Below are 115,343 nucleotides of genomic sequence, written 5' to 3'. Positions count from 1 at the left end.
AATTTTGAGGTAATTGAGATTATATGGTCAAGAAGAGAAGCGCAAACGGTGGATGCCTTGGCAGTAAGAGGCGATGAAGGACGTGGAATCCTGCGAAAAGCTTCGGTGAGCTGGAAACGAGCGATTAACCGGAGATGTCCGAATGGGGGAACCCGGCCATGCGTGAGTATGGTCATCGTTAACTGAATACATAGGTTAACGAAGCGAACTCGGGGAACTGAAACATCTAAGTACCCGAAGGAAAAGAAATCAAAAGAGATTCTCCAAGTAGCGGCGAGCGAACGGGGAGGAGCCTGGTGTGATTTATAATGCAATGAAGTAGAACAACTTGGGAAAGTTGGCCGTAGAGGGTGAAAGCCCCGTATATAGAGGTTGCATTAAGAACTAAGCACACGAACAAGTAGGCCGGGACACGTGTAATCCTGGTTGAATATGGGTGGACCATCATCCAAGGCTAAATACTACTTACTGACCGATAGTGAACCAGTACCGTGAGGGAAAGGCGAAAAGAACCCCGGAGAGGGGAGTGAAATAGAACCTGAAACCGTTTGCGTACAAGCAGTGGGAGCACCCATGTGGTGTGACTGCGTACCTTTTGTATAATGGGTCAGCGAGTTACTTTCAGTGGCGAGGTTAACTGAATAAGGAAGCCGTAGAGAAATCGAGTCTGAATAGGGCGCGAGTCGCTGTGAGTAGACCCGAAACCGGGCGATCTAGTCATGTGCAGGATGAAGGTTGGGTAACACCAACTGGAGGTCCGAACCGGGTAATGTTGAAAAATTATCGGATGACGTGTGACTAGGAGTGAAAGGCTAATCAAGCCCGGAGATAGCTGGTTCTCCCCGAAAGCTATTTAGGTAGCGCCTCGTGAATGATTACTGGGGGTAGAGCACTGTTTCGGCTAGGGGGCTGTCATGGCTTACCAAACCGATGCAAACTCCGAATACCGGCTAATTGAATCACGGGAGACACACGGCGGGTGCTAACGTCCGTCGTGAAGAGGGAAACAACCCAGACCGCCAGCTAAGGTCCCCAAGTACTAGTTAAGTGGGAAACGATGTGGGAAGGCATAGACAGCCAGGAGGTTGGCTTAGAAGCAGCCACCCTTTAAAGAAAGCGTAATAGCTCACTGGTCGAGTCGGCCTGCGCGGAAGATGTAACGGGGCTAAAACTAGTCACCGAAGCTGCGGATGTGCACTAAGTGCACGTGGTAGGGGAGCGTTCTGTAGGCTGATGAAGGTGGATTGAGAAGTCTGCTGGAGGTATCAGAAGTGCGAATGCTGACATGAGTAACGATAATGAGGGTGAAAAGCCCTCACGCCGGAAGTCCCAGGTTTCCTGCACGACGTTAATCGGAGCAGGGTGAGTCGGCCCCTAAGGCGAGGCTGAAGAGCGTAGTCGATGGGAACCAGGTTAATATTCCTGGACTTTTTATAAGTGGTGAAGTGGGGACGGAGAAGGCTAGATAAGCCAGGCGTTGGTTGTCCTGGTACGTGCATGTAGGGGGATGGTTTAGGCAAATCCGGACCATTATTAACTCTGAGGTGCGACGTGGTGCTGACACTTCGGTGTACAGCGAAGTTATTGATGCCCGGCTCCCAGGAAAAGCTGCTAGCCATAACTTATAGAGAACCGTACCGCAAACCGACACAGGTGGACAGGTAGAGAATACTAAGGCGCTTGAGAGAACTCGGGTGAAGGAACTAGGCAAAATGGTACCGTAACTTCGGGAGAAGGTACGCCCTTTCTGGTGATGGGATTTACTTTCAGAGCTGGAGAGGGCCGCAGAGACCAGGTGGCTGCGACTGTTTATTAAAAACACAGCACTCTGCAAATTCGTAAGAAGACGTATAGGGTGTGACGCCTGCCCGGTGCCGGAAGGTTAATTGATGGGGTTATCTTCGGAGAAGCTCTTGATCGAAGCCCCGGTAAACGGCGGCCGTAACTATAACGGTCCTAAGGTAGCGAAATTCCTTGTCGGGTAAGTTCCGACCTGCACGAATGGCGTAACGATGGCCACACTGTCTCCACCCGAGACTCAGTGAAATTGAAATCGCTGTGAAGATGCAGTGTACCCGCGGCTAGACGGAAAGACCCCGTGAACCTTTACTATAGTTTTGCACTGGACTTTGATGATAACTGTGTAGGATAGGTGGGAGGCTTTGAAGTGAGGACGCTAGTTCTCATGGAGCCGACCTTGAAATACCACCCTGTTGTTATTGAGGTTCTAACTTGGTCCCGTAATCCGGGATGAGGACAGTGTATGATGGGTAGTTTGACTGGGGCGGTCTCCTCCCAAAGAGTAACGGAGGAGCACAAAGGTACCCTCGGTACGGTCGGACATCGTACCAAGAGTGTAAAGGCATAAGGGTGCTTGACTGCGAGAGCGACGGCTCGAGCAGGAACGAAAGTTGGTCTTAGTGATCCGGTGGTTCTGAATGGAAGGGCCATCGCTCAACGGATAAAAGGTACTCCGGGGATAACAGGCTGATACCGCCCAAGAGTTCATATCGACGGCGGTGTTTGGCACCTCGATGTCGGCTCATCACATCCTGGGGCTGAAGCAGGTCCCAAGGGTATGGCTGTTCGCCATTTAAAGTGGTACGCGAGCTGGGTTTAGAACGTCGTGAGACAGTTCGGTCCCTATCTGCCGTGGGCGTAGGAAAATTGAGAGGAGCTGCTCCTAGTACGAGAGGACCGGAGTGGACGAACCTCTGGTGTACCGGTTGTGACGCCAGTCGCATCGCCGGGTAGCTAAGTTCGGACGGGATAACCGCTGAAAGCATCTAAGCGGGAAGCCTCCCTCAAGATGAGTTTTCCCATGAAGCCCGTTGAAGACTACGACGTTGATAGGCAAGGTGTGGAAGCGCAGTAATGTGTGCAGCTAACTTGTACTAATTGGCTGATTGTCTTGACCATATAATCTGAATTACTTCAGATTAACTGAATGTGACTACAAGAAAAGTGGGTTGGGTTAAGACCCAACCTAAAAAAAATGTGTACTCTTTATTTACCTAACGCATGATTCGGGTATAATGCGCCCATTAATCATGTTAAACCAGTTTTCCTGGCGACCATAGCGGTTTGGAACCACCTGATTCCATCTCGAACTCAGAAGTGAAACGAACCCGCGCCAATGATAGTGTGAGGCTTCCTCATGTGAAAGTAGGTCATCGCCAGGGTTTTATTTAAGTGATCTTTAGAAAGCTAAATTTCACTAGAATCCCAGTTGAAAATGGGAAAAAGCGTATATGCTGGCGTAGCTCAGTTGGTAGAGCAACTGACTTGTAATCAGTAGGTCCCGGGTTCGATTCCTGGTGCCAGCACCATCTTATTAGGTTGGCCGTTAACAAAATGTTGACATTCTATTCATCTTAAAAGACAATAACGTTCTTTTTGGAGGGGTTCCCGAGCGGTCAAAGGGATCAGACTGTAAATCTGACGGCTCTGCCTTCGAAGGTTCGAATCCTTCCCCCTCCACCAGTTAAAAAGAAAGGATAAAAGCGGGTGTAGTTCAATGGTAGAACTTCAGCCTTCCAAGCTGATAGCGTGGGTTCGATTCCCATCACCCGCTCCAAATTATATAAATTAGAAATATTTGCTTGTTCGTATGAATCAGCAAGCTAATATAAGCCCACATAGCTCAGGCGGTAGAGCACTTCCTTGGTAAGGAAGAGGTCGTTGGTTCGAGTCCAGTTGTGGGCACCATAATGTCAATTAGCAATGGGGAGACTTTCCAATGGCGAAGGAAAAATTTGAACGTAAGAAGCCACACGTTAACGTGGGCACAATTGGTCACGTAGACCACGGTAAGACGACATTGACGGCGGCGATTACCACAATTATGGCTAAGAAGTATGGCGGTACAGCAAAGGCATATGACCAAATTGATGCTGCCCCAGAAGAGCGTGAACGCGGGATTACTATTTCTACAGCACACGTAGAATATGAATCAGCAAACCGCCACTATGCACACGTGGATTGCCCAGGACATGCTGACTACGTTAAGAATATGATTACTGGAGCGGCGCAAATGGACGGAGCGATACTGGTGGTATCAGCTGCAGATGGTCCTATGCCACAAACCAGAGAACACATTCTGTTATCACGCCAAGTAGGTGTACCTTATATTGTTGTGTTCATGAACAAAGCAGATATGGTTGATGATCCAGAGTTATTAGAATTGGTTGAGATGGAAGTACGTGATTTGCTAAGCAGTTACGATTTCCCTGGCGATGAGATTCCAATTGTTGTTGGTTCTGCATTGAAAGCATTGGAAGGTGATACAAGCGAGATTGGTGTTCCAGCAATTGAGAAATTGGTAGAGACCATGGACTCGTATATCCCAGAACCAGTACGTAACATAGATAAAGCATTCTTGTTGCCGATTGAAGACGTATTCTCTATTTCTGGACGAGGAACTGTAGTAACAGGTCGTGTAGAAAGTGGAATAGTGAAAGTGGGTGAAGAGATTGAGATTGTTGGTATCCGAGACACTCAAAAAACCACTTGTACTGGCGTGGAAATGTTCCGTAAGTTGTTGGACGAAGGACGCGCTGGAGATAACGTTGGCGTATTGTTACGCGGCACGAAACGTGATGAAGTTGAACGTGGGCAAGTATTAGCTAAGCCAGGTACAATTAAGCCACATACAAAGTTTGAAGCGGAAGTATACGTATTATCAAAAGAAGAAGGCGGACGTCATACTCCATTCTTTAATGGATACAGACCTCAGTTTTATTTCAGAACAACAGACGTAACAGGAACCTGTGATCTGCCCTCTGGAGTAGAAATGGTAATGCCTGGTGATAACGTACAATTAACCATTCATCTGCATGCTCCTATTGCGATGGACGAAGGTTTACGTTTCGCAATTCGGGAAGGTGGCCGTACAGTTGGCGCCGGTGTTGTTGCGAAAATTATCGAGTAGTAAAGTTAAATTTTGTTGGCATGGATATCAATTGTTCATGCCAATTAATTTAGGCCAGTAGCTCAATTGGCAGAGTGGCGGTCTCCAAAACCGCAGGTTGGGGGTTCGATTCCCTCCTGGCCTGCCAACTTACAAGTGAATATGAAAAGTTCGAACGAAAATCAAAGTAATACTAAAGATTTATTATCATGGATGTCTGTAGTTCTTATTACTGCAGCAGCATTTTTTTGCACCTATTACTATACTTTTTCAGGTCCCATTCAGTCGATAGTATGGCTTGTATGGTTGTTGTTGTCTTTATTCTTTGCCTACATGACATCTGCGGGCAAACAAGTATTTAAATTTGCTCAAGAATCAAAAGTTGAATTGTTAAAAGTTGTTTGGCCTACTCGCCAAGAGACGATACAAACAACAACCATCGTCATCGTTATGGTTGCAGTAACCGGATTCATACTCTGGGGAGTTGATTCAGTAATGATGTGGGCAATTGCTAAAATAACGCATTTAGGGTGAATTCGGTGGAAGAACACAAATCGAAACAATGGTACGTCGTACATGCCTATTCAGGTTATGAAAATTTCGTTATGCGTGAAATAAAATCTCGTGCACAGCACCACAATTTAGAAGATAAAATTGGTGAAGTTGTGGTCCCATCAGAAGAAGTGGTTGAAATGCGTTCGGGTCAAAAACGCAAAAGCACACGTAAATTTTTCCCTGGCTATGTTTTAGTAAACATGGTTATGGATGATCAAACATGGCATATGATAAGAGCGATACCTCGGGTTCTAGGTTTTATTGGCGGAACCAGTCAGACTCCAACGCCTATTACAGATAAAGAAGCTCGTGCGATTATGCAACGTGTTGAAGATGGTGTAACAAAACCAAGACCAAAAATTCTCTTTGAACCTGGTGAAGTCGTTCGCGTCAAAGAGGGTCCTTTCGTTGACTTTAATGGCGTAGTTGAAGAAGTCAATTATGAGAAAAATAGATTAAGAGTAGCAGTGTTGATTTTTGGACGCTCTACTCCAGTAGAACTTGAATTTAGTCAAGTAGAGAAAACTTAGTTCGCTAAGGTGCCCTGATAGGTCTTTTTAAACTTAATAAGACTTATCAGGGCTATTTTGTGTAAAAGGGGAGCTGAAGTTAATAAAGAGAAGTCAACTTTTCTTTAAATAATCGGCGTATGACCCATAAGGAGTAAACATGGCAAAAAAAGTAGAAGCATATATTAAGTTGCAAATTCCAGCTGGTAAAGCAAACCCAAGTCCACCAGTAGGCCCAGCTTTAGGCCAACGTGGTGTTAACATTATGGAATTTTGTAAAGCATTTAACGCTGCCACACAACAAATGGAGCAAGGATTACCTACTCCAGTTGTAATTACTGTATACAGTGATCGTAGCTTTACCTTTATTACTAAAACACCACCAGCTTCAGTCCTTCTGAAGAAAGCTGCTGGTATTCAAAGTGGAAGTGGTACACCTAATACTAAAAAGGTGGCAAAACTTAACGTCAAGCAACTTGAAGAAATTGCGAAGATTAAGGAACCCGATTTAACTGCAGCAAGCTTAGCAGCAGCAGTAAGAAGTATTGCAGGTACTGCGCGCAGTATGGGTATTGACGTTGAAGGTTTAGAATAAGGGGGTTGCCATGGCTAGAGTATCTAAGAAACAAAAAAAGATTTTAGAGACGATTAAACAAAATCATTTATATAGTGCTAGTGAAGCAATTAACCTTTTAAAACAATTTGCTTCAACTAAATTTCGTGAAAGTTTAGATATTAGCGTTAATCTCGGTGTTGATCCTCGTAAATCTGATCAAGTAGTTCGTTCTTCAACTAACTTACCTAAAGGTACTGGAAAGGTTGTACGTGTAGCTGTATTTGCTCAAGGTGAAAATGCTACCAAAGCTAAAGACGCTGGTGCTGATATTGTTGGATTTGAAGATTTGGCTGATAAAATTAAAGGCGGCGCGATGGACTTTGATGTGGTTATTGCCACGCCAGATGCAATGCGTATCGTTGGTCAATTAGGTCAAGTTTTAGGTCCAAGAGGCTTAATGCCAAACCCCAAAGTGGGTACCGTGACTACCAACGTTGAAGCTGCTGTTAAAGATGCAAAATCAGGTCAAGTACGTTATAGAACTGATAAGAATGGTATTATTCACTGTACAGTAGGGAAAGTAGATTTTACCGCTGAAGACATTATTGAAAATATTGTTGCTTTAATTAATGACCTAAAAAAGGCGAAGCCGACTTCGTCAAAAGGTCAATATTTAAAGAAAATATCCTTATCTACAACAATGGGACCTGGTATAGCTATTGATATTTCATCAATACCTGTGTAATATAACCACCCATTTTTTAGGAATTCACGGCATAGATTTGGTTCCATGCCGTCGAAGACCGCAGGTGCTAACGCTTAATTTCCTGCGCAGACGGTGAACCGGCTCCAATTTAATATAAAGAGACGGCCACCATAACTGGCAAATCCTTGCGATTTGTATACATTAGGAGGTCAGTAACGTGACATTAAATTTAGCTGAAAAGAAAGCTGTTGTTGAAGAAGTGACTGCGGTCGCCTCAAAGGCTATTTCGGCAGTTGTTGCTGATTATCGTGGTTTAACCGTTAATCAAATGACGCATTTACGTAGTGAAGCACGCAAATCAGGTGTTTATCTTCGAGTTGTAAGAAATACTTTAACACGAAGAGCCTTTAAAGACACTGAGTTTGAATGCTTGAATGACTTGCTTGTTGGCCCGTTGTTCATTGCATTATCACTGGAAGCACCTAGTGACGCTGCAAGACTGCTTAAAGAATTCACTAAGACATTTGAAAAACTTGAGATTAAAGCATTATCCGTTGGCGGAAAAGTATATAAGGCAGATCAAATTGATGCTGTTGCTAGCTTACCGACTCGTGATGAAGCGATTGCCAAGTTGATGTATGTGATGAAAGCGCCAGTTGAGAAATTTGTCAGAACTCTTGCTGAGCCACATGCTAAATTAGTAAGAACCTTAGCAGCAGTAAAAGATAAAAAAGCAGGTTAAATCATTTAATCATTAAATTAATTTTAAATCAGGAGCTAGTAATGGCTGTGTCAAAAAATGATATTTTAGAAACCATAGCAAATATGTCTGTTATGGAAGTTGTTGAATTAATCGAAGCTATGGAAGAGAAATTTAACGTTTCTGCTGCCGCTGCTGCTGTTGCTGTTGCTGCTCCAGCTGCAGGTGCTGCTGCCGCTGCTGAAGAACAAACTGAGTTTACAGTTGTTATGACCAGCTTTGGTGCTAATAAAGTAAACGTTATTAAAGCAGTTCGTGGTATTACTGGTCTTGGCTTGAAAGAAGCTAAAGATTTAGTAGAAGGTGCTCCTTCAACTATTAAAGAAGGTGTATCTAAAGATGAAGCTGCTAACATCAAGAAAGAACTTGAAGAAGCTGGTGCTTCAGTAGAAGTTAAATAATAAAGTTATATCAGTGAGATAGGACCCAGCCATGGTTTCATGGCTGGGTTTACGTGTTTGAAGTCATCAATAATTTACAGAGGAAACACCATGGCCGTTGCAGAAGCTAAACCTCAATATTCGCATGCTGAGAAAAAACGATTTCGCAAAAGCTTTGGTACGCAGGCCGATAAAATGGCAATACCAAATCTGCTTGAAATTCAATTAAAATCATATAGAGATTTTCTTCAGGCTGATAGCAAGTCAAACGAACACTTTAATACAGGATTGCATGCTGCATTTTCTTCTGTATTCCCCATTGAAAGCTTTTCTGGCAATGCACGATTAGAATATGTTGGTTACAAATTGGGTGAACCAGCATTCGATGTTCGTGAATGCAAATTAAGAGGCTTAACTTATTCTGCACCACTCAGAGTTAAAATCAGACTTGTTGTTCTTGATAAAGATGCAAGTGAAGATCCTAAGCCCATCAAGGATATTAGAGAACAAGATGTTTTTATGGGTGAGATTCCTTTAATGACTGATGTCGGTACATTTGTTGTAAACGGTACCGAGAGAGTCGTTGTCTCACAATTACATCGTTCTCCAGGTGTTATATTTGAACATGATAAAGGCAAAACTCATTCATCTGGAAAGTTATTATATTCTGCACGCATTATACCCTACCGTGGTTCCTGGTTAGATTTTGAATTCGACCCGAAAGATTGTGTTTATGTTCGAATTGATAGAAGACGTAAACTTCCTGTCAGTATCCTTTTAAGAGCTTTAGGATATGAAACAGAAGATATTCTTAATGAATTTTTCGAAATGACAAGCTGTCATCTGAAAAATGGTGAATATCATATAGACCTGATTCCTCAAAGATTACGAGGTGAAATTGCTTCATTTGATATCCATGTTCCTGGAACTGGCGAACTTATTGTAGAACAAGGCAGAAGAATTACCGCTCGCCATATCAAGCAAATGGAAAAAGCTCAGATGAAAGATCTGATTGTTCCACGTGACTATTTGATAGGAAAGACCTTAGCTAAAAATATAATCGATACTTCTACCGGAGAGTTTATTGCTCAGGCAAATGATGAAGTAACTGATGAGCTTCTTGATGTCATGGCTTCTAATGGAATCCATGAATTTGACATGATTTATACAAATGACTTGGATCATGGTTCATATATATCAGACACATTAAAAATCGATCCGACTTCAAGTCAGTTGGAGGCGTTAGTTGAAATTTATCGCATGATGCGTCCTGGCGAACCCCCAACTAAAGAAGCTGCTGAAGCTTTGTTTAAAAACTTATTTTTTGTTGATGAACGTTATGATTTATCCGCCGTTGGTAGAATGAAGTTTAACCGACGTGTTGGAAGAAAAAATGATGATGGTCCAGGTACTTTGACTAAAGAAGATATCATGGCTGTGATCAAGACATTGATCGACATTAGAAATGGTATTGGTATGGTTGATGATATTGACCACCTTGGTAACCGAAGGGTTCGAAGTGTTGGTGAAATGACTGAAAACCAATTTAGAGTTGGACTGGTACGCGTTGAACGAGCTGTTAAGGAGCGTTTGAGTCTGGTTGAATCAGAAAATCTAATGCCACAAGACTTAATTAATGCAAAACCTGTTTCAGCTGCTATTAAAGAGTTCTTTGGTTCAAGCCAATTATCACAATTTATGGATCAGGTTAACCCCTTATCTGGTGTTACCCATAAGCGAAGAGTTTCAGCATTAGGCCCAGGTGGTTTAACACGTGAGCGTGCAGGCTTTGAGGTACGTGACGTACATACCACACACTATGGTCGAGTATGTCCTATTGAAACTCCTGAAGGTCCAAACATTGGTTTGATCAATTCACTGTCTGTTTATGCCCGAACCAATGATTATGGATTTATTGAAACTCCATGTCGTAAGGTGGTTAATGGTCGTGTGACTGATGAGATTGAATATCTATCAGCTATCGAAGAAGTTGATCAGTATATCGCACAATCAAGTGTAGCTCTTGATAAAGATGGAAACATCCTTGCCGATTTAGTTCCATGTAGACATCAAAACGAGTTCTCGTTAACTACACCTGATAATATTAACTACATGGATATTTCTCCAAAGCAAATCGTTTCTGTAGCTGCTTCCCTAATTCCATTCTTAGAGCATGATGATGCGAACCGTGCCTTGATGGGATCGAACATGCAACGACAAGCAGTACCCACCTTGCGTTCTGAAAAACCTCTAGTAGGTACGGGAATGGAACGTATTGTTGCTTCAGATTCAGGTGTATCTGTCGTGGCAAAACGCGGTGGAGTCATTGATCTTGTTGACGCATCACGTATTGTGGTTCGCGTGAATGATGATGAGACCACAGCTGGTGAAACTGGGGTTGATATTTACAATCTCACCAAGTACTTCCGTTCAAACCAGGATACATGTATTAACCAACGTCCTATCGTTAATACGGGTGATATCATACAAAGAGGAGACATCTTAGCTGATGGTCCTTGTACTGATATGGGTGAACTGGCATTAGGCCAGAATTTACTGGTCGCTTTTATGCCTTGGAATGGTTATAACTTTGAGGACTCTATCCTCATATCTGAGCGCATTGTGCAAGATGACCGCTTCACCACGATCCATATCGAAGAATTAACATGTATTGCTCGTGATACTAAATTAGGTACCGAAGAAATCACCGCAGATATACCCAATGTCGGTGAGTCAGCTCTTTCAAATCTTGATGAGTCTGGAGTAGTATTTATTGGTGCGGAAGTTAAAGCCGGTGATATTTTAGTTGGAAAAGTTACACCTAAAGGTGAAACCCAACTGACTCCTGAAGAGAAATTGTTACGCGCAATTTTCGGGGAAAAAGCTTCTGATGTTAAAGACTCTTCACTTCGCGTTCCATCAGGAATGAACGGTACTGTAATTGATGTACAAGTATTTACGCGTGATGGTTTAGAGAAAGATGCTCGAGCAAAGAGCATTGAAGAAGAGCATCTAGCACGAGTCCGTAAAGACCTCGTTGATGAGCGACGTATCCGTGAAGAAGACATCTATCATCGTGTAGCTAACATTATCCTTGATAAAGTAGCAACGGGTGGTCCAGGAAATCTCAAGCCAGGTTCCAAAATAAATCAGGAATACTTGGATAAAATAGGCAGAGACAAATGGTTTGATATTCGTCTTGAAAACGATGTGACGAGTCAACAATTAGAACAACTTTCGAAACAATTGGAAATGTTGTCTAAAGAAATGGAAAAACGCTTTAACGACAGTCGTAAGAAAATAATCCAGGGCGACGATTTAGCTCCTGGTGTTTTGAAAATTGTTAAAGTATATCTCGCTGTGAAGAGAAGAATCCAACCAGGTGATAAGATGGCTGGTCGACATGGAAACAAAGGGGTTATCTCTATTGTAGTCCCTGTTGAAGATATGCCTCATATGGAAGATGGTACAGCAGTAGATATCGTTCTAAATCCATTGGGCGTACCGTCTCGTATGAACATTGGTCAGGTTCTAGAAACACATCTTGGTTTAGCTGCTAAAGGGTTAGGTAATAAAATTGCCCAAATGCTAGATTCAAAACAAAATGCCGCCGATATCAGATCCTTTTTAGCTAAAATATACAACCATGACGGTGTCCAAAGAGTGCATTTAGATTCCTTGAATGACGAAGAGATGTTCCGATTGGCAGATAATCTGCGTGCAGGTGTACCGATGGCAACACCTGTGTTTGATGGTGCTTCCGAAGAAGAGATAAAAAGTATGCTGCAGCTGGCGGACTTGTCTTCTGATGGTAAAACCTTTTTGATCGATGGTAGAACCGGAAACAGATTTGATAACCCAGTTACTGTAGGTTACATGTACATGTTGAAACTAAACCACTTAGTTGATGATAAGATGCATGCTCGTTCGACTGGTTCATACAGCCTGGTAACACAACAGCCGCTAGGTGGTAAAGCACAGTTTGGGGGACAACGCTTTGGAGAGATGGAAGTATGGGCTCTCGAAGCATATGGCGCAGCTTATACATTGCAGGAAATGTTGACTGTGAAATCAGATGACGTTGGAGGTAGAACAAAGATCTACAAAAATATTGTCGATGGCGATCATCGTATGGACCCAGGAATGCCAGAATCTTTCAACGTACTATTGAAAGAAATCCGTGCCTTGGGAATAGATATCGAACTCGAACACGATTAATTTTCAGCGTTAAATACTGATTAACAAATTTTTGGAGGCATAGACTTGAGTACTCTAAACGACGATCCAATGAATGAACCAATGAGAAAAGCTCCTGTGATGAGCGATTTGCTTGGCATCCTTAAACAACAAGGACAAAGCGAAGAATTTGATGCAATTAAAATTGCGTTGGCTTCTCCTGAATTAATTCGCTCTTGGTCATATGGTGAAGTAAAAAAACCAGAAACAATAAATTATCGTACGTTTAAACCGGAACGAGATGGTTTATTCTGCGCTAAAACTTTTGGTCCAGTAAAAGATTACGAGTGCTTATGTGGTAAGTACAAACGGCTCAAACATCGAGGCGTTATTTGTGAAAAATGTGGTGTCGAGCTTGCATTGGCTAAAGTACGCCGCGAGCGTATGGGGCATATTGAGCTTGCAAGTCCAGTTGCACACATCTGGTTCTTGAAATCATTGCCTTCCAGAATTGGTTTATTGCTGGATATGACCTTAAGAGACATTGAACGTGTTCTTTATTTTGAAGCGTTTGTTGTCGTTGATCCAGGAATGACTGAGCTTGAGCGTGGCCAATTGCTCAATGACGAAGTATATCTTGATGCAATGGAACAATACGGTGATGAATTCGATGCGCGTATGGGTGCTGAAGCAATTCGTGACTTATTACGTCAAGTTGATTTGGAAGAAGAGATCAAGAACTTACGTGAAGAATTACCGACTACAAGTTCAGAAACAAAGATTAAGAAAATCACTAAAAGATTAAAACTGCTTGAAGCATTTTATGATTCTGGTAATAAGCCAGAGTGGATGATTATGGATGTATTGCCTGTTCTACCACCTGATTTAAGACCGCTGGTTCCACTAGATGGTGGCCGTTTTGCTACATCTGATCTTAACGACTTGTATCGTCGAGTGATCAACCGAAACAATCGTTTAAAACGACTTCTCGATCTGAATGCGCCTGATATTATTGTGCGTAATGAAAAGAGAATGTTACAAGAATCGGTTGATGCTTTATTGGATAACGGCCGTCGTGGTCGTGCGATTACTGGAACAAACAAAAGACCGCTGAAATCCTTAGCCGATATGATTAAAGGAAAGCAAGGTCGTTTCCGTCAAAATCTGTTGGGTAAACGTGTTGACTATTCAGGTCGTTCTGTAATTGTGGTTGGGCCAACTTTAAAACTGCATCAGTGTGGTCTTCCAAAGAAAATGGCTCTTGAACTATTCAAACCATTTATTTTCAGTAAACTGGAGTTCCGAGGTCTAGCTACAACAATTAAAGCGGCCAAGAAAATGGTTGAGCGGGAAGAGTCGGTTGTTTGGGATATTCTAGATGATGTAATTCGCGAGCATCCTATTCTGTTAAACCGTGCTCCTACATTGCATCGATTAGGTATTCAAGCTTTTGAACCAGTATTAATTGAAGGCAAGGCGATTCAGCTTCATCCTCTGGTTTGTACCGCTTACAATGCTGACTTTGACGGTGACCAAATGGCGGTGCACGTGCCATTGACTTTGGAAGCGCAGCTAGAAGCACGCTCCTTAATGATGTCTACCAACAATATTTTGTCACCAGCGAGTGGTGAACCAATTATCGTTCCTAGTCAGGACGTTGTACTTGGTTTGTACTATTTAACTCGTGAAAAAGTGAATGCCTTAGGTGAAGGTAAAATTTTTGTAAGTGCTCAAGAAGCGCAAAATTTTTATGAATCTGGTCATCTTGATATTCATGCGAAAATTAAAATTCGTATGCCAAAAGAAGGCGAGCCGGGTCATCATTTAGTCGAAACCACAGTTGGCCGTGCAATTCTTGCTGAAGTTTTACCCAAAGGAATGACTTTTGCGACGATTAACCGAACTATGACCAAAAAAGTAATTTCTAAAGTAATTGACAGTTGCTATAGAAATTTTGGCTTGAAAGAAACAGTTATTTTTGCTGATAAATTGATGTATACCGGCTTCAAGTATGCAACACGTTCTGGTGTATCAATCGGTATTGAAGATATGGAAATACCTGATGATAAAGCCAGCATTATTGAACACGCAGATAACGAAGTTCGAGAAATTGAATCTCAATTCCGTTCAGGCTTGGTAACCAATGGCGAACGTTATAACAAAGTAATCGATATTTGGTCGAGAACTAACGAACTCGTTGCTAAATCGATGATGACTAAAATAGCAACGGAAGAGGCTGTTGATTCACAAGGTAATCGGGTAAGACAAGAATCCTTTAACCCAATCTTCATGATGGCTGATTCAGGTGCTAGGGGTTCTGCAGCACAAATAAGACAGCTAGCTGGTATGCGGGGATTGATGGCTGCACCAGACGGCTCAATTATTGAAACACCAATTACTGCAAACTTCCGTGAAGGCTTGAACGTATTCCAATACTTTATTTCCACTCACGGTGCTCGAAAAGGATTGGCGGATACCGCGTTAAAAACTGCTAACTCAGGTTACTTAACACGACGCTTAGTTGATGTTGCGCAAGACGTTGTGATAACTGAAGATGATTGTGGTGTTGATACAGGTATTTTAATGCAGCCACTGATTGAAGGTGGTGATATCGTTGAACCATTACATGAACGGGTATTGGGACGTGTAGTTGCAGCTGATGTTTATATTCCAAATCATAGTGAGCCTGTTGTAACAGCAGGAACTTTATTGGATGAAGAATGGGTTGAAAAGCTAGAAAAGCAAGGTGTCGATCAAATCATGGTTCGTTCACCGATTACTTGCCAAACTCGCTTTGGACTCTGTGCGAAGTGCTATGGCCGTGATTTAGCAAGAGGTCATCTGGTTAACACCGGTGAGGCTGTAGGTATTATTGCAGCACAATCAATTGGTGAGCCAGGTACACAGCTCACAATGCGTACTTTCCATATTGGAGGGGCAGCATCCAGAGCAACAGCGGCTAATAATATTCAGATTAAAACCAAAGGGGTTATTCGTTTACACAACATTAAAACAGTAACTCATGAAAACAAAAATCTAGTCGCAGTATCGCGTTCTGGTGAAGTAACTATTGTGGATGAATTTGGACGTGAGCGCGAACGTTATAAGTTACCTTATGGTGCGGTAATTTCAGTTCACGATAATTCATCTGTAGAAGCTGGACAAGTTATTGCTACTTGGGATCCGCACACTCACCCAGTTATTTCCGAGGTAACTGGATATCTGAAATTTGTCGACTTAATTGATGGTATTACCATGAATCGACAAACTGATGAATTAACTGGTTTAAGTAATATTGTCGTTATCGATGCAAAACAGCGTAGTACTGCAGGTCGTGATTTACGTCCAATGGTTAAACTTGTTGCAGAAAATGGCGAAGATATTTATCTTGCTGGAACTAATGTTCCTGCTCAATACTATCTGCCTGTAGATGCGATCGTTAATTTTGAGGATGGTGGTCACGTGGGTATTGGGGATGTTATTGCCCGTATTCCACAAGAGCGCTCCAAAACACGCGATATTACAGGGGGTCTACCAAGGGTAGCTGACTTATTTGAAGCACGTAAACCTAAAGATTCAGCGGTTATGGCTGAAGTTTCGGGAATGGTTAGCTTTGGTAAAGAAACAAAAGGTAAAAGAAGATTAATTATTAATGTTTCTGAAGATCAATGTCATGAAGAATTGATACCCAAGTGGAGACATATTTCTGTCTTCGAAGGGGAGCATGTGGAGCGCGGTGAAATTATCGCGGAAGGTGCACTCAATCCTCATGATATATTACGTTTACTTGGTGTTGGTGCATTAGCCAATTACATCGTAAATGAGGTACAAGACGTATATCGCTTACAAGGTGTGAAAATTAATGACAAGCACATCGAAACAATTGTAAGGCAAATGCTACGTAAACGCGTCATTACTTTTGCTGGAGATTCAAAATTCTTAGCAGGAGAGCAGGTAGAAGAAAGCGTCTTGTTGCAAGAAAATGACAAGCTTATTGCTGAAGATAAACAACCAGCTCGCGGTACTCCTATATTATTGGGTATCACAAAGGCTTCTTTGGCAACTGAGTCATTTATCTCTGCGGCATCGTTCCAGGAAACAACAAGGGTTCTAACTGAGGCTGCAGTAAGCGGTAAAGTTGATGATTTACGAGGATTAAAAGAAAACGTGATGGTTGGTCGTTTGATTCCTGCAGGAACAGGCTATGCATACCATCAAGGCCGTAAGGCAAAAAGAGCTAAGGCTGCAGCCGGTGAGCACCCAGTGCATACCGTTACTGCAAGTGATGTTGAACATGCGTTAAGTGAAGCATTAAACGCAGACAATCAAGAACACTAGTTCGGATTCGAAATCGGCAGATTAAACTTGACAAATCTGCCGTGGCTATATAGAATCCGGCCTCCTTATGCATTCGAAATAATCAAAAGAGACAGATCGGAGTTAAGTATAAATGGCTACTATTAATCAGTTAGTAAGAAAGCCTCGTGTGGACGTAAAGAAGAAAAGTAACGTACCTGCACTAGAGTCATGTCCACAGCGACGCGGTGTGTGTACACGCGTATACACCACTACACCTAAAAAACCTAACTCAGCTATGCGTAAGGTTGCTCGTGTACGTTTGACGAATGGATTTGAAGTTTCATCATATATTGGTGGAGAAGGCCATAATCTTCAAGAACACTCTGTTGTTCTTATTAGAGGTGGTCGTGTTAAAGACTTGCCTGGTGTGCGTTACCACACAGTAAGAGGTAGTTTGGATACATCAGGTGTTAACGATCGTAAACAAGGTCGTTCAAAATACGGTACCAAAAAGCCAAAAGATAAAAAATAACTGATTGTAGGAAATCGAAATGCCTAGAAGAAGAGAAGTCCCCAAAAGAGAAATTTTGCCAGATCCTAAACATCATAGTGAACTATTAGCAAAATTCATTAACGTATTAATGGTCAGTGGTAAGAAATCTACCGCTGAAAAAATAATTTACGGTGCTTTATCAGTTATGGAAGAGCGCGTAAAGAAACTTAAAAAAACAGATGAAGATGAAGGTGAATCAGGTTCTACCAGTGGTTCAGCGACAGTTCTTCGTTACTTTGAAAATGCTTTAGATAATGTTCGCCCCAGCGTTGAAGTGCGTTCACGTCGTGTTGGTGGTGCTACATATCAGGTTCCAGTTGAAGTTAGAACTGATCGAAGTATTGCACTAGGTATGCGCTGGATTGTTCAAGCAGCACGTACTCGTGGTGAAAAAGGAATGATGTTACGCTTAGCTGGTGAACTGATGGACGCCTACGAGAGTAAAGGTTCAGCAGTCAAGAAGCGCGAAGATACACATAAAATGGCAAAAGCCAACCAGGCGTTTGCACATTTTAGATGGAATTAAGAGAGAGGTAATCCGTGTCTACTCCATTAAAGTTGTATAGAAACATAGGCATTGCAGCGCATGTCGATGCTGGAAAAACTACAACGACAGAGCGCGTACTGTACTATACTGGTATGTCTCATAAAATTGGTGAAGTGCATGACGGTGCTGCAACAATGGACTGGATGGTTCAGGAGCAGGAACGCGGTATTACCATTACTTCAGCAGCTACAACATGTTACTGGTCAGGCATGGACAAACAGTTCGAGCCGCATCGCATCAATATTATTGATACTCCAGGACACGTAGACTTTATGATTGAAGTAGAACGTTCACTACGCGTACTTGATGGTGCTGTTGTTGTGTTCGACTCAGTATCCGGTGTAGAGCCCCAATCTGAAACTGTTTGGCGCCAAGCTAATAAATATGGTGTACCACGTATCGTCTTTGTCAATAAGATGGATAGAATGGGTGCTAATTTCCTGCGTGTGGTGAGCCAAATTAAACAAAGATTAGGCTCTAATCCCGTTGTTGTTCAACTGCCTATTGGTGCTGAAGAAGAGTTTAAAGGGGTTATTGACCTCATCAAGATGAAAGCAATTCATTGGGATGAAGACAATAAAGGGATGACCTTCCAATATAAAGAGGTTCCTGAAGATCTAAAAGAGCAATGCGAAGAATACCGTGCGCTGCTTGTTGAGGCTGCTGCCGAAGCAACTGAAGAACTCATGGAAAAATATCTTGAAGGTGAAGAACTTACCGAAGCAGAAATTAAGACAGCACTCCGTCAATTGACGATTAGCAATAAAATAGTCCCGGTTTTCTGCGGTTCAGCCTTTAAAAATAAAGGCGTTCAAGCAGTATTGGATGGTGTTATTGAGTATTTGCCTTCTCCAACTGACATCCCTGATGTTCAAGGAGTGGATGAAGAAGGTAATCCAGCCTCTCGTAAGACAAGCTATGATGCACCGTTTTCGGCTTTAGCCTTTAAAATTGCAACGGATCCATTTGTTGGGACACTAACTTATTTTAGAACATATTCTGGTGTCTTAAAGAGTGGTGATACGGTTTACAACTCCGTGAAAGCAAAAAGAGAGCGTATTGGACGTTTATTACAGATGCATGCCAATTCCCGTGAAGAAATTAAAGAAGTAAGAGCGGGTGATATTGCTGCAGCGGTTGGGCTCAAAACAGTAATGACTGGTGATACTCTATGTGATACAGAAAGTGTTGTCATCCTTGAAAGGATGGACTTTCCAGATCCAGTAATTGCAGTTGCTGTTGAACCAAGAACTAAAGCGGACCAAGAAAAAATGGGTATTGCCCTTGGTAAGTTAGCCCAAGAAGACCCATCATTCAGAGTTCATACCGATGAAGAATCTGGACAAACCATTATTGAAGGTATGGGTGAACTTCATCTGGAAATTATTGTTGACCGCATGAAACGTGAGTTTAATGTGGAAGCTAATGTTGGTAAGCCTCAAGTTGCCTATCGTGAAACACTAAAACAATCTGTGGAGCAAGAAGGCAAATTTGTAAGACAGTCAGGTGGACGTGGACAATACGGTCACGTTTGGTTGAAAATTGAACCTCAAGAGCCAGGAACGGGTTATGAATTTATCAATGCAATCGTTGGTGGTGTTATTCCTAAAGAATACATCCCTGCAGTTGATAAAGGGGTTCAAGAACAGATGCAAAATGGTGTTATCGCTGGTTACCCTGTAGTGGATGTTAAAGTCACGTTGTTTGATGGCTCATTCCATGAAGTGGATTCTAGTGAGATGGCATTTAAAATCGCTGGTTCACAATGCTTCAAGCAAGGTGCATTAAAAGCTAAACCTGTATTACTTGAACCTATTATGAGTGTTGAAGTTGTAACCCCTGAAGATTATATGGGGGATGTTATGGGTGACCTTAACAGACGACGTGGTTTAGTTCAAGGAATGGAAGATTCCCCTGCAGGAAAAATTGTGAGGGCAGAAGTTCCATTGGCAGAGATGTTTGGTTATTCGACCGATTTACGTTCTGCGACTCAAGGAAGAGCAACATATACTATGGAATTTTCTAAGTACGCGGAAGCACCAACGAACATTGCTGAAGCAATTATTAAGAAACAATAAAGTTAACGAGGTTAATTGAAAATGGCAAAGGAAAAATTTGAACGTAAGAAGCCACACGTAAATGTTGGCACAATCGGTCACGTTGACCATGGTAAGACCACATTGACAGCGGCGATTACCACAATTATGGCTAAGAAGTATGGCGGTACAGCAAAGGCATATGACCAAATTGATGCTGCCCCAGAAGAGCGTGAACGCGGGATTACTATTTCTACAGCACACGTAGAATATGAATCAGCAAACCGCCACTATGCACACGTGGATTGCCCAGGACATGCTGACTACGTTAAGAATATGATTACTGGAGCGGCGCAAATGGACGGAGCGATACTGGTGGTATCAGCTGCAGATGGTCCTATGCCACAAACCAGAGAACACATTCTGTTATCACGCCAAGTAGGTGTACCTTATATTGTTGTGTTCATGAACAAAGCAGATATGGTTGATGATCCAGAGTTATTAGAATTGGTTGAGATGGAAGTACGTGATTTGCTAAGCAGTTACGATTTCCCTGGCGATGAGATTCCAATTGTTGTTGGTTCTGCATTGAAAGCATTGGAAGGTGATACAAGCGAGATTGGTGTTCCAGCAATTGAGAAATTGGTAGAGACCATGGACTCGTATATCCCAGAACCAGTACGTAACATAGATAAAGCATTCTTGTTGCCGATTGAAGACGTATTCTCTATTTCTGGACGAGGAACTGTAGTAACAGGTCGTGTAGAAAGTGGAATAGTGAAAGTGGGTGAAGAGATTGAGATTGTTGGTATCCGAGACACTCAAAAAACCACTTGTACTGGCGTGGAAATGTTCCGTAAGTTGTTGGACGAAGGACGCGCTGGAGATAACGTTGGCGTATTGTTACGCGGCACGAAACGTGATGAAGTTGAACGTGGGCAAGTATTAGCTAAGCCAGGTACAATTAAGCCACATACAAAGTTTGAAGCGGAAGTATACGTATTATCAAAAGAAGAAGGCGGACGTCATACTCCATTCTTTAATGGATACAGACCTCAGTTTTATTTCAGAACAACAGACGTAACAGGAACCTGTGATCTGCCCTCTGGAGTAGAAATGGTAATGCCTGGTGATAACGTACAATTAACCATTCATCTGCATGCTCCTATTGCGATGGACGAAGGTTTACGTTTCGCAATTCGGGAAGGTGGCCGTACAGTTGGCGCCGGTGTTGTCGCTAAAATTATCGAGTAATTAGAATGAGTAGCAATCAAAACATTAAAATAAGATTAAAATCCTTTGATCATCGGTTGATTGACTTATCAACTCGAGAAATTGTAGAGACAGCAAAACGTACTGGCGCACAAGTTCGTGGGCCAATACCCCTACCTGTCCGTAAGGAAAAATTTACTGTATTGACTTCACCGCATGTTAATAAAGATGCTCGAGATCAATATGAATTACGTACTCATAAACGCCTGGTCGTTATCGTTCATCCAACTGAAAAAACAGTTGATGCATTGATGAAATTGGATCTGGCTGCTGGGGTTGATGTTCAGATAAGCCTTGATGACTAAATATTAGGGTGAAGGATATTAAAGAGGTGTTAGAATGATGATCGGTTTATTAGGCCGTAAAATCGGTATGACGCGGGTCTTCATGGCGGATGGAGTTTCAGTTCCAGTTTCTGTCGTTGAAGTTCACCCTAATAGAGTTTCACAAGTTAAAACTAAAGATGCTGATGGGTATTCTGCTGTTCAATTAACTGGTGGCACAAAAAAAGCAAGCAAGGTTAACAAAGCTTTAACTGGTCACTTTGCAAAAGCTGAAATTGAAGCAGGTGACATGCTGGTTGAGTTTTTAGTTGACTCCGAAGATACATACAAAGCAGGACAAGTAATCTCAGTAGCTGATGTATTCACTGCTGGTCAATTTGTGGATGTTGCTGGAACCACTAAAGGTAAAGGTTTTGCTGGTACAGTAAAACGTTATAACTTTAGAACACAAGATGCAACTCATGGTAACTCTAGATCACATCGTGTCCCTGGGTCAATTGGACAAAACCAAACTCCAGGACGTGTGTTCAAAGGTAAGAAAATGGCTGGTCACATGGGTAATGTTCGTTGTACTGTTCAAAGTCTTGAATTGGTACGCGTAGATGCTGAAAGAAATTTACTTCTTATCAAAGGTGCTATACCTGGTGCTCCTGGCTCACGAGTTGAGATTAAGCCTGCAGTTAAAAAGCAAGTACGAGGTGAGTGATGGAAATTACTACTATAGATACAAATGCGAAATTAACACTGAATCAAGAAGTATTTGCATATGGTTATAATGAAGGCTTAATTCATCAAGCTGTAGTAACTTATATGAATAATGCACGTAGTGGTAACAGCGCACAAAAAACACGTTCTGAAGTTAGTGGCGGTGGTAAAAAGCCATGGAATCAAAAAGGTACCGGTCGTGCACGTGCTGGAACTATTAGAAGTCCAATATGGAGAAGCGGTGGTGTCACATTTGCTTCTAAAAAAAGAGATTATTCACAAAAAATTAATAAAAAAATGTACAAACGTGCATTACGTAGTATAATCTCGGAACTTTGCCGCACTGGTAACTTGATTGTAGTTAGCGATTTCCAATGCGAAAGCAAAAAAACTAAAGATTTTGTTACTAAAATGAACCAACTGAACGTCAAAAACGCACTTATCGTGATGACTGAAGTAGGCGAGAATGAATATTTTGGTTCAAGAAACTTAATTGATTATGATATCTGCGACGTTACAACTATAGATCCTGTTTCTTTACTCAAATTTGAGAAAGTTGTTGTTACAGAAGCTGCAATTAAAAAAATTGAGGAACAGTTACAATGAACGCTGAAAGATTGTTGATGGTTCTACGTGAACCACATACTTCTGAAAAAGCTACTGTCATAGCTGATAAGCTGAAACAGTTCACTTTCAAAGTATTGAAAACTGCAACTAAGACTGAAATTAAAATGGCGGTAGAGAATATATTTAACGTTAAAGTTAAAAATGTATCGGTTGTCAATGTGAAGGGAAAAACAAAACGTTTTAAGCAAATGAGTGGAAAGCGTAGTGACTGGAAAAAAGCATTTGTAACTCTTCATGCTGATCAAGATATTGACTTTACAGCTACCGAATAAGGCAGATTAAGATGGCACTATTAAAATCTAAACCTACATCGCCCGGAAAACGTGGCGAATTGCGCGTGGTTCATCACCATATTCATAAAGGAAGACCACATGATGCTTTAGTTGAGAAACTGAAGAAAACTGGTGGACGGAATAACCAAGGTAGAATCACTGTAAGACATATCGGTGGAGGTCAACGTAACCAATATCGTATCATTGATTTTAAACGTAATAAGGATGGGATCGAGGCTCGTGTTGAGCGTATCGAATACGATCCTAACCGTACTGCACTCATTGCACTAATCGTTTATAAAGATGGTGAACGTAGATATATTATTGCTCCATCTAATTTAAACGTTGGCGATACGGTAGTAAGTGGTGCTGATTCACCTATTAGTGTAGGTAATTGTCTTCCACTAAAAAATATTCCTGTTGGTACTACAATTCACTGTGTTGAGATGAAACCAGGGAAAGGTGCCCAGGTCTTAAGAAGTGCTGGAGCGAGCGGACAAATAGTTGCTAAAGAAGGCATTTATGCAACATTAAGACTTCGTTCAGGCGAAATGCGTAAAATTCATGTTCTTTGCAGAGCAGTAATTGGTGAAGTAAGTAATAGTGAGCATAGTTTACGCGCATTAGGTAAAGCTGGAGCAAAACGTTGGAGAGGTATTCGTCCAACAGTACGTGGGGTAGCTATGAACCCTGTTGATCACCCACATGGTGGTGGTGAGGGCCGTACTTCTGGTGGACGTCATCCAGTGTCTCCATGGGGCTTACCTACTAAAGGTTACAAAACCCGAAGTAATAAGCGTACTGATAATTTTATTGTCAGAAGACGTAAAAAGAAATAATTATTGAGAGGATATCAAGTGGCTCGTTCTATAAGAAAAGGTCCTTTTGTTGACCATCATTTGATTGCCAAAGTAGAAGCTGCAATTGAATCGAAATCTAAGAAACCAATTAAAACATGGTCAAGACGATCAACAATCGTTCCTGAAATGATTGACCTAACAATTGCTGTTCATAACGGTAAAGATCATATCCCTGTTTACATAACAGATAATATGGTCGGTCATAAATTAGGTGAGTTTGCCATGACTCGAACTTTCAAAGGCCACTCTGGTGACAGAAAGGCTAAAGGTAAATAAGAGGATATGATGGAAGTTACAGCAAAATTGAAAGGTGCTCCCTTATCCGCTCAAAAGGGCAGATTGGTAGCAGATATGATACGAAATATGAAAGTATCTGGTGCACTTGATGTCCTCAAGTTTACACCAAAAAAAGGTGCTCAATTAATGCTTAAATTATTAGAATCAGCAATTGCTAATGCTGAAAATAATAATGGAGCAGATATTGATGATTTGAAAGTAGGTATGGTCTGTGTTGATGAAGCAATGACTTTAAAACGCATTAGTCCCAGAGCTAAAGGACGTGCAAATAGAATTTGTAAACGTACCTGCCATATCACGATTAAAGTGTCTGACGAGGAATAGCAATGGGACAAAAAGTTAACCCTATAGGCATACGCCTTGGTATTATTAAAGACTGGAACTCTAAGTGGTTCGCTGGTAAAAAATATGCTGAATTTTTAATTCAAGATATAAAATTGCGTACTGAACTGAAAAAGAAACTTATGGCTGCTGCTGTAAGCAAAATTCTTATTGAACGTCCTGCTAATAATGCAGTAGTTACAATACTCACCGCACGACCTGGTGTAATTATCGGTAAAAAAGGTGGTGGTATTGAAACATTACGTAGTGAAATTTCCGGCAAATTAGGCGTACCAGTACACCTTAATATTGAAGAAATTAAAAAGCCTGAACTTGATGCAACCTTAGTTGCTGAAGGAATTGCGCAACAGTTAGAACAACGTGTTATGTTCCGACGGGCTATGAAACGTGCAGTAACTTCTGCTCTTAAGGCTGGTGCTAAAGGAATTAAAATTTGTGTAAGCGGCAGACTTGGTGGTGCTGAAATCGCACGCAGTGAGTGGTATCGAGAAGGGCGAGTACCTTTACATACATTCAGAGCAGATATTGATTATGGTACAGCAGAGTCTAAAACTACCTACGGTATTATTGGCGTAAAAGTCTGGATCTTCAAGGGCGAAATTCTCCCACAAAAGAAAAGATCATCTGACGTTGCCCAGTGAGTGAGGATTAAGAATCATGTTACAACCTAAACGTACGAAATACCGAAAGCAGATGAAAGGCCGTAATAGAGGCTTGGCGCTACGTGGCAGCAACATCAGCTTCGGTGAATTTGGTTTGAAAGCTCTTGAGCGTGGTCGCTTAACAGCAAGACAAATCGAAGCAGCTCGAAGAGCAATGACACGTCATATTAAACGTGGTGGTAAAATTTGGATTAGAGTATTCCCAGACAAGCCTATTACACAAAAACCTTTAGAAGTAAGACAAGGTAAAGGTAAAGGTAGCGTTGAATATTGGGTTGCTCAAATACAACCTGGCAAGGTTTTATTTGAAATGGAAGGTGTATCCAGAGAGCTTGCGATGGAAGCTTTTGATCTGGCTAAAGCAAAACTTCCTTTCAAAGTTATATTTGAAGAAAGGAAGGTGATGTAATGAAAAAGATTGAAGAATTACGCAGTTTGTCTATAGAAGAACTGCAAAACGAATTGCTTTCATTGCGTAAAGAACAATTAAATTTGCGAATGAAGAAAGCAAGTGGCTCACTAGATAAAACACATCTCATCACCATGGTGCGTAAGTCAGTGGCAAGAGTTAAAACAATGTTGACTGAAAAGGCAGGTAAGTGACATGTCTAATAGTGAATCAAATGCCAGAACAATGGTTGGAAAAGTAGTTAGTGACAAAATGGATAAGACCATAGTTGTGATGATTGAACGTTCTGTTAAGCATCCAAAGTATGGAAAAATTATGAAACGTAGAACCAAATTACATGCTCACGATGAAAATCAAGTATGCAAAATTGGTAATATTGTAAAGATCCGTGAGTCAAGACCACTCTCTAAAACAAAAAGCTGGGTATTAGTCGAAGTAATTTCTTAATCAACCCTGTTGATTTACTTTTAAAACCCTAAAAGGCCTGATATAATCAGCAACCTTTTTCTGGTCGAAATCAGAGCTGGAGTAAAAAATGATCCAAATGCAGACAGTGCTCGAAGTGGCTGACAATAGCGGAGCACGTAAAGTTATGTGTATTAAAGTGCTTGGCGGGTCGCACCGTAGATATGCCCGTGTAGGCGATGTAATTAAAGTAAGTATTAAAGATGCTATACCCAGAAGTAAAGTAAAGAAAGGTGCTGTAATGAAAGCTGTAGTAGTGCGTACAGCACAAGGCGTTCGTAGAGATGATGGCTCTTTAATTCGTTTCGATGGCAACGCAGCAGTACTTTTAAATAACCAAAACGAGCCAATAGGTACTCGTATATTTGGCCCCGTTACTCGCGAGCTACGAGAGAGATTTATGAAAATAATATCTCTGGCTGCAGAAGTTTTGTGAGAAGGATTTAGATATGAAACGTATTCAAAAAGGCGATGATGTAATTATAATTGCCGGTAAAAGTAAAGGTCATAGAGGTAAAGTCCTACGTGTCACTGAAAATGGCGTTGTTGTTGAAGGTGGAAACTTAATAAAGAAACATGTTAAGCCCAACCCACAAAAGCCTGAAAACAAGGGTGGAATTGTTACTCTTGAAGCGCCAGTACACGTTTCAAACGTTGCTCATTTTAATCCCAACACTAATAAAGCAGATAAAGTAGGATTTAAATTTATTGAGAGTAACGGTGTAAATACAAAAGTTAGATATTTTAAATCTGACAATGAAATAATTGACCGTGTTTAATTAGGTGGTTGAAATGGCAAGACTTAATGAATTTTATAAGAAAGAAATCATCCCAATGATGATGAAACGGTTCAACTATTCCAGCGTTATGGAAGTTCCTAAACTGCTCAAAGTCACTTTAAATATGGGTGTTGGTGAAGCTGTTGGTGATAAAAAGGTGATGAATCATGCTGTTGAAGATATGACTTTAATTGCTGGGCAAAAACCTGTTGTTACTAAAGCAAGAAAATCTATTGCTGGTTTTAAAATTAGAGAAGGATGGCCAATAGGCTGTAAAGTAACACTAAGACGTCAACGTATGTATGAGTTTTTAGACCGATTAATTTCCGTGACTTTACCGCGTGTGAGAGATTTTCGTGGTTTAAATCCTAAATCTTTTGATGGAACTGGTAATTATAGTATGGGAATACATGAACAAATCGTATTTCCAGAAATTGATTACGACAAAACAGATGGTATCCGTGGTTTAGATATTTGTATTACTACAAGTGCTAAAACAAATGAAGAAGCTAAAGCTTTATTAGAAGCCTTTAACCTTCCATTGAAAGATAGAGATAAAAAATAAGGGTGAAATTGTGGCTAAAAAATCAATGCTTATAAGAGAGTTAAAGCGTAAAAAACTAGTAGATAAGCACAGTAAACGCAGAAACGAATTGAAACAATTGATTAAATCATCTGATGATTTTCAGGTAATTATGGATAGTCAGTTAAAGCTAGCAAAATTGCCTGTTAATTCAAATCCTGTTCGTTTCAAAACTCGATGCCAATGCTGTGGTCGTCCACATGGCGTGTATCGTAAATTTAGTCTTTGTAGAATTTGCTTAAGACAACAACTAATGGTTGGTAATATACCTGGCGGAAGAAAATCCAGCTGGTAATTTTTTAATTGGAGAACGATTGTGAGTATGCATGATCCAGTTGCTGATATGCTGACCCGAATTAGAAATGGTCAACAAGCAAAACATCAGCAAATAACTTTAACTTCTTCTAAATTGAAAGAAGAAATTGCTCGTGTTTTAAAAGAAGAAGGCTATATTGAAAACTTCTTTGTAGAACCACTAGATAATAATCTTAAATTAATGACGATAAAGCTGAAGTATTACCATGGCAGACCTGTTATTGAGCTCATTAAGAGAATTAGTAGACCTGGGTTACGAGTATATAAGTCTTATAAAGATTTAACCTCTATTCCTGGTTTTGGAGTGGCTATATTGTCTACATCTCAAGGTATAATGACCCATATATCTGCAAAGATGAAAGGCGTTGGTGGCGAAGTCATCTGTGAAGTGGCTTAATACTTGCGAGGAATAATATGTCTAGAGTAGCAAAAGCCCCAGTAGTTCAACCAGCAAATGTTGAAATAACAATAGGTGATGGTGAAATTACTGTAAAAGGGCCTAAAGGAACACTAACCCAAAAAATTAATCGGTTAGTAAAAGTAACTAAAAACAAAGATTCTAATCATGTTGAGTTTGCTCCTGCTGCAAATGATCCTAAAGCTTGGGCTCAAGCTGGTACGGCAAGAGCATTAGTGAATAACATGGTGAAGGGTGTAACCGAAGGTTTTGTTGTAACCTTGGAACTAGTTGGTGTAGGTTATAGAGCACAATCTAAAGATAAATCGATTAGCTTATCTTTAGGATTCTCTCATCCTATTGAATACCAATTACCAAATGGTGTTCAGGTTGAAACACCAAGTAATACAGTGATATTACTGAAAGGTGTTGATAAACAAATTTTGGGTCAAGTAGCTTCTGAAATAAGAGCATTTAGACCACCAGAGCCCTATAAAGGTAAAGGTGTTAAACTTGCTGGCGAGTATATTGCTCGTAAAGAAGCGAAAAAGAAATAAGGTTTAAGTCATGAATAAACACAACTCACGTGCTCGACGTGGATTAAAAGCAAAAGCACTGATTCGTAAATCGGGAAGAGCAAGACTAGTAGTTTATAGAAGTGGTTTGCATATTTACTCGCAAATTGTTCAAGCTGACACGCTTGGAGATAAAGTACTGGTAGCATGTTCAACTAAGGACAAAGAATTACGAGCTAACTTGACTGGTAAATGTAAAGTAGAACAGGCTAATCTAGTTGGGAAATTACTAGGTAAGCGTGCGAGTGAGCATGGCATTACTCAAGTTGCATTTGATCGTGCTGGTTATAAATATCATGGCCGAGTGAAAGCCCTTGCAGAAGGTGCCCGCGAAGCTGGATTAGATTTTTAAGGAACGATTATGGCATACGATGAATCATCACCAAAATCAGATGGCTACCAAGAAAAGTTAGTGTCGGTTAACCGTACCGCTAAAGTTGTCAAAGGAGGCCGTGTTTTTGGTTTCGCAGTACTTGTTGTCGTCGGCGACGGCAAAGGTAAAGTTGGCTTTGGTAGAGGTAAGGCGAGAGAAGTTCCAATTGCAATTCAAAAAGCAATGGAACAAGCAAAGAAAAATATGGTTTATATTCCACTTTCTGGATCAACTATTTTCCACGAAATTACCTGGAACTATGGGGCTTCTAAAGTATTTATGAAACCTGCTAGTGAAGGTACTGGAATTATTGCCGGTGGCGCGATGAGAGCCGTATTAGAAGTTTTAGGCGTACAAAATATATTAGCTAAAAGTATTGGTTCAACCAATCCAAGTAATATTGTAAGAGCTACGATTGCTGCTTTAACTAATATCGGTACTCCAGATTATGTTGCGGCCAAGCGTGGTAAAACTGTTGAAGAAGTTATGGCGGGCTAATTATGGAAAAGAAAATTAAAATAACTTTGGTTAAAAGCATTATAGGCAGAAAGCCAAAGCATATTTCTATAGTAAAACAATTAGGTCTAGGTAAAACTAATTCAAGCGTATCACATAATGATACGCCAGCAATCCGTGGTCTTATTAATATAGTAGATTACTTGTTGCTGGTTGAGGAGAGTGCATAATGAATTTAAATTCACTATCACCAGATCCTGGTTCAAGACGCCCTAAAAGACGCTTAGGACGTGGTATAGGATCCGGGCTAGGTAAAACAAGTGGTAAAGGACATAAAGGTCAAAAAGCGAGAGCTGGTGGTTTTCATAAAATTAACTTTGAGGGCGGACAAATGCCTATTCAAAGAAGACTGCCAAAAATGGGCTTTAAATCGCGAGTTAGTAAAACTGTAGATCAAGTATGTCTTAGTGAACTGGCAAAGCTTTCTGCTGATGTAATTGACTTAAATGTTTTACGTGAAGCGGGCTTAATCAACAGCTCTATTAAAGATGTAAAAGTTATTTTATCCGGTGAATTAACTACTGCCATCAAACTTAAAGGTTTAAGGGTCACTAAAGGAGCTCGTTTAGCCATTGAAGGTTTAGGCGGCAGCATAGAAGAGTGACTATGAAAAACCAAAAACATAATGCAAGCCAATCACGTGGTGGATTGGCTGAACTAAAATCAAGATTATTGTTCGTTGTTCTTGGTATCTTAGTTTATCGGTTGGGGGCTCATATACCTGTTCCAGGTTTAGACCCAGCACGGTTGGCTAACTTTTTTAATGAACAACAGAATACAATTTTTGGCTTATTCAATATGTTTTCTGGTGGTGCATTATCGCGTGTTACGGTTTTTGCAATAGGTATTATGCCTTATATTTCAGCGTCCATTATCATTCAGTTGTTCTCAGTTGTATCACCAAAACTTGAACAACTTAAAAAAGAAGGTGAGTCTGGACGTAGAAAGATAAACCAATACACCCGGTATTTAACTCTAGTGCTTTCTGTGTTTCAATCTTTAGGGATGGCACGCTGGTTAGCTGGACAACAAATTGCACTTCAAGCTGACTTTTCATTTTACTTTACTGCAGTTGTAACTTTGGTTACAGGAACTATGTTCTTAATGTGGTTAGGTGAGCAAATTACTGAAAAAGGTGTTGGTAATGGAATTTCGCTAATTATCTTTTCGGGAATTGTATCAAGCATGCCTACGGCAATTGCTTCTGTTCTTCAGCAAGTTAAAGAAGGACAAATGCAAGCATTAACGTTGATCATTATTGCAGTGGTAGTGGTTGTTGTAACAGGATTTGTAGTATTTATGGAGCGCGCACAACGACGTATACGGGTTAATTATGCGCAAAGAACACAAGGTAGAAAGGTTTATGCTGCCCAAACAAGTCATTTACCTTTAAAGATTAATATGTCTGGTGTAATACCACCTATTTTTGCATCCAGTATTATCTTATTACCGGCAACTTTGGCGCAGTTTTTCTCACATACTAAAGGTTTAGGGTGGCTTGCCGATGTAGGAATGGCATTATCTCCCGGACAGCCTTTATATTTAATAGTATATGCAGTTGCTATTATATTTTTTGCGTTCTTTTATGCAGCTCTGGTGTTTAATCCCAAAGATACTGCTGATAATTTAAAAAAATCTGGTGCATATATACCCGGAATTAGACCTGGTGAACAAACAACTAAATATATTGATGGTGTCATGACTCGTCTGACATTAGTTGGTGCAATTTATTTGGTTCTAGTTTGTCTTTTGCCTCAGATTTTGATGTATACATGGCATGTCCCTTTTTATTTCGGAGGAACGTCATTGCTGATTATCGTAGTTGTTATTATGGATTTTGTAGCTCAGGTACAAGCTCATTTAATGACTCAGCAATATGATTCTTTAATGAAGAAGGCTAATTTTAAAGGTACTAAATTACCTGGTCTTTTATGATTTTTATCGGAGTTAAGAATGAAAGTAAGAGCATCTGTAAAGCGAATTTGTCGCAATTGCAAGATTATTAAAAGAAGTGGCACTATACGAGTTATTTGTAAAGATGCCAGACATAAACAAAAGCAAGGTTAAACTCTGCTTGATTTAATTTTATAAAAATAGTATTCTTCTGTCCCTTTCGACAGAACAAATAACGTTCGGAGAAGTTAATGGCTCGTATTGCAGGAGTAAATATACCTGATCACAAACATGTTGTGATTGCTTTAACAGCAATATATGGTATTGGTAAACCTACATCCTTAAAACTGTGTTCTGCAGTTGGTATTGAACCTTCTAAAAAGGTTTCAGAACTGACCGATGCTCAACTTGAGTCTTTAAGAACAGAAATTGCAAAAATAACAGTGGAAGGTGATTTGCGTCGTGTTGTGACGATGAACATTAAGCGCCTTATGGATCTAGGATGTTATCGTGGTCTAAGACACAGAAGAGGGTTGCCATTGCGCGGACAACGTACGAAAACTAATGCTCGTACACGAAAAGGTCGCAGAAAGGGCACTACCGTTTGATTTTTCATGTAGGAAAGTAAGATGGCAATAACTAAGTCAAAACAACAAAAAGTACGCAAGAAGGCGAAGCGTGTAGTATCTGATGGTATCGTACACGTTCATGCTTCTTTTAATAATACGATAGTGACCTTTACTGATAGACAAGGTAATGCACTGTGTTGGGCAACATCTGGCGGCTCAGGCTTTAGAGGGTCAAGAAAGAGTACTCCTTATGCTGCACAGGTTGCTACTGAGCGTGCTGCTGCTGTTGCAAAAGAATACGGTATGAAATCTGTGGCTGTATTTGTTCATGGTCCCGGACCTGGAAGAGAATCCACTATTCGTGAATTAATATCACAGGATTTCAAAATTGTTGAAATTACCGATGTTACTGGTATACCTCATAATGGGTGTAAGCCACCTAAAAAACGTCGTGTATAAGACTCAGGAGTAATTAATGGCTAGATATCTTGGTCCAAAATGTAAGTTATCACGTCGTGAAGGTTGTGATTTATTACTTAAAAGCGGTGTCCGCGATCATAAGTCCAAATGTAAATCTGAAAAGTTACCTGGACAACATGGTGATAAAAAACCACGTATGAATGGTTATGGAATTCAGCTTCGAGAGAAACAAAAAATCAGAAGATTATATGGTGTTCTTGAAAAGCAATTCCGTGGCTATTACAAAATGGCTGCTCGTATGAAAGGTTCAACAGGTGAAAATCTGATGTCGTTACTTGAGCGACGTTTAGATAATGTTGTCTATCGTATGGGTTTTGCAAGTACACGTGCTGAAGCGCGTCAATTAGTTACGCATAAAGCGATACTTGTTAATGATAAAGTAGTTAACGTTCCATCATTCCTAGTAAAACCAGGTGATGTTGTATCTGTTCGTCAAAAGGCAAGAGCCCAAGGTCGTATCCAGGCTGCTTTAGCTTTATCAGAACAAAGAGCTGCATGCGATTGGATTTCTGTAGATACTTCTTCTTTCAAAGGAACATTCTCTACAGCACCAACGTTAACTGACTTATCTTCAGACTACAACGTAAACTTAGTTGTAGAACTTTACTCTAAGTAAGCTCGGAGAAATAGCTGAATGTATACTGAAATCAATGAAATGTTGACACCTAATGTTCTTAAGGTCCAGGCAGAATCGCCCTATAAAGCTAAAATAGTTTTAGAGCCTTTGGAGCGCGGCTTTGGTCATACTCTCGGCAATGCTTTGAGACGTATTTTACTATCATCAATGCCTGGAAGTGCGATTACCGAAGTTTCAATTGATGGTGTTCTACATGAATACAGTACAATTGAAGGTGTACAGGAAGATGTCGTGGATATCTTACTGAACCTGAAGTTAGTTGCGACAAAAATGACAGTCGGTGAAGAAGCGATTGTAACACTAAGCAAGCAAGGTCCTTGTCAAGTTACAGCTGGAGACATTCAACTGACTCATGGATTGGAAATTATCAATCCAGAGTTGGTCATTGCTAATTTGAATGAAAAAGGCAAATTAAATATGACATTGAAAGTTGAACGAGGAATTGGTTTCCACAGTACTGATTCATTCATTAGACATTTCGATGATGAAGTAGAAAGAAAATCAGTTGGGAAACTTAAAATTGATAATAGTTTCTCTCCAGTTAAAAAAGTGGCTTATTATGTTGATAGTGCTCGTGTAGAAAATCGAACTGACCTCGATAAGTTAACTATTGAGTTAGAAACTAATGGGACTATTGATGCTGAAGAATCAATACGAATTTCTGCTAGTATTCTTCAAAGACAACTTCATGCTTTTGTAGACATGAAATTTGAAGAGTCACGCGCAGATAATAAAGAACGCAATGATTTTGATCCTATTCTACTACGTTCTGTCGATGATTTAGAGTTAACTGTTCGTTCTGCAAATTGTTTGAAAGCAGAAAATATTCATTATATAGGCGATTTAGTACAAAGAACTGAAAATGAACTCTTAAAAACTCCTAACCTTGGTAAGAAATCTTTAACCGAAATTAAGGATGTTTTAGCTTCACGTTCATTATCGCTGGGTATGAAACTTGAGAATTGGCCGCCAGCAAATCTTGGCGAATAAAGTTTAGGAGTTTTGGTTATGCGTCACCGTAATTCAGGTCGTAGTTTTGGCCGTACAAGTAGCCACAGAAAGGCTATGTTTGCAAACATGTGTTGTTCTTTGATTGAGCATGAGTTGATAAAAACAACTCTGCCCAAGGCTAAAGATCTACGACGTTATATTGAACCTTTAATTACTGTATCAAAAGTTGACTCAGTAGCTACACGTCGTCATGCGTTTGATATTTTGAGATCTAAGTCTGCTGTTGGTAAATTGTTTACAGATTTAGGACCCCGTTTTGTTGAACGTCCAGGTGGTTATGTACGTATCATTAAATGTGGTTTTAGAGATGGTGACAACGCTCCTATGGCAATTGTTGAGCTATTAGACAGACCTGTAGTTAGTGATGAATCTGAAGAATAAATTTTAGTATCCTCACTAACTAAAGAACCCGCTTCATGCGGGTTTTTTTTTACAAACATAATGCAGTTTATGGCCTGGATATGTAAATCAGAATATTGAACATTACAATGCTCGGGCGCGAATCAACGAATGTTAATATATTTTATTAAAGTTATATCCAAGATTGCTTGTCGACGAGTAAGTCACTTGGGATACCCCCCGTTTGTTCTGTTGATTTGGGCTCTAAAAGGAGAACATGGGTCTCTTCATGTGCAATCGGTTTATGTTCTACGCCTTTTGGTACAATATAAATTTCGCCTTCGTTTAAGGTTACTGTTTTATCCCTGAATTCAATGTTTAGAGTGCCTTTGACCACTAAAAACAGCTCATCTTCATTCGCATGGCTATGCCAGATGAACTCTCCCTTGAATTTTGCAAGTTTGATATATTGGCCATTAAGCTCTCCAACAATACGTGGCGACCAAAACTCGCTAAAAAGTTTAAATTTTTGAACTAAATTTATTTTATCCATAGGAACCTCAATAGGATGAATGAGTGAGATATTGGTTAAAGATATAGTCTATATAACAGATTGTGCTACTAAATTCTAAATAATGAAAAGTAGAGTATCGAGTTGAGCAGCAGGAGAAGTCCTAATCCGTAAATTATCATTTCACTGATACCCAGGTTATGGCTCAGGCCTCACCCGGGTTACAGTGTGAACAAAAAGCGCCTTATCAGTAAGGGCAGTAAAACAAGAGATGAGGCTAATATTCAGATGAAATTAGAATGGGACATCATCATCCAATTGATCAAAAGCATCTTGTGGTACTTGAGCTGGTTGTTGTCTTGCAGCACTTTGATTGCTTGGCGCAAATTGAGCCTGTGGCATTTCATCAAAACTGGATGAACCGGCCCCTTTACTGTCTAACAGTTGAATGTCATTTGCTACAATCTCTGTAGTGTATCTATCTTGACCCTGTTGATCTTGCCATTTTCTCGTTCTTAAACTGCCTTCAATATAGAGTTTAGAACCTTTACGGACGTATTCACCAGCGATTTCACCTAAGCGGTTAAAACAGACTACCCTATGCCATTCGGTCCGCTCCTGCTTTTCACCCGTTGCTTTATCTTTCCACGCTTCACTGGTAGCAATGGAAAGTGTAGTTACCGCATTGCCATTAGGTAAATAACGTACATCTGGGTCAACACCGACGTTACCAATTAAGATGACTTTATTTATACCACGTGCCATTTCTGATCTCCTGTATGCGAAAGTTAGGAGAAGAGTATACCTAATTTATATATCCCTTGCACTGATGTGTTGAGGTGAACTTTTAATTCCGTTTTACTAAACAACAGCAAGCAGTGTTTGTTCTCAGTACTATCTTTGTGATTATTTTCTTGACTCTCACGTTACGTGATAGTTTACAATATTGGTTGAGGAGAAGATTAAGTGAGATATTACCAAATCAAAGAGATTAGCCAAATGACCTCATTAACAGTCAGGTCCTTACAATATTATGATGAAATTGGCTTATTAAAACCTACAAAGCGGTTAGAGAATGGATATCGTCTTTATTCTGAAATGGATTTAATGCGATTGCAGCAGATTACCACACTCAAATTTTTGGGATTTTCTTTGTCAACCATAAAAAAAATTATGGAAAATCCCAATTTTGATGTGATAACGTCGATAGGTATACAAGCACGTGAACTGACTGAAAAAGCAGCTCGAATTAATGAAGCCGCATCTCTTCTTAGTTATATTTCCAGCCAAATGGAAATGAATCAGCCGGTGAATTGGAAAAGTACCGCAAAAATAATAGAAATCTTGGAGTTGAATACAATGAATGATGAAGTTTTGCAAAAATATCAATCTGACGCGGAACAATCTGAATTAGGTAAAAAATCTGCTTACGATGAAACCTATAATCCAAATCGGTTATATCCTATCCCCAGGGCAGGAAAACGACAGGAAATTGGAGTGGATCCGACTCGATTACCTTTTTACGGGTTTGATTGCTGGAATCACTACGAAGTTTCCTGGCTTAATGCCAAAGGGAAACCTATGGTAGCGATTGCAGAATTATTTTATGAGTGCAACTCCCCAAACTTAATCGAATCAAAATCTTTAAAACTTTATTTTAATTCATTTAACAACACGCGGATTTCAAGTGTTAGTGAATTAGAAAATACGATCAAAAAGGATATACAGGAGCGTGTTGGCGCAGAGGTTTGGGTTAAGATTCATCATATGGATTCTTCCGAGCAATTTTCCATACAACAGTCATTAGTGGGTGATTCGCTTGATCAGCTTGATATAGAATGTTCGGTTTATCTTGTTGAACCTGCATTTCTTTCTGTAAGCAATGAGGTTGTTGAAGAAACTTTGTATTCAAATCTTTTAAAATCAAACTGTCTGGTGACCAATCAACCCGATTGGGGAAGCGTACAAATTGCTTACAAAGGCAAAAAAATTAATCGAGAGGGGTTATTAAAATATCTGGTTTCATATCGAAATCATAATGAGTTTCATGAGCAATGTATTGAACGAATTTTTGTCGATATTATGAATTATTGCAAACCAGAAAAGTTGACAGTCTATGGACGATATACAAGGCGGGGTGGCTTGGATATCAATCCCTATCGTTCTACTGAAAAGACCTCATTTATAGGTAAAAATTTGCGCTTGATTCGTCAGTAACGTAGTTTTGTATGGCATCATCAGCTAAGAATTTGCAGTAGGTTGCTGCTCAACCTAGCACCAACCTACATTGACGAATAATATGGGATTATTTAATCGACTAATTGATGCTGTTCTTGATGCCAGGCAGGACGACAAGAAATAAACAGTTGCATTGTTCCTTCCCAATAATATTTTTCACCTGCCTCAATGATTACGGCATCGCCAGCAGATAATCTATATTCCGTATGATTAACAACGAGTCTCCCTTCTCCTTGGAACACATAAGCTAATTCATTACATGCTAAATTGACGACGCGTCGTGTTTCAGGGTATCGACCTGATATTTTGGCTACAGCACAATCAAGCATGGGATCATTAAGATGATACTCAGTAACGTTACAAGATGCTGCATTACTGTGCTCCGTGGCTTGATGTTTCAAAGAAATTTTCATTTATAGCTCCATTATTGGTGATTTCCGTGATAAATGATTTTTTCTGCACTGCCCTCAAGATAACGCTCTCTATCCACACGCAGATAAATAACCTGTTCCTTTTCTGCGAATGCCACTTCAATTACTCCTTTAGCATTCAATAGTTGACTGATAATTTGTTCATTTTTTTGGAGCCAAGGAGAAGGTAAAATAAGTGTTGAAAAAGAAACGTTTGATTTCATTGGAAGAGAAATAAGTAACCATATAATACCTAAGATGGCATTAGTAATAAAAATACCCTGGCTGCTATTCCATTGATACAAAATACCTGCCAATGCCCCACCAAGAAAGAGTCCTAAAAACTGGCTGGTTGAATAAATACCCATAGCAGTTCCTTTATTATTAGGGTTTGCCTGCTTGGATACTAAAGAGGGCAATACGGCCTCAAGGATATTAAAAGCAATAAAATAAATGAGCATGAGCGGACAGAGACTCATCCAATTTTGAAAGGTATAGGCCAATAATAATTGAGTCAAAGCCATTATGAATACGGATGAAAGAAAAACGCTTTTCATGCACTTTTTCTTTTCCGCAAGAATAATAAACGGGATCATGAGTATAAATGAAATGATCATAATGGGCAGATAAAAATGCCATTGTTGGGATAAATGGCCTTGTTCCACTTGCTTTCTTAGGATGAAGGGGATAGCAAAAAATGTTGCGGTGAGAATAAAATGCTGGCAGAAAATGCCAACATTAAGACGTTGCAGTTGCAAGTTGGAAATAACTTGCTTGAATAAAGCGGGATTTGTTTCACTATCAACGTGAAAACGTTCATTTACAGGTTTGGGGATTACCAGATAAAGCAAGATGATCCCTGCTATTGCTAATAGAGTCGTTAAGGTAAAAATACCAGATAGGCCAAAATGGTGGGTAACAGCCGGACTCACAACCATAGCGAGGCTAAATGAGGTGCCAATAGTCATACCAATGACTGCCATTGCTTTAGTCCGTTGCTCATCAGGGGTTAAATCCGCAAGTAAGGCGATTAAAACACTACCAATTGCACCTGTACCTTGCAAGGCTCTGGCAATTATCATCCCATAAATAGAATTCGTTAGAGCACCAAGTAGACTACCCAAAGCAAAAAGCAGTAAGCCTATGGCTATCATAGGCTTTCTTCCAACTTTATCGGAGAGCATACCAAAAGGCATTTGCAGGAGCCCTTGAGCAAGACCATAAATTCCTAGAGCAAACCCTACTAATGTCGGTGTTGCGCCTTGTAAATTTTCTGCATAAATACTAAATACAGGGATGAGTAAAAACAAACCCATCATGCGGAAAGAAAAAATCGCGGCTATAGGAAATACAGTTTTAAACCAGGAATGCTTCATTCATTAATATATGTTTATCTTTATCGTGTGCCGATAGTACAAAGTTAGCCTTCTAGAAACAAGATATTTAAAAATTTAATACACGAAACATTGCTTTATTGCTCAATAAAAATGAAAATGTAGTTTTTTGTAATTGTTGGTCAATTTCCGCGCTACACGGACTATGATTTATGGGCTGTCACGAGGGTATTGCATCAACACTACTTTTTTTAATCAAGTGAAGTTAATGAGGAATATTCCATGAGTTTGGTTTTTGCAGGTAAAGTTGGATTAATTACTGGCGGGGCACGAGGCATCGGCAAGGCAACTGCATTAAAGTTAGCTCAAGCAGGAAGCGATATAGCCATAGTTTATTACAACAGTTCTGATGAAGCTCAATCTTTAGTCGAGGAAATCCAGGCTATGGGACGCAAAGCGGTTGCTCTGCAAGCGAATGTTGCCGATCAGCAATCGGTAAAAGAAATGTTTGCTCAATTCCGTACACATTTTGATCGCCTTGATTTTTTAATAAGTAATGCTGCAAGCGGTGTTTTAAAGTCAGCACTTAAGATGTCTACCAAACATTGGCGCTGGTGCTTGGAAACTAATGCTCTGGCGTTAAATCATTTGGCAACAGAAGCACGTTCATTGATGCCTAAAGGCAGTCGAATTATTGCTTTATCAAGTCTTGGTGCGTCTCGAGCTATTCCTAATTATGCATTTATTGGTGCATCTAAAGCGGCTCTTGAAGCTTTAGTGCGTTCTTTAAGCCTTGAGTTGGCTGTTGATGGTATTACAGTGAATACTGTTTCTGCTGGAGTAGTCGATACCGACGCATTGAAGCATTTTCCAAATAGAGAACAGCTGCTCGATGAATATCAGGCGCACTCATTGAGCGATAGACCCTTGACCACTCAGGATGTGGCCAATGCCATTTATCTCTTATGTTTGCCTGAAGCAGCCATGATTAATGCGCATACTTTATTTGTTGATGCAGGGTATAGTCAAGTTGGTTAATACCTTATCATTCTTAACTTTATGCCTTTAAAAAAATGTATGGTATAATTTCGGGCTTTGTAAATTAGCTATCTCTGAGGAAAAAATATGAATGTAGCAGACGTTTATCCTAAAGTTAGGGAAATTGTTGCTGATGTGCTAGTGATTGATGTAGAAGAAGTATCTCTTAACAGTCGGTTGATAGCAGATCTGGGCGCAGAATCCATTGATTTTCTTGATTTGGTATTCCAATTAGAGAAAGAATTCAAAATTAAAATCCCTCGTGGCCAATTAGAAAAAAATGCACGTGGTGATTTAGCAGAAGATGAATTCGAGAAAGGTGGCATTATCACCGAAAGGGGTTTGAAGGTATTGCAAAATTACTTAAGTGAAGTTCCTGCTGAGCAATTTAAGCCCAATATGAAGGTCAATGAAATACCTATGCTATTTACCATTGAAACATTTTGTAAATTAGTTGTTGCGGCAATCAAAGAACAACAAACTGCTGGATCTGAAGCTTAATTCGGGTGTTTTTTTAAATTCAAGGTTAATAGGGCTTAATAAATACTGATGAGATTCTTATTCGTTGATCGTATAGTGGAGTCATCTCCTGGTCAGGTGATCCGGGGAATCAAACATGTTACCCCCAATGATACATGCCTCACAGTTGATGAGCAGGGACGGCCCTGTTTTATCCCCTCATTAATCGGAGAGACCCTAGGGCAATTGGCTGCATGGAATGTGATGGCGCTTCAAGAGTTTACCTGTAGACCTGTGGCAGGTATTGTTGCTAAATCTTCCATGCATCGGCCCGCCTATGTAGGTGAAACTTTATTGCTTGAGTCGTTTATTGAGCACATAGATAGTTCAGTAATGCAATATCATAGTGAAGCGAGAGTAGGTAATGAGCGTGTTTTCAGTATTGAAGGCGCCTTAGGTCCTCTACTCCCTATGAATGATTTTATCGATTTAGATGAAGTGAAACAGCAATATTCCGAAATTAATCGACCAGGTGATTGGTTAGCTATCAGTAAGGAGAGCGCACCAATATTGAGTGACAATCTGATTATGGATTTGAACTTGCCCGTAGTGTCCATGACGTTTGACCGAATTCGCTCCAGCCAACCAGGGGTTAGTTTAACCGCAGAAAAAAGAATATCACGAGCGGCCCTTTATTTTGCAGATCACTTCCCCAAAAAACCGGTATTACCTATGACGGTATTATTGGAATGTAAATTAAATTTGGCGCATGAATTTATTCGTCGTGCAGGGTATGCAGTAGACTATCAAGTGAGCGAGTGTCGCAAAATAAAAATGAATGAGTTTGTCTATCCAGGTGATGTTCTTGAATGTTTTGTAACGGTCAAAAAGCACACTGAAGATGAATTAGTTCTTGCTTATCGTAGCGAGGTTGCAGGTAAACGTGTTTGTGTGGTCGATGTAGTGCTTATTCCCAGAGGTAAATAAAAGTGAAAAAAAGACGAGTTGCGATTACAGGTATGGGAGCTGTTTCTCCTTTAGGGCTTGATGTTCAGTCTACATGGTCCAATTTATTGGAGGGGCGTTCAGGTATTTCTAAAATCAAACAATTTGATGCCAGTGCTTTTCCAACCGATATTGCGGCTGAGGTGAAGAATTTTTCGCTTGCTCCTAATTTAACTACCAAACGGAGTCGCTTTTCCGTGTATTTTACCCGCTATGCGCTTGAAGCAGCGCAGCAAGCTTTTGATGATGCAGGGATTTTGCCAACCGCGCAAACTGCAGCACAGTGGGGGGTTGTTACCGGCAGTGGGATGATGACTGCTGAATTTGATTACTTAGCTCGATTTCAAGAAATTTGTGCCCCAAATGGCGAAGCAGATTGGGCGAGTTTGCTGGCGAATACGCAAGAATTTTATAGATTATCTGATTTCGGTAAAACAACGCCAAATTCAGGCCTTTCTTTGTTGATCCAACAATTTGGCATCAGAGGTTATGCTTCCTCGGTGCATACCGCTTGTGCATCAGGTGGACAAGCACTAGGGTTGGCAATGCAAGTAATTCGTCGGGGTGAAGCTGATTTTATGCTGGCTGGAGGATTTGATTCAATGATTAATCCTTTGGGATTATCCAGTTTTTGCTTATTAGGTGCTTTATCTACTTATAACAGCACGCCTGAAACAGCGAGTAGACCTTTTGATGGAACACGCAATGGTTTTGTTTTAGGCGAAGGGGCTGCTTTTTTAATTCTGGAAGAATGGAGTAAGGCAAAAGCGCGAGGCGCTCATATTTACGCAGAATTAGCCGGCGAAGGTAATTCATTAAGCTCTTATCGAATTACTGATTCGCATCCAAATGGCGATGGGGCAATACAAGCAATTGAGCGTGCTCTTCAGGATGCTGGAGTCCAAGCTTCTGATGTGGATTACATTAATGCACATGGTACCTCAACCAAAATGAATGACTTAAGTGAAACGAATGCCATTAAAGCAGTTTTTGGAGAGTCTGTCGCAAACTTGCCTGTGAGTTCGACCAAAAGTCAAACCGGACATTTGATTGCTGCGGCCGGTGCGCTAGAGGCTGTTTTATCAGTTAAATCCATAGAGCAAGCAACGATCCCCAAAACCGCCAATTTAACTACCCCTGACCCAGAGTGTGATTTGGATTATGTGGTTGATGGACCGCGTGAACGTTCTTTGGGAGTGGTTCTCTCCAATTCATTTGGATTTGGTGGCTCTAATAGTTGCTTGTTATTTAAGCATCCTGAATTTGAAGGAGCGGGTATATGAGTCAGAGTAACAGAGTATTTATTACAGGACGAAGTGCACTAACTGCTTCAGGCGCTACTGCGGATGCAACCTGGGATGCAATTCTTTCAGGTAAAAATGGAATTGCTGAAATAACTCACTGGGATTTATCGCAATGGCCTCATCGTTTGGGTGGTGAGTTAAAAGAATTTAATCCAGCAAAAATGCTACCTGATCGCAAGTTGATGAAAGTCATTTCACGGCAGGATGTAATGGGAATTCATGCTGCAGTACAAGCAATCGAGCACAGTCAAATGATTGCTTATCGTGATACTCTTGAAGACCCTAATTCATTTAATGAACAAACGGCTGTTTTCGTCGGTTCACCAGGGAATAAATATTTTCAACAATATGATTTTTTACCTTTGCTCGCAAAAACGCAAAGGAATATGCACCAATTTGCACAACATCTATTTGAAACAGTTCATCCGATGTGGTTATTACGCATATTGCCTAATAATGTTCTTGCCTACACAGGGATAACCTATGAGTTTAAAGGCCCCAATCATAATGTAACAAACCATGCGGTTGGCGGAACACAAGCTTTATTGGAAGCCTATCATGCTATTCGCAGTGGTCAGGCAGAGCGAGCGGTTGTGGTTGCCTATGATATGGCTACTGAACCTCAAGCCTTATTTTACTATGAGCAATTAGGGGTATTAAGCAATCAACACTTAAAACCATTTGACGAGTCGCATGATGGTACGATTTTGGCCGAAGGTGCTGCTGCTTTAGTATTGGAAAGTGAGGCCAGTATGCGTGCGCGCTCAGCCACGTGCTATGGTGAAGTTATGGGTGGATTATCAACCACTGAAGCTGAAGGGTTGTTTTCTCTCGATACAAGTGGACAGCAACTTGCTGAGTTGATACATCGTACTTTAGAATGTGTTGAATTAAATCCTAATGACTTAGGCTTTATTGTCGCGCATGGTAATGGGAATAGTAAGTCGGATTATAGTGAATCTCAGGCGATACAAAGTGTTTTTGCCGAACAAGAAATTCCTGTAACGGCATTCAAATGGTCTATGGGGCATACTATATGTGCTTCTGGTTTGATTGACACAGTAATGGCTACTTATGCACTCTCTTCTCAATGTGTACCCGGTATAGCGAATTTGCAGAAGGTTGCACCCAGTTGCCAAGGATTGTCCGTAAGCACGGAGCATCAAGCGTTAAAGCGTGGTCCTTATGCACTGACGATCAATCGAGGATTTGCCAGTATGAATGCCTGTTTGGTGATTAAAGCTTGTGACTGAATTAGAACAAAAAATTAATGAATTGCCTCTAAGTTTACTTGGCCGATTCGTCTATAAGTTTTTGCCTTATAAGCGAAAAGTCGTGATGGCAAATATTGATCGTGTTTTTGGCGAGCAATTGAATAGCACCCAAAAAAAACGACTTGCTACATCCTACTACACACATTTGCTTAAGTCCTTTAAAGAAGCCATTCAATTGCGTTTTATGTCCGAAGGGGATTTACGCAATCTGGTAGAGGTGCGCGGTCATGAACATATGCTGGCAGTTGTAGCACAACAAAAAGGAGTTTTAGTTCTAACAGGACATTTTGGCAATTGGGAGGTTGCACCCATTGGTGGTGTTTTAAATTTTAAACAATTTCAAGGTCAGTTTCATTTTATTCGTCGAACCTTGTCAATTAAATTTATCGAACGAAGTTTATTTAAACAGTACTACCAAGTCGGCTTAAATGTAATTCCTAAAAAGAATTCTCTCGATAAGGTTTGTGCTGCTTTGGAAAAAAATCATGCAGTAATTTTCGTTCTCGATCAACATGCCTCACTGGCCAACCGAGATGGTATCGCTGTTGAGTTTTTTGGCGTGAAAGCAGGAACTTACCGTAGCCTTGCAACCCTATCTCGTTATACCGGAGTTCCTGTAATTCCAGCTGCTGGATATAGATTACCCAATGGGAAGCATGTCCTGGAGTTTTATGATCCCATTCCATGGAAAGATTATGATTCAGCTCAAGAGTCTCTTTATTATAATACGTTAGCTTATAATCAAGCATTAGAACGTATTATTTTGGCTCATCCTGAACAGTGGAATTGGATGCATAAACGTTGGAAACTCAAGTCGTAATCGTTCCTTTACTGTTTATTATCGTTTTAAACGATTCAATATGCTCCACTTCAAAGGTCTCTTCTTCCGCTAGTTCAGGTTTTTTCATTTTGGCAAAAAAACCCTCAGCCCAACTCAAGGCACTTTGTGCATATACAGTTGCTTCGCATGTATATTTGGAGAGTATTTTACCTGCGCTTGCTACAAAATCACTTGGTTCCGAGCTTGGTACCGGTTTTTTACCGGGAACAACTACTAGTTCTGGCATGAGCTCATCCAACTCATCAGAAATATATTGCAGTTGATCAGAATCTTCGTTGACCTGTGCAAGTAATGAATCAATCTCTCCACGTGATTTTTCTTTTAACATCAGCTCTAAAAGTCGAAATTGATTCATGACGAATGGATTCTGGTTGTCCTTTAGCCAATGATAAATGCGTTCATTCTCTTCCCTATGTTTCATTACATAATGGTATAGCTTATGCAATTTTTGTCGGGTAATTAACTCACTCTTAGGCATTGTTTGTAGCGAAAATCTATCGAGTGCTTTAATGATTTCTGCAAATTTTTCTTGTGTTAAAGGAAGGGCAATTTTGTTCAACAAATCCAGAAGCGTTGTTTCTGATTCTTGGGCTGATTCGGTACTTTTTGTTCGGCTTAAGGAAGAGGAGTTATTGTTTTCTTCTACATAGTATGATGTTGGTGCAACAAAATCGGGTGAATTTGGTTTAAAAAATCCGGTCCACCCATATATCCAACATCGTTTAATCCAGTTAATTAAATCAGAAAAAAATCCATACTCATTAGAGAATTTTAATTCTACTTGTGCTTCAGAGAGTGCTTGTTGAGCAATTTGAATAATTTCCTGATTTTTTTCAGTGTTAAGATTTTTTAGAGCCAAGGTACATAAGTCAATGACTCGTTGATAATTTTCTTTTCCACCACGGAGGCCAAAATAACGAATTACTCTCTTTGCATCAAATAAAAATAAGTGATAAATGATTTGTTCATCAAAAAAAACAGGATGGTTTAAAAATGCTGAAAAAATGGTTTCTTTTACCGCCTGGTCTATTTCGGGACGTTTTAACATGAACCCAATGTGGTGGATTGCTTTGTTGCGCGTGATGATGTCTACAGAACGCTCATAAAACTCCATATAATCATTAAGCAACTTAAGAATGGGTTCCACACTGCCTTTATAGTGTATTAAAAAATACTCAAAACAATTAATTGACTTGCCCCGTTGAACCAACTCTTTTATAAATGGACTTTCATCAGGGGGTATTGATGGTCTTTGTTCTTTTGGAATTCCGGGGATGGAAGGATTTAAATGAATATTTTGCAGCATCCTTGGCATATTGATTCGCTTATTTTGATAAAATAATGCCGCATTCCCTTCTAACGCATTGGTTCGTAAATAGCGATTGGTTAAGTACGCGGTTTTAGATGCTAATTCCTTAAATGCAAGCTTATCATTTAAGAAAAAAAGGAGTTCTACTGCTTCTAATGAGAACGGGTAATTTTTAGCTAACAGTTTTTTCGTTAATTGATTAATATAAAATGCATAGGTTTTATTATAATGACCATTGAGATAGAGGCGTATTGCCAACAGCAAATGAGATTCTTCGTGCGCATGGTCGAGAAACTTATTAGGAAGGTTATGAAATAATCCTAAATTCTCAATGATATTAACCACCACTGCCTTTTTTTGGCTCGGTTCCATTTTACCTAATTCGTCAATAACATTTGGACCTGCGATGTTCATAAAATGAGCTAAGATATAATGAGCATTAGGCATTAAGGCAAAATGATTAATCCAATAAGTAAGAACCTGGTGTCTTTCATAGAGAGGGTATCGTTCAAGAAGGGCCTCTACTTGGACTTTAGTCAATTGATGAAAATGAGGAACAGAACAAAGAATACTAATTGCTGACTCAGGTTCTAGTTTGTCAATCAATTGGGGTGAAAGAGTTTTTAAGTCTAATTGATGCACTAGAGCATTAAGACGTGAAGGGATATGATGATCTTGATGGGTTAGCCTGTTTAATAATGAGTCACCTTTCAAACAAGATAAATATTCTTTTTGGCTTAATAAGTAAATAATTAAGAGCGATTTTATCTGCGGATTTTTAACAATTTGAATGCACTCGAGAATATTTGGGATAGTCAATTCCCCTTCCTCAATAGTCGTTAAAAAGTGGGCCTGGCTTTTTGTATCCTTATTAATTTCCGTTAAATATTCTAGGTTTCCCATAGCCGCTTTGAATAAGTCAAAACTTTGAATTTTGCTTCCTGTCATGACACTCTCCTTTTAACCAAGCACCCATTTCCAAATAGATTTCTTGCGATACTCTATCGTAGCGACAAACTAATTTATCGAGCAGGTGCCTGAGTCCTCATGTACTTGGGTGTACACTGCGGTTCTGCGCTTCTCTTCGCACTTTGAAGTGAATTTCGAAAGCAGTCTAGTGTAAATTTGAAACAGTGCGAGTGTGAGGCGTTCTTTCAGAATAACTCTTTGTAAAGAAAATTCAATACTTGTGTTAATTTTGCATAGGAAATGTATTTAAGCTAAAACAAGATACCTTCATAAACAAAAACGGCTGGCCCTGTTAGAATTATCGGCTCATTAAATGATGTCCAGTTAATTAATAAATCGCCACCAGGTAACGTCACTTTTATTTGTTTGTCCAATTGATGATATAAGCGGCCAATAGCAGCTGCTGCAACAGCACCGCTTCCACATGCTTGTGTTTCGCCACAACCACGTTCATATACTCGTAATTTGATATGGTTTTGATTCACAATTTGCATAAATCCAACATTGACTTGGACAGGAAAACGGGGATGTAAACTGATTTCTTTTCCTAAGGCATGAACAGGGGCTTTGTCTGTATCTTCTACCACCAATACTGCATGTGGATTGCCCACACTTAAGGCATGAAAGTGAACTGTTTTGTTCGGTTGAAGTTCTAAAAAATATTCAGCGGATTGTTGCTCAGTGATGAATGGTATATCCGATGGGGATAAGCGTGGTATTCCCATATCGACGCTAACGCTAGAGTCTGAATTGATATGCAAATTCATCTGTGTGGTGCGCGTTGCAACAGTTAAGTGATTTTTATCGGTTAATCCGTAATATTTAGCAAATAAGGCAAGACAACGTGCTCCATTGCCACATTGACCCACCTCTTGGCCATCGGCATTAAAAATTCGATAATTAAAGTCAATACCGTCCTGCATGCTTGATTCAATAAGCAAGCATTGATCAAAGCCAATGCCAGTATGGCGTTGAGCCATAGTAATTATTTGTTGGGGATTTAGATTGATCTGCTGATTAATACCATCAATCACCATGAAATCATTACCTAAGCCATGCATTTTGGTAAATTTAATGTTCATAATTTGCCTGTTGAACTGAATTATTTTGAACTCTCGTTACTCACTTGTGTCTTTGTTGATGGTTCTGGCAAATAGAGTGGTCCCTTTTGTCCACAACCTACTAAGAGTATGGCAATGCAAAGCATAAATAAAAAGTAAATTTGTTTCATTAGAGAGAATATTTAAAAGTTTTAGAACGGTAACTATCCATTTATTTATATAAAAATTCAAGTATTAGGAAATGTTTCTGCTTGAAGCCTGGGTTAGGCGCAGCCGTAACCCAGGTTTGAGATAAAAAATCCTATTCCATTACCTGGGGTATGCTGCACTGCATACAGGCTACATGACTACATTACCTCAAGTGATGGCGGTCTGCTTTCTTCCTCTTCATCTTTATCAACAACATCAATTGGTATATCAGCAGCTGCTCTATGTTTGTTAAATGAAGCCACTGCATTTTGTCCAGAGGATTGCCAAAAATAGCATGATTTTACGGAAGAATGGCCCACATTAGCATAAATTGCCAGTGCAATTAATCCAGGGAAGATAAGCGTCAAGAGAATTCCGGCGGCAATTACCGCATTTCTGCGATACCGCACCCAATCGGGATCATGATGCGCTGCGAAGTTCTCTTTATACTTATCCAGCTGGGTGTAAAATAAACGCAAACGCTCCTTATGCTGTGATATTTGTTTGTTATCTTGCAAAATATCATACAATTCGGTAGCTTTTTTGATTTTGTCCTGGATTTTATTATCCTTTTGTTTTGTCTCTTCATCTTGCTCAGATTCTGGAACTTTGGACAATTGTGATTTGAGTGACGCCAAATACTCTTCTGTTAATGGAATGAGTTTTTCATTAATGAGTAATAAATATTTAGCTTCTCGGGGATCATTCTTTTCTGCAAAATATTTATTCTTTTCTGCAAAATATTCATTTTTTTTGTCTTTTTCTGATTTTAATAAAGCATCCATTTCTTCTTTTTGCCGATCTTTCGCTGCTATTTGTTCTTCCATTCTTTTGATACGGGCACTTAATTGTTCCTTTTCATCTTCCAAACGCGTTTTTTCTTGTTTGAGTCTATCCACTACACCGTATTTATTAATGGCATGTCGTTCAACTAATTCTTTGAAGGTGTCCTTTTCTGCTGGTTGAGGCAAAGCATTAGGCCTATCTCGATAAAATTTTTGTGCCGCGACATCAATTAATGCTTCAGCTTTTTTTCGCAGAGAGAGTTCATGCTTGTTAAACACGGCTGCTTCAGTTTCGAACTGTCGACCTAGTGCGGCAGTATCATTAATAAAAACTCCAATTTGATGATACAGTTTTTCAAATTCATCAAAAGAACTGCCATAATTTTCTTCAAACCGTGTAACAAGTTGGTCGACCAAGTTTTCTTGGCCCTCACTTCGAGGCAGTTTGTCTTTCAATTGTTGGCAAATGAATTCTATCTTTATTTTTATGGGATGATCGGCTAATCGAGCAAATTCAAGACTGGTAAAGATTTTATTAATTTCCTGTTGAATTTCTAAATCAGAAGACGCTTCATCTTTATTGAGCTGAGTTAATAAGGTATGAAAAAAGGACCTCAAGTTTACATTAGTTGGTGTGCGAAGACGATTAAATACTTCTTCCAGATTTGCATGTTGTTGCGCAACGGTCTGACTAATCCCGTGTAGGGTCAAATCGATGAGTGAAGCTACAAATTCTTGTATGGTTGGATTGTCAATTTTTTCTAGTTCTTTAAACTCTGCAAATAGGCCAATGATAGCAACAAAAAGCTCTTCTTTTTCGTGTTGCTTTTGCTCTGAACTCCAGTCATCCATTAAATATTGTTGGCTTACTCTTTGAATCAATGTACCAAAAGAAATCAAGACATCTTTACGTGCACTTTCACTGTCAAGTATTGCGGTCGCAGCAATTTTTTGATGTTCACTAATAGTAGAAGAGGAAAGATTCGTAATGGCTTTTATGTTTTTAGATAGTACAGCTTGTGCTGATTTAATGAGCTCTAAAATAGTTTGATCTTTTTGCGAAGGTTCGTGGAATATTTTGAAGAAAAACTCTTTCATTAATACACTGTGCTCTTCGTTAACATATCCTATGTTTTTAGGGAAGATCTCCGTTAAAAGTCCATATTTGTGGTCAGTACGTAGCACTTTTCTTTGTGGTGCTACACCCATCCCAATGTAATGAGTCGTATTGAATGCTTCATATGCCGCTCTATTGGCGTAAATTTTGTCATAAAGCTTGCGAAATATGGTTGGAAAATCAAGTTGAGCTACATCAATATTCTCATTAATTCCTACCTCTTCCAGAAAAGCGATATTTTTTCTACCGAGTCCGGTGTGTTCATGAAAAATTTCTTGAGCATCTTTAAATTCAACACCATGATTAGATAAAAAATGAAGTAATTTAAAAATCATTAATTTTTGTACGTGTGTCGATTTGGTTTTATCAGGAGAAACGACAATGCTCTGTTGTGATGCGTTACTGCCAGCAGAACCGGTTCCATGATGTCCGGGTAGGGTATTGCGAATGACTACCTGTTGTTGTGGATCGGATGCTTCCGGATAGATTGGTGTAAAGCCCCAATCTGAATGTTCATTTTCGTAATAGATAAATTCTGCATATTTAACAATAGGCGGAATGCTATAAAATCTTGGGTCATACCATGTTATAGGCCAGCAGACATCCCCTGGAACAGGGTCAATAATAAACAGGTTCATTGACACTTCAGAGATATTGGCTTTTAGTCCCTTAAACCATAGCTCTCTCTCTGCTATTGATTGAGGTAATTGGGTTAATAGGGATTTAATGATGTCAGGGGTATTGTTCGTGGGTTTGCCTTTTTGTCTCTCAGCTTGTTGTCGTGTTAGCTCTTTTATTAGTTGATCAAAATCTTCACAAACGGTCATCACTTCTTTTATCGCATTGATTTCATGAGCAATCAGAATGGATTCAACCCCGCCTCTGCTGTGGGCAATATCATTTAGTTCAGTTTGTCCCCGAGCAAGAGCATTTAAAGCGATACCCAGACCAAGTCCAATTTTTTCGCCAACATTGGTTCCGTCATTCTTGGGGCCATTAACAACCGCGATGTCTAGAGATTGATAAGGAACAAGTTGTTTGTGATCAATCACTGGGTTATCTGTTTTAACCAACATAGATACGAGACTGAGCGTTTCTCCTTTAGGATAATACTCTTGCAATTTATCTCCTGCTTTTACAGGTACTTTTTTCTTGTTTTTTAGAGTAGGGGTATAGACTGTGCTTGTCCCCAGCATGGTAAGGGTAAATGATTTAGATTCTAATTTCTTAAACATACTTTTGCCGCTAATTGATCCACTGTAGCGCACTATAATACATGTTGCCTAATAATAAAATACTCTGGATGGGTATTTTGTTTTTCAATTGATCAAAGTGGTGTGAATTTGTTTCTATTTTTGCTGTTCTGAGATTCTATAAAATATCGAGAACGTATAACTTGCACTGTGTTAAGGCATTAGCGATAATTTCTCTTTTTTGTCTGTGAGGGGATTTGTTTTGAATGTATTTATCAATGAGTCACAGGCTCAAGCGCAAGCATGCGTCATTTGGATGCATGGATTAGGAGCTGATGCTTCCGATATGATGGGGTTAGTCGATCAGTTAACTGTTTCTGATGTGGCGTTACGTCATGTGTTTATTAATGCGCCCCAGCGTCCAGTGACCCTTAATGGCGGGATGATCATGCCTGCTTGGTATGATATTGTTGGCATGAAATTAATGGATAGGGAAGATAAACAAGGGATTGAACAATCGGAATTACTGATTCGTAAGGTTATGGATGAACAATTAAATGATGGTTTTACTTACGATCAGATTTTTTTAGCAGGTTTTTCGCAAGGTGGGGCGATGGCGTTACATACTGCGCTGCATACAACGGCTCGTTTGGCTGGAGTTGTGGCTTTATCAGCTTATCTACCATTAGCAGCCCATACCCGACCAAAACTGGATAAGGGCACACCTTTTTTTATGGGGGCAGGACAATTTGATCCTCTTGTTTTATCTCAATGGACTGAATCAAGTAAAGATTGGCTATTGAATAAAGGATACGAACATATTTCTTATTATAAGTATCCCATGGAACATTCAATTTGTTTTGAGGAAATTAAAGATCTGAGTCTTTGGTTGAGACTTAAAATTCGGGGAGAAGCATAATGCCCGTAGTGAGAAAGGCACGTACCGTTAATTACACCTGTGAACAAATGTTTGCATTAGTGAATGAAGTAGAGCGATATGCGGAGTTTCTACCTTATTGCACAGAAAGTTTAGTACATCATCGGGATGAAGATGAGGTACAGGCCACTTTAGTTATTGGGGCGGCCGGTATGAGTAAGTCATTTACTACCCGCAATAGATTACAAATTAATAAAATGATAGAAATTCGTCTTGTTGATGGTCCATTCAGCCATTTAGAAGGCTTCTGGCGCTTTGATGAAGTTGAAGAGGGATGTAATGTTTCTTTTGATTTGGAGTTTGAATTTGCAGGGCGTATGTTTTCCATGTTGCTCGGCCCAGTATTTGAACAAGTAACGGATAAAATGGTTGATTCATTTTGTGAACGAGCCAAGGCTATTTATGGTTAAAGTGGAACTGGTGTACGTGACTGCGGAAAAAAAGACAGTTCATATGACTCTCGATCTTCACCATGAAGCAACCGTTTTTGATGCATTGAGTGCATCAGGAATATACCAAACTTACCCAGAAACCCGAGATATGCCCGTGGGCATTTATGCCAAGCAAGTTTCTTTGGAGCAGGTTTTGCAGGAGGGTGACCGGGTGGAAATATACAGACCTTTGGTTTTGGATCCTAAAGAGAAACGGCGTCAAAAAGCTACTCGTGCTCGCCAGCGCACGTAGCCTGCATGCTGTAGTTTTGTAGTCTGGATTAACAGCAAAGTAATCCGGAATTTTTGTCCTCATCTCGAGCGTATCAAGGGTGCTCTACGCGATAACACGGTGTTATGCTGGGCGATCCCTCGACACGCTCGAGATGACGAAGTCTTGATAATTTCTATTATTCCTGGTTAATGTCTGGGTGATTGAGTCCTGGCCCTGGTTTAAATTGATCACGTTCTATACGAGTTAGAGTATCGTTGTGGAAATATAAACTTAATGTAGACATGGTTATAGGCCCATGACCTCTACGCCAGGTGTAAGCATAGTCCCAGCGGCTATTATTAAATGTAGGGCTTAACAGACTGGTACCCATTAGTATGGCAACATCATTCTTGCTCATTCCTACTTTAAGTCGGTCTATTCGAGATTTTGGTAATAGGTTTCCCTGCTGTACTACGCGTCGAGATAAATCAAAGGTGGTACATTGAGTCAGGGTTAAAGTAAATACAATTCCAAGTAGAAAAATTATTATTCTCATTTTTTTTGCCTATCGTGAAAAATTTCGCCATAATAACACGTCATTTACTGAAAGACACCTAAGTTCATAACAGCAAAGAGGACATTGATGGAAGAAAGCAAGCAACTTAAGAATGCTGGATTAAAAATTACTTTACCACGTTTAAAAGTATTGCAAATATTGGAACAATCTCCAAATCATCATTTAAGTGCGGAAGGTGTGTATAAGGCCTTATTGGAAACTGGAGAAGATGTAGGCCTTGCGACGGTTTATCGTGTATTAACGCAGTTTGAGACAGCTGGACTCGTTAATCGCCATAATTTTGAAGGAGGGCATTCAGTATTTGAATTGAGTCAGGGAGCTCATCACGATCATCTCGTCTGCATCAAATGCGGCTGTGTTGAGGAATTTGTCGATGAAGTCATTGAGCAGAGACAAAAGACTATAGCTGAACGCGCCAATTTTCAGATGACCGATCATGCATTAAATATTTATGGGATATGCCCACGTTGCCATTCAGACTGATAAATTCCTCCACTGTTATTTTTCCTTTTTTCCCAAAAGAAAATAGGTCTTTATTTCACCGATCCCTTTCATTTCCACAGTTCCTCGTGGTTCGACAATGAATTCATCTTGAAGCATAAAAGCCATTTTTTCTGAAATATGGATTTTATTAGGAAGGGAAGATTCTTCTAAACGGCTGGCTAAGTTGACCACGTTGCCCCATATATCGTAAACAAATTTTTTATGGCCTATTATCCCAGCGATTACCGGACCATATGTAATGCCAATGCGCAATTGGAGTTCCATTTGATTTTCTTGATTGAAAGTCCGCAATCGTTCTTGGATGGCTAAAGCATAGTTCGCAATGTTGATCGCATGTCGTGTGGTTTGTTCCGGAACACCTGATACAGCCATATAGTTATCGCCAATGGTTTTAACTTTTTCTACGTAATACTTTTCAGTGAGTTTGTCTAGTTCAGCAAATAAGCGGTTTAAAAGATTAACGGTCTTTTTGGCGCCTAATTCTTCCGTCATTTGTGTAAAGTTAATAATATCCGCAAACATCACGCTGGCTTGCGGGAATTCGTCAGCAATACCTTTCTCTCCCATTTTCAAGCGTGAGGCAATGGATTCAGGCAAGATATTCAATAGCAATAAATCATTTTCCTCATTTACCCTAGATAATGTTTTTAATGCATGAATAATAAAAACGAGCATGAGTATTGTTGATAAAAATGAGAGTGCGAGTGCCAAAGCGATAATCTTAGACATTTTGGCTTCAATTTTTTCATTCGTTAAGAAGGTTCGGTCATTAACGAGGTTAAAAAATTCCTCTAAGGGCCGCATCACCTGTAATTTTGCCTTCATGTAATCTTTATCAAAAAGCATTTGTTTGGCTAATTCGGGATTAGGTTTCTCGATTCCTGATTTCGCTTGATGTGTTCCATCAACCAAATTCATCGCTTTAATTTCAGTCTCTGCAAGTTTATTGCTTTTATTTTCTGCATCGGTCAATAAGGAAAACTCTTTGAGCGTAAAATGATGTTCTAACATCATTGATGCTAACGATTTTGCTGGACCATAGGATTGGGGAACATTATTACCAATAACCAAATCCCAATACAATTCGTCATAATTTACAGGGCGAGGCGAGGTGCCATTACGTATTGCCAAAGTTTCATAATAGTAATCACGGTATTTTTTCTCACCTGTTATCACATAAAGACGAGACAACTCAGTTAAATCATCAGAACTCTGACGGAGCTTATTGGCTAATTTATACAATTGATAACGCTCGTTTCCATCAATAACTTCTTGAACAGCAATGTGCTTTAATGCAAATAAACATACGATCAAACTCACAAGCGTGATTGCTAAAAAAAGGAAAAAATAGTTTAAAAGGCGCGTCTTTTTAAGATGGAATTTTTTTAGCACATTTGACTCATGTTCTTTGTCAACTTACTTTGAAGAATAGCTCATTTATAATCGTTGGGCTATTTCTAATAACTCATTTTAAATGCTATTCTTAGTGAAGAAGACAGTTGTTTTATTAAGGAATTTTAGGACAAGTCTTAATTTAGTTCAGGGATTATTAATGAAATTGTTATTTCTAGGGGCTGGCAGCGGTATAGGAACGGATTTTGGAAACTTCCAATCCAATATGTTACTTATAGCCGATAGTGGTAAAAAACTATTGATAGATTGTGGCACCGATATTCGTTTTTCGTTAACTCACGCTGGTTATCGTTCTCAAGATATTGATGCGCTTTACGTTAGCCATTTGCATGCTGATCACATAGGTGGAATCGAGTGGCTCGCATTTCAACGTAAATTTGCTGCTCAGAATGGAACCCCTCAACTGATTATTCATGAACACTTGGTGCAGCCATTATGGGAGCATAGTCTAAGTGGGGGCTTGAGATCACTTAATGAAAAAGAAGCAACGTTGAGTGATTATTTTGTGGTTCAAATAGTTAAAGATGGAGAAATTTTCAATTGGGAAGGTTTGAAGTTAAGTTTAGTGCAGACAATTCATATCCATTCAAATAAGGAATTGATGCCAAGCTATGGTTTAAATATTGGCCATAAAGGAAAATCATTTTTTATCACTACTGATGCGCAATTTACCCCAGATCGTTTCAAAAGCTATTTTCGAGACGCCACAGTAATTTTTCATGATTGCGAAACCTTAGATGTGCCTAGTGGAGTGCATACCCATTTCAATCAGTTGGATACATTGGCCCCTAAGATTAAAGCAAAGCTTTGGTTATATCACTACAATGATGGAGAGTTACCTGACGCTAAATCACATGGTTTTGCCGGTTTCGTTCGTCCTGGACAAGAGTTTGATCTTGGTTAAAGCTATCTAAGTGAATTAAAAAAACATATAATCAAAAACAATGTCATGGCAAAATTATCCTTTAAGATAGCGATCCTTAGGAATTTCTTTTTTTCAAAGTAATAAGCGGGCAAGAGTATCAAAAAACTCAAGTTTTATTCTTAAAGATTAATTCATTGCATTGATATAATGACTTACTGTTTCAATCGGGGATATGGATATTTATGTGGATTGTATGGATTGCACTTTCGCGACCTTACACGTTTATTGTAATGGCTCTAATGCTTCTCATTATTGGGCCTTTGGCAATAATGCGTACTCCTACAGATATTTTCCCTGACATCGATATCCCTGTGGTGAGTGTGGTATGGAATTACACCGGCTTGCCTCCCGATGAAATGGGTAACCGCATTACGAGTGTGTTTGAACGTGCTGTAACCACTACAGTCAATGATATCGAGCATATCGAATCGGAATCACTGATTGGCGTTGGCGTCGTCAAATTATTCTTTCAACACGGTGTGAATATTGATATCGCTCTGAGCCAGGTCACGGCAATCGCACAAACCATACTCCGCAATTTACCACCCGGAACTTTACCGCCATTGATCTTAAGTTATAAAGCATCAACAGTTCCGGTCTTACAACTGGTGCTTTCCAGTGCGACCATCCCAGAACAAAAATTAAATGATTTGGGCAATAATTTTCTTCGTACGCAACTGGCAACCGTACAAGGAGCGGCAGTTCCATATCCTTATGGAGGTAAAATTCGGCAAATACAAGTCGATTTGGATTTACAGGCAATGCAAACCTATGGTGTCTCTGCACAAGACATTAATAGCGCAATTCTTGCCCAAAACCTAATTATCCCCTCAGGAACACAGAAAATTGGTGAATATGAGTATATTGTCAAATTAAATGGCAGTCCACTTTCAGCAGTTGAATTAAATGATGTGCCTGTTAAATCAACGCCTGGTCGAGTTTTATATATTCGTGATGTGGCTCACGTACGAGATGGATTCGCACCGCAAACCAATATCGTACGGGTCGATGGAAAGCGAGCGGTCATGATGTCGATACAAAAAACTGGAAATGCATCCACTTTAGATATTGTACATCGGGTAAAGGCTTTATTGCCTATAGTGAAGGACATGCTTCCGGAAGGACTTAATTTATCAAATTTTGCGGATCAATCCATTTTTGTCACTGCAGCCATTCGTGGGGTGATTGTTGAAGGAGTCATCGCTGCAGCATTAACGGGTCTCATGATTTTACTTTTTTTAGGAAGTCTGCGTAGCACCTTTATTATTACCTTGTCTATTCCACTATCCATCATTGCATCGATTACAATCCTTTCAGCTTTGGGTGAGACGATTAATATTATGACGTTGGGAGGGTTAGCACTTGCTGTGGGTATTTTAGTTGACGATGCGACCGTGGCAATCGAGAACATTAACTGGAATTTAGAGCAAGGGAAAGAAGTAGAACAGGCTATTCTTGATGGTGCGAAACAAATCGCAATACCTGCGCTGGTATCAACCCTATGTATTTGTATTGTTTTCGTACCTATGTTTTTTTTAGGGGGTGTCGCTCAATACTTATTCGTACCTTTAGCAGAGGCGGTAATTTTTGCGATGCTGATGTCCTATGTGCTATCACGCACACTGGTAGCTACACTCGCAAAATATTGGTTACACAAACATGAACTGATGGGCGAGGAGAAAAATAAAAGCCGCATGGCTCGTCTACATGCACAATTCGAAGATAAATTTACACGGCTCCGCTCCCGTTATTCTGAATCATTATCATGGGCATTAGACAATGCCAAAATTTTTATTCCTTGTTTTTTAGCTTTTGTTGGTGTCTCTATATTATTACTCTGGCCATGGCTTGGTTCAAATTTTTTCCCTGATGTGGATGCGGGACAAATTAAATTACATATTAGTGCGCCAACAGGGACGCGCGTAGAGGAAACAGCACGACTGGTTGATAATATTGATACGGTGATTCGGCAGGTGATACCTCCTAAGGATTTGGAAAGTATTGTTGATAATATTGGTTTGCCTGTGAGTGGAATTAATTTATCGTACAGTAATTCAGCAACAAATGGTCCAGAAGATGCCGATATCCTAATTTCCCTGAAAGATGGGCATCGCCCAAGTCCAAGTTATGTTCACCAGTTGAGATCTGTTTTAAGAGAACGTTTTCCTCAAGTGACTTTTGCATTTTTACCGGCCGATATTGTAAATCAAATTATCAATTTTGGTTTGCCATCACCAATTGATATTCAAGTTATCGGCTTAAAAAAAGAGGAAAATGCACATCATGCGAATCAATTGATGAGTCAGTTGAAACGAGTTCCTGGCCTTACTGATGTACGAATAAGACAGGCCAACAACTACCCTGAATTTTTTGTAGACGTCGACCGCAGTTTGGCAAATGAACTTGGATTTACTCAATTCAATGTTGCCTCTGATTTATTAATTACGTTATCTGGTAGTTTTCAGACAACCCCTACATTTTGGCTGGATCCTAAAAGTGGTGTTTCTTATCCTATTGTGACGCAAGCACCACAATATGTGATGACTTCGTTAAATGACTTGCTCAATATCCCAATCGGAAGTTTAACCACACCGAGCCAAGCACAAATTTTAGGTTCTTTTGCCACATTGAAACGTACCTGGACCTCTGTGGTTGAGTCTCATTATAATGTTCAACCGGTGATTGATATTTTTGCTTCGATACAAGACAGAGATTTAGGCTCGGTGACAAAAGATATCGAGAAAATTATTCGCGATACAAAAAAAGATTTGCCAAAAGGATCCTCTGTAGCGATACGTGGACAAATTGATACCAAAGAAAATGCGTTCAATGGCTTATATTGGGGATTGGCATTTTCAATCTTGTTAGTTTATTTATTGATTGTTATTAACTTTCAATCCTGGACTGATCCTTTTATTATTATTACTGCATTGCCTGCCGCGATTGCTGGAATTGCTTGGATGCTATTTCTTACTCATACGGCATTAAGCGTACCTGCTTTAACGGGAGCAATTATGTGCATGGGGGTTGCAACAGCAAATAGTATTCTTATTATTAGTTTTGCTCGTGATCATCTAGCGGTTGAAAATGATCCAATGAAAGCAGCCCTTGAAGCAGGAAAAACGCGTTTACGACCGGTAATGATGACTGCGTTAGCGATGATAATTGGTATGTTTCCTATGGCGCTGGGTCTTGGGGATGGCGGTGAACAGAATGCTCCTTTAGGACGTGCAGTCATTGGAGGGTTATCTTTTGCGACGGTAGCAACACTCTTTTTTGTCCCTGCGGTTTTTTATGTCATTCATGAACGCAAATTGAAGAAAAAGCAAAGGAAGGATCATGCTTAAAACGATCAAGTCGCAGATACAGAACCACCGCCATAAACGACTTATTATGGCGCTCACTGTTTTTTTATTCATTCTCTTAGTGCTCATTGTTTTACGTGTTTGTGCCGCGATAAGCTTGCGCAATGAGACACTTGCAGACGCAGTTCCTGTCGTTCGCGTGATGAAAGCAAAACAAGAAAAAGGACTTGATAAAATTATATTGCCTGGTAATGTTCAGGCTTGGCATGAATCACCTATTTTTGCCCGGACTAATGGCTATGTAAAAAAATGGTATGTCGATATTGGCAGTCGTGTGAAAAAAGGGGATTTGCTTGCTGTCATTGAAACCCCAGAGCTTGATGCACAGGAACGCCAGGCAAGGGCAGATTTAAATACCGCGATTGCTAATAATCAACTGGCACAGATTACAGCAAAGCGTTGGCTTAATTTATTAAAAACGGAATCTGTTTCCCAACAGGAAACGGATGAAAAGGTGAGCACCGCTGCAGCTCTTGAGGCCGCCATGCTTTCAGCGAAGGCTAATTTGCAACGTTTACAAGAGTTAGTAGGATTTGAACAGGTTACCGCACCTTTTGACGGAGTCATCACGGATCGTGCTACAGACATCGGTGACTTAATTGATGCGGGAAGTAGCTCAACCGCACAACCATTATTTCGTATTGCGCAAACAAGTCCTTTGCGAATTTACGTCAAAATTCCTCAGTATTATTCAGCACGTATCAAACCGAATATGACGGTAAAACTGCATTTTGCAGAGCATCCTAAACAGGTTTTTCCTGCAAAATTATATGAAACAGCACATGCTATTGACCCTAAGACGCGAACTTTACTCGCTCAATTTATTTCCCCAAATAAAAACGGGGAATTATTACCTGGTGGTTACACCGAAGTATGGTTTACTTTACCCGTTCCTCCTAAGACAGTCATTTTGCCCGTTAATACCTTGCTCTTTCGTGCACAGGGATTACAAGTAGCTGCTTTAGGTAATGACAATAAAATTGTATTGAAATCAGTAACAATTCGACGTGATTTTGGTGCCAAAGTTGAAATTGCTACTGGGGTATCGCCAGGCGACCGAATTGTGGTTAATCCTCCTGATTCTATTATAAACGGCGAAGTCGTGCGGGTTGTTTCATGAAAAAGTTGATCAGTGCCGGGGTTCTCATTTTTGCATTGGTGGGGTGTTCCTTAGCCCCCCCTTATCATCGTCCAGCCATGCCAATCCCTGAACAGTTTAAGGAACCTGGAAAATGGGTGAAAATTAAATCAACACCCCAAATTGCTGCTCCTGATGCTTGGTGGTTGGCCTTTCACGATCCGGTGTTAAATGATTTGGAACAACAGCTGAGTGTGGCAAACCAAGATTTGAAATTAGCCTATGCCCATTTTCAGGAGGCCATTTCATTGGTTCAGGTTGCCCGTTCGTATTTTTTTCCTACTGTTCAAGGGTTATTCAATGCGGATAGACAACAAAATTCACGAACCGTTGCTAATCCTCCAGCGACTCCCGTATTTAATCAATTTTTATTAGGTGGTTTTCTTAGTTATGAGCTGGATGCATGGGGCAGTATCCGCAACACAGTCCTTGCCAATGAAAGTAATGCCAAGGCGAGTGCTGCCGATATGGCTTCGATTCGATTAAGTTTACAAGCCGCTCTTGCCACCAATTATTTGGCTTTAAGGGGAAGTGATGAGGCACAACGAATTTTAGACACCACCGTTGTTGCTTATCAAAAAGCCCTTTACTTAACCAAAAAACGTTATCAAGGCGGGGCGGCACCTATATCTGATGTCGACGAAGCTGAAACACAGCTTGAGAATGCCAAAACAATGGCTGCCGACATGCGCTTACAGCGGGCTCAGCTTGAACATGCGATTGCGGTATTAATTGGAGAAATACCTAGTAATTTTTCATTGGCCCCTGCAAACTCACCTAGAGTTTTCTTAGCAATAGCCCCTAATTTACCTTCAACTATTTTAGAGAGAAGACCTGATATCGTAGCTGCTGAATCTCGAGTTATTGCCGCAAATGCAAATATTGGCGTAGCGCGCGCGGCTTTTTTTCCTGTAATTGATTTAACTGGTAGTGGCGGTTTTCAAAGCAGGAGCTTATCCAATCTCATTTCGAAACCCAGTCTTTTTTGGTCGCTCGGCCCTTTGAGTTTATTATCCTTAACTCAACCTGTAGCTGAAGTGACTCTTTTTGATGGGGGGCGATTGCGAGGTCTACTAAATCAAGCTAAAGCACAATATTTCGAAACAGTAGCTACTTACCGACAAACCGTGTTAACTGCATTTCAGGAAGTGGAGGATAATCTGGTTGCAATCATTCAGCTTGATAAGGAGTATCAAAGTCAAAAAGCAGCGGCTCGTGCAGCCAAGCGAGCTTGGGATCAGGAATTGTATCGATATAAAGGTGGTCTTGTTACTTTTCTGCAGGTGGTGGTTGTTGAAAATGCTGCATTGCAATCAAAACTTTCATTAATCAACATTTATACGCGCCGACAAATTGCCAGTATTCAGTTAATTAAAGCTTTAGGCGGGGGTTGGTCTTTAGACTCAGGGAAGAAGAGTGAGTCAATGAATAAAGGCAAGAAATAATCGCAACTAATGCCTTGGAAACTCTTAGTCTTTGTCCTCATCACAAGTTGGGCTTAGTCGCTGTTTACGATTAGTCATCCTGAGGAGTTTACGACGAAGGATCTCCTAATTTGAGCATCCTATTTTATCATTATGCTCATAACCCTACTCGAGATCCCTCACTATGTTCGGGATTGCAGATGTTAGATATTGCGCTGACTCGCAAGAATATAGACGTAAGCTGGACGCATTATACGTTCCTTAAATACTGGACAAACACTGAGATAATATCGGAAGCAGCACTACATAGGTAGCCAAAAAAATGCGCATGAGATTATTTCGTAATGAGGAGAACCCTGGCATGCATGGTGAGGGAGAAGATGAGATACAAGAACCAGTAAAAAAATTCGTTCGAACCAGTGAAAAATTGCTTGCCAAACTTTCAAAATACCTCGACGAACTGGATTCTGATTCTGAAAAAGAGCATGAACTACATAAAGAATATGAAATAGCGGCTGAAACCATTCTGGAAATCCATTGTGAGCAAATAGTAACAGACGCGAGCCAAGTTCTAATTAGATTATTAGAAAACTATATAAACAAAATAAATACACATCTTCTCTCTTCCTCTTTTTTTGAGCAGCCCAATCGTAAAACAGATCTCATTCTCGCCAAACATTGCTTTAAGTTATTAAATCCTGATCTTGCTACGGGGCGTATGGGTGATGCCGCGATTTATCATTTACTGAAATATCTAAACTTACATCCTGAGAAGTTGGATATGAAACAGGGCGCTACACAAATACTATGTGCCTTCTTTTCTTTGTACAGGCATTATACTGATGGTCTCTCTGAAGAGCTGAGCAAGCAATTACAAGTTCACAATCTTTGGGATGCTATAACTTATGGGGATTGGGTGAGTCCTTTACTGGTTGACATGAGTTATAGTTCTGGTGAGGCGAGAAAAAGTGGTTTTGAAAAATTATCTGCCGTTCAAAGCTGGATGCCTGAGAATATGTCCTCTTTTCAGCAATTATTTACCCTAAACGCCCTGGCCGGACTAAAAAGAAAATGGATGAATAGTGAAGACAGAAGGAGCCTGATATCTGGGCTGGGGCAATTGACAGCCTGGATTTCTCCCGCATCGAAAGAAGAAATTGTGGAGAATCTGGCTTTTCTTTTGGCACAAGATAATTATGAAATGGCATACCCAATCTCACAAACTATAAAAAAATTAATGGAGGGTAGGACTTTCTATAAACCCATTGATTCCTGTATTAATGTTTTGCTCAATCACAGAAACGTTCTTCAGACGCTTGGATCAATAACGGGGGCATTTAGTGTACTTAATAATATTAATGAGTTCAGTGAACAGGCTTCCCCCGATTGCCAAACCATGTTGATGGCATCTCTTAGCCAAGAATTTTTACAGGTTTCGGATGTTAAACTGAGTGGTCTTCTTTGCAAGTCGTTCAACCAATTACACGTACCCTTACCCCCAGACATACAAGACGATGTGCTTGCGAAAATAGCCCGCTTGTTACGTTATCATAAAGATCGCTCGCCTCCCCGCAGTAATTTTGATGATTTTTGTGATACGTTCATAAAATTCAGCGACAATATGACTCGCACATCACGGGAAAACCTATGCTGTGACGTATTTAAGAGTTTTATCCGTTATCATGGCTGGGAAACTATTTCAAAACCGGTTAACAAACATTTTTCTAAGCTCATTGAAATGATGTCTCCAGAGAAACAAATACAACTTATTGAGCATGCACGTTCTCAAATGATTGTTGAATCCGTACCCGATCTATTTGATACACGGAAGACTTTTTTAGAGTGGAATAGTCAAGCAATGATTAATTCGATAACCATTATCGCGGCCTTAATTGGTACTGTTACTGAGAAAATGGAAATGCATACCCGATTTTTTGATGATCTCATGGCCCTTGTGATGGATAAGGAGCAATATTATGAGACTATATCAACAGCAACAGATACACTGAATAACGTGCATTGGCATTTATCTGATGAATACAAAATCAAAACGATTCAAGATTTGTTTCTTTTAATTAATCAAAAGACAAAATATTATCACCAAAGCAAGACGCCTTTTGCTTTAAAACTGATAGGACATCTCTCCGCGGGTTTAAGCGAAACCACTCGTGGGGCTGTAAATGATGAATTGTTGGCACTTATCCATAAAAAACGATCGCCTTACCTGAAGTGTGATGCTATTGCAGCACTTATAAAATTGCAAGTGATGCTCAACCCCAAAAAACGTATTGCTGTTGCTGAATCCTTAATGACCTATTTAAAAAATCCTCGAAAAAAGAAAATAGTCAAAGTAAGCATTATCAACTTCATTAAGCAAGAGCAAGAAAGAAATCCTTTGCCTGTTTATGAAATGGCGATTCCCATTCTTATTGACGTTATTAAATTAAAAACCAAACATCTTAACTTTCAAATTGCTGCCTGTCGGGCCTTGTGTCAATTTACCACGACGCACAACTCTGAATTAAAGCGAAGTATTACCTCTGCTTTAATTGATGCAATAAAGAACACAACCGATACGGGTCTTTGGCAAGCGCTTTACCAATCCATCGTTGCGCTACAGGATTGGCTAGCGCCCGAACAAAAAACCAAATTTATGTTTGATTTAATTGAAACCATACCAAACACTAAAAAAAATGACCAGGCTCAGCGTATAAAAGCACTTTTTACTTTAAGAGACTGGTTGCCTGCTGAACAGCAATTGCCAGTACTCGAAGCGACATTAAATAATCTTCTAATTAATCTCGACTGTGTTGATAAAAACTATCGATTATTAGAAGAGTTAATGCCTATTCTTAACGATTCTGAACGCACCAAGGTTATCCATCATTTGATAGAACATTTGGATCATGATAGTCCCTATATGGCTCGCTACCTGATTATGAAGTATGCTTCTAGCCTCAATGACAATGATAAAATATCCCTTTTAGCACGACTGCGGAAACTTGCGTCACAGGGGGAAAGTTGGGAGACAAATAGGGCCAAGTCACTCTTCGTAATGATTTATAATATTTACCATCAAGGTATAATAGAAAAGCTCTTGGATAAGGTCGCTCAGCAGCACAATTTGCCGATGGAAATTACGCAGCATATCATGGACTATGCACTCTAGCATCAGCGTCCACATGTGTTTATCCAAAGGCCCAAAGCGCATATTCAAAGCAGCTAATTTAAAAAAAGGTTCGGCAAGAGCAATCGGTCACGTGCCGCGGCTTGTCCGCGGCACGTTGCACCCTAGCTATTTTTGTCAACGAATTACCTAGCATATACAGGGATGGTGTTTCCCTGTGAATGTATTAATCGAGATTAATAGTATAAGAGTAGCTACCCATGCCATCATATACTGTATCAATATAACGAATTCCGTTACAGGAAGCACTAACAGTTGGGTGATTCATTAATGGACCATCTTTAATATCAAGCACACACCAATTTTCTGAGTCATAAGCAACGGTAACATGGGCATAGCCACTGCGGCATTGGTATGAATCTAAAATTTCAAAGCTACGGGGGCCAATGATGTGGAGAAACACATCAGCATCGTTAAATCCGCTTACTACATAGATGCCTGGGTGAGAAGTATCGCTTAAACGAAAATAATCTTTATAACCGCACCAAGATTTATCTGCATGAGCATTCATCATCATCAAGCTGGTTGTCGCTAATATCATCCATTTTTTCATTTCAGAACACCTTTTATTGTTATTATTATTAAAACCGATGGGATTATAGGGAAGTATTGATCATAAAACAATCACTCTGCTGCAATGCCTGCAGACGAGCGGGCATAGGTTGGTTCAGCAAGCCAAATCAATGCAAGTAAAATCATAAAAATCCAAGCGGAGAGTCTGAAAATATCGTTCGTAGCGAGCATAAATGCTTGATTAATTATTTGGGTGTAAATGATACCAAAACTTTTTAGACCCGAGATTCCTAATGAGTGCAATTGATCTATTGCTTGTTGGACCAAAGGATTGTATGCCGTAATTTGTTCCACAAGATGGCTTTGATGTAGGGCTTCTCTGTGACTCCATAAAGTAACACTGATTGACGTTCCGAAGCTCCCTCCCAAAATTCGAAAAAAGTTGCCAACGCCTAAAGCGCTGGCTAACCGTTCAGGGGGTAAATCGGCCAAAATTAAGGCAATTAATGGGGTGAAGAAAAATGCAAGAGCAATTCCCTGTATAAATCGAGGAGTAATCAGTTGGATAAAACCCACTTCAGTATAAAAGGTAGATTGCCACAAGCAGGTAAGGACGAACACAATAAACCCTAAGCTGATAATAATGCGTAAATCAAATTTTCCCATATAGTTACCAACAATGGGGGTTAAAAAAAAGGGCAAAACGCCTACGGGTGCAACCGCAAGCCCCGCCCACGTGGGGGTATATCCCATTTGGGTCTGCAACCATAATGGAAAAATAACTACAGTAGCGAAATAGACCATAAACCCCAAAGTCAGACCAATCGTGCCAATGGTGAAATTACGATGGGCAAATAAGTACAAATCAATAATGGGGTGTTCTTGGGTCAAAAGCCAAATGATTAAAAAACTCAAAGTAACCGTTGATATAATCGCCAAAGTTAGAATAAATTCTGATTTAAACCAATCGAGATCATTGCCTTTATCTAATAAAACCTGTAAACAACCAATGCCTATCGATAATAAAACCAAGCCAATATAATCAATAGGTAATTTAGTGATGGCGGTTTCTCTTCCGCTAAGAGTAATCATGGTGAAGATTACAGAAAAAATTCCAACTGGAACGTTAATATAAAAAATCCAGGGCCAAGTATAATTGTCAGTAATAACACCACCCATAATAGGGCCAAATATTGGACCTACAACAGCAGTCATTGCCCATATTCCGGTTGCCAACCCTCTCTTTTCGGGAGGGTAATTGGCAAGGAGAATACTTTGAGATAAGGGAATCATAGGACCTGAAACAGCACCCTGAATAACACGGAAAAAAACCAGCATTTCCAGATTTATGGATAGGCCACAGAGCACTGAAGCGATGGTAAATAAGGTCGTAGAAAAAAGAAATAAACGCACCTCACCAAAACGCTTAGCAAGCCATCCGGTCAGAGGAAGCATAATGGCTTGACTTACTGCAAAAGAGGTAATAACCCAAGTTCCATTATCAGGACTAACACCTAAATCCCCTGCAATAGTGGGGATTGCCACATTAGCAATAGAGACATCAAGGACATTCATAAAAATGGCCAGTGATAAAGAAATGGTCATTAGAGCCAATCTACTGCCAGTGAGTGGGGGACGCTCAGTCATTATGCTTTTTTCCTTGGCAAGGACATATCCGGTGAGTTTGCATGTAGAATTTCATTAATAATCGACTCTACTTCCGCGAGCTGTGTTTTATAAACATTGGTTTGAAATTTAACTTTAGGCTCCGTTATTTGAGCCAAGCGAGTTCCTTTTAAATTATGAATATCAATGGTTACCCGCATGGATAGGCCGAGTTGTAATGGCGTTTTTTTCAATTCTTCCGGGTCCAAACTAATGCGCACAGGAAGTCGTTGTACGATTTTAATCCAGTTTCCTGTAGCATTTTGTGGAGGAAGTAAGGCAAAGGCTGAACCTGTTCCTGCATTTAGGCCAACCACATGTCCATGATAAGTCATTCCGGGATAAGCATCAGCGTAGAGCGTAACGGGTTGGCCTACACGGATATCATTTAATTCAGTTTCTTTGTAATTTGCATCGACCCAAGTATCATCTAAGGGAACAATCGCTAACATGGCAGAGTTCATAGACACTTGTTGTCCAGGATGGACATTACGTTTCGCTACATAACCGGTAGCAGGCGCAACAATAGTTGCTCTGCGAAAATTCAAGTAAGCCGTTTTCAAATTTGTTTTCGCCGTTTCAACTAATGGGTGAGTATAAAGATGAGAATTTTCAACTAACGCAAGTGCTGCATCAAGTTGATGTATAGAAAGATCATAATTCGCCTGAGCTGCCTCTAAGGCTGTTTTATAATGTTGCATCTCTTCACGAGATACTGCTCGATTTCCAACCAACCCCTCCCGACGTTTCAAATCCAGTTGTGCTTTAATCAGATTTGCTTTACCTACAATCACATTTTGTTGCGCTTGTGCGGCATTTTCAAAATATTGACGGACTTGCCGTACAGTTTGTGCTAAATCTGCTTTGGCTCGTTGGAGCGCGACCACATAATCAGTGGGATCCAGTTTAATTATGGTCTGGCCTTCAGTCACCAGTTGCGTGTCATCCGTTTTAATTTTAACGACGGTGCCGGGGACTTGAGGCATAAGTTGAACCATATTCCCGTTCACATAGGCATTATCGGTGGATAGTTTAAATCGTCCCGAAATAAGCCAATAGAGAAACCATATTAGTGCTATAAGTAAAAAAATACTCCCAAGAATCAACATCGCAGTCTTGCGTTTGTGTAAAGTTTCAGCTGTTGGACCACCCTGTTCTTTAGATTGGGCTTCAGATTCTTTTTTTTCTGCCATAATTTATAGCTCTCCACCTAAGGCTGCTAATAAGGCTACAAAAGCTTGCTTTTGACGCGTTTGTAAATTATATAAAATAGCTTTTTCTTGGATTAATAACTGTTTTAATTCAATAAGTTGGGTGTAATCAATAATTCCTTGAGTATAACGAGCTTGGAGTAATTTGTAATTGGATTCAGTATAATTTAACGCTTGGTTTTGTGCGGTAATTTGAGCATCCAGTGTTTTTAAGGCAGATAATTGGTCACTTACTTGCTGTAATGAATTTAAGATGGTTTGATTGTATTGGTTCACTGCGAGTTCATATTGCGCATAATTTGCTCCTAGATTTGCCTTGCGGGCACCCGCATCAAAAATAGGTAACTCAAACGCAGCACTCACATTATCATTTTGCAGCCATATATTGAATGCTTTAGTAAAATAGATACTTTGCAGGCTTAACAGACCTTTCAAATTAATATTCGGGAAGAATGCTGTTTTAGCTACATTGACTTGATGTGCGGCAGCTTCAGTTAAGGCCCGAGCTGAGGCTATATCCGGTCTTTGGGCAAGTATGTTTGCAGGAATTACTGCGGGCAACAGGAGTTGTTTCTTGTTATAAACAAAAGCCGCTGTCTCAATTTGTGTATTCAAAGGGTTCTTTCCCATTAATACGGCTAATTGATGGCGTGACTGCAGTTCAGCGCGTTTGTAATCTTCTATAGATAGTGTGGCTGCTTGAGCATTAGCTAATGCGGTTTTTACTGGTATATTGGATTCAATACCTTGCTGTTCGCGACCTACGATGATATCCGCAAGCTGTTTTAACAAGCGTGCATTTTCTTTGGCTAACCGTTGTTGAATTATATCATTTTGAATGTCGAAATAAGTTGTAGCAACGGCAGTACTCAAAATGAGCCGTGTTTCAGCAAGATCCATCTGTGCAGCAAAGGCTTCACTTACTTTACTCGCTAAGTTTTCTCTATTTTTACCCCAAAAATCCAGCTCATAATTAAATTTTAAGCCAATGTCTGCAATGTTGGCTTGATCGACTTTGATAAAATTGATTGGTGGTGGAACTTTGCCATGTATTGGAAAGTATGCCTTTTCCAGATAACCACTTGAGTCTATAAATGGCCAAAGTGATGAATAGGCAATTTTTGCAAGTTGTTGCGCTTGTTGAACTCGCGCTTCAGCGCTGCGCATATCAGGTGAATCAGCGAGGGCTACAGAAACGAGTTGTTTTAATTGTGGATCGATAAGCGGTTTAAGATAATGGGTTGATTTTATTTTTTTAGGAAGTTTGTAACTATGCTTTATTGCTAAGTCAGCTGCATGAAGTGGTTCTGTATTCGTATGGAGCTCACCAAAGAGGGAACAGCCCGTTAATGCGAGTGTGGTTAATGCACAAATTACAAAAAACGAGCGCAAAATTTATATCCCTTTTGGTTTGATGGAATTGAGTACTGTATCAATATTTTTTGAGAAAATACATTGATGAATTTATTTAAAAATTTTGGTATTTATTGTTAATTTTATAAAAATATGGTCTAGAATAATTTACATAAAGAATAATTTTAAAATAAAAAAGGGGAATAACATGCTGAAAAAAATAATCATAGTTAGCATTTGTCTCTCCACACTTGGAATGTTAAGTTCCTGTGGAACTGTTCATGGTTTCGGACAAGACGTATCGCATGTGGGTAAAGACATTCAAAGAGCTTCACGATAATCATTTTTCTCACTCCCTATAGCTAGGACTATAGGGAGTTTGTTTTGTGCCTGTGGGCTAACTCTTCGTCGATACCAGGATTTCTGTGATCACTTCCTAAGTAGAGGGTATTACTCTAATCGTAATCGATTGCTCGCCACGGGTTAAAAAATGGCTTATGCCTTCCCAGATTATTTCGTAAAATTCTTTTGCTTCTCCGCCCATAAATTGAAGTGCACTTATCCTACTGGAGTGGTATTTTGGTCATGATTGTCACGTTGAGATTTCAGTGTTTTTCTTAAAAATTACATTGTGATGCAAAAAGAAGTTTCTGAAACTTCATGTTTGTGCGTTCTATTTTCGGTGTTAAATAATCTCCAGCGCACAGAAGTAGATTTCACCACGAATGGATTGGTTATCCCATCCCAAGGAGTATATTGCTCCATGCTTTGAAAAAAACATAATTTAGGTGAAGATAAAAGAATTTTTTGATCGTATTTCTTACAAATTTTTAACAGCTCTCCTATTTTATTTTGAATTTCTTTAAAAACTTGCTCATCGTCAATTTCTTTGTATCCATAAGCTAAAGTAATATGAAATACTCCAGGAACTTTGTTTTCCAGACCTAATTCTTTCGCGATCTGTTGAATCACTTTTTTTTGTTCCTCAGGTATGGATAAAATGAGCTGTAACCCAGAAAAATAGTCTATAGATTCAACCGAAATTGTGGGGGTAAAATTCAATTCAGACAGTTTTTTATTGATTTTTTGAAAAAAGGGCAATTTTTTTGATATAAATGAAACCCAATCTTCCAGTGTGTCTTCTTTTGTATATAAATTACAGGTTGTCATATGATAACTTTGACGCGGCAAAGGAGAAAAATAGTCGCAAAGCACGGGGGTGTTTTTAAGAAAATGATGAATCTCGTGCCATAGATTATGGTTTGTTTGTCCTACATCAGCAATAACAGTAACCCCGGGAAATTCCAGATAATTTCCTTGATCATCGATTTTATTCAGTATAGGCATAAATAATAGGTATCATCATGTGGGTCGGTTAATATTTTAACTATCTTGCTAATGGAAAACAACTTAACTTTTTCCAACGTGCATTTGTTTTTCAGTAACGACTTGATCCTCCATTAAATCATAAAATCTCTGAAGCGATTTTAACTCCGGTTTGTGACCCGATTTATAATTTTTGAGTTCTTGTAGGGTCGCTTCAATAGTTGCTTTTGCTTGTTGCGCATCACCTTTGCTGAGTTCTATTATTGCATTGTTGAGATTTTTATTGAGTACTACCTGTCTTTGTGCTCCTTGTCTAAAGAATGAAAAATACTCTGATTGAACTCGAGCATCATTTATAGCGATTATCTGTTGTAGTTTTTCCACTAATCTAAAACAATCGGCTGCATGATGTACGTCTTTTTTGGCAACTGCTAAAAGATTCTCTTTTAAATCAGAGCTCAGTTTGGAACTGTTGATTAATTCAGGTATTGATTCTTTATCAAAAGCTTTTTTCAGATCTTTTAAATCGTCCAGGACAGCAGTTTTTTTAAGCATTAATTCGTTGTACGCTATTGCTTTAGCCAATGCTTTATCAAAGGCATCCTGATTCGTGTTTAAAAATAATTCTTCTAAATCTAAAGTATCAAAACCATCAATATGAGCGAATTCTTGTTGCGTCTTAGTGAGACCGATTGGGGCAACAAACTCATGTAAGCTATGTCCTCCGGCATTAAACAATAAGGCAGAAACATAGAGTTTTAAAAACGATCCCAATTTTTCTTTAGATGCTAAAAGAGTCTCGTCAGTCGTTTTTTGGATGTGCTTTATTACTTCAGGTGATATTTTGCCTTCCATTATCAGTTCAGCAGCTTGAGCTAGAACCTCATCGGTGACTTTACCGGAATCCATGATACTGATAACCAGATCTATTTGATTTTTTTTCGTGGCTTCATCGAGCGGTTTGCTTTGCTCTCCACCATCAGATGGTTTTGCTAGGACATCCATATAGTCTGCTAATTTTTTAAGCTCTTTTATTTTCGCTAAAGCACGCAATTGGCAGAGCATGGTTCCTGATATAGCGTTTGAGAATGGATGAACTAAGCGCGAAAAATTATCTTGTACCCATTTAGCGTTGGTATCATAGGTTGATTGATCGGAAGGTTTCAAAAAGTCTTGGGTTTTGGCCATACGTGCTGGATCATCTATAGGCACTGGATCGCGATTTTGTAGAATACCAAGCGCACTTGTCGTTGTGGTATTTTGTAGTACCCCTCGCGCAGTCTTTATAGCAGTAGATTGATTTTCTTTGGCTATTTTTCCTCTTTCTAGGTAGATATCTTCACCATAAATGTCCAAAGGCAATAAATGGGGACCCTGTGAGGCAATAATCATTGCGACGAAAGCAGATGAGACTATTTCAATGATTTTTTGTCTTTGCTCATTAGAAAATTGACCGAATATTTCTTTGTTTCGTAGTTTTGTTAAATAATCCGCATATTCATGCTCTGTATCATCAGATGGCGTATATTCTCCTTGCAAAACTTCTTCATATAATCCTGCGTAAGAACTATATGCGGTTCCTTTAATAGCGTCTAAATGTTGGCTCATTTCATTCAATGTAAATTGTCCCAGCTGGCTACTTAACGTTTCATAAGCCAAATGTGTCTCAAAATATCGACGGGAGCTGTCATTATTTATGTCCTCAGGGGACTTGGAGATTTGGAAGCCTGCCAATGCAGAGTCTTTGAGATACTGGTCAATTGCAGTTCGAGTGTCTTCGTTTTTTGCACCGGCTAAATACAAATGCTTTAATTCGTTATATTTATCTTTATCATCCTGATATTTTGCGAGGAGAATTAATAATGCTTGTCCTACAGATATCTTCATAAAAAAGCCATTTATAAAAAAACACTCTTGACTTTAATTAAAGCACATTTTGCAATTATTTTTCATTTTTTAGCGGATTATATTGATTGAAAAACTCATAATTCTGATTGGGAGATTTCAGGTAATGCTTGGATTCTTCGGTTTTTTGCCCCCATTTCTCTCTTGATAAATGGCTGCCATTGCCATAAAGGAATATCAAAATTATGAGCATGAAATAACTCATTTAAATGAGAAATCAAGGCTTCTTTTTCTGGTAAATCAGGAGTGATTTGGATGGTGAATTGATTTAAAGCCTGTTGCTGGATGGTGTAGTCATCAAATTGAAAAGGGAACGATGCCATTTTTTGACGAATCAAATCAGCAAAAATGGGAAATAATTGGTTATTTTTGGTTGCATAACAAATATCACCTACACGGCCTTCAATTCCTGCCAGTCGTGTAAAAATACCTTTTGAAGGTTCCTCAATCAACACATCATCTAAACGATAGCGAATTATGGGTTGGGTTGTGCGCAACAGATCCGTAATAATAGGAACAAAGCGGCGTTCATCCAGCCATTCTTTTTCAATAATTAAATATTCCTCATTCATTAATAAGTGATTATTTTCTTTATCACTAATAGCCAAAAAGCCTTCGGTGCATTGATAAACTTGTGCTACCTGACAGTTGAAGGCCGTGCTTATAATCGCCTCATCACGTGGTTCTAATACTTCCGCAACCGCGAATATTTTTTGGGGCTTAATGGATAAGCGATGTTTTTCCTTTGCTAAGGCCAGCAATACAGAGGTTGGTGCCGATAAAATGGTAGGTTGGATTTCATTTAATCGATCTTGATGGGTTTCGAAATGATCAAATAAATCAAAAAAATGAAATTGGATTTTTTTGCTTTTACTTAGGGTTGTATAAAGTTTGCTATTTGCCCTGAGGAAAAAAGCAATGCACTCATTTTTCTTAAATCCTTCGGGTAACGCTTTAGCCAGTAAAATTCCAGCCCAGGCATCGCGTTCTTTCGCATTGGCTAAAAATAAACCGCGATTTCCTGATGTTCCAGAAGAAAGACCCACTGCGATGCCATTGATTAAGGCAGAGAAATCGCGGGTTTTTTCTGCTTTTAATGCCAATTCCAAGGCGTGGTCCCTTTTGATGTTTGCCGTATTGATTTCATCAAAATGGTGCATCATTATTTTTTTATTGATAATTGGCCACTCATTCAGGGGCTTGTCCAGGTAAGGTTGATAAAAAGAAGACTTGGATAAAGTTGACTTGACTAACTTTTTAAATCTTTTTTCCTGGTAGGCCGACAATTGGTCTCGTGATTTAAACCGTTTCCGAAGATAATGGGTTTTAAAATAATAATAAAGCAGCCTCAGTATCATCGTTGATTCTCCAAAAGGCGAGCACGGATGTGTTGACAATGGGAAGGAATAATATCGATTTCTTTATTGTTTTTAAAAAGCTGCTGTAATTTTCTAATGGTTTGCTGGTACGCTTCTTTATTATCATGAATCAAATACGTCAGATCACTTGGAAAAACGCCTTCCTTAAAAGATTCTTGATGCCAACAACTGTCTGCCACTAAGAACGTTTCTTGCGGCGCCTTAAAATACAGGCCGATTTGACCCTTAGCATGTCCTGGCAAAAGAATAGCAATAAGTTGTCCATCATTAAACAGATCAAATCCAGTGGTAAAGGGTAATAGGTTCGTTTCGAGTCGTACTTCATGTTCTAATACGACCAGTCGTTCGTAAAAATCTTTTGGGAGTAGTCCAGGTAAAAATCCCTGCAACAATGCTTTGATTCCTGTTTTATGACGTATGTCTTTTACCGCTTCGGCATGACAAAATAAGCGTGCGTTAGGGAAGTCTTTTAAACCACCAATATGATCTGCATGGAAATGCGAAATCACAATACCCTTGATCTCATCGGCGTGAATATTTTTTTCCGCTAATTGTTCTTTAAGCGATTTTTTTAATTCGACGGGTGTTAAGCGTCTGTAGATGGAATAAGGAAATTTTTGAGTTAATGAGTAAAATCGATTGCTGTAGCCTGTATCAAAGAGAATATATCCTTCCCTTGGGTGATTGATTAAGGCACAAATTGCTGGATATTCGCGTTGTTTCCAACGCCCTTTTTTTAGGGTCATTCGCTCACAATGTCTGCAATAACCGGCTTCGAATAATTGATAGTCTATCATGCTCTTTGATACCACGATGCAAAACGTTCTATGCCTTGATTAATACTGATTTTGGGTTGATAGCCCAAATCCATTTGTGCCGCTTCAATATTTAACGTTTGCCCCATACATAAAACTGCCGCACTGTAACGAGTCAGACGAGGTTCTTTTCCGGTTAATGACAGGCGATATAGCTTTTCCATTGAGGCTGCATATATTTTTGCAAGCGAGTAAGGAATAAATTTAGGCTTAAAAGGTTTTTCTAATGCGCTAAAAAGTTCAGAAAGGATAGTGATTAGAGCGCGTGGCTCAGCATTAGTTATATTGTATTTCTTGCCACAAAATTGTCGATCTGCTTGTGCTGCAAGCAACAAACTGTCGACAACATTTTCGACATATGTAATGTCGATTAGATTTTGTCCAGTACCAATAATGGGCAAAATGCCATTTTTTTCATTTTGAAGTATGCGAGGTAAAATGGCGCGATCATAGGGGCCAAAAATGGCACGTGGACGTAAGGTAAGCACATTCAGATCGCGTTCTCTATGGGCCTTATCAATGAGGGATTCAGCGAGTAGCTTGGTTTTTACATAATAATTGGCCGGTTTCAGGGGCAATGAGGAGTCTTCTTTTATATTATGTTGTTCCGTGAAATTAAAATAAATACTTGGTGATGAAACATGAACTAATCGGGCATTTGGGGGCGTGGCTGCAATGACATGCTGGGTGCCAATGACATTGGCGTTATAAAAATCATTATATCGTCCCCAGGGGCTAGAAAGAGCGGCACAGTGAAAAATGGTTTGGGCATCCTGTGCAATTTTTTTTAACTTTTCTTTATCGAGTAAGTCTACAGCAATGAATTGAGCACCGAATTCGGTAATCAATTTGCCAAGTTGTTCGTTGCGCCCTAAAGCGATGACTTCATAACCGTCTGCTACTAATCGCTGAGTCAAGCTCAGTCCCAGACAACCTGTGGCACCAGTAACAACGCATACCATATTTAATACTCCATAATTATGCCACCAGCGGCTAAACCAGCACCGGTACCCATTAAGAGTACTAATTGTCCACGGTGTAATTGTTTGCTGTCAATTAAAGTGCATAATGCGGTAGGAATAGATGCTGCAATTTGATTTCCATGATTAGAATAAATTGAAACAAATTTTTCAGTTGGGATATTCACTCTTTTTTGTATGTGGTGCATCGCCAGCAAGCTTGCTTGATGAGGGATAAACCAATCAATATCACGCATGGTTAATTTGGCTTTGCATAAAAGATTTTCCACCAGGCTATCGACTAATTTAGCGGCTAATTTAAATACTTTTTTACCATCCATATAGAAAAGACCTTGCTCTAAGTTCTTCAGTGGATTTTTTGCAGGCAAACGCGTACCACCTGCTTCAATTTGGCAAAAAGTGGCACCAATACTATGCGTTTCATGATGTGATGATAAAATTCGCTGTGTTCCATCGCTTTTTTCAAGTACACATGCTGCAGCCCCATCACCAAAAATGGTGCATGTTTCCATGTCTTGCCAGTTTAGTCCCGCTGAAGCAATGTCACTCGACACAATAAGTACTCGTTTATATCGGCCTCCCTCAACGAGATATGAGGCAATATCCAAGGCAGTAATGAAGCTGAGACACGTACTGTTTATATCAAAACAAGCAATTCCAGTTTGCTCTAGCCCTAATTGTTTCTGAATTAAAGCAGAGGTACAAGGAATTGCTTGCTCACTCACCCCACAAGCACTGATGATGGCATCAAGCTCTGTGAGTTGAATATTGGCTTGCTGTACTGCAATCAATGCAGCCTGAGCTCCCATATAAGAAGTGGTTTCATCAGGGGAAGCAAAGTGGCGTGAAATCAAGCCGGATTTTTTTTGTACACTTCCGGCGGGTAAATTTAGTTGACTATCCAGTTCTGACGATAGAACTTTTTTTCGGGGTAGATAACGTCCCATTCCTGTAATTTTTACAGCTGGCATACTCAATTCCTTTATTGCTTCCATCGTGATACTCGAAATTTTCCAGAAATGGAAGATAATAGAGGCGCATTATACTGTGTGGTTATTTGTTAATCAAATATGGGGTGTTGGAATGGAGATGACAATTAGACTGTCAACCCTTTCCAATCCATGATAAATTAACCATTATTCGTTGAATGATTCGCAAAGGATTGTGGTTAGTGTTTAACCTGAGACAACATGTAAGTGTATTTATTTTGGTTTTGCTGAGTACCGTTCTGCAAACCTCGTGTAAGGTTGGCCCTAATTTTCAGTCACCCACGCCACCCAAAGTCAAAAGACTTACGGAAACGCCACTACCCAAAAAAACTGTGGGTACTCGCGGTGCAGGTGGTCAAGCACAAGCTTTTATCACGAATGAGGACATTCCTTTATTGTGGTGGGAATTGTATCGTTCTCCAGAAATTAATCAGCTCATTCGTAAAGGGTTAGCACATAGCCCTAATTTAGCTGCAGCATCAGCTGCTTTGCGTCAAGCTCAGGAAAACTTAAAGGAACAAATTGGCAATTCAATGTTTCCTTCAGTCGATGTGACGAACCTCATGGAAACCCAACGTTACTCCGGTGCCCAAATTGGTATCCCAAATGAAACCGCCATATTTACCATCTATTATACCTCATTCAATTTATCTTATACTTTGGATGTTTTTGGTGGTGCGCGGCGTCAAATTGAAGCATTAGGTGCCCAGGTTGATTATCAGCAATTTCAAGTAATTGCTGCGTACCTGACCCTGACTGCTAATATCGTTACTACTTCAGTGACCATTGCATCATATCAAGCACAAATTGATGCAACTCTTGACCTTATTAAGGCGGAGCAAGGGATACTTGATATTTTGAATAAACAGTATCGTTTGGGGGGCGTGTCACAAGAAAATATATTGACCCAACAAACCTTGCTAGAACAATCAAAAGCAACATTACCCCCATTACAAAAAAGTCTATCACAAGCCAAACATACCTTAGCGGCACTCGTGGGCACATTTCCGGATGAACCCTTACCAGTTATTCGTTTAGACCGATTAAAATTACCTATTGAGTTACCGGTAAGCTTACCTTCAAATCTGGTTCGTCAACGCCCCGATGTGCGTGCATCGGAAGCATCGCTTCATCAGGCTTGTGCAAATATTGGCGTAGCAACAGCCAATTTATTCCCGCAATTTACACTAAATGCCAATGAGGGATGGCTTGGTACTACCTTTTCAGGCCTTTATAGTGCAAAAAATAATGTGTGGTCTGTAGCGCCCCAGGTGATGCAACCTTTATTTCATGGAGGGGCGTTACTGGCACAGCGACGGGCGGCGATCGCAGCCTATCAGCAAGCTTGGGCTCAGTACCGACAAACGGTACTGCAAGCTTTTCAAAATGTAGCCGATGTTTTAAGAGGTTTGGAAGTAGATGCGCGCACATTACAAGCGCAAATTAAGGCTGAAGATGCAGCACGCGCCTCCCTAAATCTCACCCTCAAACAATATCGGTTAGGTGGGGTAAGTTATATTAATTTATTAAACGCGCAACAGCAGTACCAACAGGCTCGAATTAATCGTATTCAGGCACAAGCTGTGCGTTACAGTGATACGGCCGCATTATTCCAGGCGTTAGGCGGGGGCTGGTGGCATAAACCTTGGTGTGTCAAAGAGTGTCTATGATGAAAGAGATATTTTTAAAAAAACAAATGATTATTATGTTGGTTGCAGTGGGCGTTTTGTTTGGCTTGATTTTTGGTTGGAAGGCAATTGGTAACTATATGATGAACCAATATTTTCTGCAGATGAAATCACCTGCAGTTACCGTGTCTACCATGAAAGTCGAAGCTTCCTTGTGGCAACCTACTCTGAAATCGGTGGGGAGTTTGCGTGCACGACTAGGTGTGAATGTTACCACAGAGCTGGCGGGTATGGTGCAAACAATCTTGTTTACCCCAGGAGCCCTAGTCAAAAAGGGGACTGTTTTAGCGCAATTAAATGCCGATGCAGAACAGGGACAATTACGGTCATTACAAGCACAGGTTGAATTAGCAAAAATTACTTATAAGCGTGATAAGGCACAATATGCGGTTCGGGCAGTGAGTAGGCAAACGGTAGATACTGATGAATGGAATCTTAGGAATTTAGAGGCTCAAGTTGCCCAACAAGCAGCAACTGTTCAAAAAAAGACAATTCGCGCCCCTTTTGCAGGTCAATTAGGTATCAACAACATTAATCCAGGACAATATCTTAACGTAGGGGACACGGTAACCACATTACAGGCATTAGATCCACTTTATGCTGATTTTTATTTGCCACAACAAGAGTTAGCCCAGTTAAAATTGGGACAAACTGTGAAAGTTGTTACTGATACTTTTCCCGAGAAAGTATTTTTGGGAAAAATTACCACTATAGAACCTATTGTCGATAGCGCAACTCGTAATGTGCAGGTAGAGGCGACTATCTCTAATCCTGATTATTTGTTGAAACCAGGTATGTTTACTCGTGTTGAAGTAGAAACTGGAGTAAAACAAAGCCATCTGACCTTACCCCAGTCAGCGATTAGTTTTAATCCCTATGGTGATATTGTTTTTTTGGTGAAACAAAGCGATCAAAAAGATAAGAATAATAAACCAATCCTTGTGGTCAAACAGGTTTTTGTTACTGTTGGAGAGACGCGGGGGGATCAAATTGCTGTGCTTAAAGGATTGCATGAGGGGGATATTGTAGTAACCAGTGGCCAATTAAAACTTAAAAATGGTAGTCATGTTCTTATTAATAATACAATACAACCTAGTAATGAGGCATCGCCAAAAGTCGCTGAGCGGTAATAATGCAATCCCAGTTTAGCTAACTTAATCCGGGGGTGCTGAGGACATGAAATAAACTTATAAGTCGCGGTTAGGGCTTGTGTCTTAACCAAGGTACGATGAACCATGACGTGAGCAGTTTAGATAAAGAATAATCTAAGGATTAGATAATGCGGTTTACCGATATTTTTATTAAAAGACCTGTACTGGCTACGGTGATCAGCTTGATGCTTTTAGCAATGGGCTTACGTTCTATTGGTTCTTTACCCATAATGCAATATCCATTTACTGAAAATGCTATTGTGACTGTAACTACCACTTATACTGGCGCAGATCCTGATATTATTGCTGGTTTTATTACTACTCCACTAGAGAACTCCATTGCTCAAGCAAATGGAATTGATTACATGACTTCCATCAGCTCTCCGAGTACTAGTACGATCACAGTAAACCTTCTTCTCAATTATGATCCACTAAAAGCTTTGTCCGACATTACTACTAAAGTGAATGCGGTACTGAATCAACTTCCCAAAAACGCACAAACACCGGTCATCACCGTTTCAGTAGGACAAACTATTGATTCTATGTATATTGGTTTTTATAGCGATGAATTACCGATTAATAAAATTACAGACTATCTAATTCGGGTAGTACAGCCTAAATTACAGGCAGTTAATGGGGTTCAAAATGCTCAAATTCTAGGGAATCAAACTTTTGCCCTGCGCGCGTGGTTGGATCCCGTGAAACTTGCAGGATATGGAATCTCCGCAGCAGAAGTTGGAACTGCTCTTGCAAATAATAATTTTATTTCAGCAGTGGGCCGTACCGATGGGCAAATGTTCATCCAAAATCTTACTGCGGGTACTAATCTATCGGATGTAAACCAATTCAAGAAAATGGTTATTAAAGCTCAAAATGGGGCGATTATTCGTTTGGAAGACGTGGCTAACGTCAGTCTGGGAGCAGAAAATTATAATTCTGCAGTGAGTTTTGATGGGCGAACAGCAGTATATATCGGGATTGTAGTTGCACCTTCAGCTAATCTTTTAACCGTAATTAATGAGATTAAAAAAATATTTCCCAGTATCCAGGAACAATTTCCCCAAGGTTTACAGGGAAAAATTGTATATGATGCCAGTTTATTTGTGAATTCTTCGATAAATGAAGTAATCTTTTCCTTATTAGAGGCTTTTTTAATCGTAACCGTTGTCATTTTTATTTTTCTTGGCTCAATTCGCTCGGTTGTTATTCCCATAGTTGCTATTCCCTTATCTTTGATTGGGGCATTTTGGATAATGCTCATTTTGGGGTATTCAATTAACTTACTTACTTTGTTGGCTTTAGTTCTGGCTATAGGATTGGTAGTTGATGATGCGATTATTGTTGTTGAAAACGTGCAACGCCATATAGAAGAAGGGCAAACACGGTTTAAAGCCGCTTTACTAGGTGCGCGTGAGTTAGCCAATCCCATTATTGCAATAACGGTAGTTTTAATTGCTGTTTATTTACCGATTGGCTTTATGGGTGGATTAACCGGTGCGCTATTTACCGAGTTTGCATTTTCACTCGCGGGTGCGGTTACTGTTTCGGCTGTAATTGCATTAACTTTATCGCCCATGATGTGTTCCAAATTTCTTAAAATGGGAGATGGGGCAGCTAAAGGGCGTTTTATGACGTATGTCGATGATTCCTTTACAAAACTTGAACATTTTTATAAACGAATTTTATCTGCTACATTAAATCACTTGCCGGTAGTTATTGTCTTTGCAATCATCATCCTTTTCAGTAATTATTTTCTTTTTATTACTTCAGAGACTGAGTTGGCCCCCCAAGAAGATATGGGTATTGTCATTGCTCAGGTAACCGCCTCAGCAAACGCTTCTCTCGCGCAAACGCAACTTTCTGCCAATGCAGTGAATGACATTTTTAGAAAGTTTCCAGAAACGGATCATATTTTCCAAGTTGATGGTTACCAAGGATTAAATACATCCATCATTGGTATGGTTTTAAAGCCTTGGGATGAGCGTCCACGAACCTCCAATGATTTAGAGCCCCTGGTTCAAAATGAACTCAATAAAATTGCTGGAGCCAAGGTAGCAGCGTTTCAATTACCTTCATTACCTGGAGGTGGAAGTGGATTGCCCATCCAATTTGTTATTACAACTACAGAAACGTTTGAAAAATTAAATATTGTGTTACAGCGTGTTTTAGAGAAAGCAGATGAGGCCGGTATTTTTGCTTACATTAATCCTGATCTCAAAATCGACCAAATACAGACAAAAATTAATTTAGATCAGGATAAAATATCTCAGTTTGGTTTGACCATGCAAGATCTTGGCAATGTATTTGGAGCCGCCTTAAGTGAAGGCTATATCAATTATTTTGATTTAGCAGGCCGCTCTTATCAGGTTATTCCACAGGTAATGCGGGCGACACGCTTAAACCCGGATCAAATATTGAATTATTACATAAAAACTTCTTCGGGCGCCTCAATACCTCTTGCCACGGTTGCTAATTTACAACGACAAGTTGTTCCTGAATCATTAAACCATTTTCAACAACTTAATTCCGCCACAATTTCTGCGGTAGCCTATCCTGGTATCTCTATGGGCAAAGCGTTGGATACGCTGGCCAATATTTCCAAACAGGTTCTCCCTCAAGGTTATTATATCGATTATGCTGCTCAATCACGTCAATTCATTCAGGAAGGATCCAGTCTTATTGTTACTTTTTTCTTTGCTTTAATCATTATCTTTTTATCATTGTCAGCCTTGTTTGAAAGCTTTCGTGATCCTCTTATTGTTTTGATTAGTGTGCCTATGTCGATCTGTGGGGCCATGATTTTTATCAGTTTAGGGATAGGTGATGCCACACTGAATATTTATAGTGAGGTGGGACTGGTTACCCTGATTGGGCTCATCAGCAAGCATGGCATTTTAATTGTGCAATTTGCCAATGACTTACAGGCAAGTGGGCAAAAAAAGCTAGATGCCATAAAAGCAGCAGCGGCAATTCGATTGCGTCCTATTTTGATGACTACCGCGGCAATGGTTTTAGGGGTTATCCCCTTGATTTTTGCTACTGGGGCTGGTGCTGAGAGCCGTTATAATATTGGTCTAGTCATCGCAACGGGAATTTCGATAGGTACCTTGTTTACGCTTTTTGTGGTGCCGTCAATGTATTTGTTATTAGCGGCAGATCATACAGAAATAGCTGCGGCAGAGCATTTAGAGGATGAAGAATCTTTGGGGTAAATATAATCAAGCAGAGGGAGTCGCGGCAGGCATTGCAGGGGCTTCATATCTTTTTGCATCGGCATCTTTAGCAGTTTTTGCAGCAAATAGACCAAGTCGTTGAGTTAACGCTTTGATTTCAGGTGGATTGTGCACGGCTTCATTAATATTATCCAGGAGCTTTTGTCGAGTTGGTGTATATAAATTCAATGCTTCAAGCAGGGATAAAAAACACATTTTTAAGTAAGTCCAACTAAAAGTATCCACTTGCTTATGCGCTAGCATAATTCTTGAGAAATTGGGATTTTCAACCTGTAATTTTATTTGTTGTATGCGTTCTTGTACCTTTAGTGTTTTATTGCGGGCAATTTCATCTAAAAGGCGAATGCATTTAGATTTTTTATTTAAAGTTTCTTTGCTTTCAAATATAGAATTTCTATTGCGGCTGGCGGCTTTCAAATCTTTGAAATAAGTTTTAAATTGAGCCAGAGCCACTTGTACCGTATCAAGATGATAGTATTCAGCATAGTATTTTTTCTCAAATTTACTGATTTCTATTTCCAACAGCTTTTCGATACTTCGATCAATATTCTTAGACACTTTTGCTTTCGCAATTATTTCATCTTTGAGTTTCATTAAATAGGCTTTAAGCTCAGCAACGTATTCTTGATCCGTAAATTGCAAGTCTATGGGATTACACTTTGCTTCAAGATTTTTTTCGAATGATTCAGTAGTATACTCTTCAATGAAAGACAGTTTTTCTTGCTCTTGGATTGGCTCTAAACTCTTGAGATAAGCTAAATGCTCTTCTGTAGTTTCTAGTCGCATTTGATGCGTTGCTTTTAAACCCAAGTAATAATGATGGCTAGCAACGATTAACGCTTCGATTTCGGTAAAATGAGGATCATATGCTTTCAGTCCAGAATTGCATAGCGCATCCAGCGTATGATGTTCAGGGTATGGGCTTGGAGCAATTTCGACCTTTTTATTCCGTTTTAGTTGCGCTAGTTTGGGTAGGGCTTTTTTATAAGCAGCACATAACTCCATTTTTGCTTTAGTTGACTCAACTTGCGGTTGGGGAGTGGCAAAATCAAAAAAATCAAGTGGGGTGGTTACTTGACGATACCAATAGTATAGATTTTCAATATCTTTGTAGTCTTTATCTATTTTTTTGAGATATTTTTGGTTTCTTTTGATCTGTTTTGTAGCCAGACTAATTCTTTTTTCTAGTGGCTCTTTATCATATATTAATCGGATACGTGTTTTGGAATCCAAACTACTCAGTGGCAGTGGATGCACTAGACCTTTAAAAAACTCATTAGTAATTTGCCTTAAGGGGCCGGATAAAATTCCTGGTGAGAGTCCTAATCGGTTTTCCCAGCGATCTGCCTCAAGAAGCATTGGTGTAAATATGCTTGATCGCATATTTTCCATATTATCCATTATGGCGTCATGAGAAGTGCTGGTAAATTCATTCAGCTTTGCTGTGAGTTCCTGGTAAAGAAAAATCATATTGGGGGATTGCAGGAACAATTTAAAATAGGAATTAGAATTATTAATCAAGCCTTCTATAATTGAAGTTGATTTTTTGGCGCGAAAATGTAACTCATCAAGTTCTTCAGTAGTTAGATAATTTGTATTATTTAAGGCGCGAATATGTTTAGGGCTAATATAAAAGGCATTAATAATATACCAAAGTGCGTTGTATTGAACTTTAGCTGCTTCGTAGGAGACTTGTTCCGGTGCTACTTGGTATGCATCGGAATGTTCCTGGAATGTGGCATAAAGATCCTGGGCCTTATTAAGTAAATCACGAGCTATGAATCTTAAGTGCGGATCTGCAGCCAAACGCTGTGCTGACTTAATGATTTCATTGAGATGCTCGTAGGCTTGTAATAAATAACGTACGTATTGAGTTTTAATACTTTGATTATTTAAATTTTCTAACTCATGAACAATTCCTTCCAAATGGAACAAACTGTTAAAAATGTCTTTTAATGCACAGACTTGTCTGCTTTGACTCAATCGCTTGTTATTATCCTCCATTTCAGGGAATGGTACTACTGAGGGAGGGAATACAGTTTGCACGGCCTCTTTCAACATGCCAATTGGTGAAATATCTATGGTTTTTGGTGGTGTATAGGGAGTTAATGCCTGCTGCATTGAAGAGTTAAATAGTTTTGTTACCTCAAATAAAGATTGTCTGAATGCATGAATGCATTTGGAATAATTAGTATGTTGGATAACAAAGTGTTCTCTACCTGTTTTGGGATCGGCTTTAAGTACTGCTGCGTCATTTTCGAGAGTAAATTTATCTTGAGCTAAGTTATAAAAACGCTCCTTTCTTCGTTTCCATTCGTTAGTGACGCGAATAAAGGTTTCCCGGAAATGGTCTTTTAATCCTAAGAACATTAGTACAGGTGGAGCATCCCTGCGATATATCGTTCTGTTTGATAAACTGGCAACCAAATAGTTATCAAAATTTAACGCATCTTCTTGCTGTTCGGGGGGAAGGGCACAAATTAAGTAGGGTTGAAAAATACTATATAAATTGCGTAGTTGAGCTTTTACTCCTGGCTTAAGAGAACTTAACAACGATATGTTTTTTCGAATTTGAGGGTTGTCTTTTATTGCTTTATGGAGCAACTCGAGAAATTGAGAATATGCATTGGTCACAACCAGGAATTTATTATGCTTATTTTGATACCATTGGTAGATTTCAAGAGCTTGATCCGAATTTAATTGATCAAGATTATGCAGCAATTTATCGTCTTCTACTTGTTTAAAAAGCAGTTTTGCATCTTTTTCTCGTTTACTCTTCAGAGCCTCCGATTCTTTTTCATCAAGAAATCGCGTATTGGCGAAATCATAAAAAGTTTGGCTTTTATCCTGCCATTTGGCAAAGGAGTCCTGGGTATGTTTATCCAATTGTAAAAACAAGGATACAGGGGGCGCTTCTAATATTTCTACTGGCTTATTGGCAAGGAATGCAGCCAAATATTTTTCAAAATTTTGAGCTGCCTCTTTAAGCTCTGGTGGTATTCCCAATTTAAAATAGGGCTGGAAGACTTGAAATAACTGAAGACACTTATTTTTTGTCTCGTTATCAAAACTGGTTAACAGCAAGTTATTACCGTAGAGCTGGGGTTTTTCTTCGATCTGTTTTTTTATTATTTGAGAAAATTGTGTGTAGGCGGTACGAATGTTCTGGAACTCATCTTTATTGAACCACTCAAAATTGATGTAATCAAAAAAGCTTTGAATATTTTTATCCAGACTGAGAAAAGAACTTTTTAGGGGGATATTGGTGATCGGATTCTGTGCAAATAAATCGGCTAGATAGAGTTCAAGATTTTTTGCTGAGTCTTTACACTCAGTGGAGGTCATAGATCCCAAGTACGGTTGAAACACTTTAAACAATCGTTGGAACTCTGCTTTTACAGCATCATCGAGTTTGCTTAGATCCAAATTTTTTTCAAAGGAGCCTGGTTTTGCGGCGATTTGCTCTTTTACTAGATGGACAAAACGCAAATAAGCAGCTTGGATCTCTAGAAATCTGCTTTTGCTAATCCTTGATGTCTTATCTTGCTTTGATTCAACTTGCAACGGTATTGATTCATCAACCGTATACACATTTGCTTTTTCACTGTAAGGAAATAAAACTAAATTTGCTTTTTTGTGCACCGAATCAATAAGGTCTTTATTTAATTTAATATGAAAAACCTTACTGTTTTCATCTTTAGTAATTAGATTCTTTAACGCCTTTTCTTTTTTCAAAACAAAACTGATATGGTCTGAAGGAAGTTGTCTTTTTAACTTGCTTATGCTCGAGCCCATAAAAGAGTACCAATCTTCTTTTTCAGGACCTGTTAATCTCGAGATTATGACCTCATTTAAATCGATGTCGAGTTGGGCCATATAAGGCTTAATAAGCTTATAGAGCTTTATAAGCTCTTTTTTAACCTCTGGAGGAAGTTGATACAAACGAAGATTTCTATAACGAGGATCTTGTAACAGTTCAAAAAATTCTTTACATGCGGTATTTGCTTTTTTAATTTTATATAATGATTTATTGTCTTTATCGATCCTTTTATACGTCATTTCTAATCTTAATTCGATAAAGCGCGGATCTTCTATTTCCAGTAAATCCGCTCCTTTCTCTTTAAAATCAATTGCCTTTTTGGGCAGGTAAAGTATTTTTTCGTATAAAACTTTGATTTTTTCCATTAAAGGAACAGACAAAGTGCCAGGCTTTAGCATGGCGTTGTCTTCAATTTTATCAACAAAACCAAATAAAGTGGGTAACAAAGTGTACTTAAGCTGCGCTAATTTATCGCGAACTAGATCTTGAGATGATTCACTGAGCTCTCCAATTTGTTCTAAAGTGCTCATCGATAAAGTAATTAGATTACTAATTATGTGGATATAATTTAAAAATTTAAATGAAAGAAAAAAGCGGTTTCCTTTTAAATTTTCTATATCATTCAATAGGCTTAGTGCTGCTTTTTGCAGTTCGGCCAGCTTTTCTTGGTTCAGTTTAGGTTCTGATTTTTTTATCTGTGAAGAATATTGTTCTATGTAATGAGTCAATTTATCAATATAACTCGGTAAAACGGCACTGAACTGAGCCAGAAAATTATAATCCACATCACTACTAATGGGGCGCAGTTGATCGACGGCGATTCCGGCTATTTCCCCTATTTGCGATGCTAATGGCATAGGTTTGAGCGCTTTGACAAAAGCCTTTTGTTCTTTAGCATAGTTGTCTGCAAACGCTTGAATTTGACTGAATACAGGCAAAATAAGGGCTAACTCCTCATTAAACATGTCTGTCAAATCAACGTCTAAATGAGTAAGCAGATAACTTGCTTCATAAGCTGAATTAATTGTTTTACCATAGAGTAAAGTCAGATCAGTATAACTGCGCTTAAGATCTCTAACATCAATATTTTCCAAATCTAAAAATGTAAGACGCGCATGATAGAGTGCATTGATTAGTTTTTTAATTTGAGAAATATTATCAGGGTCCAGATCATAGTTGCTAAAAGGAGCCCACTGAATATGACCATTCCTTGCAGCCGCTGATAATACACGCGCTCTAAATGCATCGGGTGTAAAAGGAAGGGTGTGATTTCTTTTTGATGTAATTCTAAGAATTTCGGGCATAAAAGGCTCAAGATCCTTAGGTGAAAAACCTGAGCGTAAGTTAAGCTTTAATTCTTCTTTTTTTATTATCGACGTTATCAATTTTCCTTGTGGATCAATAACGGTATATTCAAGGCCTGCATCAATTATACGGGCATAAAAAGAGCCTTTTTCAGGGACTAAGCCGTGGGTCATTAAGCCAATGTTGTATTTAAAAGGGATTGGTGCGTCGAGCTCTTTTAAAACAACATCTTTAACCTCCTTTTTATCTTTAGCCCCCTCCTCACTGGGAATAATTACTGAATAGGCAATTTTTCCATTTTTTTCCCTTATGTAGATGTTTTTATCTTTTAATTCCGCTTCATCCGACATGAAACAAAGCTCGTAGCGAGGAAAATAAGGAACTATTAGAGGACTAACATGTTTGCTGTATAGAATGTCGAAAATTTTAGTGTCAATTTGCTCCAGTATTTTAGATATCTGGTTTTTCTTAAATGACTCTAATAATTTTACATATTCTTCAAATATCATTTACAGTAGCCTAATCATCAATTATTTTATTGGGCATTACTAAGTCGGTACTAATAATATCTCAATTTGATAATATTTTCGACTGAAATTGTAGATAAAACAATAATAACTTCTGTCTCTATTGTTTATGCTACAGGGATTTTGAACGTATTTTTACGGATAATTCCAAAGTAAATTCTGCAGCCAGCTCCGTGAAAGCAGGGTAATCTGTATAGGCTTTGATCTGGATAGGTTGAGTTATTCGTTCCCCAGTTTTTTGAGACTCCTCTAACATGGCTTCGACTTTTGCTCCTTCATCACAAACAAAATAAACATCAGACTCAGGGCGGCGTAGGAATTGGGCCTGAAATGATTTAAAAACAATAGAAGGATTTAATTTTTTTTGGCTTGCATGATAAAAACTATGTAAACCTCCCGCTAAATCAGCACCAACACTGAGAGCGCCGAAATACATGGAATTCAAATGATTACGACTGCGCCGATTTAAAGGGAGGCAAATAATGATTTCAGTATCGGTAAGTTTTATGAGCCGGGGTTTTAAGTAGCCGATCAGGGGTACTTGAAAATGACTAAATTTCCAAAGAAAGAATTTAAAACGAGTCAACATGTTCATTGGTTTTCCTTTTTTACCATATCCATACTTTGAATGAGCAAATGTCCATGGGGCAGTGGATTTGCTTCAATAACTATGAGGGAAAAAGCAATCGTAAGATTTAATTCAGGAATGGAGACCACTTCATTAACCCGCCAATAATGAATATTTAAAGCGATACCTTTTTCAGCGATATAGGGCTCTGTAATCAAAGTGGGGTGAAGTGTGAGTTGTTGGTTTTTGATCACCTCAAGATAATTGCCCAGGAAGTCGGTTAAGGCATTCCAGGCATTTCCCGTATAATTTTTATGTAATTCTGTATCATTACTTGAGTCATAATTGTAATCTACGGATAAAGTACTCAATAGAATTTTTTTCACCCATTGACATACTTCAGCATCATTCTGTGTATAGTCATTTTGTGCATAAAGAGCATATGGAGATATGAAAAGTAAGAGCCATAGCAATATCCTTTGCAAAAGCGTATTCATATTTAAAATCCTTTTAAGTTTTTAAAATGAAGAGGTTAAGTCTTTTATTGTAGTACACTCTGTAAATTAGAAACAGGAGTCTAACAATTTCATTTTTTCTGTGTAAAAATGTGCTAAAATAAAAAATTATTTTTGATCTGTTTTCAAAGTAAAAATACTTATTTGATCTATACGCTCTATTTTTTTGACGTATAATTAAATTTTTCGAAGCCGCAAATAATTAAACCATAACTAATCTGTCTTAAACCAAAATTATCGAATTTTATGCATACTATCACCATACGTGGTGCACGAACCCACAACCTTAAAAATCTTGACCTGGATTTACCCCGCGATCAACTCATTGTAATTACGGGTTTATCCGGTTCAGGGAAATCCTCGTTGGCCTTTGATACATTGTATGCTGAGGGGCAGCGTCGTTATGTCGAATCGCTCTCTGCTTATGCGCGACAATTTTTATCAATGATGGAAAAGCCTGATGTGGATTCAATCGAGGGTTTATCACCGGCAATTTCCATTGAGCAAAAAGCAACGTCGCACAATCCTCGCTCGACAGTCGGGACCATTACTGAAATATATGATTATCTGCGGTTACTCTACGCACGTGTGGGCGAACCTCGGTGTCCTACACATCACGTCAGTTTGCATGCGCAAACGATTAGTCAAATGGTGGATCAAGTACTTGCTTTGCCTACAGACAGTAAAGTGATGATTTTGGCTCCGGTTGTGCGAGAACGCAAAGGAGAACAGGTCCAGCTTTTACAGCAGTTACAAGCTCAAGGCTATGTACGTGCTCGAATTGATGGAGAACTCTATGAATTGGATTCGCCTCCTAAACTGGGTCTGCGTACTAAGCATACGATTGAAGTCGTGGTGGATCGTTTTAAAGTCAGGCCTGACATTGCGCAGCGCTTAAGCGAGTCCTTTGAAAATGCTTTAAATTTGGCAGAGGGCCTTGCAATTGTTGCTTCTATGGAGAATCAATTTGATGATCTGGTTTTTTCTTCCAAATTTGCTTGCCCAGAATGTGGATACAGCCTAAGTGAATTAGAGCCCAGACTTTTTTCATTCAATAATCCAGTTGGTGCTTGTCCTTCTTGTGATGGATTGGGTGTTGATCAGTTTTTTGATCCGGATCGTGTTGTTCATGATCAAACAGCCAGTTTGGCCGAAGGGGCTATTCGTGGTTGGGATAAGAAAACGACTTATTATTTTTCAATGCTCGAATCGCTTGCACAACATTATGGTTTTGATATTCATACTGCATTTTGTGATTTGCCTGAGGAAGTGCGTCAAATTGTTTTATATGGGGGAAATGAGGTTATCGATTTTCATTACCATAGGCCCAATGGTGGGTATATGGTCAAGCGGCATCCTTTTGAAGGCATTATTCCTAACATGCAACGACGTTATCGGGAGTCCGATTCGGGAATGATACGTGAAGAACTTGCTAAATATTTATCATCTCGCCCATGTCAGAGTTGCCAAGGAACACGATTGCGTGAATCCGCCCGGAATGTGTTTATTGATAACAAAAATTTACCTGAAGTTACCGCTTATTCGATCGAAAAAGCCTATGTATTTTTTAAAAATTTGCATATGACCGGCTATAAAGGTGAAATTGCAGCAAAGATTAACAAAGAAATTGTTGAGCGATTAGGGTTTTTGGTCAATGTAGGCCTGGATTATCTCTCCTTAACACGTAGTGCTGAAACATTATCAGGAGGGGAAGCCCAACGTATTCGTTTAGCCAGTCAAATTGGCTCGGGATTAGTGGGGGTGATGTATATTTTGGATGAACCCTCCATTGGTTTGCATCAAAGAGATAATGATCGCTTATTAAAAACATTAATGCACTTACGGAATCTGGGAAATACGGTCATTGTGGTGGAACATGATGAAGACGCGATTCGCAATGCTGATTTTGTTCTGGATATAGGTCCTGGCGCTGGGGTCCATGGCGGCGAAATTGTTGCCCGTGGGACACCTCAAGAAATTATGCAATCTCCAGCTTCGTTGACGGGTCAATATTTATCTGGGAAACAATCCATTGCAATTCCTGAAAACCGTCGGCCAATTAATCCCGAAAAAATGATTCATTTAAAAGGAGTGGTTTGTAATAATTTACACGATGTCGATGTCAGTATTCCTTTGGGTTTGCTTACTTGTATTACCGGGGTTTCGGGTTCCGGAAAATCGAGTTTAATTAATGATACTTTATATCCAAGTGCCGCAAATCTATTAAATAGGGCCAGTTTATTTACTCCTGGTTCCGTTAAAGAAATCACGGGTTTAGATTTATGCGATAAGGTGATTGATATTGATCAGAGTCCGATTGGCAGGACTCCGCGTTCTAATCCGGCTACATATACTGGAATATTTACTCATATCCGCGAATTATTTGCCGCAACTCCTGAGTCTCGGGCACGGGGTTATCAGCCTGGACGGTTTAGCTTTAATGTGCGTGGGGGGCGCTGTGAAGCGTGTCAGGGCGATGGACTTATTAAAGTCGAGATGCACTTTTTGCCTGATATTTATGTGTCATGCGATGTATGTAAGGGCAAGCGTTACAATCGAGAAACTCTTGATATTCAATACAAAGGCAAAAACATTCATGAAGTTTTAGAAATGACGGTTGAAGATGCAAGCCATTTTTTCGCAGCGATTCCGGCATTAGCCAGAAAATGTCAAACTCTGATGGATGTGGGCTTGTCTTATATCAAGTTAGGGCAAAGTGCGACTACCCTTTCCGGTGGGGAGGCACAGCGAATCAAATTGTCGCGTGAGCTGTCAAAGCGAGATACAGGAAGCACTTTATATATTCTTGATGAACCAACAACTGGATTGCATTTTCATGATACCAAACAGTTGTTATCCGTATTATTTCGCTTGCGAGAACAAGGCAATACCATTGTGATTATTGAACATAATTTGGATGTGATCAAAACGGCGGATTGGATTATTGACTTGGGGCCAGAAGGAGGAAGTAAAGGCGGACGTATCGTGGCAACGGGTACGCCAGAACAGGTTGCCGAATGCGAGCTTTCCTATACAGGGCAATTTTTGAAGCCTATTTTGGCTACACGATGATTTTTACTCCCCCCCGACCCATCTCAATCAGAGCAAGAAGTTTCCCATTGTAACACGGTGCTGCATTGTGGCGACTCCTTGCTGCGTTCGGATGAACTGCAACCGAATTATGCATCAATACGATTCGTTTTTTTTAAATAATTGTATGCATAAAAGCTGATTGGTAGGAGTAATGCCCAGGTAATCCCCACCGAAAGATAAAAGGGGTAGCTTTTTTCAATGACGACGATATTGCACGATGCGCCAATTTTATAAGCAAAGGGCATCAAAAAAAGAATCAGTAGAAACCAAATGAAATAGTAACGTGTGAATTTTTCATTAAGAATAATCAGATTTAATCCGAAACTTAACCAAATACAAATCATCCATGGGGCTGTAAAATAGGAACTAAAGGGATTTGCTTTAAAATAAATATAGTTTTGATGAAGCCAAATTGTGTCTGTAAGCGAACCAATAAATGCAATAAGAAATGCAAAAAACAGGGCATTTAAATAAGGCAATCGATTAATTAATTGCCATAAGATTTGCACGGCAATGATTAGAAAGCCAATAATTGGACCAAGATATACATCGTTTTGTGCTGCAAAATAAAAACAGGCTATCCAACACAAATAATAAGATGAAAAATGGATACACCATCCGATCCTACTTTTATTCATCAGTTCTACTCTTATGTTTTGGGAGTAAAAAATCCTCTCCAATTCCAATAGGCACATCATCCCAAAGTGCAGCGAGGGCTTTCCTATCCCAGCGAACACCGTGCTACAGTATGGAGCCGATTACTCAGAATGACCTGGTATTTGTCGGCCCCTTTTCGGTGCTCAAAAATCATACGCTTGTGTTCAACCTCGAAATATTTAAAAAGCGCTTACTGTTTTTTTTTATATTTTCGATCTATAACTAAATTGTAGGAAATTTTGCATAGGAAGAAAAATGGGTACTTTTTTTATTGTTCTTATCATTATTGTAGTACTTTTATTAATATGGGCTATAGGTGTTTACAATACCTTAATTCACTTAATCGAAGCGATTAATAACGACAAAAAACAAATCGATATCCAGTTAGATCGTCGTTTCAAAGTATTTGAATCTTTGATTGAAGCTGTAAAAAAATATATGGATTACGAACAAACTACACTGAAAGATGTGGTGGCTTTGCGTAATCAGGCTCAAGCAGCTAAAGCTGCGGGGGATGAAGCAGGGCGTATTGCTGCAGAGAATCAAATTTCCCAGATTGCTTCTGGACTTAATGTAGTATTTGAACGATATCCTGATTTAAAAGCAAGTCAGAATGTAATGCAATTGCAGGAAGAAATTGTCAATACTGAAAATAAGTTAGCTTATTCGAAGCAAGCTTATAACGATGGTATAGAGCGTTATAATGCCAAAAAGAAATCGTTCTTTGAATCCATGGTAGTCTCTTTCTTTGCTTCCTCTTTAGATAAAGATTTTGTTTATTGGGGACTTCCTGAAGAGCAGATCCAGGCAAAAGAAGACTATACCGTAAAATTTTGAGTATAGGATATGGGGCTTGAAGAGTATCACGGCGGCGTAGGTAATTGGCGCGAGCAAATACGGTTAAATAAACGCAAGACACGATCAGTGATTGCTATTTTTATTGCGATTTATTTTGCTGTAGGCTTCATTGCCGATCTATTTATTTTGCATACAGCTTACCCGCAAGTTACTCTTGAGCAGTGTTTCCTCGCATTGATTCAGCTGAAAGTTATTCCTTATGCGACCATTCTTATGGTTGGTTTTGCGGCAGTGTCATTAATGATAACGTATGCATTTTATGATCGCATCATGCTATTAGGTACGGAGTATCGTGAAATTACCCCCAAAACAGCCCAAAATTTACTCGAGCAACAATTATACAATGTGGTAGAGGAAATGAAAGTTGCTGCGGGCTTGCAGTATATGCCCAAGGTTTTTATTATCGAAGCAGATTATATGAATGCTTTTGCAAGTGGCTACAGTGAAAAATCGGCAATGGTAGCAATTACTCGAGGTTTAATAGGCAAATTAGACAGAGCAGAATTGCAAGCGGTGATGGCTCATGAATTAAGCCACATTCGTCATTACGACATTAAATTAACTTTGATGGTGGCGGTTTTAAGTAATATTCTTTTGATTGTAGTCGATATTTTGTTTTATTCAGCATTATTTAGGCGCAATGACAGACGTGAGGATAACCGCCTGTTAATGGTTATAGTGGTCCTTCGTTATGTTTTACCTTTAATTACTGTCCTGTTAACTTTATTCTTAAGTCGAACACGTGAATACATGGCTGATGCGGGTTGCGTGGAATTAATGCGTGACAATGAACCTTTAGCGCGGGCGCTCCTCAAAATTAGTGATGATCATGCGCAACATGCTGAAGAGTATACTCAAGAATACGGTAATACCCCGCACGAACAGGTAAGGCAGGCATCATATCTCTTTGATCCTTCTGATATGCAGCCGGTTAAATCTTTAAGCAGCGCTTTTGCAACACATCCTTCAATTGATGCTCGTTTACACGCTTTGGGATTTAAGCGTAAGTAAAATGTTCCAAAGAATTATAATGTCCTTTATCTCTGTGTCTCAGTTCTTGTGCAATTGTATGTTTAAGCATATGATTATACACGAAACCTACACTGGACTATGTCAACTCGAACGCAGTGAAAGTTCTCTGGTTATGTAGTATCAGCATTATGATATGATGCTAAAATCCGGAGATCATTTATGGTGAACTCAGGATGACAAGGGTCGTGAAAGATTACTTATAGTCTAAAAGTTTATACCTTCTCTAAAAAGGAATTTGGATGTGATGAAAATTCAGTCATTAGTTTTATCTGTTTTTTTGATATTTAGCGGATTTTGTCTCAATGCAAATACGCTGTCAAAGGATGGTACAACCAATCAACCAAAGAGTTCAGAATTTCTTAGAAAAATAACGCCAGAATTTCTGTATGGATATACCGATTTTAATTTTGATTCGACTTCAGGGACCAATTTTAACCGATATAATGGACATTCAAATCTCTATTCGGCAGGAGCAGACCATGTTTCTCTAGGCCAGACTATGATGGTGGGTGTTTATTATTTTGGGATTGATACAGAGCTTACTTCTCAATTTTTACTCACTCCTGGATCTGTAACTACCTCAGAACAGACCATACACAATAATACGATTTTTGGCCATTTGTTTAAAATTTTTACTCCCGAGATTTATGCTGATTTGGGTGGGGGATATGGTTTTAATAAGTTTATTACCTTAACAGAGATAGCCACAGAGCCTGCGCCCTTAATCGCTCAAGCAACCAATAATAATAACAACTGGTTTATTAGCTTTAATGGAATTTATAGAAAAACCTGGAAACAATTTCTGATGAGAGCTAATGCCGGAGTGTTGTACAGCCAAATTGATACGGGAAGATATAATTATTTTTTCCCGGATACTGCTACCTTTCAAGTGATTGAACCATTAACCAATAAAGCAACTTTAATTTTGGAAAATATTGAATTAGGTTATTACATTAAGCCCACGGTAATGCCTTTTCTGAGTGGTGGATTAATTCAGGTAGCACAATTTTCCAATAGTCGCCTACTAATAAATCCTGCGAGCGTCATTAATGGTTCACTACCCCAATTGAATATGGATAAAAGTGGTTTTCGCGTAGGGGGAGGTATCGCCATAACCTATAAAAATGCAACCATTCGAGTTGAAGAAAAATATTATAATGCTGGTGGCGTGTTTCAGAGCTATCAAACTCTAGCCGCATTAGAATATCAATTTGGTTAGGACCCGTTTCATCGTTACTCTCTTGACCAAAACATTTTGATTTTTTGAAACCAGGCCCTAGGATAGAACTTGATAGCGTCAACCATTATGATTTAGACAAGGCGCAAAAGAATGAGGCGAAGATGTTATAGGGCTCTATATCTTTGCTTCCTTTCAGTGTTGTTGCGAAGCGTATTAAGGACGATATCTCGTGAAGAAGAACTATTATTTTTCGCCGAAAGCTATGAAATCTAAATGGATACAAATCCTTTTAGGTCTCTTCTGGGTGGCTCTAATTTTTTGCACGGATGTCATTCAAATCCCGCTTCTAAGTTCATTTATTACTCAATTAGACTATCGAACCTATGATCAAGTGGTTCAATTAAACTGGCGTCCTCATCAAACAATTCCTCGAGTTGTTATTATTGATATTGATAATAAATCAGTACAACAAGAAGGCCGATGGCCATGGTCTCGAGACAAGATGGCTGATTTAATTAATCAATTAAAGAAAAATGGGGTCGTTACGATTGCAACAGATATTGTTATGGCTGAGGCAGAGGTAAATTATGCGATTGGTTTAAAAAATGAATTAAATAAATTAATGCCTCAATTGTCCCTAGAACAAAAGCAATTACCTAATTTGCTCGAGCAGATTGCCCCCAAAGTAGACAATGATCGTATTTTGGCTCAGGCATTGATGGATCATAATGTGGTATTAGGCTTTTTGTTTCATAATGACACGCAAATTAGGAAAGGAGTGTTACCTTCTCCTTTAACTAATCCAGAGAATCAATATTTATGCAGAGATCATCTTCCCCTTCATCAATTCTCTGGATATAACGGTTGTTTACCCTTATTTCTGAATGCATCCACCCAAGCGGGTGCGGTGACCAACGTACCTGATCTGGATGGGACGGTGCGACATGGGCTTATGTTAGCCAGCTATGAGAACAAGCTCTATCCAACTTTAGCTCTTGCAACGGCCATGAATTATTTAATGGCACAGCACATTGAACTTAAAATTCATGATCATCAATTATATGGAATACAAATGGGGAATGTATTTATCCCTACAAACTCGCGCGGACAAATTCTTATTCCATTTTGGGGACAAATTGGGACACTTAATTATTATTCTGCGACGGATGTTATACAAGGTAAAATTAACCCAGACGAATTGCAGGGAGCCATTGCTATCATTGGTTCAACAATCATCCTTTTGGCCGATCTGCACCAATCTCCCGTTGCCCAATCGTTTCCTGGTGTTGAGATGGTAGGGAATATGGTTCAAGGTATTGTTGGACAGCAATTGGTATCAGAATTTGATTGGAAGACTACTCAAGGACGAGTGTATTTAGTATTGATTGGATTACTTTTTACCTTTTTAATCTCTTTCTTGAGTGTTTCCGGAATGTTGATTCTTGCAGTAATTAGTATTATCGGTATTAGGGCTTTATCAATCTATCTCTTTGTATCCAAAAGTTTCTATCTTCCAATAGCACTGATGTTAACCTTAATCGTACTGATTACCATAACGAATTATGCTTATTTATTTATCATTGAAAGAAAACAAAAAAGAAAAATAAATCAGTTGTTTGGTCAATATGTCCCAGAAGCATATGTTAAAGAACTAATCGAATCTCCTGATCAATACAGTATGGAAGGACAAGAACGTAACATGACGGTTCTATTTAGTGACATACGTAATTTTACAGGGGTGAGTGAAACGTTAGATGCATCTCATGTGAAGCGGTTATTAAATGCTTTTTTTACGCCAGTTACGGAAATCATTTTTAGCTTTAGAGGAACGATTGATAAATATGTAGGTGATATGATTGTCGCCTTTTGGGGGGCGCCTATACATGATGAAGAACATGCTTCTCATGCCATTATTTGCGCGTTAACCATAGCCCAAAAACTACCCGAAATTAATGTAACAATGCAAGAAAAAGACTTGCCAGCAGTGAATATCGGTATTGGCTTAGCAACAGGAATGATGAATGTGGGAGACATGGGTTCAGCGTTTCGCCGGGCGTATACAGTCATTGGTGATACAGTGAATCTTGCTTCTCGATTACAAGATTTAACAAAATTTTATCAGGTGAATATTTTAGTGAGTGATGGAACACGTACTGGACAAAATCAATTTGTCTGGAGAATCATCGATAAAATTACAGTTAAGGGAAGAAAAAGTGGGTTAGTTATCTACCAACCGCTGGGCAGGGTTAATGAAGTTTCTGAGGAGGTTTTAACGGAGCTCAAAGAGTACCATCAAGCTTTGGGTGAGTATTCCGCACAGAACTGGACGTCTGCAGAAAAAAAATTTGCTTTGCTAAAAAACAAATTTCCCGATGTTTATTTATATCAGATGTATCATGAACGCAGTCAAGCGTTCATGAAAACTCCTCCTCCTGACGACTGGAATGGAGTCTATATGCATCTGCATAAATAATTTTTCATTATCTTATGAAAAGATTAATGAATAACGATAGGCTTATGCTCGGTACCCATAACTATTTTTAATGGAAAAATTGTACAGGAATCTATATGAAAAAAATAATAATTACAGGGTTATTCATGATAGCCAGTCAAGTATTTGCTCAATCTGCTGCTACTGTTTTGTTCACCCAGAAACAAGTGCTAGCACATCATAATGGTGTTGAGCGGGTGTTGACTCGTGGCTCGGCTTTGGATCCTGGTGATGAAGTGATTACAGGTGATGGTGCGGCAGCGAGCCTCCAATATACAAATGGCGCATTAGTTAACATCGGCGGGAATTCAAATTATAAAATTCTGGCTTATTCTCCCAAGGAGTCGGTGCAAATTAAGGCGGAGTTGAGCAAGGGGAAGGCAGAAATAAAAACCCCGGCAAAAATTAAAGAGTCACTTAAAACGCCAATTTTATCACTTGCAATACTTGGAACCGATGTGCGTATCTACGTCCCTTCTCACGGCATGACCTATATCGAGGTGATTGAAGGACTTGTTTTGGCAAGAAATGAATACCTTCGACCAGGAGCAAGTGTTCGCGTTACTGCAGATAAGATTGTTAATGCTCCTTTCCCTAAAGAGGGGGAAGTCACAACGACCGCTGATGTTGTATCAGTCACAACTGGGGCGGGGAAGACTGTCACTAATGATGCTGGGAGCGGTGTTGACAGTGTGTCCTATCTTTCTACAACGCAAGTAACCGCAACGTCAACTTCTACGGCAACACAAGCTGCTCAAGCTGCTGCAATAGCTGATATTTCGATAATTTGCCTGACTCCGGGAACTGTCTAAGCGTGTTTTGGCGGCGTCAACTTAAGTAACCAATCGGGTGAAGCCTGATTGGTTGCAAAGGGCGGCGTGATTTAAGGTCTCATCCCGGTTGTAAGGTTGGGCCTTGGCCCGACCTTTCTTTAATGGGTTACTCCGGAGCAAAATGCTGTTGGGCTACTGCCCAACCTAAGTCTTCTTTTCGGAGGCGGAGCGCTTGTAGCAAATGTCTTTTGATTCCACTGTCTACTCCTGGGGCTTGTTCGCGGGAGCCAGTGTTTAACGTATTCTCTTGATTCTGGGGACAACTCCGGAAAAAGATGGAGGCGATTATTCGCGAAACCCCACCCCTTTTTTTAATAAAATCATGTTAAGGAGCGTGAGCAATGCCAACATGAGGACAATAATTCCCATGGCTAAAGATGTATTCACTTCACTTTGACCAATCATCGCATTTCTAAGCGCATTGACCATATAGAGAATAGGATTAAGCCAAGAAACTTTTTGCCAGAATTCAGGAAGCATGTTGATACTGTAAAATACTCCACCTAAATAGGTAAGGGGAGTGAGCACAAAGGTTGGAATAATCATAATATCATCAAAGTTTCGAGCCACCATGGCATTAGTAAAACCTGCCAGAGAAAATACAGCAGAGACCAGCAACACAACCAGCAAGGTCATGGGCAAATGGCCTAGCTCAATAGTTAAGAAAAAGCTAGCAATAATATAGACCAATGCAGCAACGATTAATCCCCTAAATACTCCTCCCAAAACATATCCAAGCAGCAAGAGGCTGTTATGCATTGGACTTACGAGCATTTCATCAATACTTTTTTGAAAGCGGACGCTATAAAGTGAGGAAGATACGTTTCCATAGGAATTGACAATGACTGACATCATAATCAATCCAGGAGCAATGAACATTGGATAACTGACTCCTTGAATCGAGCCGATACGAGGACCAATTAAGCTACCGAAGATGAGAAAATAAAGTGTCGTCGTAATCACTGGTGGCAAAAAGACTTGAGTTGAAATGCGAAACATACGAACTAATTCGCGTCTAACCAAAGTATATAATGCGATAGTTTGTTTTTTAATGGCCATTTTTTATCAGATCCAAAAAGAGTTCTTCTAAGCGATTCGTTTTATTACGCATACTATGAATTTTTATGCGGTTTTTTGTGAACAGGGCAAATGCATCGTTTAAATTCAAATGGTTATCTACCCGGAGCTCTATTGTAGTGCTATCAATCAAAGCCGGTTTAAAGGGATGTAAATCGGGTAAGAGATCGATACGGTTTTCTGTGTTGAAAATAAACGTTTGATGGTGTAGGGTTTGTAACAACGCCTTCATGGACGTATTTTTTATTATTTCTCCTTTATCAATGATGGCAATGTTTTTACACAGTTGTTCTGCTTCTTCCAAATAATGAGTGGTGAGAATAATGGTTGTCCCTTCTGCATTGGTTCGGGTTAAGAATTCCCACATACTGTGGCGGATTTCTATATCGACACCAGCCGTAGGTTCATCAAGAATCAATACCTTAGGTTGGTGAACTAAGGCTCTGGCGATCATGAGTCGACGTTTCATTCCTCCTGATAAATGGCGTGCTATTGAATTTCTTTTTTCCCAAAGGCCTAACTGCTCTAGAAGGGACTCAACTCGGGGTTGTGCGCATTTTCGTGAAATTCCATAGTAGCCGGCTTGGTTTAGGAGGGTTTGTTCACAGGTTTCAAAAATATTGAGATTGATTTCTTGGGGGACAAGTCCTAAACACGATTTGGCTTTCTCCGCTTCTTTTTCTAAATCATAACCATGAATACTGATGCTTCCAGATGTCTTATTAAGTAATGTCGTAATTAAACCAATGGTAGTTGATTTTCCCGCGCCGTTAGCACCCAATAAAGCAAAAAAATCACCCTGGTTTATGGTTAAATCAATGCCCTTTAAGGCTTGTACCCCATTCGCATAGGTTTTATGTAACTGTTTAATGTCTAAGGCGTGCATAGAGATTTAGTGAAAATAAAAAGATTATTATACACACTAATCCTATGATTTCGCGAGTCATTACTCCTTACTCCAAATGAAGAGGGCGTTCCCATCGTAACACGATGCGACAGCCTTGAGTTTCTACCCTTTGGATGACGTGAGTGAATTGGAGAACTCGCTCCGATTCAATAAACAAGACGATTGAGTTTTCATCCAACCAGTAATGCTGTATCGAGGTTGATGAGTAACGCAAACCTCATGAGGTAATTCACTATTAAAACATATGAAGCGATTTTCGGAGGGTAAAACCTTTTTAAGCAATTGATCTTCTGTGTCGTAGAGTTTTAACTCACCACCATATTCAGGTTCCCAATTATTATTTAAATAATAGACACAAGAGATTTTTCGTGTTTTTTGTGTAGCAAACTGGTCGACATGCTTTTTATAAAAGGTGCCTGGCTGATAGGCAGCAAAATGGGTTTCAAATTCATGTAAACCTAAAAAGAGTGACTGATTCAATATTTGAGCTAAATACAGCATTTGCTCTAAGAAGATTTGTATTGTCGGATTGCTCTCATATTCATCCAACCAAAAAATTTCATCAGAGCGAATGATCTCATTATGGTGCGATTCCAATCTACGGCCAATTTTAGCCCCTCGAAATAGTCCTTGTTCATACAAATCTTGGGCTATTAGACGTAATGAGCGGCATTGGTTGGGTTCTAAAAAACCGTCGATAATATAAAACCCTTGAGTACAAAGGTTGTGAATAAGTTGTTCTGAATCAATCAAAGCACTCGTCCTTCAAGTTGGTATTCATATTCACGCCATTGTGGCATGAATTGGCTCATTAGTTCATAAAAGCGTTTATTATGGCTTGGTTCCAGCAGATGAATTAATTCATGAACAAGAACATACTCCAGACAAATCGCAGGTTTTTTGATGAGGTTGAGATTTAGCCAGATACGTGCTGCTTTAGTATTACATGAACCCCAACGGGTTTTCATTTTTCTTATTCCCCATTCGTTGACTTTGACACCAATTATCGTTTCCCAATGTTGAATGAGATCAGGCAATAATATCTGCATTTGATGTTTATACCAACGTTCCAGAATGGTTTGTATCTGTGGAGGAGAACTATTAGGCTGTGTAAAACAGTACATCAGCTCATCATTAATTTTAATCTGTGTAGGGCCATGATGTTCTTCAATGATTAGTAAATACTTTTTCCCTTTGAATGGTACAGTGGCTCCCGTTGCAAAGGTACATTCTTCAGCAATGGCCCGATTACGGATGCGTTCTCTTTGCTGATGTATCCATGCAGTTTTAGATTCAAGATTTTGTCTTATCAGCTGTTCACTGAACCGCAAAGGGGCACTCACTTTAACTAATCCATCAGGCGGATAAATACGTAAGTGCATGTTTTTAATTTTTTTTCGTGATATTTCTATAGGAATACCATCGAGTTCAATGATCATCTCATTAATCTACTTATTCGGAAAACTAAATATAGAAAAACCCGGGTTCTGCTGCGCTGTACCCAGGCTACGATATTTCCCAAATATATAATCGGGATAAGAAAGAGAGCTATTGTACTATCTTTGCGCGCCGATACAAGGACTGTCTATATATTCACCATTAATATTTAAAACCATATTCACATTGGCGCGTTGATAGCGAGCCAATATGTCATACTCCTGTTTGGTGAGATAGCCATAAGAGTTACCACAATACACCAGTGATGTGGCTCCAGGCTTTGGTTTAACCTGTACCGGCAAATCACATTCCCAACGAAATTGTGTTAAATCACAATTTGCGGAATTGGCAAGTGCTAAACTCAAGGGTAAAAGAGATACAGCAATAGTTACATACCACTTCCTTTTCATAGTGTGCACCATTTGCATGTTTATGTTTTTTAAGTATAGGATAAGATTCGAAAAAAGCAGTCAAGGAACCATTATGCTTTTATCCAGTTCTGAGTACATTAAAGCGCTACATGAAGGGAAGTACCTCCTTTTTTTGGGGTGGGTCGATTTTATTACCCAGAAATATGAGCTGATGGGCGCAGAAGACACCGTAAATTTTTTGATTCTCGAATGGCTAAACAGTGATTATTCAGAAGAAGATGCAAAAAAAATAGCGGTCTTACAGGCTGTATATGATTTGGAGTCTAAGCCTTTACAAGGTAAATTGGACTATTCACTTAAAATAATTACCACTGCATTATTTATGTGTATGGTTTTTCGGCTCTCAGATATCCATGTGTCCTTACCCCCGCAACAAAAAATAAAGCCCCGTGAAGCCGAGTTGTTGATTACACAAAATCTTGCTCAGTTAAACCAGTTTACTTATAAGAAGCGATTAGAGGATATGCAAACACAGTTTTATCAGTACGCAGAAGGTGCTGATGAAAAAGAGGTAGTTGATGCTTTTAAAAAAATCAGTGCTATTACTGAACCGAGATACCTCCTTGAGGATTATATTTTGCATTTAGAGCGCATAAAAATAAAAGACGATGAACTTTATGCCACCCGTTTAAGCATGGCAAAACGATTTCTCGGTTATTTATATGAACAAACAGAGTTAACGCCTAAAGTAGCTGAAGTAATTGCTACTTATGTGAACTCACTCCGTGAGTTGCGACCGGGTAAAGGGGAAGTCGCATGTTTGGATAATATTTGCCCTCCTTCAGCCCTGGAAAATACCTGGCGTTGGGTCACTGGGATAGGAATCAGCTTTTTCAGCTTGGTCTTACATGAAAAATCAATTGGTGAGATAATTTCCGGGACAAGTTTAGCGGATAATCCGACTGAGCCGGTTCATCCTGGTCCAGAAAGAAGAGATTGATTTCCCTTCGTACTAAAATACAGATGATGCAATCAACACCTTATGTCGTAAGTTCTATTCCTTTCGTATCGTCGCTAATTTAAGAGCAGACAGTTTTTGGATATAAAACCATCCCAGGTCGAATTCATCTTTTTTATGGGAAAACTTGGCGCTGGCAGGACTGGCATGATGATTATTGTGCAGTTCTTCTCCACAGCCAAGAAGAGCTATTCGACAAATGTTCTTTGAATGGTCATTCGTATCATAACTCTTATATCCTACACTATGAGCCATACCGTTAATGTAAAAGGTTGTAATAATTGATACTAATATAATTTGTATACTCCAAAGGGGAATAGCCCATATTCCTATAGCGAGGATTTCGATACAAAGTAAAAGAATTGGCCCTTTATCGGAGTGTTTTTCATATAAATTTTTCTCTAAAGCATCATAATTTCGAACTTTAAAAGTACGAACCATTTCATTGTTTTTTGCTTCGTTAACTATTTCAAGGCCATAAAATAACATTTTAAAAAGTCCATGTACCACTGGAGAGTGTGGGTCATTGGTAGTGTCTGTGTATTTGTGATGAAGATGATGAATTGCAACCCACTCTCTTCGTTTTATTCCCACAGATAACCATAACCAAAATCTAAAAAAATGAATCAGTAAAGGATGGAACTCCACGGCCCTATGCGTTTCCGAACGATGTAAATAAATGGTTTGGAGCGTTAATGTGAGATGAACAAAAATCAGCAAAAAAATTGAAATATACCACCAATTAACTCCTAAAATTCCTGCTCTAAAATTGGGGTATAAAAAGGCGATAATCCATGTGCCTATAATAATACTGATGCCGGATAAAACAATACCTGTATCAATCCAGTTGATTTTCAAAGAAGATAAATTGAACTTTTTCACCTTAACACCTACCCATCTATTGGTGAATACAATAAGCTCGTTCCAGATTGTGAGTACTTAGTTGAAGATGAAGTGAATTTACTACGATTTCATCAATCCAATAACATCTGGTTGATTGGATACAGCTCACAACTTTTCAAACCAAATTACTACTTCTCATTTAATGCTTCTTATTTTTAAAATCTATTACTCTCAAAGCAAATACCTTCCTTAGCTCTTTCAAAAGCTACATGATTTATTATAGATTATAAATTGATCAAAAATGGCAAATAAATATCAAAATATTTCTTTGCTTTTGAAAAAATGAATAAATAAACAAGAAAAATACGCTTAATTAAATTGATTAAGCAAAAAACGAATCAATTTATCTGGGAAAAAAGCCAATAAACGGGTTAAGTTAACATAGAGAGGGGGTATTTTAATTTCAGCATTTTTCTTTTCTATTCCACGGACTATCCTTTTAGCTGCTTTTGTTGGGCTGTACAGTAAAAACTTAGGAACAGTTCGTTTTTCTGTGAGTGGAGTTTTTATAAAAACTGGAATTACAGTGGAGACTGCAATTTTTTCTTCTGCCAGTTCTAATCTCAATCCTTGCAAAAAGTTACGAATTGCCGCTTTACTGGCTCCATATGCCTCTGCCTCGGGAAGGCAGAAGTTTGACATGGCACTACTCATCCCCACAAGATGTGGATTTGCACTTGCTCGCAACAGCGGCAGAGAGGCCTCAATACCATAACTAACACTTAAGAAATTAGTTTTTATGACCTCTTCAACAGTCCTGCTGTTAAAATTCTTTACATCAATCGCTTCATATTTGCCCGCATTAAGAAAAACCACATCGACGTGACCGTATTTTTCTTTTATTTTTACACCTGTTTCCAGATTCTGATTTCTATTACTCACGTCAAAAACAAAAAAATCGGCCTGAGTTGCTTGCGCTACCTTTTGTAAGTTTGTTTCATTAAGGTCGGAAAGAATTAATTGATATCCTCGGGTGTGCATTTCTTTAGCCACTGCCTCGCCAATACCCGAAGCAGCACCAGTGATCCAAGCTATAGATTTCATCTCAATCCTTTTCATAGCAATGAAAGAAGTCTATTTGCAATTATAGTTCATCCAATCGGCAAATCACGATTCCACCATCCTCCTCCTAAGGATTGGAAAAGCGCTGCAGTATCATTGTACCGCGCAGCTTCTGCTTGAATGACGTTTAAATGACTTTTTAAATACTCAGCCTTGGCTTTTAAGACTGCTAATTGAGTGACTCTACCGAGTTGATATTGAGTTTTAATTAAATTGAATTGAAGAAGGGCGTTTTTTTCTGAATCTGCTTGAGCCTGTAATAGTTCTGCATCAAATTCGAGGGCATGCAGGACATTTGCGACATCGACAAAAGCCTCAACCATCACTTTCCTGTATTGAGCAAGGGAAAACTCATATTCTGCAATAGCCATTTTTCTTTTGGCACGCAAAGAGCCGCCTTTCAATAAGGTTTGAGCCACTTGCCCTGCATAATTCCATACATTATTCATAGGATTAAACAAAGTGCTCAGAGTGGTAGAAAACCATCCAAAGTCGCCTAATAGGTTAAATTTGGGGAATAGATTAGCAGTTGCAACCCCTATTTCCGCACTGGCTTTATGTAATATTGATTCAGCACTCCGTATATCTGGGCGTTGTCTTACGAGTTCAGACGGCAAACTCACTGGTAGTTCCGAGGGGAAATGGAGGCTTTTCAGATTGAAATGAGGAAGATTACTCTCACTGGGCAGCGAGCCAACCAGTACTGCAAGAGCATTATATTTTTTTGCCAAAGTACTTTTAAGAGGGGGAAGGTTCGCTTGAAATGCTTTGAGATGCTTCTCGCTTTCAAGTACCTCCATGCGAGAAAAATGCCCAAGGCGGTAATTCTGTTTAGTCAGTTTTAATGACTCGTGCTGGCAATCAATTAGTGCTTGAGTTGTTGTAAGCTGATCTTGTAATGAAGCAATAGCGATGCTGGTAGTGACTATATTTCCTGTTAATGCTAAATAGGTCGCTTCTAATTCAAAGCGTTCGTAGTCAATGGCGGCGCGTAATGCTTCTAATTGACGTCGCGTTCCTCCAAATAAATCTAAATTATAAGAAACAGTGATTGTATTACTGTAAAGATCAAATTGGTTATTGAACTTGAATGGAAGCTTTTGTCCTGGCAGCGGTGCAAGATTAATTCCTGTTGCGATTAATGTATTTCGCTCGCGACTAGCTAAAAATTGAGTGCTTGCTGTTGGAAATAATTCAGGCCCAGCAACGGCAATTAAGTTAGCCTGGGCTTTACGCAAATTGGCTTTACTCATTTCCACCGATGGATTGTTCTTTAAACCCTGTTCGATGAGCGCATTTATTTCTTTAGAGTGAAAAATTCGCCACCAAGAGCTGGAAATGTCTTGCCTATAACGTAAACGTTGAGATGTACCGGCAGGACTTGAAGCAGCAACTGTTTTTTTAAGAGTAGACCCTTGATTGTAATTAATATTTTTAGGTGCTTCGGGTGAACGAAAATTAGGTCCAACTTTACAACTGGAAAGAATTAATAAGCATAAAAATAAAGAAATTTTTTGCATTGGAGCTTCTTACGTTGAGTGGATTGTATTTATAAACAATGAGTAATAAGTTTTATACGTTCCTATTTAAATTAATTGTAACTGGTTGTCCAGGATGTAACGAGTTAAATGCTGTTTTTACTGGTCTTGCTTCAACTCGATAAACGAACTTTGTTCTGGAGCTTTCGCTAAATATATAAGGTGGAGTATATTCTGTTTTTGAAGAAATGTAGTTCACCTTTGCTGGGTAATTTTTTTTACATCCATCGCAACTAATCATTACTTCATTGTTCAATTTCAATTCTGCCAATAAGGGTTCAGGAATATAAAAAACGACTTTTAGATTTTCAGGAGCAATAATAGATAGAACGGGGCGTTCTTTAGCAACTAATTCACCCACGGTAAAATAAGTATCGTATATATATCCGGAAGTAGAAGCATAGATTCTTTTATTCGATTCATTCCACTGGGCTTCTGCTATTTCTGCCATGGAAGATTTGACCGACGCTTCTTGAACTACTAATGCTTCTTTGGCATTAAGATAATGATTTTTTACTTCGTCAAGCTGCTCGCGGCTTACTCCTCCGGACTGAGCCAGTTTTTTATAGCGCTCAAATAAATTTTTGTGATATTGCAATTGGGTTTGCTTCATCTTAGCTTGTGCCAAAGCTTGGATAAGATTTGCTTTGGCTTTTTTAAATTGAGCTTCTTGTGGTTGTATATCTAAGGTAAATAATAAATCTCCCTTTTGAACTTTATTTCCTTTAGTAACATCCAAACTGATGAGATTGCCCGAAAAGCTGCTTGAAATGTAAGTATAATCAGCATCAATATATCCCTGCAAAGTATTGCTTTCTTCTTTACAAGCAATACTCATGATGCATAATGTTGAAAGAAACAACCATCTTGAGAAAGGGTTTGGCATATTATTTTTTTTTCAATAATGAGGTCAGATAACCCCAAAAATAAGAAATTAACATCAAATGGTGTTGATTGACAATATTTGGGTTGAAATTGCCGTTCATTTCTCCTCACAATACCCCCTTTATATGAATTGCCACTCCTATAAATCTTAAGATAGGATAGTTCTTTTATAAGCTTACGAATAGGTAAGGTTTAAGATCGACATTCAAGGAATGTAAATGTTAAAAAATGAATTTCTTCGTATTTGGTCGATTGCTAAAAAAGAATTGATACAGATCAAACGAGATTTTTTGATCATTTTATGGCTAATATTTGTTCCGGTACTGCAAATACTCTTATTTGGCTATATTATTAATACGGATCCCAAACATTTACCTACCGTTGTTATTTCATCTGAGAATACCTCGTTCACACGAAGTTTGTTAGAAGGATTGAAAAATACGCACTATTTTTCAATTGAAACAATGAGCAATAATGAGGAAACTGCGAAAAGACTATTACTAAGTGGCAAAGTATTATTCGTCATTAATATTCCTCCTCATTTTACACGTGATCTCATTCGAGGAAACCAGCCTCATGTATTGATTGAGGCTGATGCTTCCGATCCCATTGTTGTTGCGAATGCTTTCCGGGCTATATCTGAGTTACCTGTTAAAGTATTTGAACGCGAATTACAAGGGGCTCTGAGTTATCTTGCTCCCACACAGGCCCCTTTTGTGTTTGATATTCAAGCCAAATATAATCCTGAATATATTTCGCAATTTAATACGATCCCGGGGTTAATTGCCTTATTAATTTTTTCAACACTTTCTGTTTTAACAGCAGTTTCTATTAACTCCGAGGTTGAGCGAGGAACTTTTGAAACCTTGTTAATAACCCCTTTAACACCAGCAAATATAATCTTAGGAAAAGTAATTCCTTATTTTATTTTGGGATATGTACTTTTATTTGTACTTTTAGCGATTGCCTATTTTATTTTTGCTATTCCTTTTCAAGGAAGCCTTGCGCTTTATTTGTTGTTAATGGCACCTTATTCAATATCGAGTTTGGGTACAGGACTTGCTATTTCTGCAGTCACTAAGACTCAATTTGCCGCATTAGGTTTATCGAATGCCTATATGATTATTGCAACGATTATTTCGGGTTTTTTGTTTCCATTTAGTGGGATACCACACTGGGCACAATATATCAGTCAAATGATACCCCTTACTCATTTTTTGCGCGTAACTCGAAATAGCATGTTAAAAGGGGCGAATTGGGATATTTTATGGCCAGATACCTGGCCTATAATTATTTTTACAATAATTATCCTTCTATTAGGTGTTTTACTTTTCAGAAGAACGTTAGACTAATCAAAATAACACCCTTAAAGAACATCTGATTTTGAAGATATGGATATTCTGACGATGAACGACAATTCAGAACACTACACAAACCTTATTTTAAAACATCCTCTTTTTTGTCTTTTAGACTCTCAAAGTGCACATGAATTAATTGAATATTCACAATCAGAATATGTTGATGCGGAACAAGTGATTGTCAGTGAAGGAGAACCTATTGATTGTATCTATTTGATAGTCTCTGGAACCGCTGAAGTAACAAGAGCGGTCCATACGATGGAAAAGCAGCAAGTCATGCGTATTGCTGTATTAAAAAAAGGGGATATTATCGGTTTGTCCTCAGAAGGATTTGCCTCCCATACGGGTTTACGAACTGCCACCGTGAGGGCCAATAGTCCTATGCATCTACTTAAAGTAAGCCTGTATGATTTCTTACAATTTTTAAAACAACCGCAAGTCAAATATCCCAATTTAAGAAAGCTAAGTGAAGAGTTTCTTTTAATTCAATACATTCGTTCGCATCATCTATTTAAAAATTTTACTCATGAAAAAATTCAAGTTATGGTAAGAACTGCACAAAATATAAAAATTTCTTCAGGGACTTGTTTGTATCAAAAAGGAGATGTTGCCGATGCTTGTTATTATCTTTTGAAAGGGGAAGTGGCACTTCTCAATTATGAACAGAGTGTCTCGACACGAATTAAAATCAATCAAATGTTTGGTGATGCCGAATTTATGTCGGATCAGAGAAGAAATGAGAGTGCTTATGTGAAAAGTGACAGTGAACTATTAATCATAGAAGCGGAACTGGTTAAAAAATTTATTCCTGTCGACACACCATCCTTATTTCAAAAGGTCATTTCTAAAATTATGAGAAAACAAATATGATGGATTATCAATTTTTTTTATTCCCATCCCGATTAAATTTCAATGGCATCTGTTATGGATAGAAGCAATTATATTATCGATGTAAGGCACCTAACAAAAAAATTCGCTGACAACCAAGGGGTTAATAATCTTGAATTGAAAGTGAAATACGGTGAAATATTTGGATTTATTGGTCCCAATGGAGCGGGGAAAACGACTTCAATAAGAATGTTATGTGGTCTTATTACCCCTGACTCTGGTGCGGGAGAATGTGTTGGTTTTGATATTCTCACTCAATCACGCCAGATTAAAACATTGGTGGGTTATATGTCACAGAATTTTGGTTTATATAAAGATCTTACTGTCTATGAAAACATGCTTTTTTTTGCTGAGGTATATGGTGTCATTAATAAAAAAGATCAAATAGAAAAGTATCTTCATAAATTTGATCTGGAAAAACACAAACACCAAATCGCCGGTACCTTATCTGGAGGATGGAAGCAGCGCTTATCTTTAGCTGTTTCTCTGTTGCATGATCCCTTATTGTTATTACTGGATGAACCTACCGCTAATATTGATCCCAAAGCAAGGCGCGAGTTTTGGGAACTCATGCATCAACTGTCAAGAGAGGGGATTACCATTTTATTGAGTTCACACAATTTGGATGAAGTCGATAAATGCGACAAAATTGCCTATATGTGCTATGGGCGCACTCTGATGTCGGGAACGATTGAAGAGATATTAAATTCGGTAAATTTGGCTACTTGGTCGATCAAGGGGAAAAATATCGCCATGTTAGCCCATCAACTCGAAGCAACTGATGGAGTAGATCAGGTCCTACGATTTCATAATACGCTTCATGTGAGCAGTAAGAATCAGGAAGAATTAGCTCAAGCGATACAACCCTATATTTCCAATAAATTTTTCCATGGAGAACTCGTTGATACGACCTTAGAGGATGTATTCGTTTGGCTCTCTACGTTTGCTGACCAGAGAATCGAATGATAAAGGTCGAAGTTTGGCGGATTTTATCCGTAGCTAAAAAAGAGTGGACCCAGATTAAGCGTAATGTTTCTACCTTTTTATTTTTATTTTGTATTCCGGTGATTCAAATACTGCTATTTGGTTTCGTGATTAATACGAATCCTAAGTTTTTACCCACATCAGTTCTCGCTACCGAAGAAAGCTCTTTTACTCGAAACTTATTGGAAAGTTTTAAACACACCGAGTATTTTTCACTTGATTCTATGGCTCAAACTGAAAAAGCGGCTGAGAATTTATTACTGAGTGGAAGGGGATTGTTTGTTATCAATATTCCGCCTAATTTCTCCAGGGACTTATTAAGAGGAAATAATCCTCATGTACTGATTGAAGCAGACGCAACGGATCCAGTTGCTGTCGCCAATGCATTTCGTGCGGTTTCGGTTTTACCTGAAAAAGTATTTGAACGGGAGTCAAAAGGCTCTTTAAGTTATCTTTCTACGCAGCAAACACCGTTCATGTTCGATATCCACCCCAAATTTAATCCTGAAGGTATCTCACAATATTATATGGTGCCGGGGTTAATTTCCGTATTATTATTTACAACACTTACTCTGCTAACCGCAATGTCAATTACGGCAGAATATGAAGCTGGAACTTTTGAGACCTTATTAATTACACCGCTCAGTGCCATCAATATAATTTTTGGTAAAGTAATTCCCCATTTTATTGTCGGGTATCTTATTTTATTTATTTTATTACTTGTTTCTTCTCTGGTTTTTTCCGTTCCCTTTCATGGAAGTCTCCTTCTTTACTTCTTAATTATGGCTCCCTATTCTATAGGCAGTTTGGCTATGGGGCTTGCTATTTCGGCTTTTGCTAAAACGCAATTACAAGCTGTTGCTTCAACGAATGTTTACATCTTGGTAGCCATGATGATATCTGGTTTTCTGTTTCCCTTTAGTGGCATGCCAACCTGGGCTCAATATATAGGTCAAATGCTTCCGTTGACGCATTTTTTGAGGATTACGCGAAATATTATGTTGAAAGGTGCGGATTTTAGCATTCTTTGGCCTGATATCTGGCCCATTTTATTGTTTATGGTTCTTATTGTTATCTTGAGTACTTTACTGTTCAGAAAGACATTGGATTAGATAGGTTGAAAATTTGAGCCATCTAACCCTCAATGCGAAACAAAAAATCAATATTGCTTCGCTGGATTAGATGCAGCTCAAATTGTGCATCCAGCCTTAAATTAAAGCGGTGCGTTAAGATTAGTCTTTTTTACCGGTTAACTTTTCTTTGATACGTGCTGCACGACCAGCTAAGTTACGGAGGTAATAAAGTTTAGCACGACGCACATCACCACGTCTTTTTACAGTAATGCTATCAACAATAGGACTGTACGTTTGGAATACACGCTCTACACCAACACCGTGAGAGATTTTACGAACAGTGAATGCTGAATTCAAACCGCGATTACGTTTTGCAATAACAACGCCTTCAAAAGCTTGTAAACGCTCACGGGTACCTTCAATTACTTTCACTTGAACCAAAACAGTATCACCTGGGTTGAAAGCAGGGATTTCTTTACCTTGCATTTGCTCAGCATTCAGTTGGTCAATAATATTAGTCATGGACTACTCCTCAAATTGGTTCATCCTTTAGGAATCACCGTGTTCATACATAAACTCAGCAAGCAATTGCTTATCTGTTTCACTTAACTGTATTTTTTCAAGTAAATCTGGTCGTTTAAGCCAGGTTTTACCCAGAGATTGCTTTCTTCGCCACAGTTCTATATCTCTGTGATTACCACCTAATAAAACGGGTGGTACCTCTAATCCGTCAACGGTTGCTGGTCGAGTATAATGAGGGCAATCCAGTAAACCATTCATAAAAGAATCTTGTTCTGCTGAACCAAGATGCCCTAGACTCCCTGGTATTAAACGAATTATTGCATCGATAAATACCGTAGCAGCCAGCTCACCGCCACTTAAAACAAAATCCCCGAGAGACCATTCTTCATCAACATATTGTTGAAGAATACGCTCATCAATTCCTTCATATCGC

The 115,343-nt window shown here is 39.2% G+C and carries 106 protein-coding genes, 5 tRNA genes, 2 rRNA genes and 2 pseudogenes (1 of these 115 only partly in view); 80 read left to right on the top strand and 35 right to left on the bottom strand.

All coding sequences use genetic code 11. The annotated features are described in order from the left end of the window. Positions 1-25: 25 nt before the first annotated feature. The 48 genes from ACF8MK_RS02970 to rplQ all read left to right on the top strand — a co-directional run bounded on the left by ACF8MK_RS02970 (position 26) and on the right by rplQ (position 34,690). Positions 26-2,919: ribosomal RNA gene (locus ACF8MK_RS02970) — 23S ribosomal RNA — on the top strand. A gap of 147 nt (positions 2,920-3,066) precedes the next feature. Further along, positions 3,067-3,182: ribosomal RNA gene (gene rrf, locus ACF8MK_RS02965) — 5S ribosomal RNA — on the top strand. A gap of 71 nt (positions 3,183-3,253) precedes the next feature. Then, positions 3,254-3,329 (top strand) — tRNA-Thr (locus ACF8MK_RS02960). Positions 3,330-3,398: 69 nt separating this feature from the next. Then, positions 3,399-3,483 (top strand) — tRNA-Tyr (locus ACF8MK_RS02955). Positions 3,484-3,503: 20 nt separating this feature from the next. Further along, a tRNA-Gly gene (locus ACF8MK_RS02950) sits at positions 3,504-3,577 on the top strand. Between the two features lie 55 nt (positions 3,578-3,632). After that, positions 3,633-3,708, top strand: a tRNA-Thr gene (locus tag ACF8MK_RS02945). 31 nt (positions 3,709-3,739) lie between these two features. Beyond that, on the top strand, positions 3,740-4,930 hold the full coding sequence (gene tuf / locus ACF8MK_RS02940; RefSeq protein ID WP_058388342.1) for an elongation factor Tu: 1,191 nt from the start codon (positions 3,740-3,742) through the stop codon (positions 4,928-4,930). 51 nt (positions 4,931-4,981) lie between these two features. Continuing rightward, positions 4,982-5,057, top strand: a tRNA-Trp gene (locus ACF8MK_RS02935). A 14-nt stretch (positions 5,058-5,071) separates the two neighbouring features. Then, entirely contained in the window at positions 5,072-5,443 is a 372-nt protein-coding gene (secE, locus tag ACF8MK_RS02930; RefSeq protein ID WP_028381770.1) for a preprotein translocase subunit SecE, read from the top strand. Positions 5,444-5,514: 71 nt separating this feature from the next. Beyond that, the gene (nusG, locus tag ACF8MK_RS02925; protein WP_277873332.1) at positions 5,515-5,994 is read left to right on the top strand and encodes a transcription termination/antitermination protein NusG; all 480 of its coding nucleotides are present in this window, start codon (positions 5,515-5,517) and stop codon (positions 5,992-5,994) included. 139 nt (positions 5,995-6,133) lie between these two features. Further along, the gene (gene rplK / locus ACF8MK_RS02920; RefSeq protein WP_010654844.1) at positions 6,134-6,568 is read left to right on the top strand and encodes a 50S ribosomal protein L11; all 435 of its coding nucleotides are present in this window, start codon (positions 6,134-6,136) and stop codon (positions 6,566-6,568) included. A gap of 10 nt (positions 6,569-6,578) precedes the next feature. After that, positions 6,579-7,274, top strand: coding sequence for a 50S ribosomal protein L1 (gene rplA, locus ACF8MK_RS02915; protein ID WP_265702116.1), 696 nt, complete (start codon positions 6,579-6,581; stop codon positions 7,272-7,274). A 178-nt stretch (positions 7,275-7,452) separates the two neighbouring features. Further along, complete coding sequence (gene rplJ / locus ACF8MK_RS02910; RefSeq protein ID WP_028381773.1) at positions 7,453-7,977, top strand: 50S ribosomal protein L10; 525 nt, start codon at positions 7,453-7,455, stop codon at positions 7,975-7,977. 41 nt (positions 7,978-8,018) lie between these two features. Then, positions 8,019-8,396: a 50S ribosomal protein L7/L12 gene (gene rplL / locus ACF8MK_RS02905; RefSeq protein WP_265702117.1), complete on the top strand. Its 378-nt coding sequence runs from the start codon at positions 8,019-8,021 to the stop codon at positions 8,394-8,396. Positions 8,397-8,486: 90 nt separating this feature from the next. Next, positions 8,487-12,593: a DNA-directed RNA polymerase subunit beta gene (rpoB, locus tag ACF8MK_RS02900; RefSeq protein WP_392538089.1), complete on the top strand. Its 4,107-nt coding sequence runs from the start codon at positions 8,487-8,489 to the stop codon at positions 12,591-12,593. A gap of 99 nt (positions 12,594-12,692) precedes the next feature. Then, on the top strand, positions 12,693-16,889 hold the full coding sequence (rpoC, locus tag ACF8MK_RS02895; RefSeq protein ID WP_392539002.1) for a DNA-directed RNA polymerase subunit beta': 4,197 nt from the start codon (positions 12,693-12,695) through the stop codon (positions 16,887-16,889). Positions 16,890-17,001: 112 nt separating this feature from the next. Then, entirely contained in the window at positions 17,002-17,382 is a 381-nt protein-coding gene (gene rpsL, locus ACF8MK_RS02890) for a 30S ribosomal protein S12 (RefSeq protein ID WP_010654837.1), read from the top strand. 19 nt (positions 17,383-17,401) lie between these two features. After that, positions 17,402-17,929 carry a 30S ribosomal protein S7 gene (rpsG, locus tag ACF8MK_RS02885; RefSeq protein ID WP_392538088.1) on the top strand — a complete coding sequence of 176 codons (528 nt, stop codon included), beginning with the start codon at positions 17,402-17,404 and terminating at the stop codon, positions 17,927-17,929. Positions 17,930-17,943: 14 nt separating this feature from the next. Further along, positions 17,944-20,028 (top strand): elongation factor G, encoded by a 2,085-nt coding sequence (fusA, locus tag ACF8MK_RS02880; protein ID WP_392538087.1) that lies wholly within the window; start codon positions 17,944-17,946, stop codon positions 20,026-20,028. A 21-nt stretch (positions 20,029-20,049) separates the two neighbouring features. After that, entirely contained in the window at positions 20,050-21,240 is a 1,191-nt protein-coding gene (gene tuf / locus ACF8MK_RS02875) for an elongation factor Tu (RefSeq protein WP_058388342.1), read from the top strand. Positions 21,241-21,245: 5 nt separating this feature from the next. Further along, positions 21,246-21,563 carry a 30S ribosomal protein S10 gene (rpsJ, locus tag ACF8MK_RS02870; RefSeq protein ID WP_010654833.1) on the top strand — a complete coding sequence of 106 codons (318 nt, stop codon included), beginning with the start codon at positions 21,246-21,248 and terminating at the stop codon, positions 21,561-21,563. A 37-nt stretch (positions 21,564-21,600) separates the two neighbouring features. Then, positions 21,601-22,248 (top strand): 50S ribosomal protein L3, encoded by a 648-nt coding sequence (rplC, locus tag ACF8MK_RS02865; RefSeq protein ID WP_265702220.1) that lies wholly within the window; start codon positions 21,601-21,603, stop codon positions 22,246-22,248. Next, positions 22,248-22,853, top strand: coding sequence for a 50S ribosomal protein L4 (gene rplD, locus ACF8MK_RS02860; protein WP_265702121.1), 606 nt, complete (start codon positions 22,248-22,250; stop codon positions 22,851-22,853). The genes rplC and rplD overlap by 1 nt, the downstream gene beginning before the upstream one ends. Further along, positions 22,850-23,146: a 50S ribosomal protein L23 gene (rplW, locus tag ACF8MK_RS02855; protein ID WP_028381391.1), complete on the top strand. Its 297-nt coding sequence runs from the start codon at positions 22,850-22,852 to the stop codon at positions 23,144-23,146. Before rplD ends, rplW begins: the two co-directional genes overlap by 4 nt. 11 nt (positions 23,147-23,157) lie before the next feature. After that, positions 23,158-23,985 carry a 50S ribosomal protein L2 gene (gene rplB, locus ACF8MK_RS02850; protein ID WP_028381390.1) on the top strand — a complete coding sequence of 276 codons (828 nt, stop codon included), beginning with the start codon at positions 23,158-23,160 and terminating at the stop codon, positions 23,983-23,985. An 18-nt stretch (positions 23,986-24,003) separates the two neighbouring features. Continuing rightward, on the top strand, positions 24,004-24,282 hold the full coding sequence (gene rpsS, locus ACF8MK_RS02845; RefSeq protein ID WP_010654828.1) for a 30S ribosomal protein S19: 279 nt from the start codon (positions 24,004-24,006) through the stop codon (positions 24,280-24,282). 9 nt (positions 24,283-24,291) lie between these two features. Next, on the top strand, positions 24,292-24,627 hold the full coding sequence (gene rplV, locus ACF8MK_RS02840; protein WP_003633087.1) for a 50S ribosomal protein L22: 336 nt from the start codon (positions 24,292-24,294) through the stop codon (positions 24,625-24,627). A gap of 2 nt (positions 24,628-24,629) precedes the next feature. Continuing rightward, complete coding sequence (gene rpsC / locus ACF8MK_RS02835) at positions 24,630-25,286, top strand: 30S ribosomal protein S3 (RefSeq protein ID WP_265702123.1); 657 nt, start codon at positions 24,630-24,632, stop codon at positions 25,284-25,286. A gap of 16 nt (positions 25,287-25,302) precedes the next feature. Continuing rightward, complete coding sequence (gene rplP / locus ACF8MK_RS02830; protein WP_003633085.1) at positions 25,303-25,716, top strand: 50S ribosomal protein L16; 414 nt, start codon at positions 25,303-25,305, stop codon at positions 25,714-25,716. Further along, positions 25,716-25,910, top strand: coding sequence for a 50S ribosomal protein L29 (gene rpmC / locus ACF8MK_RS02825; RefSeq protein ID WP_028381388.1), 195 nt, complete (start codon positions 25,716-25,718; stop codon positions 25,908-25,910). The genes rplP and rpmC overlap by 1 nt, the downstream gene beginning before the upstream one ends. Position 25,911: 1 nt before the next feature. Then, entirely contained in the window at positions 25,912-26,163 is a 252-nt protein-coding gene (gene rpsQ / locus ACF8MK_RS02820) for a 30S ribosomal protein S17 (RefSeq protein ID WP_010654824.1), read from the top strand. An 88-nt stretch (positions 26,164-26,251) separates the two neighbouring features. Then, positions 26,252-26,617: a 50S ribosomal protein L14 gene (gene rplN / locus ACF8MK_RS02815; RefSeq protein WP_006872243.1), complete on the top strand. Its 366-nt coding sequence runs from the start codon at positions 26,252-26,254 to the stop codon at positions 26,615-26,617. 13 nt (positions 26,618-26,630) lie between these two features. Continuing rightward, positions 26,631-26,960 carry a 50S ribosomal protein L24 gene (rplX, locus tag ACF8MK_RS02810; protein WP_265702125.1) on the top strand — a complete coding sequence of 110 codons (330 nt, stop codon included), beginning with the start codon at positions 26,631-26,633 and terminating at the stop codon, positions 26,958-26,960. A 13-nt stretch (positions 26,961-26,973) separates the two neighbouring features. Continuing rightward, entirely contained in the window at positions 26,974-27,525 is a 552-nt protein-coding gene (gene rplE / locus ACF8MK_RS02805; protein WP_028381385.1) for a 50S ribosomal protein L5, read from the top strand. 10 nt (positions 27,526-27,535) lie between these two features. Next, positions 27,536-27,838, top strand: a complete 303-nt coding sequence (gene rpsN / locus ACF8MK_RS02800; RefSeq protein WP_265702126.1) for a 30S ribosomal protein S14 — start codon at positions 27,536-27,538, stop codon at positions 27,836-27,838. A 21-nt stretch (positions 27,839-27,859) separates the two neighbouring features. Next, on the top strand, positions 27,860-28,255 hold the full coding sequence (rpsH, locus tag ACF8MK_RS02795; protein ID WP_028381383.1) for a 30S ribosomal protein S8: 396 nt from the start codon (positions 27,860-27,862) through the stop codon (positions 28,253-28,255). 17 nt (positions 28,256-28,272) lie between these two features. Then, positions 28,273-28,812, top strand: a complete 540-nt coding sequence (rplF, locus tag ACF8MK_RS02790) for a 50S ribosomal protein L6 (RefSeq protein WP_392538086.1) — start codon at positions 28,273-28,275, stop codon at positions 28,810-28,812. A 10-nt stretch (positions 28,813-28,822) separates the two neighbouring features. Continuing rightward, entirely contained in the window at positions 28,823-29,182 is a 360-nt protein-coding gene (gene rplR / locus ACF8MK_RS02785) for a 50S ribosomal protein L18 (RefSeq protein WP_265702128.1), read from the top strand. Between the two features lie 9 nt (positions 29,183-29,191). Then, positions 29,192-29,701 carry a 30S ribosomal protein S5 gene (rpsE, locus tag ACF8MK_RS02780; protein WP_028381380.1) on the top strand — a complete coding sequence of 170 codons (510 nt, stop codon included), beginning with the start codon at positions 29,192-29,194 and terminating at the stop codon, positions 29,699-29,701. Positions 29,702-29,703: 2 nt separating this feature from the next. Next, a complete protein-coding gene (gene rpmD / locus ACF8MK_RS02775; protein ID WP_028381379.1) occupies positions 29,704-29,889 on the top strand; it encodes a 50S ribosomal protein L30 in 186 nt (61 codons plus the stop codon). After that, positions 29,889-30,323 carry a 50S ribosomal protein L15 gene (gene rplO, locus ACF8MK_RS02770; protein WP_265702129.1) on the top strand — a complete coding sequence of 145 codons (435 nt, stop codon included), beginning with the start codon at positions 29,889-29,891 and terminating at the stop codon, positions 30,321-30,323. Before rpmD ends, rplO begins: the two co-directional genes overlap by 1 nt. A gap of 2 nt (positions 30,324-30,325) precedes the next feature. Next, positions 30,326-31,654: a preprotein translocase subunit SecY gene (secY, locus tag ACF8MK_RS02765; RefSeq protein ID WP_265702130.1), complete on the top strand. Its 1,329-nt coding sequence runs from the start codon at positions 30,326-30,328 to the stop codon at positions 31,652-31,654. Between the two features lie 18 nt (positions 31,655-31,672). Further along, the gene (gene rpmJ, locus ACF8MK_RS02760; protein WP_010946099.1) at positions 31,673-31,786 is read left to right on the top strand and encodes a 50S ribosomal protein L36; all 114 of its coding nucleotides are present in this window, start codon (positions 31,673-31,675) and stop codon (positions 31,784-31,786) included. Positions 31,787-31,863: 77 nt separating this feature from the next. Then, positions 31,864-32,220 carry a 30S ribosomal protein S13 gene (rpsM, locus tag ACF8MK_RS02755; RefSeq protein ID WP_019233380.1) on the top strand — a complete coding sequence of 119 codons (357 nt, stop codon included), beginning with the start codon at positions 31,864-31,866 and terminating at the stop codon, positions 32,218-32,220. Positions 32,221-32,241: 21 nt separating this feature from the next. Beyond that, entirely contained in the window at positions 32,242-32,640 is a 399-nt protein-coding gene (rpsK, locus tag ACF8MK_RS02750; RefSeq protein ID WP_003633055.1) for a 30S ribosomal protein S11, read from the top strand. A 16-nt stretch (positions 32,641-32,656) separates the two neighbouring features. Next, positions 32,657-33,277 (top strand): 30S ribosomal protein S4, encoded by a 621-nt coding sequence (rpsD, locus tag ACF8MK_RS02745; protein ID WP_392538085.1) that lies wholly within the window; start codon positions 32,657-32,659, stop codon positions 33,275-33,277. Between the two features lie 18 nt (positions 33,278-33,295). Then, positions 33,296-34,288 (top strand): DNA-directed RNA polymerase subunit alpha, encoded by a 993-nt coding sequence (locus tag ACF8MK_RS02740; protein ID WP_028381374.1) that lies wholly within the window; start codon positions 33,296-33,298, stop codon positions 34,286-34,288. Positions 34,289-34,306: 18 nt separating this feature from the next. Then, the gene (rplQ, locus tag ACF8MK_RS02735) at positions 34,307-34,690 is read left to right on the top strand and encodes a 50S ribosomal protein L17 (RefSeq protein WP_265702132.1); all 384 of its coding nucleotides are present in this window, start codon (positions 34,307-34,309) and stop codon (positions 34,688-34,690) included. Between the two features lie 151 nt (positions 34,691-34,841). Here the strand turns inward: rplQ and ACF8MK_RS02730 are convergent, their stop codons facing one another. Both ACF8MK_RS02730 and ssb read right to left on the bottom strand, forming a co-directional pair. Then, positions 34,842-35,201, bottom strand: a complete 360-nt coding sequence (locus ACF8MK_RS02730) for a cupin domain-containing protein (protein WP_392538084.1) — start codon at positions 35,199-35,201, stop codon at positions 34,842-34,844. A 252-nt stretch (positions 35,202-35,453) separates the two neighbouring features. Beyond that, positions 35,454-35,924, bottom strand: coding sequence for a single-stranded DNA-binding protein (gene ssb / locus ACF8MK_RS02725; RefSeq protein WP_265702134.1), 471 nt, complete (start codon positions 35,922-35,924; stop codon positions 35,454-35,456). Positions 35,925-36,158: 234 nt separating this feature from the next. Between ssb and ACF8MK_RS02720 the strand changes: the two are divergent. Further along, positions 36,159-36,278 (top strand): annotated as a pseudogene (locus ACF8MK_RS02720) (MerR family DNA-binding transcriptional regulator); the annotation flags it as partial. Between the two features lie 240 nt (positions 36,279-36,518). Continuing rightward, positions 36,519-37,376, top strand: coding sequence for an NADPH-dependent 7-cyano-7-deazaguanine reductase QueF (queF, locus tag ACF8MK_RS02715; protein WP_392539001.1), 858 nt, complete (start codon positions 36,519-36,521; stop codon positions 37,374-37,376). Positions 37,377-37,468: 92 nt separating this feature from the next. On the opposite strand, the gene ACF8MK_RS02710 is transcribed toward queF, so the two are convergent. Beyond that, on the bottom strand, positions 37,469-37,810 hold the full coding sequence (locus tag ACF8MK_RS02710) for a cupin domain-containing protein (protein ID WP_392538083.1): 342 nt from the start codon (positions 37,808-37,810) through the stop codon (positions 37,469-37,471). Between the two features lie 11 nt (positions 37,811-37,821). Beyond that, a complete protein-coding gene (locus ACF8MK_RS02705; RefSeq protein ID WP_392538082.1) occupies positions 37,822-39,183 on the bottom strand; it encodes an MFS transporter in 1,362 nt (453 codons plus the stop codon). Between the two features lie 240 nt (positions 39,184-39,423). Here ACF8MK_RS02705 and fabL point away from each other — a divergent pair, with 240 nt between their 5' ends. From fabL to ACF8MK_RS02675, 6 genes are all read left to right on the top strand, one after another. Then, positions 39,424-40,179: an enoyl-[acyl-carrier-protein] reductase FabL gene (fabL, locus tag ACF8MK_RS02700; protein ID WP_392538081.1), complete on the top strand. Its 756-nt coding sequence runs from the start codon at positions 39,424-39,426 to the stop codon at positions 40,177-40,179. Between the two features lie 87 nt (positions 40,180-40,266). Continuing rightward, positions 40,267-40,680: an acyl carrier protein gene (locus ACF8MK_RS02695; protein ID WP_265702139.1), complete on the top strand. Its 414-nt coding sequence runs from the start codon at positions 40,267-40,269 to the stop codon at positions 40,678-40,680. Positions 40,681-40,728: 48 nt separating this feature from the next. Beyond that, positions 40,729-41,625 (top strand): 3-hydroxyacyl-ACP dehydratase FabZ family protein, encoded by an 897-nt coding sequence (locus ACF8MK_RS02690; RefSeq protein ID WP_392538080.1) that lies wholly within the window; start codon positions 40,729-40,731, stop codon positions 41,623-41,625. Positions 41,626-41,657: 32 nt separating this feature from the next. Then, positions 41,658-42,926, top strand: a complete 1,269-nt coding sequence (locus ACF8MK_RS02685; RefSeq protein ID WP_392539000.1) for a beta-ketoacyl-[acyl-carrier-protein] synthase family protein — start codon at positions 41,658-41,660, stop codon at positions 42,924-42,926. After that, complete coding sequence (locus ACF8MK_RS02680; RefSeq protein ID WP_265702142.1) at positions 42,923-44,200, top strand: beta-ketoacyl synthase; 1,278 nt, start codon at positions 42,923-42,925, stop codon at positions 44,198-44,200. Before ACF8MK_RS02685 ends, ACF8MK_RS02680 begins: the two co-directional genes overlap by 4 nt. Continuing rightward, positions 44,193-45,041 carry a lysophospholipid acyltransferase family protein gene (locus ACF8MK_RS02675; protein ID WP_392538079.1) on the top strand — a complete coding sequence of 283 codons (849 nt, stop codon included), beginning with the start codon at positions 44,193-44,195 and terminating at the stop codon, positions 45,039-45,041. The genes ACF8MK_RS02680 and ACF8MK_RS02675 overlap by 8 nt, the downstream gene beginning before the upstream one ends. On the opposite strand, the gene ACF8MK_RS02670 is transcribed toward ACF8MK_RS02675, so the two are convergent. The 4 genes from ACF8MK_RS02670 to ACF8MK_RS02655 all read right to left on the bottom strand — a co-directional run bounded on the left by ACF8MK_RS02670 (position 45,031) and on the right by ACF8MK_RS02655 (position 51,727). Then, a complete protein-coding gene (locus ACF8MK_RS02670; protein ID WP_392538078.1) occupies positions 45,031-47,319 on the bottom strand; it encodes a hypothetical protein in 2,289 nt (762 codons plus the stop codon). The two genes, ACF8MK_RS02675 and ACF8MK_RS02670, sit on opposite strands and share 11 nt — an antisense overlap. 272 nt (positions 47,320-47,591) lie before the next feature. Next, the gene (gene dapF / locus ACF8MK_RS02665) at positions 47,592-48,422 is read right to left on the bottom strand and encodes a diaminopimelate epimerase (RefSeq protein ID WP_392538077.1); all 831 of its coding nucleotides are present in this window, start codon (positions 48,420-48,422) and stop codon (positions 47,592-47,594) included. 20 nt (positions 48,423-48,442) lie between these two features. Continuing rightward, the gene (locus ACF8MK_RS02660) at positions 48,443-48,547 is read right to left on the bottom strand and encodes a lipoprotein (protein ID WP_392538999.1); all 105 of its coding nucleotides are present in this window, start codon (positions 48,545-48,547) and stop codon (positions 48,443-48,445) included. Positions 48,548-48,748: 201 nt separating this feature from the next. Continuing rightward, a complete protein-coding gene (locus ACF8MK_RS02655) occupies positions 48,749-51,727 on the bottom strand; it encodes a hypothetical protein (protein ID WP_392538076.1) in 2,979 nt (992 codons plus the stop codon). 274 nt (positions 51,728-52,001) lie between these two features. Here ACF8MK_RS02655 and ACF8MK_RS02650 point away from each other — a divergent pair, with 274 nt between their 5' ends. From ACF8MK_RS02650 to ACF8MK_RS02640, 3 genes are read left to right on the top strand one after another with little or no spacing between them, the layout of a single operon-like run. Beyond that, on the top strand, positions 52,002-52,604 hold the full coding sequence (locus ACF8MK_RS02650) for an alpha/beta hydrolase (protein WP_392538998.1): 603 nt from the start codon (positions 52,002-52,004) through the stop codon (positions 52,602-52,604). Next, positions 52,604-53,032 carry a type II toxin-antitoxin system RatA family toxin gene (locus ACF8MK_RS02645; RefSeq protein ID WP_265702148.1) on the top strand — a complete coding sequence of 143 codons (429 nt, stop codon included), beginning with the start codon at positions 52,604-52,606 and terminating at the stop codon, positions 53,030-53,032. Before ACF8MK_RS02650 ends, ACF8MK_RS02645 begins: the two co-directional genes overlap by 1 nt. Further along, positions 53,025-53,306 carry an RnfH family protein gene (locus ACF8MK_RS02640; RefSeq protein WP_392538075.1) on the top strand — a complete coding sequence of 94 codons (282 nt, stop codon included), beginning with the start codon at positions 53,025-53,027 and terminating at the stop codon, positions 53,304-53,306. The genes ACF8MK_RS02645 and ACF8MK_RS02640 overlap by 8 nt, the downstream gene beginning before the upstream one ends. A gap of 157 nt (positions 53,307-53,463) precedes the next feature. Here the strand turns inward: ACF8MK_RS02640 and ACF8MK_RS02635 are convergent. Further along, positions 53,464-53,854 (bottom strand): annotated as a pseudogene (locus ACF8MK_RS02635) (outer membrane protein assembly factor BamE). A 56-nt stretch (positions 53,855-53,910) separates the two neighbouring features. Here ACF8MK_RS02635 and fur point away from each other — a divergent pair. Then, complete coding sequence (gene fur, locus ACF8MK_RS02630; protein ID WP_265702151.1) at positions 53,911-54,327, top strand: ferric iron uptake transcriptional regulator; 417 nt, start codon at positions 53,911-53,913, stop codon at positions 54,325-54,327. A 15-nt stretch (positions 54,328-54,342) separates the two neighbouring features. Here the strand turns inward: fur and ACF8MK_RS02625 are convergent, their stop codons facing one another. After that, positions 54,343-55,740, bottom strand: coding sequence for an adenylate/guanylate cyclase domain-containing protein (locus tag ACF8MK_RS02625; protein ID WP_392538074.1), 1,398 nt, complete (start codon positions 55,738-55,740; stop codon positions 54,343-54,345). Between the two features lie 160 nt (positions 55,741-55,900). On the opposite strand from ACF8MK_RS02625, the gene ACF8MK_RS02620 reads away from it, so the two are divergent. The 5 genes from ACF8MK_RS02620 to ACF8MK_RS02600 all read left to right on the top strand — a co-directional run bounded on the left by ACF8MK_RS02620 (position 55,901) and on the right by ACF8MK_RS02600 (position 65,782). Further along, complete coding sequence (locus tag ACF8MK_RS02620; protein ID WP_392538073.1) at positions 55,901-56,665, top strand: MBL fold metallo-hydrolase; 765 nt, start codon at positions 55,901-55,903, stop codon at positions 56,663-56,665. A 203-nt stretch (positions 56,666-56,868) separates the two neighbouring features. Continuing rightward, on the top strand, positions 56,869-60,033 hold the full coding sequence (locus ACF8MK_RS02615) for an efflux RND transporter permease subunit (protein WP_392538072.1): 3,165 nt from the start codon (positions 56,869-56,871) through the stop codon (positions 60,031-60,033). Next, on the top strand, positions 60,026-61,171 hold the full coding sequence (locus tag ACF8MK_RS02610) for an efflux RND transporter periplasmic adaptor subunit (protein WP_392538071.1): 1,146 nt from the start codon (positions 60,026-60,028) through the stop codon (positions 61,169-61,171). The genes ACF8MK_RS02615 and ACF8MK_RS02610 overlap by 8 nt, the downstream gene beginning before the upstream one ends. After that, positions 61,168-62,634, top strand: a complete 1,467-nt coding sequence (locus ACF8MK_RS02605) for an efflux transporter outer membrane subunit (RefSeq protein ID WP_392538070.1) — start codon at positions 61,168-61,170, stop codon at positions 62,632-62,634. Before ACF8MK_RS02610 ends, ACF8MK_RS02605 begins: the two co-directional genes overlap by 4 nt. Positions 62,635-62,974: 340 nt before the next feature. Further along, positions 62,975-65,782: a hypothetical protein gene (locus ACF8MK_RS02600; protein WP_392538069.1), complete on the top strand. Its 2,808-nt coding sequence runs from the start codon at positions 62,975-62,977 to the stop codon at positions 65,780-65,782. Between the two features lie 184 nt (positions 65,783-65,966). On the opposite strand, the gene ACF8MK_RS02595 is transcribed toward ACF8MK_RS02600, so the two are convergent. The 4 genes from ACF8MK_RS02595 to ACF8MK_RS02580 form a co-directional block, all read right to left on the bottom strand. Continuing rightward, positions 65,967-66,353, bottom strand: a complete 387-nt coding sequence (locus ACF8MK_RS02595; protein WP_028381348.1) for a hypothetical protein — start codon at positions 66,351-66,353, stop codon at positions 65,967-65,969. 71 nt (positions 66,354-66,424) lie between these two features. Then, positions 66,425-67,960, bottom strand: coding sequence for a DHA2 family efflux MFS transporter permease subunit (locus ACF8MK_RS02590; RefSeq protein WP_392538068.1), 1,536 nt, complete (start codon positions 67,958-67,960; stop codon positions 66,425-66,427). Beyond that, positions 67,960-69,171 (bottom strand): efflux RND transporter periplasmic adaptor subunit, encoded by a 1,212-nt coding sequence (locus ACF8MK_RS02585; RefSeq protein WP_392538067.1) that lies wholly within the window; start codon positions 69,169-69,171, stop codon positions 67,960-67,962. The genes ACF8MK_RS02590 and ACF8MK_RS02585 overlap by 1 nt, the downstream gene beginning before the upstream one ends. 3 nt (positions 69,172-69,174) lie before the next feature. After that, a complete protein-coding gene (locus ACF8MK_RS02580; protein ID WP_392538066.1) occupies positions 69,175-70,581 on the bottom strand; it encodes an efflux transporter outer membrane subunit in 1,407 nt (468 codons plus the stop codon). A 169-nt stretch (positions 70,582-70,750) separates the two neighbouring features. Here ACF8MK_RS02580 and ACF8MK_RS02575 point away from each other — a divergent pair, with 169 nt between their 5' ends. Then, positions 70,751-70,882, top strand: a complete 132-nt coding sequence (locus ACF8MK_RS02575; RefSeq protein WP_081776882.1) for an entericidin A/B family lipoprotein — start codon at positions 70,751-70,753, stop codon at positions 70,880-70,882. 284 nt (positions 70,883-71,166) lie between these two features. Here the strand turns inward: ACF8MK_RS02575 and ACF8MK_RS02570 are convergent, their stop codons facing one another. The 6 genes from ACF8MK_RS02570 to ACF8MK_RS02545 all read right to left on the bottom strand — a co-directional run bounded on the left by ACF8MK_RS02570 (position 71,167) and on the right by ACF8MK_RS02545 (position 77,918). Further along, on the bottom strand, positions 71,167-71,889 hold the full coding sequence (locus ACF8MK_RS02570) for a DUF1868 domain-containing protein (protein ID WP_392538065.1): 723 nt from the start codon (positions 71,887-71,889) through the stop codon (positions 71,167-71,169). 63 nt (positions 71,890-71,952) lie between these two features. Beyond that, positions 71,953-73,755, bottom strand: coding sequence for a hypothetical protein (locus tag ACF8MK_RS02565; protein ID WP_392538064.1), 1,803 nt, complete (start codon positions 73,753-73,755; stop codon positions 71,953-71,955). Between the two features lie 95 nt (positions 73,756-73,850). After that, positions 73,851-75,131 carry a F390 synthetase-related protein gene (locus ACF8MK_RS02560; RefSeq protein WP_392538063.1) on the bottom strand — a complete coding sequence of 427 codons (1,281 nt, stop codon included), beginning with the start codon at positions 75,129-75,131 and terminating at the stop codon, positions 73,851-73,853. Then, positions 75,128-75,949, bottom strand: a complete 822-nt coding sequence (locus tag ACF8MK_RS02555; protein WP_392538062.1) for an MBL fold metallo-hydrolase — start codon at positions 75,947-75,949, stop codon at positions 75,128-75,130. Before ACF8MK_RS02555 ends, ACF8MK_RS02560 begins: the two co-directional genes overlap by 4 nt. Beyond that, positions 75,946-76,929, bottom strand: coding sequence for an NAD-dependent epimerase/dehydratase family protein (locus ACF8MK_RS02550; protein WP_392538061.1), 984 nt, complete (start codon positions 76,927-76,929; stop codon positions 75,946-75,948). Before ACF8MK_RS02550 ends, ACF8MK_RS02555 begins: the two co-directional genes overlap by 4 nt. Positions 76,930-76,931: 2 nt before the next feature. Further along, complete coding sequence (locus ACF8MK_RS02545; RefSeq protein ID WP_392538060.1) at positions 76,932-77,918, bottom strand: beta-ketoacyl-ACP synthase III; 987 nt, start codon at positions 77,916-77,918, stop codon at positions 76,932-76,934. 200 nt (positions 77,919-78,118) lie between these two features. Here ACF8MK_RS02545 and ACF8MK_RS02540 point away from each other — a divergent pair, with 200 nt between their 5' ends. From ACF8MK_RS02540 to ACF8MK_RS02530, 3 genes are all read left to right on the top strand, one after another. Then, positions 78,119-79,606, top strand: a complete 1,488-nt coding sequence (locus ACF8MK_RS02540) for an efflux transporter outer membrane subunit (protein WP_392538059.1) — start codon at positions 78,119-78,121, stop codon at positions 79,604-79,606. Further along, positions 79,606-80,754, top strand: a complete 1,149-nt coding sequence (locus ACF8MK_RS02535; protein ID WP_392538997.1) for an efflux RND transporter periplasmic adaptor subunit — start codon at positions 79,606-79,608, stop codon at positions 80,752-80,754. The genes ACF8MK_RS02540 and ACF8MK_RS02535 overlap by 1 nt, the downstream gene beginning before the upstream one ends. Positions 80,755-80,903: 149 nt before the next feature. Continuing rightward, on the top strand, positions 80,904-83,987 hold the full coding sequence (locus tag ACF8MK_RS02530) for an efflux RND transporter permease subunit (RefSeq protein WP_392538058.1): 3,084 nt from the start codon (positions 80,904-80,906) through the stop codon (positions 83,985-83,987). A 6-nt stretch (positions 83,988-83,993) separates the two neighbouring features. On the opposite strand, the gene ACF8MK_RS02525 is transcribed toward ACF8MK_RS02530, so the two are convergent. The 3 genes from ACF8MK_RS02525 to ACF8MK_RS02515 form a co-directional block, all read right to left on the bottom strand. Then, a complete protein-coding gene (locus ACF8MK_RS02525; RefSeq protein ID WP_392538057.1) occupies positions 83,994-89,642 on the bottom strand; it encodes an SdhA in 5,649 nt (1,882 codons plus the stop codon). A gap of 130 nt (positions 89,643-89,772) precedes the next feature. Next, a complete protein-coding gene (locus tag ACF8MK_RS02520) occupies positions 89,773-90,255 on the bottom strand; it encodes a PaaI family thioesterase (RefSeq protein WP_392538056.1) in 483 nt (160 codons plus the stop codon). Continuing rightward, complete coding sequence (locus ACF8MK_RS02515; protein ID WP_392538055.1) at positions 90,252-90,725, bottom strand: hypothetical protein; 474 nt, start codon at positions 90,723-90,725, stop codon at positions 90,252-90,254. The genes ACF8MK_RS02520 and ACF8MK_RS02515 overlap by 4 nt, the downstream gene beginning before the upstream one ends. A gap of 264 nt (positions 90,726-90,989) precedes the next feature. Between ACF8MK_RS02515 and uvrA the strand changes: the two genes are divergently transcribed. Next, positions 90,990-93,815 carry an excinuclease ABC subunit UvrA gene (uvrA, locus tag ACF8MK_RS02510; RefSeq protein WP_392538054.1) on the top strand — a complete coding sequence of 942 codons (2,826 nt, stop codon included), beginning with the start codon at positions 90,990-90,992 and terminating at the stop codon, positions 93,813-93,815. 107 nt (positions 93,816-93,922) lie between these two features. On the opposite strand, the gene ACF8MK_RS02505 is transcribed toward uvrA, so the two are convergent. Further along, positions 93,923-94,474 (bottom strand): DUF2878 family protein, encoded by a 552-nt coding sequence (locus tag ACF8MK_RS02505; protein WP_392538053.1) that lies wholly within the window; start codon positions 94,472-94,474, stop codon positions 93,923-93,925. A gap of 274 nt (positions 94,475-94,748) precedes the next feature. Between ACF8MK_RS02505 and ACF8MK_RS02500 the strand changes: the two genes are divergently transcribed. From ACF8MK_RS02500 to ACF8MK_RS02480, 5 genes are all read left to right on the top strand, one after another. Then, a complete protein-coding gene (locus ACF8MK_RS02500) occupies positions 94,749-95,330 on the top strand; it encodes a LemA family protein (RefSeq protein WP_265702175.1) in 582 nt (193 codons plus the stop codon). A 9-nt stretch (positions 95,331-95,339) separates the two neighbouring features. Beyond that, positions 95,340-96,362, top strand: a complete 1,023-nt coding sequence (gene htpX / locus ACF8MK_RS02495) for a zinc metalloprotease HtpX (protein ID WP_392538052.1) — start codon at positions 95,340-95,342, stop codon at positions 96,360-96,362. 265 nt (positions 96,363-96,627) lie between these two features. Then, positions 96,628-97,602 carry an autotransporter outer membrane beta-barrel domain-containing protein gene (locus ACF8MK_RS02490; RefSeq protein WP_392538996.1) on the top strand — a complete coding sequence of 325 codons (975 nt, stop codon included), beginning with the start codon at positions 96,628-96,630 and terminating at the stop codon, positions 97,600-97,602. Between the two features lie 223 nt (positions 97,603-97,825). Beyond that, the gene (locus ACF8MK_RS02485) at positions 97,826-100,036 is read left to right on the top strand and encodes a CHASE2 domain-containing protein (protein ID WP_392538995.1); all 2,211 of its coding nucleotides are present in this window, start codon (positions 97,826-97,828) and stop codon (positions 100,034-100,036) included. 95 nt (positions 100,037-100,131) lie between these two features. Then, complete coding sequence (locus tag ACF8MK_RS02480) at positions 100,132-100,866, top strand: FecR domain-containing protein (RefSeq protein ID WP_392538051.1); 735 nt, start codon at positions 100,132-100,134, stop codon at positions 100,864-100,866. Positions 100,867-101,172: 306 nt separating this feature from the next. Here the strand turns inward: ACF8MK_RS02480 and ACF8MK_RS02475 are convergent, their stop codons facing one another. From ACF8MK_RS02475 to ACF8MK_RS02455, 5 genes are all read right to left on the bottom strand, one after another. Further along, on the bottom strand, positions 101,173-101,946 hold the full coding sequence (locus tag ACF8MK_RS02475; RefSeq protein ID WP_392538050.1) for an ABC transporter permease: 774 nt from the start codon (positions 101,944-101,946) through the stop codon (positions 101,173-101,175). Then, complete coding sequence (locus ACF8MK_RS02470) at positions 101,936-102,850, bottom strand: ABC transporter ATP-binding protein (protein WP_392538049.1); 915 nt, start codon at positions 102,848-102,850, stop codon at positions 101,936-101,938. Before ACF8MK_RS02470 ends, ACF8MK_RS02475 begins: the two co-directional genes overlap by 11 nt. A 123-nt stretch (positions 102,851-102,973) precedes the next feature. After that, on the bottom strand, positions 102,974-103,624 hold the full coding sequence (locus ACF8MK_RS02465) for a 2OG-Fe(II) oxygenase (protein ID WP_392538048.1): 651 nt from the start codon (positions 103,622-103,624) through the stop codon (positions 102,974-102,976). Beyond that, positions 103,621-104,310: a M48 family metallopeptidase gene (locus ACF8MK_RS02460; RefSeq protein ID WP_265702182.1), complete on the bottom strand. Its 690-nt coding sequence runs from the start codon at positions 104,308-104,310 to the stop codon at positions 103,621-103,623. Before ACF8MK_RS02460 ends, ACF8MK_RS02465 begins: the two co-directional genes overlap by 4 nt. A 117-nt stretch (positions 104,311-104,427) precedes the next feature. Continuing rightward, positions 104,428-104,718 carry a hypothetical protein gene (locus ACF8MK_RS02455; RefSeq protein ID WP_028381321.1) on the bottom strand — a complete coding sequence of 97 codons (291 nt, stop codon included), beginning with the start codon at positions 104,716-104,718 and terminating at the stop codon, positions 104,428-104,430. Positions 104,719-104,791: 73 nt separating this feature from the next. On the opposite strand from ACF8MK_RS02455, the gene ACF8MK_RS02450 reads away from it, so the two are divergent. Beyond that, complete coding sequence (locus tag ACF8MK_RS02450) at positions 104,792-105,679, top strand: helical bundle domain-containing protein (protein ID WP_392538047.1); 888 nt, start codon at positions 104,792-104,794, stop codon at positions 105,677-105,679. A 54-nt stretch (positions 105,680-105,733) separates the two neighbouring features. On the opposite strand, the gene ACF8MK_RS02445 is transcribed toward ACF8MK_RS02450, so the two are convergent. From ACF8MK_RS02445 to ACF8MK_RS02430, 4 genes are all read right to left on the bottom strand, one after another. Beyond that, entirely contained in the window at positions 105,734-106,579 is an 846-nt protein-coding gene (locus ACF8MK_RS02445) for an acyl-CoA desaturase (protein WP_392538046.1), read from the bottom strand. Positions 106,580-106,909: 330 nt separating this feature from the next. Continuing rightward, positions 106,910-107,644, bottom strand: a complete 735-nt coding sequence (locus tag ACF8MK_RS02440) for an SDR family NAD(P)-dependent oxidoreductase (protein WP_392538045.1) — start codon at positions 107,642-107,644, stop codon at positions 106,910-106,912. A 47-nt stretch (positions 107,645-107,691) separates the two neighbouring features. Continuing rightward, positions 107,692-109,182, bottom strand: coding sequence for an efflux transporter outer membrane subunit (locus ACF8MK_RS02435; protein WP_392538044.1), 1,491 nt, complete (start codon positions 109,180-109,182; stop codon positions 107,692-107,694). A gap of 52 nt (positions 109,183-109,234) precedes the next feature. Beyond that, positions 109,235-110,038 carry an HlyD family secretion protein gene (locus tag ACF8MK_RS02430; protein WP_392538043.1) on the bottom strand — a complete coding sequence of 268 codons (804 nt, stop codon included), beginning with the start codon at positions 110,036-110,038 and terminating at the stop codon, positions 109,235-109,237. A gap of 265 nt (positions 110,039-110,303) precedes the next feature. Between ACF8MK_RS02430 and ACF8MK_RS02425 the strand changes: the two genes are divergently transcribed. The 4 genes from ACF8MK_RS02425 to ACF8MK_RS02410 are packed head-to-tail and all read left to right on the top strand — an operon-like array spanning position 110,304 to position 114,427. Next, entirely contained in the window at positions 110,304-111,437 is a 1,134-nt protein-coding gene (locus ACF8MK_RS02425; protein WP_392538042.1) for an ABC transporter permease, read from the top strand. Positions 111,438-111,491: 54 nt separating this feature from the next. Beyond that, positions 111,492-112,313, top strand: coding sequence for a cyclic nucleotide-binding domain-containing protein (locus ACF8MK_RS02420; RefSeq protein ID WP_392538041.1), 822 nt, complete (start codon positions 111,492-111,494; stop codon positions 112,311-112,313). A 54-nt stretch (positions 112,314-112,367) separates the two neighbouring features. Further along, positions 112,368-113,297, top strand: a complete 930-nt coding sequence (locus tag ACF8MK_RS02415; protein ID WP_392538040.1) for an ABC transporter ATP-binding protein — start codon at positions 112,368-112,370, stop codon at positions 113,295-113,297. Beyond that, positions 113,294-114,427: an ABC transporter permease gene (locus ACF8MK_RS02410; protein WP_392538039.1), complete on the top strand. Its 1,134-nt coding sequence runs from the start codon at positions 113,294-113,296 to the stop codon at positions 114,425-114,427. Before ACF8MK_RS02415 ends, ACF8MK_RS02410 begins: the two co-directional genes overlap by 4 nt. Before the next feature lie 120 nt (positions 114,428-114,547). Here the strand turns inward: ACF8MK_RS02410 and rplS are convergent, their stop codons facing one another. Together rplS and trmD are read right to left on the bottom strand one after the other, a co-directional pair. After that, positions 114,548-114,910 (bottom strand): 50S ribosomal protein L19, encoded by a 363-nt coding sequence (gene rplS, locus ACF8MK_RS02405; RefSeq protein WP_392538038.1) that lies wholly within the window; start codon positions 114,908-114,910, stop codon positions 114,548-114,550. A 27-nt stretch (positions 114,911-114,937) separates the two neighbouring features. Continuing rightward, a protein-coding gene (gene trmD / locus ACF8MK_RS02400) for a tRNA (guanosine(37)-N1)-methyltransferase TrmD (RefSeq protein ID WP_392538037.1) crosses the window boundary here: on the bottom strand, positions 114,938-115,343 show its 3' portion. Its footprint extends 344 nt past the window's final position; 406 of the gene's 750 nt are visible here — the last part of the coding sequence; the start codon falls outside the window, past its right edge — the gene reads right to left on this strand; it ends in the stop codon at positions 114,938-114,940.

Origin of the sequence: Legionella sp. 227, from assembly GCF_043161935.1 — a bacterium.
In the GTDB taxonomy this organism is placed as follows: Bacteria; Pseudomonadota; Gammaproteobacteria; order Legionellales; family Legionellaceae; genus Legionella; species Legionella sheltonii.
Note: the sequence above shows the minus strand (reverse complement) of the source record. Positions and strands in the feature narration are given on the sequence as shown.

Excerpts from the sequence above, each read along its gene's own strand:
- rplW (WP_028381391.1), top strand. The coding sequence starts at position 22,850 with ATGAACGCTGAAAGATTGTTGATGGTTCTACGTGAACCACATACTTCT.
- ACF8MK_RS02585 (WP_392538067.1), bottom strand. The coding sequence starts at position 69,171 with ATGGCAGAAAAAAAAGAATCTGAAGCCCAATCTAAAGAACAGGGTGGT.
- rpsC (WP_265702123.1), top strand. The coding sequence starts at position 24,630 with ATGGGACAAAAAGTTAACCCTATAGGCATACGCCTTGGTATTATTAAA.
- ACF8MK_RS02450 (WP_392538047.1), top strand. The coding sequence starts at position 104,792 with ATGCTTTTATCCAGTTCTGAGTACATTAAAGCGCTACATGAAGGGAAG.
- ACF8MK_RS02690 (WP_392538080.1), top strand. The coding sequence starts at position 40,729 with ATGAGATTCTTATTCGTTGATCGTATAGTGGAGTCATCTCCTGGTCAG.
- dapF (WP_392538077.1), bottom strand. The coding sequence starts at position 48,422 with ATGAACATTAAATTTACCAAAATGCATGGCTTAGGTAATGATTTCATG.
- ACF8MK_RS02490 (WP_392538996.1), top strand. The coding sequence starts at position 96,628 with ATGAAAATTCAGTCATTAGTTTTATCTGTTTTTTTGATATTTAGCGGA.
- ACF8MK_RS02415 (WP_392538040.1), top strand. The coding sequence starts at position 112,368 with ATGGATAGAAGCAATTATATTATCGATGTAAGGCACCTAACAAAAAAA.
- rplF (WP_392538086.1), top strand. The coding sequence starts at position 28,273 with ATGTCTAGAGTAGCAAAAGCCCCAGTAGTTCAACCAGCAAATGTTGAA.
- ACF8MK_RS02565 (WP_392538064.1), bottom strand. The coding sequence starts at position 73,755 with ATGAAGATATCTGTAGGACAAGCATTATTAATTCTCCTCGCAAAATAT.
- rplP (WP_003633085.1), top strand. The coding sequence starts at position 25,303 with ATGTTACAACCTAAACGTACGAAATACCGAAAGCAGATGAAAGGCCGT.
- ACF8MK_RS02455 (WP_028381321.1), bottom strand. The coding sequence starts at position 104,718 with ATGAAAAGGAAGTGGTATGTAACTATTGCTGTATCTCTTTTACCCTTG.
- rpsM (WP_019233380.1), top strand. The coding sequence starts at position 31,864 with ATGGCTCGTATTGCAGGAGTAAATATACCTGATCACAAACATGTTGTG.
- ACF8MK_RS02530 (WP_392538058.1), top strand. The coding sequence starts at position 80,904 with ATGCGGTTTACCGATATTTTTATTAAAAGACCTGTACTGGCTACGGTG.
- tuf (WP_058388342.1), top strand. The coding sequence starts at position 3,740 with ATGGCGAAGGAAAAATTTGAACGTAAGAAGCCACACGTTAACGTGGGC.
- ACF8MK_RS02575 (WP_081776882.1), top strand. The coding sequence starts at position 70,751 with ATGCTGAAAAAAATAATCATAGTTAGCATTTGTCTCTCCACACTTGGA.
- ACF8MK_RS02550 (WP_392538061.1), bottom strand. The coding sequence starts at position 76,929 with ATGGTATGCGTTGTTACTGGTGCCACAGGTTGTCTGGGACTGAGCTTG.
- rplV (WP_003633087.1), top strand. The coding sequence starts at position 24,292 with ATGGAAGTTACAGCAAAATTGAAAGGTGCTCCCTTATCCGCTCAAAAG.
- ACF8MK_RS02500 (WP_265702175.1), top strand. The coding sequence starts at position 94,749 with ATGGGTACTTTTTTTATTGTTCTTATCATTATTGTAGTACTTTTATTA.
- fabL (WP_392538081.1), top strand. The coding sequence starts at position 39,424 with ATGAGTTTGGTTTTTGCAGGTAAAGTTGGATTAATTACTGGCGGGGCA.
- ACF8MK_RS02705 (WP_392538082.1), bottom strand. The coding sequence starts at position 39,183 with ATGAAGCATTCCTGGTTTAAAACTGTATTTCCTATAGCCGCGATTTTT.
- rplE (WP_028381385.1), top strand. The coding sequence starts at position 26,974 with ATGGCAAGACTTAATGAATTTTATAAGAAAGAAATCATCCCAATGATG.
- rplD (WP_265702121.1), top strand. The coding sequence starts at position 22,248 with ATGGAAATTACTACTATAGATACAAATGCGAAATTAACACTGAATCAA.
- ACF8MK_RS02670 (WP_392538078.1), bottom strand. The coding sequence starts at position 47,319 with ATGACAGGAAGCAAAATTCAAAGTTTTGACTTATTCAAAGCGGCTATG.
- rpsK (WP_003633055.1), top strand. The coding sequence starts at position 32,242 with ATGGCAATAACTAAGTCAAAACAACAAAAAGTACGCAAGAAGGCGAAG.
- ACF8MK_RS02515 (WP_392538055.1), bottom strand. The coding sequence starts at position 90,725 with ATGAATACGCTTTTGCAAAGGATATTGCTATGGCTCTTACTTTTCATA.
- ACF8MK_RS02680 (WP_265702142.1), top strand. The coding sequence starts at position 42,923 with ATGAGTCAGAGTAACAGAGTATTTATTACAGGACGAAGTGCACTAACT.
- uvrA (WP_392538054.1), top strand. The coding sequence starts at position 90,990 with ATGCATACTATCACCATACGTGGTGCACGAACCCACAACCTTAAAAAT.
- ACF8MK_RS02615 (WP_392538072.1), top strand. The coding sequence starts at position 56,869 with ATGTGGATTGTATGGATTGCACTTTCGCGACCTTACACGTTTATTGTA.
- queF (WP_392539001.1), top strand. The coding sequence starts at position 36,519 with ATGAATGATGAAGTTTTGCAAAAATATCAATCTGACGCGGAACAATCT.
- rplX (WP_265702125.1), top strand. The coding sequence starts at position 26,631 with ATGAAACGTATTCAAAAAGGCGATGATGTAATTATAATTGCCGGTAAA.
- rpoB (WP_392538089.1), top strand. The coding sequence starts at position 8,487 with ATGGCCGTTGCAGAAGCTAAACCTCAATATTCGCATGCTGAGAAAAAA.
- ACF8MK_RS02420 (WP_392538041.1), top strand. The coding sequence starts at position 111,492 with ATGAACGACAATTCAGAACACTACACAAACCTTATTTTAAAACATCCT.
- secE (WP_028381770.1), top strand. The coding sequence starts at position 5,072 with ATGAAAAGTTCGAACGAAAATCAAAGTAATACTAAAGATTTATTATCA.
- ACF8MK_RS02620 (WP_392538073.1), top strand. The coding sequence starts at position 55,901 with ATGAAATTGTTATTTCTAGGGGCTGGCAGCGGTATAGGAACGGATTTT.
- ACF8MK_RS02525 (WP_392538057.1), bottom strand. The coding sequence starts at position 89,642 with ATGATATTTGAAGAATATGTAAAATTATTAGAGTCATTTAAGAAAAAC.
- ACF8MK_RS02570 (WP_392538065.1), bottom strand. The coding sequence starts at position 71,889 with ATGCCTATACTGAATAAAATCGATGATCAAGGAAATTATCTGGAATTT.
- ACF8MK_RS02685 (WP_392539000.1), top strand. The coding sequence starts at position 41,658 with ATGGGAGCTGTTTCTCCTTTAGGGCTTGATGTTCAGTCTACATGGTCC.
- ACF8MK_RS02605 (WP_392538070.1), top strand. The coding sequence starts at position 61,168 with ATGAAAAAGTTGATCAGTGCCGGGGTTCTCATTTTTGCATTGGTGGGG.
- rpsE (WP_028381380.1), top strand. The coding sequence starts at position 29,192 with ATGGCATACGATGAATCATCACCAAAATCAGATGGCTACCAAGAAAAG.
- rplK (WP_010654844.1), top strand. The coding sequence starts at position 6,134 with ATGGCAAAAAAAGTAGAAGCATATATTAAGTTGCAAATTCCAGCTGGT.
- ACF8MK_RS02460 (WP_265702182.1), bottom strand. The coding sequence starts at position 104,310 with ATGATCATTGAACTCGATGGTATTCCTATAGAAATATCACGAAAAAAA.
- fur (WP_265702151.1), top strand. The coding sequence starts at position 53,911 with ATGGAAGAAAGCAAGCAACTTAAGAATGCTGGATTAAAAATTACTTTA.
- ssb (WP_265702134.1), bottom strand. The coding sequence starts at position 35,924 with ATGGCACGTGGTATAAATAAAGTCATCTTAATTGGTAACGTCGGTGTT.
- tuf (WP_058388342.1), top strand. The coding sequence starts at position 20,050 with ATGGCAAAGGAAAAATTTGAACGTAAGAAGCCACACGTAAATGTTGGC.
- ACF8MK_RS02485 (WP_392538995.1), top strand. The coding sequence starts at position 97,826 with ATGAAATCTAAATGGATACAAATCCTTTTAGGTCTCTTCTGGGTGGCT.
- rpsL (WP_010654837.1), top strand. The coding sequence starts at position 17,002 with ATGGCTACTATTAATCAGTTAGTAAGAAAGCCTCGTGTGGACGTAAAG.
- ACF8MK_RS02730 (WP_392538084.1), bottom strand. The coding sequence starts at position 35,201 with ATGGATAAAATAAATTTAGTTCAAAAATTTAAACTTTTTAGCGAGTTT.
- rpmJ (WP_010946099.1), top strand. The coding sequence starts at position 31,673 with ATGAAAGTAAGAGCATCTGTAAAGCGAATTTGTCGCAATTGCAAGATT.
- rpsQ (WP_010654824.1), top strand. The coding sequence starts at position 25,912 with ATGTCTAATAGTGAATCAAATGCCAGAACAATGGTTGGAAAAGTAGTT.
- ACF8MK_RS02660 (WP_392538999.1), bottom strand. The coding sequence starts at position 48,547 with ATGCTTTGCATTGCCATACTCTTAGTAGGTTGTGGACAAAAGGGACCA.
- rplB (WP_028381390.1), top strand. The coding sequence starts at position 23,158 with ATGGCACTATTAAAATCTAAACCTACATCGCCCGGAAAACGTGGCGAA.
- ACF8MK_RS02590 (WP_392538068.1), bottom strand. The coding sequence starts at position 67,960 with ATGACTGAGCGTCCCCCACTCACTGGCAGTAGATTGGCTCTAATGACC.
- ACF8MK_RS02610 (WP_392538071.1), top strand. The coding sequence starts at position 60,026 with ATGCTTAAAACGATCAAGTCGCAGATACAGAACCACCGCCATAAACGA.
- rpoC (WP_392539002.1), top strand. The coding sequence starts at position 12,693 with ATGAGCGATTTGCTTGGCATCCTTAAACAACAAGGACAAAGCGAAGAA.
- rplA (WP_265702116.1), top strand. The coding sequence starts at position 6,579 with ATGGCTAGAGTATCTAAGAAACAAAAAAAGATTTTAGAGACGATTAAA.
- ACF8MK_RS02655 (WP_392538076.1), bottom strand. The coding sequence starts at position 51,727 with ATGTTTAAGAAATTAGAATCTAAATCATTTACCCTTACCATGCTGGGG.
- ACF8MK_RS02440 (WP_392538045.1), bottom strand. The coding sequence starts at position 107,644 with ATGAAATCTATAGCTTGGATCACTGGTGCTGCTTCGGGTATTGGCGAG.
- rplN (WP_006872243.1), top strand. The coding sequence starts at position 26,252 with ATGATCCAAATGCAGACAGTGCTCGAAGTGGCTGACAATAGCGGAGCA.
- ACF8MK_RS02410 (WP_392538039.1), top strand. The coding sequence starts at position 113,294 with ATGATAAAGGTCGAAGTTTGGCGGATTTTATCCGTAGCTAAAAAAGAG.
- rplC (WP_265702220.1), top strand. The coding sequence starts at position 21,601 with ATGATCGGTTTATTAGGCCGTAAAATCGGTATGACGCGGGTCTTCATG.
- ACF8MK_RS02475 (WP_392538050.1), bottom strand. The coding sequence starts at position 101,946 with ATGGCCATTAAAAAACAAACTATCGCATTATATACTTTGGTTAGACGC.
- ACF8MK_RS02650 (WP_392538998.1), top strand. The coding sequence starts at position 52,002 with ATGCATGGATTAGGAGCTGATGCTTCCGATATGATGGGGTTAGTCGAT.
- htpX (WP_392538052.1), top strand. The coding sequence starts at position 95,340 with ATGGGGCTTGAAGAGTATCACGGCGGCGTAGGTAATTGGCGCGAGCAA.
- ACF8MK_RS02555 (WP_392538062.1), bottom strand. The coding sequence starts at position 75,949 with ATGATAGACTATCAATTATTCGAAGCCGGTTATTGCAGACATTGTGAG.
- rpsJ (WP_010654833.1), top strand. The coding sequence starts at position 21,246 with ATGAGTAGCAATCAAAACATTAAAATAAGATTAAAATCCTTTGATCAT.
- ACF8MK_RS02520 (WP_392538056.1), bottom strand. The coding sequence starts at position 90,255 with ATGAACATGTTGACTCGTTTTAAATTCTTTCTTTGGAAATTTAGTCAT.
- ACF8MK_RS02710 (WP_392538083.1), bottom strand. The coding sequence starts at position 37,810 with ATGAAAATTTCTTTGAAACATCAAGCCACGGAGCACAGTAATGCAGCA.
- ACF8MK_RS02470 (WP_392538049.1), bottom strand. The coding sequence starts at position 102,850 with ATGCACGCCTTAGACATTAAACAGTTACATAAAACCTATGCGAATGGG.
- ACF8MK_RS02600 (WP_392538069.1), top strand. The coding sequence starts at position 62,975 with ATGCATGGTGAGGGAGAAGATGAGATACAAGAACCAGTAAAAAAATTC.
- ACF8MK_RS02740 (WP_028381374.1), top strand. The coding sequence starts at position 33,296 with ATGTATACTGAAATCAATGAAATGTTGACACCTAATGTTCTTAAGGTC.
- rplS (WP_392538038.1), bottom strand. The coding sequence starts at position 114,910 with ATGACTAATATTATTGACCAACTGAATGCTGAGCAAATGCAAGGTAAA.
- ACF8MK_RS02535 (WP_392538997.1), top strand. The coding sequence starts at position 79,606 with ATGAAAGAGATATTTTTAAAAAAACAAATGATTATTATGTTGGTTGCA.
- rplR (WP_265702128.1), top strand. The coding sequence starts at position 28,823 with ATGAATAAACACAACTCACGTGCTCGACGTGGATTAAAAGCAAAAGCA.
- rpmD (WP_028381379.1), top strand. The coding sequence starts at position 29,704 with ATGGAAAAGAAAATTAAAATAACTTTGGTTAAAAGCATTATAGGCAGA.
- ACF8MK_RS02505 (WP_392538053.1), bottom strand. The coding sequence starts at position 94,474 with ATGAATAAAAGTAGGATCGGATGGTGTATCCATTTTTCATCTTATTAT.
- ACF8MK_RS02435 (WP_392538044.1), bottom strand. The coding sequence starts at position 109,182 with ATGCAAAAAATTTCTTTATTTTTATGCTTATTAATTCTTTCCAGTTGT.
- rplQ (WP_265702132.1), top strand. The coding sequence starts at position 34,307 with ATGCGTCACCGTAATTCAGGTCGTAGTTTTGGCCGTACAAGTAGCCAC.
- ACF8MK_RS02645 (WP_265702148.1), top strand. The coding sequence starts at position 52,604 with ATGCCCGTAGTGAGAAAGGCACGTACCGTTAATTACACCTGTGAACAA.
- ACF8MK_RS02695 (WP_265702139.1), top strand. The coding sequence starts at position 40,267 with ATGAATGTAGCAGACGTTTATCCTAAAGTTAGGGAAATTGTTGCTGAT.
- secY (WP_265702130.1), top strand. The coding sequence starts at position 30,326 with ATGAAAAACCAAAAACATAATGCAAGCCAATCACGTGGTGGATTGGCT.
- rpmC (WP_028381388.1), top strand. The coding sequence starts at position 25,716 with ATGAAAAAGATTGAAGAATTACGCAGTTTGTCTATAGAAGAACTGCAA.
- ACF8MK_RS02425 (WP_392538042.1), top strand. The coding sequence starts at position 110,304 with ATGTTAAAAAATGAATTTCTTCGTATTTGGTCGATTGCTAAAAAAGAA.
- ACF8MK_RS02480 (WP_392538051.1), top strand. The coding sequence starts at position 100,132 with ATGAAAAAAATAATAATTACAGGGTTATTCATGATAGCCAGTCAAGTA.
- rplO (WP_265702129.1), top strand. The coding sequence starts at position 29,889 with ATGAATTTAAATTCACTATCACCAGATCCTGGTTCAAGACGCCCTAAA.
- ACF8MK_RS02595 (WP_028381348.1), bottom strand. The coding sequence starts at position 66,353 with ATGAAAAAATGGATGATATTAGCGACAACCAGCTTGATGATGATGAAT.
- rplL (WP_265702117.1), top strand. The coding sequence starts at position 8,019 with ATGGCTGTGTCAAAAAATGATATTTTAGAAACCATAGCAAATATGTCT.
- nusG (WP_277873332.1), top strand. The coding sequence starts at position 5,515 with ATGCGTGAAATAAAATCTCGTGCACAGCACCACAATTTAGAAGATAAA.
- ACF8MK_RS02430 (WP_392538043.1), bottom strand. The coding sequence starts at position 110,038 with ATGAGTATTGCTTGTAAAGAAGAAAGCAATACTTTGCAGGGATATATT.
- ACF8MK_RS02545 (WP_392538060.1), bottom strand. The coding sequence starts at position 77,918 with ATGCCAGCTGTAAAAATTACAGGAATGGGACGTTATCTACCCCGAAAA.
- rpsG (WP_392538088.1), top strand. The coding sequence starts at position 17,402 with ATGCCTAGAAGAAGAGAAGTCCCCAAAAGAGAAATTTTGCCAGATCCT.
- ACF8MK_RS02640 (WP_392538075.1), top strand. The coding sequence starts at position 53,025 with ATGGTTAAAGTGGAACTGGTGTACGTGACTGCGGAAAAAAAGACAGTT.
- rpsD (WP_392538085.1), top strand. The coding sequence starts at position 32,657 with ATGGCTAGATATCTTGGTCCAAAATGTAAGTTATCACGTCGTGAAGGT.
- ACF8MK_RS02560 (WP_392538063.1), bottom strand. The coding sequence starts at position 75,131 with ATGATACTGAGGCTGCTTTATTATTATTTTAAAACCCATTATCTTCGG.